This is a genomic window from Faecalibacterium sp. Marseille-Q0746, from assembly GCF_017377595.1.
Lineage (GTDB): Bacteria > Bacillota > Clostridia > Oscillospirales > Ruminococcaceae > Faecalibacterium > Faecalibacterium duncaniae.
Window position 1 is genome coordinate 1 of sequence record NZ_JAFREI010000004.1, and the last position, 114285, is coordinate 114285.

107 protein-coding genes, 1 tRNA gene and 1 rRNA gene (1 of these 109 only partly in view) are annotated in these 114285 nt (G+C 59.0%); 34 read left to right on the top strand and 75 right to left on the bottom strand.

Annotation, left to right across the window (positions count from 1 at the left end):
• Positions 1-108: ribosomal RNA gene (locus tag J3351_RS03440) — 16S ribosomal RNA — on the bottom strand; the annotation flags it as partial.
• A 550-nt stretch (positions 109-658) separates the two neighbouring features.
• Here J3351_RS03440 and aroD point away from each other — a divergent pair.
• Positions 659-1417 (top strand): type I 3-dehydroquinate dehydratase, encoded by a 759-nt coding sequence (aroD, locus tag J3351_RS03445; protein WP_207697132.1) that lies wholly within the window; start codon positions 659-661, stop codon positions 1415-1417.
• A 57-nt stretch (positions 1418-1474) separates the two neighbouring features.
• Here aroD and J3351_RS03450 read toward each other — a convergent pair whose 3' ends face one another.
• The 18 genes from J3351_RS03450 to J3351_RS03535 form a co-directional block, all read right to left on the bottom strand.
• The gene (locus tag J3351_RS03450) at positions 1475-2815 is read right to left on the bottom strand and encodes an MATE family efflux transporter (RefSeq protein WP_207697133.1); all 1341 of its coding nucleotides are present in this window, start codon (positions 2813-2815) and stop codon (positions 1475-1477) included.
• A 165-nt stretch (positions 2816-2980) separates the two neighbouring features.
• Complete coding sequence (gene atpC / locus J3351_RS03455; RefSeq protein ID WP_005930258.1) at positions 2981-3379, bottom strand: ATP synthase F1 subunit epsilon; 399 nt, start codon at positions 3377-3379, stop codon at positions 2981-2983.
• Positions 3380-3382: 3 nt separating this feature from the next.
• The gene (gene atpD, locus J3351_RS03460) at positions 3383-4777 is read right to left on the bottom strand and encodes a F0F1 ATP synthase subunit beta (RefSeq protein WP_005930261.1); all 1395 of its coding nucleotides are present in this window, start codon (positions 4775-4777) and stop codon (positions 3383-3385) included.
• 17 nt (positions 4778-4794) lie between these two features.
• Positions 4795-5643, bottom strand: coding sequence for an ATP synthase F1 subunit gamma (gene atpG, locus J3351_RS03465; RefSeq protein ID WP_207697134.1), 849 nt, complete (start codon positions 5641-5643; stop codon positions 4795-4797).
• A gap of 18 nt (positions 5644-5661) precedes the next feature.
• Entirely contained in the window at positions 5662-7182 is a 1521-nt protein-coding gene (gene atpA, locus J3351_RS03470; protein WP_207697135.1) for a F0F1 ATP synthase subunit alpha, read from the bottom strand.
• A 54-nt stretch (positions 7183-7236) separates the two neighbouring features.
• Positions 7237-7776, bottom strand: a complete 540-nt coding sequence (gene atpH / locus J3351_RS03475) for an ATP synthase F1 subunit delta (protein ID WP_005930273.1) — start codon at positions 7774-7776, stop codon at positions 7237-7239.
• On the bottom strand, positions 7773-8279 hold the full coding sequence (gene atpF / locus J3351_RS03480; RefSeq protein WP_207697136.1) for a F0F1 ATP synthase subunit B: 507 nt from the start codon (positions 8277-8279) through the stop codon (positions 7773-7775). Before atpF ends, atpH begins: the two co-directional genes overlap by 4 nt.
• Positions 8280-8315: 36 nt before the next feature.
• Entirely contained in the window at positions 8316-8597 is a 282-nt protein-coding gene (gene atpE / locus J3351_RS03485; RefSeq protein ID WP_005930278.1) for an ATP synthase F0 subunit C, read from the bottom strand.
• 52 nt (positions 8598-8649) lie between these two features.
• Positions 8650-9393, bottom strand: a complete 744-nt coding sequence (locus J3351_RS03490; protein ID WP_097769728.1) for a F0F1 ATP synthase subunit A — start codon at positions 9391-9393, stop codon at positions 8650-8652.
• 3 nt (positions 9394-9396) lie between these two features.
• Complete coding sequence (locus J3351_RS03495; protein WP_005930284.1) at positions 9397-9897, bottom strand: ATP synthase subunit I; 501 nt, start codon at positions 9895-9897, stop codon at positions 9397-9399.
• Between the two features lie 22 nt (positions 9898-9919).
• The gene (locus J3351_RS03500) at positions 9920-10180 is read right to left on the bottom strand and encodes an AtpZ/AtpI family protein (protein WP_005930287.1); all 261 of its coding nucleotides are present in this window, start codon (positions 10178-10180) and stop codon (positions 9920-9922) included.
• Positions 10181-10495: 315 nt separating this feature from the next.
• Positions 10496-12469 (bottom strand): hypothetical protein, encoded by a 1974-nt coding sequence (locus J3351_RS03505; protein ID WP_207697137.1) that lies wholly within the window; start codon positions 12467-12469, stop codon positions 10496-10498.
• Positions 12470-12673: 204 nt separating this feature from the next.
• On the bottom strand, positions 12674-14092 hold the full coding sequence (locus J3351_RS03510; protein ID WP_154276852.1) for a glycogen synthase: 1419 nt from the start codon (positions 14090-14092) through the stop codon (positions 12674-12676).
• Positions 14093-14222: 130 nt separating this feature from the next.
• Positions 14223-15350, bottom strand: a complete 1128-nt coding sequence (glgD, locus tag J3351_RS03515; RefSeq protein WP_207697138.1) for a glucose-1-phosphate adenylyltransferase subunit GlgD — start codon at positions 15348-15350, stop codon at positions 14223-14225.
• Positions 15344-16537, bottom strand: coding sequence for a glucose-1-phosphate adenylyltransferase (locus tag J3351_RS03520; protein ID WP_097769733.1), 1194 nt, complete (start codon positions 16535-16537; stop codon positions 15344-15346). Before J3351_RS03520 ends, glgD begins: the two co-directional genes overlap by 7 nt.
• An 82-nt stretch (positions 16538-16619) precedes the next feature.
• Positions 16620-18881 carry a 1,4-alpha-glucan branching protein GlgB gene (glgB, locus tag J3351_RS03525; RefSeq protein ID WP_207697139.1) on the bottom strand — a complete coding sequence of 754 codons (2262 nt, stop codon included), beginning with the start codon at positions 18879-18881 and terminating at the stop codon, positions 16620-16622.
• A 276-nt stretch (positions 18882-19157) separates the two neighbouring features.
• Positions 19158-20216: a 3D domain-containing protein gene (locus J3351_RS03530; protein WP_242699296.1), complete on the bottom strand. Its 1059-nt coding sequence runs from the start codon at positions 20214-20216 to the stop codon at positions 19158-19160.
• 14 nt (positions 20217-20230) lie between these two features.
• Positions 20231-20539, bottom strand: coding sequence for a hypothetical protein (locus J3351_RS03535; protein ID WP_207697140.1), 309 nt, complete (start codon positions 20537-20539; stop codon positions 20231-20233).
• 274 nt (positions 20540-20813) lie between these two features.
• On the opposite strand from J3351_RS03535, the gene J3351_RS03540 reads away from it, so the two are divergent.
• The 3 genes from J3351_RS03540 to J3351_RS03550 are packed head-to-tail and all read left to right on the top strand — an operon-like array spanning position 20814 to position 22475.
• Positions 20814-21587, top strand: a complete 774-nt coding sequence (locus J3351_RS03540) for a hypothetical protein (RefSeq protein WP_207697141.1) — start codon at positions 20814-20816, stop codon at positions 21585-21587.
• Complete coding sequence (locus J3351_RS03545; protein WP_207697142.1) at positions 21587-22210, top strand: GH25 family lysozyme; 624 nt, start codon at positions 21587-21589, stop codon at positions 22208-22210. Before J3351_RS03540 ends, J3351_RS03545 begins: the two co-directional genes overlap by 1 nt.
• A gap of 16 nt (positions 22211-22226) precedes the next feature.
• A complete protein-coding gene (locus tag J3351_RS03550; protein WP_005928396.1) occupies positions 22227-22475 on the top strand; it encodes a phage holin in 249 nt (82 codons plus the stop codon).
• Between the two features lie 69 nt (positions 22476-22544).
• Here J3351_RS03550 and J3351_RS03555 read toward each other — a convergent pair whose 3' ends face one another.
• The 3 genes from J3351_RS03555 to J3351_RS03565 all read right to left on the bottom strand — a co-directional run bounded on the left by J3351_RS03555 (position 22545) and on the right by J3351_RS03565 (position 26606).
• A complete protein-coding gene (locus J3351_RS03555; RefSeq protein ID WP_156062376.1) occupies positions 22545-23528 on the bottom strand; it encodes an aldo/keto reductase in 984 nt (327 codons plus the stop codon).
• 144 nt (positions 23529-23672) lie between these two features.
• Positions 23673-25277, bottom strand: a complete 1605-nt coding sequence (locus tag J3351_RS03560; protein ID WP_005928402.1) for a peptide chain release factor 3 — start codon at positions 25275-25277, stop codon at positions 23673-23675.
• 318 nt (positions 25278-25595) lie between these two features.
• Entirely contained in the window at positions 25596-26606 is a 1011-nt protein-coding gene (locus J3351_RS03565) for a GNAT family N-acetyltransferase (RefSeq protein WP_278251061.1), read from the bottom strand.
• A 206-nt stretch (positions 26607-26812) separates the two neighbouring features.
• Here J3351_RS03565 and J3351_RS03570 point away from each other — a divergent pair, with 206 nt between their 5' ends.
• The gene (locus J3351_RS03570; protein ID WP_207697144.1) at positions 26813-28222 is read left to right on the top strand and encodes a S1C family serine protease; all 1410 of its coding nucleotides are present in this window, start codon (positions 26813-26815) and stop codon (positions 28220-28222) included.
• A 107-nt stretch (positions 28223-28329) separates the two neighbouring features.
• Here J3351_RS03570 and pulA read toward each other — a convergent pair whose 3' ends face one another.
• Positions 28330-30285: a type I pullulanase gene (gene pulA / locus J3351_RS03575; protein WP_207697145.1), complete on the bottom strand. Its 1956-nt coding sequence runs from the start codon at positions 30283-30285 to the stop codon at positions 28330-28332.
• Positions 30286-30409: 124 nt separating this feature from the next.
• On the opposite strand from pulA, the gene J3351_RS03580 reads away from it, so the two are divergent.
• Positions 30410-32455, top strand: a complete 2046-nt coding sequence (locus tag J3351_RS03580) for an AAA family ATPase (protein ID WP_207697146.1) — start codon at positions 30410-30412, stop codon at positions 32453-32455.
• Between the two features lie 20 nt (positions 32456-32475).
• Positions 32476-33654 (top strand): hypothetical protein, encoded by a 1179-nt coding sequence (locus J3351_RS03585; RefSeq protein WP_207697147.1) that lies wholly within the window; start codon positions 32476-32478, stop codon positions 33652-33654.
• 81 nt (positions 33655-33735) lie between these two features.
• Here J3351_RS03585 and J3351_RS03590 read toward each other — a convergent pair whose 3' ends face one another.
• The 12 genes from J3351_RS03590 to J3351_RS03645 all read right to left on the bottom strand — a co-directional run bounded on the left by J3351_RS03590 (position 33736) and on the right by J3351_RS03645 (position 45069).
• Complete coding sequence (locus J3351_RS03590; RefSeq protein WP_207697148.1) at positions 33736-34698, bottom strand: YafY family protein; 963 nt, start codon at positions 34696-34698, stop codon at positions 33736-33738.
• 106 nt (positions 34699-34804) lie between these two features.
• Complete coding sequence (locus tag J3351_RS03595) at positions 34805-35665, bottom strand: prephenate dehydrogenase (protein ID WP_156066359.1); 861 nt, start codon at positions 35663-35665, stop codon at positions 34805-34807.
• The gene (gene aroA / locus J3351_RS03600) at positions 35655-36929 is read right to left on the bottom strand and encodes a 3-phosphoshikimate 1-carboxyvinyltransferase (protein ID WP_207697149.1); all 1275 of its coding nucleotides are present in this window, start codon (positions 36927-36929) and stop codon (positions 35655-35657) included. Before aroA ends, J3351_RS03595 begins: the two co-directional genes overlap by 11 nt.
• A 174-nt stretch (positions 36930-37103) precedes the next feature.
• Complete coding sequence (aroF, locus tag J3351_RS03605) at positions 37104-38120, bottom strand: 3-deoxy-7-phosphoheptulonate synthase (RefSeq protein ID WP_005928429.1); 1017 nt, start codon at positions 38118-38120, stop codon at positions 37104-37106.
• A gap of 164 nt (positions 38121-38284) precedes the next feature.
• Positions 38285-38749 carry a type II 3-dehydroquinate dehydratase gene (locus J3351_RS03610; RefSeq protein WP_005928431.1) on the bottom strand — a complete coding sequence of 155 codons (465 nt, stop codon included), beginning with the start codon at positions 38747-38749 and terminating at the stop codon, positions 38285-38287.
• Positions 38730-39992 (bottom strand): shikimate kinase, encoded by a 1263-nt coding sequence (locus tag J3351_RS03615; RefSeq protein ID WP_154276841.1) that lies wholly within the window; start codon positions 39990-39992, stop codon positions 38730-38732. Before J3351_RS03615 ends, J3351_RS03610 begins: the two co-directional genes overlap by 20 nt.
• Entirely contained in the window at positions 39993-41135 is a 1143-nt protein-coding gene (gene aroC, locus J3351_RS03620; protein WP_207697150.1) for a chorismate synthase, read from the bottom strand. It abuts the gene before it with no gap.
• 3 nt (positions 41136-41138) lie between these two features.
• A complete protein-coding gene (gene aroB, locus J3351_RS03625; protein WP_005928440.1) occupies positions 41139-42182 on the bottom strand; it encodes a 3-dehydroquinate synthase in 1044 nt (347 codons plus the stop codon).
• Positions 42179-43249: a chorismate mutase gene (locus J3351_RS03630; protein WP_207697182.1), complete on the bottom strand. Its 1071-nt coding sequence runs from the start codon at positions 43247-43249 to the stop codon at positions 42179-42181. The genes aroB and J3351_RS03630 overlap by 4 nt, the downstream gene beginning before the upstream one ends.
• Before the next feature lie 158 nt (positions 43250-43407).
• The gene (locus J3351_RS03635) at positions 43408-43569 is read right to left on the bottom strand and encodes a hypothetical protein (protein ID WP_181967289.1); all 162 of its coding nucleotides are present in this window, start codon (positions 43567-43569) and stop codon (positions 43408-43410) included.
• A gap of 4 nt (positions 43570-43573) precedes the next feature.
• Positions 43574-44338: a hypothetical protein gene (locus tag J3351_RS03640; RefSeq protein ID WP_156074093.1), complete on the bottom strand. Its 765-nt coding sequence runs from the start codon at positions 44336-44338 to the stop codon at positions 43574-43576.
• Between the two features lie 8 nt (positions 44339-44346).
• Entirely contained in the window at positions 44347-45069 is a 723-nt protein-coding gene (locus J3351_RS03645; RefSeq protein ID WP_207697151.1) for a 1-acyl-sn-glycerol-3-phosphate acyltransferase, read from the bottom strand.
• Between the two features lie 195 nt (positions 45070-45264).
• On the opposite strand from J3351_RS03645, the gene J3351_RS03650 reads away from it, so the two are divergent.
• The 7 genes from J3351_RS03650 to J3351_RS03680 all read left to right on the top strand — a co-directional run bounded on the left by J3351_RS03650 (position 45265) and on the right by J3351_RS03680 (position 53205).
• Positions 45265-46101 (top strand): DUF624 domain-containing protein, encoded by an 837-nt coding sequence (locus J3351_RS03650; protein ID WP_207697152.1) that lies wholly within the window; start codon positions 45265-45267, stop codon positions 46099-46101.
• Between the two features lie 39 nt (positions 46102-46140).
• Positions 46141-47514: a hypothetical protein gene (locus tag J3351_RS03655; protein ID WP_207697153.1), complete on the top strand. Its 1374-nt coding sequence runs from the start codon at positions 46141-46143 to the stop codon at positions 47512-47514.
• 57 nt (positions 47515-47571) lie between these two features.
• Positions 47572-48180, top strand: coding sequence for an AAA family ATPase (locus J3351_RS03660; protein WP_097769755.1), 609 nt, complete (start codon positions 47572-47574; stop codon positions 48178-48180).
• A 258-nt stretch (positions 48181-48438) separates the two neighbouring features.
• Positions 48439-49833, top strand: a complete 1395-nt coding sequence (locus tag J3351_RS03665) for an MATE family efflux transporter (protein WP_005928464.1) — start codon at positions 48439-48441, stop codon at positions 49831-49833.
• Positions 49834-49878: 45 nt separating this feature from the next.
• Entirely contained in the window at positions 49879-50580 is a 702-nt protein-coding gene (locus tag J3351_RS03670; protein WP_097769757.1) for an HdeD family acid-resistance protein, read from the top strand.
• Between the two features lie 161 nt (positions 50581-50741).
• Positions 50742-52154, top strand: a complete 1413-nt coding sequence (locus J3351_RS03675) for an NAD(P)/FAD-dependent oxidoreductase (RefSeq protein ID WP_207697154.1) — start codon at positions 50742-50744, stop codon at positions 52152-52154.
• Positions 52155-52404: 250 nt separating this feature from the next.
• Positions 52405-53205, top strand: coding sequence for a MurR/RpiR family transcriptional regulator (locus J3351_RS03680; RefSeq protein ID WP_207697155.1), 801 nt, complete (start codon positions 52405-52407; stop codon positions 53203-53205).
• A gap of 53 nt (positions 53206-53258) precedes the next feature.
• Here the strand turns inward: J3351_RS03680 and J3351_RS03685 are convergent, their stop codons facing one another.
• The 3 genes from J3351_RS03685 to J3351_RS03695 all read right to left on the bottom strand — a co-directional run bounded on the left by J3351_RS03685 (position 53259) and on the right by J3351_RS03695 (position 56445).
• Complete coding sequence (locus tag J3351_RS03685) at positions 53259-54464, bottom strand: MalY/PatB family protein (RefSeq protein WP_117534586.1); 1206 nt, start codon at positions 54462-54464, stop codon at positions 53259-53261.
• A 183-nt stretch (positions 54465-54647) separates the two neighbouring features.
• Complete coding sequence (locus J3351_RS03690) at positions 54648-55592, bottom strand: transketolase family protein (RefSeq protein ID WP_097772995.1); 945 nt, start codon at positions 55590-55592, stop codon at positions 54648-54650.
• A gap of 1 nt (position 55593) precedes the next feature.
• Positions 55594-56445, bottom strand: coding sequence for a transketolase (locus J3351_RS03695; protein ID WP_097772996.1), 852 nt, complete (start codon positions 56443-56445; stop codon positions 55594-55596).
• 311 nt (positions 56446-56756) lie between these two features.
• Between J3351_RS03695 and J3351_RS03700 the strand changes: the two genes are divergently transcribed.
• Both J3351_RS03700 and J3351_RS03705 read left to right on the top strand, forming a co-directional pair.
• Complete coding sequence (locus J3351_RS03700) at positions 56757-58208, top strand: glycosyltransferase family 39 protein (RefSeq protein WP_207697156.1); 1452 nt, start codon at positions 56757-56759, stop codon at positions 58206-58208.
• A 210-nt stretch (positions 58209-58418) separates the two neighbouring features.
• A complete protein-coding gene (locus tag J3351_RS03705) occupies positions 58419-58955 on the top strand; it encodes an ECF transporter S component (protein WP_035393179.1) in 537 nt (178 codons plus the stop codon).
• 153 nt (positions 58956-59108) lie between these two features.
• On the opposite strand, the gene J3351_RS03710 is transcribed toward J3351_RS03705, so the two are convergent.
• From J3351_RS03710 to J3351_RS03725, 4 genes are all read right to left on the bottom strand, one after another.
• On the bottom strand, positions 59109-59291 hold the full coding sequence (locus J3351_RS03710) for a hypothetical protein (protein ID WP_035393180.1): 183 nt from the start codon (positions 59289-59291) through the stop codon (positions 59109-59111).
• A 491-nt stretch (positions 59292-59782) separates the two neighbouring features.
• Positions 59783-61021 (bottom strand): serine/threonine transporter SstT, encoded by a 1239-nt coding sequence (gene sstT / locus J3351_RS03715; RefSeq protein WP_207697183.1) that lies wholly within the window; start codon positions 61019-61021, stop codon positions 59783-59785.
• Positions 61022-61269: 248 nt separating this feature from the next.
• Positions 61270-62367 carry a dipeptide epimerase gene (locus tag J3351_RS03720; protein WP_207697157.1) on the bottom strand — a complete coding sequence of 366 codons (1098 nt, stop codon included), beginning with the start codon at positions 62365-62367 and terminating at the stop codon, positions 61270-61272.
• A 16-nt stretch (positions 62368-62383) separates the two neighbouring features.
• Positions 62384-63763 (bottom strand): Sapep family Mn(2+)-dependent dipeptidase, encoded by a 1380-nt coding sequence (locus J3351_RS03725; RefSeq protein ID WP_207697158.1) that lies wholly within the window; start codon positions 63761-63763, stop codon positions 62384-62386.
• Positions 63764-63903: 140 nt separating this feature from the next.
• Here J3351_RS03725 and J3351_RS03730 point away from each other — a divergent pair, with 140 nt between their 5' ends.
• The 3 genes from J3351_RS03730 to J3351_RS03740 all read left to right on the top strand — a co-directional run bounded on the left by J3351_RS03730 (position 63904) and on the right by J3351_RS03740 (position 67185).
• Positions 63904-64152 (top strand): type II toxin-antitoxin system Phd/YefM family antitoxin, encoded by a 249-nt coding sequence (locus tag J3351_RS03730; RefSeq protein WP_098923834.1) that lies wholly within the window; start codon positions 63904-63906, stop codon positions 64150-64152.
• Positions 64153-64416 carry a Txe/YoeB family addiction module toxin gene (locus J3351_RS03735; RefSeq protein ID WP_098923835.1) on the top strand — a complete coding sequence of 88 codons (264 nt, stop codon included), beginning with the start codon at positions 64153-64155 and terminating at the stop codon, positions 64414-64416.
• Between the two features lie 153 nt (positions 64417-64569).
• Complete coding sequence (locus J3351_RS03740; RefSeq protein WP_207697159.1) at positions 64570-67185, top strand: hypothetical protein; 2616 nt, start codon at positions 64570-64572, stop codon at positions 67183-67185.
• Positions 67186-67275: 90 nt separating this feature from the next.
• Here the strand turns inward: J3351_RS03740 and J3351_RS03745 are convergent, their stop codons facing one another.
• The 12 genes from J3351_RS03745 to J3351_RS03800 all read right to left on the bottom strand — a co-directional run bounded on the left by J3351_RS03745 (position 67276) and on the right by J3351_RS03800 (position 77819).
• Positions 67276-67785, bottom strand: coding sequence for an N-acetyltransferase (locus J3351_RS03745; protein ID WP_097769844.1), 510 nt, complete (start codon positions 67783-67785; stop codon positions 67276-67278).
• A gap of 124 nt (positions 67786-67909) precedes the next feature.
• Positions 67910-68287 carry a helix-turn-helix transcriptional regulator gene (locus tag J3351_RS03750; protein WP_035393429.1) on the bottom strand — a complete coding sequence of 126 codons (378 nt, stop codon included), beginning with the start codon at positions 68285-68287 and terminating at the stop codon, positions 67910-67912.
• Positions 68288-68450: 163 nt separating this feature from the next.
• Positions 68451-69119, bottom strand: coding sequence for a phosphate signaling complex protein PhoU (gene phoU / locus J3351_RS03755; RefSeq protein WP_207697160.1), 669 nt, complete (start codon positions 69117-69119; stop codon positions 68451-68453).
• Positions 69120-69132: 13 nt separating this feature from the next.
• Positions 69133-69897 carry a phosphate ABC transporter ATP-binding protein PstB gene (gene pstB, locus J3351_RS03760; protein ID WP_207697161.1) on the bottom strand — a complete coding sequence of 255 codons (765 nt, stop codon included), beginning with the start codon at positions 69895-69897 and terminating at the stop codon, positions 69133-69135.
• A 172-nt stretch (positions 69898-70069) separates the two neighbouring features.
• Entirely contained in the window at positions 70070-70927 is an 858-nt protein-coding gene (pstA, locus tag J3351_RS03765) for a phosphate ABC transporter permease PstA (protein ID WP_156059515.1), read from the bottom strand.
• On the bottom strand, positions 70920-71819 hold the full coding sequence (pstC, locus tag J3351_RS03770; protein WP_207684305.1) for a phosphate ABC transporter permease subunit PstC: 900 nt from the start codon (positions 71817-71819) through the stop codon (positions 70920-70922). Before pstC ends, pstA begins: the two co-directional genes overlap by 8 nt.
• A 20-nt stretch (positions 71820-71839) precedes the next feature.
• Positions 71840-72727 (bottom strand): phosphate ABC transporter substrate-binding protein, encoded by an 888-nt coding sequence (locus tag J3351_RS03775; RefSeq protein WP_207684304.1) that lies wholly within the window; start codon positions 72725-72727, stop codon positions 71840-71842.
• Between the two features lie 213 nt (positions 72728-72940).
• Entirely contained in the window at positions 72941-73462 is a 522-nt protein-coding gene (locus J3351_RS03780; protein ID WP_097773010.1) for a twin-arginine translocation signal domain-containing protein, read from the bottom strand.
• Between the two features lie 174 nt (positions 73463-73636).
• The gene (locus J3351_RS03785) at positions 73637-74242 is read right to left on the bottom strand and encodes a GNAT family N-acetyltransferase (protein WP_207697162.1); all 606 of its coding nucleotides are present in this window, start codon (positions 74240-74242) and stop codon (positions 73637-73639) included.
• Complete coding sequence (nagA, locus tag J3351_RS03790; protein WP_207697163.1) at positions 74239-75366, bottom strand: N-acetylglucosamine-6-phosphate deacetylase; 1128 nt, start codon at positions 75364-75366, stop codon at positions 74239-74241. Before nagA ends, J3351_RS03785 begins: the two co-directional genes overlap by 4 nt.
• A 52-nt stretch (positions 75367-75418) precedes the next feature.
• On the bottom strand, positions 75419-76147 hold the full coding sequence (nagB, locus tag J3351_RS03795; protein ID WP_207697164.1) for a glucosamine-6-phosphate deaminase: 729 nt from the start codon (positions 76145-76147) through the stop codon (positions 75419-75421).
• 199 nt (positions 76148-76346) lie between these two features.
• Positions 76347-77819: a PTS transporter subunit EIIC gene (locus J3351_RS03800; protein ID WP_097773012.1), complete on the bottom strand. Its 1473-nt coding sequence runs from the start codon at positions 77817-77819 to the stop codon at positions 76347-76349.
• A gap of 315 nt (positions 77820-78134) precedes the next feature.
• Between J3351_RS03800 and prmA the strand changes: the two genes are divergently transcribed.
• Positions 78135-79049, top strand: a complete 915-nt coding sequence (prmA, locus tag J3351_RS03805; protein WP_154276821.1) for a 50S ribosomal protein L11 methyltransferase — start codon at positions 78135-78137, stop codon at positions 79047-79049.
• Positions 79050-79236: 187 nt separating this feature from the next.
• Positions 79237-79980 (top strand): 16S rRNA (uracil(1498)-N(3))-methyltransferase, encoded by a 744-nt coding sequence (locus J3351_RS03810; protein ID WP_097769788.1) that lies wholly within the window; start codon positions 79237-79239, stop codon positions 79978-79980.
• A gap of 49 nt (positions 79981-80029) precedes the next feature.
• Here the strand turns inward: J3351_RS03810 and J3351_RS03815 are convergent, their stop codons facing one another.
• Together J3351_RS03815 and J3351_RS03820 are read right to left on the bottom strand one after the other, a co-directional pair.
• A complete protein-coding gene (locus tag J3351_RS03815) occupies positions 80030-81640 on the bottom strand; it encodes a phosphoenolpyruvate--protein phosphotransferase (RefSeq protein ID WP_207697165.1) in 1611 nt (536 codons plus the stop codon).
• Entirely contained in the window at positions 81637-82809 is a 1173-nt protein-coding gene (locus J3351_RS03820; RefSeq protein ID WP_005928713.1) for a patatin-like phospholipase family protein, read from the bottom strand. Before J3351_RS03820 ends, J3351_RS03815 begins: the two co-directional genes overlap by 4 nt.
• A 137-nt stretch (positions 82810-82946) precedes the next feature.
• Here J3351_RS03820 and J3351_RS03825 point away from each other — a divergent pair, with 137 nt between their 5' ends.
• A complete protein-coding gene (locus tag J3351_RS03825) occupies positions 82947-83597 on the top strand; it encodes an HAD family phosphatase (RefSeq protein ID WP_207697166.1) in 651 nt (216 codons plus the stop codon).
• Positions 83598-83643: 46 nt separating this feature from the next.
• Here the strand turns inward: J3351_RS03825 and J3351_RS03830 are convergent, their stop codons facing one another.
• On the bottom strand, positions 83644-84096 hold the full coding sequence (locus J3351_RS03830) for an Rrf2 family transcriptional regulator (RefSeq protein ID WP_156066325.1): 453 nt from the start codon (positions 84094-84096) through the stop codon (positions 83644-83646).
• A 128-nt stretch (positions 84097-84224) separates the two neighbouring features.
• Between J3351_RS03830 and J3351_RS03835 the strand changes: the two genes are divergently transcribed.
• Positions 84225-84980: a 4Fe-4S binding protein gene (locus tag J3351_RS03835; protein ID WP_207697167.1), complete on the top strand. Its 756-nt coding sequence runs from the start codon at positions 84225-84227 to the stop codon at positions 84978-84980.
• 6 nt (positions 84981-84986) lie between these two features.
• Here J3351_RS03835 and J3351_RS03840 read toward each other — a convergent pair whose 3' ends face one another.
• The gene (locus J3351_RS03840) at positions 84987-85709 is read right to left on the bottom strand and encodes a LytTR family DNA-binding domain-containing protein (RefSeq protein ID WP_186851047.1); all 723 of its coding nucleotides are present in this window, start codon (positions 85707-85709) and stop codon (positions 84987-84989) included.
• A gap of 88 nt (positions 85710-85797) precedes the next feature.
• On the opposite strand from J3351_RS03840, the gene J3351_RS03845 reads away from it, so the two are divergent.
• Entirely contained in the window at positions 85798-86739 is a 942-nt protein-coding gene (locus J3351_RS03845) for a glycosyltransferase (protein WP_223453372.1), read from the top strand.
• A 43-nt stretch (positions 86740-86782) separates the two neighbouring features.
• On the opposite strand, the gene J3351_RS03850 is transcribed toward J3351_RS03845, so the two are convergent.
• The 5 genes from J3351_RS03850 to J3351_RS03870 form a co-directional block, all read right to left on the bottom strand.
• Entirely contained in the window at positions 86783-88582 is a 1800-nt protein-coding gene (locus J3351_RS03850; RefSeq protein WP_207697168.1) for an aminopeptidase P family N-terminal domain-containing protein, read from the bottom strand.
• 159 nt (positions 88583-88741) lie between these two features.
• Positions 88742-90634 (bottom strand): heavy metal translocating P-type ATPase, encoded by a 1893-nt coding sequence (locus tag J3351_RS03855; RefSeq protein ID WP_207697169.1) that lies wholly within the window; start codon positions 90632-90634, stop codon positions 88742-88744.
• A 323-nt stretch (positions 90635-90957) separates the two neighbouring features.
• The gene (locus tag J3351_RS03860) at positions 90958-91179 is read right to left on the bottom strand and encodes a cation transporter (protein ID WP_117505659.1); all 222 of its coding nucleotides are present in this window, start codon (positions 91177-91179) and stop codon (positions 90958-90960) included.
• 79 nt (positions 91180-91258) lie between these two features.
• Positions 91259-91600: a metalloregulator ArsR/SmtB family transcription factor gene (locus J3351_RS03865; RefSeq protein WP_097773023.1), complete on the bottom strand. Its 342-nt coding sequence runs from the start codon at positions 91598-91600 to the stop codon at positions 91259-91261.
• 233 nt (positions 91601-91833) lie between these two features.
• Positions 91834-92589 (bottom strand): TIGR02206 family membrane protein, encoded by a 756-nt coding sequence (locus J3351_RS03870; RefSeq protein WP_099357262.1) that lies wholly within the window; start codon positions 92587-92589, stop codon positions 91834-91836.
• Between the two features lie 165 nt (positions 92590-92754).
• On the opposite strand from J3351_RS03870, the gene J3351_RS03875 reads away from it, so the two are divergent.
• Positions 92755-93141 (top strand): thioesterase family protein, encoded by a 387-nt coding sequence (locus J3351_RS03875; RefSeq protein WP_117505658.1) that lies wholly within the window; start codon positions 92755-92757, stop codon positions 93139-93141.
• 13 nt (positions 93142-93154) lie between these two features.
• Here J3351_RS03875 and J3351_RS03880 read toward each other — a convergent pair whose 3' ends face one another.
• Positions 93155-93418 (bottom strand): hypothetical protein, encoded by a 264-nt coding sequence (locus J3351_RS03880; RefSeq protein ID WP_143405622.1) that lies wholly within the window; start codon positions 93416-93418, stop codon positions 93155-93157.
• A 14-nt stretch (positions 93419-93432) separates the two neighbouring features.
• Between J3351_RS03880 and J3351_RS03885 the strand changes: the two genes are divergently transcribed.
• The gene (locus J3351_RS03885) at positions 93433-95097 is read left to right on the top strand and encodes a Na+/H+ antiporter NhaC family protein (RefSeq protein ID WP_207697170.1); all 1665 of its coding nucleotides are present in this window, start codon (positions 93433-93435) and stop codon (positions 95095-95097) included.
• A 40-nt stretch (positions 95098-95137) separates the two neighbouring features.
• Positions 95138-95617, top strand: coding sequence for a MarR family winged helix-turn-helix transcriptional regulator (locus tag J3351_RS03890; protein ID WP_005928757.1), 480 nt, complete (start codon positions 95138-95140; stop codon positions 95615-95617).
• Positions 95618-95926: 309 nt separating this feature from the next.
• Here the strand turns inward: J3351_RS03890 and J3351_RS03895 are convergent, their stop codons facing one another.
• The gene (locus J3351_RS03895; RefSeq protein ID WP_143405758.1) at positions 95927-96322 is read right to left on the bottom strand and encodes a hypothetical protein; all 396 of its coding nucleotides are present in this window, start codon (positions 96320-96322) and stop codon (positions 95927-95929) included.
• 210 nt (positions 96323-96532) lie between these two features.
• On the opposite strand from J3351_RS03895, the gene J3351_RS03900 reads away from it, so the two are divergent.
• The 4 genes from J3351_RS03900 (at position 96533) to J3351_RS03910 (ending at position 99662) form a co-directional block, all read left to right on the top strand.
• A complete protein-coding gene (locus J3351_RS03900; protein WP_207697184.1) occupies positions 96533-97201 on the top strand; it encodes an alpha/beta hydrolase in 669 nt (222 codons plus the stop codon).
• 289 nt (positions 97202-97490) lie between these two features.
• Positions 97491-97877, top strand: a complete 387-nt coding sequence (locus tag J3351_RS14095) for a hypothetical protein (protein ID WP_238077980.1) — start codon at positions 97491-97493, stop codon at positions 97875-97877.
• Positions 97878-97921: 44 nt separating this feature from the next.
• Positions 97922-98119, top strand: a complete 198-nt coding sequence (locus tag J3351_RS14335; protein WP_347562934.1) for a hypothetical protein — start codon at positions 97922-97924, stop codon at positions 98117-98119.
• 151 nt (positions 98120-98270) lie between these two features.
• Positions 98271-99662, top strand: coding sequence for an ATP-binding protein (locus tag J3351_RS03910; RefSeq protein WP_097769803.1), 1392 nt, complete (start codon positions 98271-98273; stop codon positions 99660-99662).
• Between the two features lie 553 nt (positions 99663-100215).
• On the opposite strand, the gene J3351_RS03915 is transcribed toward J3351_RS03910, so the two are convergent.
• A tRNA-Ser gene (locus tag J3351_RS03915) sits at positions 100216-100306 on the bottom strand.
• A gap of 381 nt (positions 100307-100687) precedes the next feature.
• On the opposite strand from J3351_RS03915, the gene J3351_RS03920 reads away from it, so the two are divergent.
• Complete coding sequence (locus J3351_RS03920; RefSeq protein WP_207697171.1) at positions 100688-102925, top strand: glycoside hydrolase family 2 protein; 2238 nt, start codon at positions 100688-100690, stop codon at positions 102923-102925.
• A gap of 100 nt (positions 102926-103025) precedes the next feature.
• Here the strand turns inward: J3351_RS03920 and J3351_RS03925 are convergent, their stop codons facing one another.
• From J3351_RS03925 to J3351_RS03955, 7 genes are all read right to left on the bottom strand, one after another.
• Positions 103026-103307, bottom strand: coding sequence for a helix-turn-helix transcriptional regulator (locus J3351_RS03925; RefSeq protein ID WP_347562940.1), 282 nt, complete (start codon positions 103305-103307; stop codon positions 103026-103028).
• A complete protein-coding gene (locus tag J3351_RS03930; protein ID WP_117505642.1) occupies positions 103304-103666 on the bottom strand; it encodes a type II toxin-antitoxin system RelE/ParE family toxin in 363 nt (120 codons plus the stop codon). Before J3351_RS03930 ends, J3351_RS03925 begins: the two co-directional genes overlap by 4 nt.
• Before the next feature lie 194 nt (positions 103667-103860).
• Positions 103861-104064 (bottom strand): hypothetical protein, encoded by a 204-nt coding sequence (locus tag J3351_RS03935; protein WP_005928830.1) that lies wholly within the window; start codon positions 104062-104064, stop codon positions 103861-103863.
• 43 nt (positions 104065-104107) lie between these two features.
• A complete protein-coding gene (locus tag J3351_RS03940) occupies positions 104108-104404 on the bottom strand; it encodes a TM2 domain-containing protein (RefSeq protein ID WP_097773042.1) in 297 nt (98 codons plus the stop codon).
• Positions 104405-104519: 115 nt separating this feature from the next.
• Positions 104520-106037 (bottom strand): MFS transporter, encoded by a 1518-nt coding sequence (locus J3351_RS03945; RefSeq protein ID WP_207697172.1) that lies wholly within the window; start codon positions 106035-106037, stop codon positions 104520-104522.
• Positions 106038-106401: 364 nt separating this feature from the next.
• On the bottom strand, positions 106402-106953 hold the full coding sequence (locus J3351_RS03950) for a TM2 domain-containing protein (protein ID WP_197036446.1): 552 nt from the start codon (positions 106951-106953) through the stop codon (positions 106402-106404).
• Positions 106954-107088: 135 nt separating this feature from the next.
• Positions 107089-108717, bottom strand: coding sequence for an MFS transporter (locus J3351_RS03955; RefSeq protein ID WP_207697173.1), 1629 nt, complete (start codon positions 108715-108717; stop codon positions 107089-107091).
• 429 nt (positions 108718-109146) lie between these two features.
• Between J3351_RS03955 and J3351_RS03960 the strand changes: the two genes are divergently transcribed.
• A complete protein-coding gene (locus tag J3351_RS03960) occupies positions 109147-111390 on the top strand; it encodes a glycoside hydrolase family 3 N-terminal domain-containing protein (RefSeq protein WP_098923902.1) in 2244 nt (747 codons plus the stop codon).
• Between the two features lie 44 nt (positions 111391-111434).
• Positions 111435-112811, top strand: a complete 1377-nt coding sequence (locus J3351_RS03965) for an MATE family efflux transporter (RefSeq protein ID WP_005928849.1) — start codon at positions 111435-111437, stop codon at positions 112809-112811.
• A 92-nt stretch (positions 112812-112903) separates the two neighbouring features.
• Here J3351_RS03965 and argF read toward each other — a convergent pair whose 3' ends face one another.
• Together argF and J3351_RS03975 are read right to left on the bottom strand one after the other, a co-directional pair.
• Positions 112904-113818, bottom strand: a complete 915-nt coding sequence (argF, locus tag J3351_RS03970; RefSeq protein ID WP_005928855.1) for an ornithine carbamoyltransferase — start codon at positions 113816-113818, stop codon at positions 112904-112906.
• Positions 113815-114285 carry the 3' portion of an acetylornithine/succinylornithine family transaminase gene (locus tag J3351_RS03975; protein WP_207697174.1) on the bottom strand. Its footprint extends 735 nt past the window's final position, so only the last 471 of its 1206 coding nucleotides appear in the window; its start codon lies off the right edge, out of view; its stop codon occupies positions 113815-113817. Before J3351_RS03975 ends, argF begins: the two co-directional genes overlap by 4 nt.

Below are 114285 nucleotides of genomic sequence, written 5' to 3' on the forward strand. Positions count from 1 at the left end.
CCGTTCGCCACTCGATTGAGGAAGCAAGCTCCCTCTCTCTCGTTCGACTTGCATGTGTTAGGCGCGCCGCCAGCGTTCGTCCTGAGCCAGGATCAAACTCTTTATAAATGATATTTATCACTTAAAAGTGTTAAATCTTCTTCGCTCAGCACGCAATCGCTTGCGTCCTGTGTGAATTACTTTGTTTGGAATTGTTTAACGTGTTTTTCCAACACAAAAATAGGTTCCGTTACAAGTTTTTCGATATTGTTCAATTTTCAAGGTCCTGTGCGCCTCAACCTTAGCGGCTGACGACTTGATTATTTTACCACAGAAGTGTTTTTTTGTCAAGTACTTTTTTCAGAAGCTTTTCGATCTTTTCGAACTTGTGGCTCGTTTTTCAACGCATCCATATTGGTTCTTTCGCTTTGCTTCTGCCGCTTTCAGAAGTCATTCTTTCCGGCGGCCCTTGGCGCTCAAGTATAATACCACATCCCCAGCCTTCTGTCAACACTTTTTGACATCTTTTTTCCAAATTCTTTGCAGGGGATAAAATTCCTCTGTTCTCCCTATAAACAATGCTTGCTCCTTTCTTGACAAGGCGGCAGGCAGAACGTATCATGGAGTCATCCCGTATCCTGTATGAGATAGCTATACTTTAATATAAAGGAGAAGCGCCATGTCCTGTGTTCCTGTCCGCGGCTGCCGTATCGGCGAAGGCCGCCCCAAAGTCATTCTGCCCATCGTAGAACGCACCGAGGCTGCGATCCTGGAAAAGGCCGCTGCGTTTTCCACACTGTGCGCCGATTGTGTGGAATGGCGTGTCGATCTGTTTGAAGCAGCCGCCGACCCCGGGGCAGTGGTGCGCTGCCTGGCAAAGCTGCGGGTCCTCTTAAGGGAGAAGCTGCTGCTTGTGACCCTGCGCACAAAGGAAGAGGGCGGCAGCATACCGGTCAGCCATGAGGGATACCTCCGTTTTCTCCGCACGGTTCTGGATACCGATTGCGCTGACCTCATTGATATTGAGTTCTTCACCGCAGGCACAGACCTTCCCGCACTGGTTCAGGACGCGCACACCGCCGGGGTCAAAGTCGTGTGCTCCAGCCACGACTTCCATAAGACCCCGCCCAAGGCCGAGATGGTCTCCCGGATGGTGGCCATGCAGCAGGCGGGGGCCGACCTGCCCAAGCTGGCCGTGATGCCCCAGAGCCGTGCCGATGTGCTGGAGCTGCTGGCCGCCACCGCCGAGATGACCGACCACCACCCCGAAACGCCCGTCATCACCATGAGCATGGGCGCACTGGGAGCCGTGAGCCGCCTTTGCGGCGAGGCCTTTGGCTCTGCCATGACCTTTGCCAATCCCGGCACGGCCAGCGCCCCCGGTCAGGTGGGGCTGGATGTGGTCAACGCTGTGCTGGACAGCCTGCGGCTCAGCTGATCTATCAATACACAGCGCCCCCGGAGAGCGATTTGCCTTCCGGGGGCGCTTTCTGTTTTATTCTGCTTTTATTTCCCGCGCGATCTTCTGAAAGCAGAAGTATGGGATCACGGTTCCGGCCACAAAGGAGGCGGGCCAGCCAAGCCAGACCACATCCAGATTCTGCATTCCCCATGCGCCCACAGCCACCACCGCAATTTTTGTAATGAGCTGCATCACGCCGCCCATCAGTGCCTGATTCGCCTTGTCAACGCCGCGGAGCACCTGCTGATACACCTGCATCACACCGGCCAGGATCCCCGGCACCGCCGTGATCAGCAGAAACCGCTGCACCACAGTCAGGATCTCCGCAGACGGCTCTGCGAGGAACAGCCCCGCCATCTGGCGGCCGCAGAGCAGCAGAAACGCTCCCAGCACGGTGCTAACCACCAGAGACAGCTGCAGGGAGGCCCGTACCCCTTGCCGGATGCGCTGCGGCTTGCCGGCTCCGTGGTTCTGGGAGGCATAGACGCTGAGGGAAGAACCGATGGTCTCCACCGGCATCAGGGCCAGCGTTCCGATGCGGCTGGCGGCAGTGTAGGCCGCCATAGTGGCCTCGCCGAACAGATTGACGGCACTCTGTGCCACCAGATTGCCCAGATTGTTGAAGGCAGACTGCACCGCAATGGGAATGGCCAGCACCGTGATCTGCCGCAGCAGCTTTCCATGGAGCCGGAGGTCCTGCCGCCGCATCCGCATCATAGGATATTTGCGGAACAGCAGCACCGCCGCCACCACCGCCGACAGGGCCTGCGCCAGTGCCGTGGCCCAGGCAGACCCGGCCACTCCCCAGCGGAACACAGCCACAAACAGCACGTCCAGGCCAATATTGCTCAGAACGGAGACGATCAGGCAGTACAGCGCTGTCTGGCTGTCTCCCAAGCCCCGGAATGCACTGGAAAACAAATAATACATCAAGGGGCAGATCATGGTGATGAAACTGATCTCCAGATAGGCAGTGGCTTCCTGCAGGGGGCCCTCCGGGGTCCCCATCCACCGCAGGATGGTACCGGAGAAGGTCAGGCCCATCACCATCATCCCTGCCGACAGGAACAGCCCCAGATACAGGCTGTTTACAAAAGCCCTCCGCATCAGTTCCTCGTTCTTCTGGCCAAAGTACCGGCTGATGATGATCCCCACGCCCACATTGATGCCGATCATCAGAGCTGCCAGCAGCAGGATCACCGGCATGGTGCTGCCCACCGCCGCAAGGGCAGTCTGCCCGAGATACCGCCCCACCACGATGCTGTCGGTGATGGAGTAGACCTGATTCAGCAGGTTGCCCATCAATGTAGGAAAGGTAAAGGCCCACAGCAGGGAGATCGGCTTTCCCTCTGTCATATCCAGATTTTTCTTCATGCACATCCTCCTTTGCATCAAAAAAGCTCCTTCAGAATGCCCGCAAGCACGCAACCCCGGTTTCAGGGGGGTCCCTGTTTGCAGCACTCCAAAGGAGCCTTTGTTGATTTGATTTTTCTGATACCAGTGTACCACAGCGGCGCTGATTTGTCCAGCGCTCCGGGGTCAGTGGACAGAGGTGCGGACGAGGGCGCGCTTGAGGCGGGCCTGGGCCAGCTCATATTCGCGCTCATCCAGGTCCTTCCGGGCCAGGATCTCTTCGGCGCGCTTCTTGGAGGCCTCTGCGCGGGCCTGGTCGATCTCCTCGGCCCACTCCCAGGTGGTAGCGACCAGATGGACATCCCCGTTCAGCACGGTGAGCATCCCGCCCATGCAGGCGGCGCGGCGGCGCTGGCCGTCCGCGTCCACGATATGGGCTTCGCCCATACCCAGCGCGGTGCAGTAATCACCATGCTTTGCCAGAATGGCAAGGTCGCCGTCGATGGCACGGCAGACCACCCGTTCCGCCTGACCGTCAAAGGCACAGCCGTCCGGCGTGACCACCGTCAGATGAAAGGTCGTCATGGTTTACCCTTTCTTCGCCTTGGCGAACACATCGTCGATGGTGCCCGCGAACAGGAAGGCGCTCTCGGGCAGGTCATCGCACTCGCCGTTCAGGATCATCCTGAAGCCGCGCAGGGTCTCCTTCAGCGGCACATACTGACCGGGCATACCGGTGAACTGCTCCGCAACATGGAAGCTCTGGCTCAGGAAGCGCTGCACCTTGCGGGCGCGGCTGACGGTCAGCTTGTCCTCTTCGCTCAGTTCGTCCATGCCCATGATGGCAATGATATCCTGCAGCTCCTTGTAGCGCTGCAGCACCTTCTGAACATCGCGGGCGATCTCGTAGTGCTCCTGACCCACGACCTCGGGGCTGAGGATGCGGCTGGTGGAATCCAGCGGGTCCACAGCGGGGTAGATGCCCTGAGATGCAATGTCACGGCTCAGGACCGTGGTGGCATCCAGATGGGTGAAGGTGGTGGCAGGGGCCGGGTCGGTCAGGTCGTCGGCGGGAACGTAGACAGCCTGCACCGAGGTGATGGAACCCTTGCGGGTGGAGGTGATGCGCTCCTGCAGAGCGCCCATCTCAGTGGCCAGGGTGGGCTGGTAACCCACGGCAGAGGGCATACGGCCCAGCAGAGCCGAGACCTCAGAGCCTGCCTGCGTGAAACGGAAGATGTTGTCGATGAAGAGCAGCACGTCCTGATTCTTGACATCGCGGAAGTACTCCGCCATGGTCAGGCCGGACAGGGCCACGCGCATACGGGCTCCGGGAGGCTCGTTCATCTGGCCGTAGACCAGAGCGGTCTTGTTGATAACGCCGCTCTCGGTCATTTCACCGTACAGGTCGTTGCCCTCGCGGGTGCGCTCGCCAACGCCGGTGAACACCGAGTAGCCGTTATGCTCGGTGGCAATGTTATAGATCAGCTCCTGGATCAGGACGGTCTTGCCGACACCGGCACCGCCGAACAGACCGATCTTGCCGCCCTTTGCGTAGGGGCAGATCAGGTCAACGACCTTGATGCCGGTCTCCAGGATCTCTGTGGTGGACTGCTGCTCCTCATAGCTGGGGGCAGGGCGGTGGATGGGCCAGTAGGCCTCCGGGGTGGGGGCAGGCTTATTGTCCACCGGCTCACCCAGCAGGTTGAACACGCGGCCCAGGCACTGGTCACCCACAGGCACCCGGATGGACTCGCCGGTGTCCACGGCATCCGTGCCGCGCACCAGGCCATCGGTGCTGCTCATGGCAATGCAGCGGGCCACATTGTCGCCGGTGAGCTGAGCGACCTCCACCACCAGCTTCTGGCCATGGTTGTCGATCTCAATGGCGTTGAGCAGGTCCGGCAGCTCGCCATCCTTGAACTGGATGTCCAGCACCGGGCCGATGACCTGGATCACCTTGCCGATGTGTTTTTCGGACATAGGCTACAACTCCTTTTTTAGATTTCTGCGCCTGCCACGATCTCGGTGATCTCCTGCGTGATGGCAGCCTGACGGGCGCGGTTGTAATACAGATTCAGATGGTCGATCATTTCGCCCGCGTTCTTGGTGGCGGCATCCATGGCGGTGCGGCGGGCGGCCAGCTCACTGGCCACGCTCTCGCACACGGCACCATAAACGATACCGGCCACATACTCGGGAATGATGGCGCGGAACACTTCCTCGCTGCTGGGCTTGTACAGGATCTGACTGCGGCGGGCAGCGGCCTTCTGCTCCTCGGTGGGCTCAATGGTCAGGGGCAGCACCTCCATGGTGACAGCGGTCTGGATCATCATCGAGTCGAACCGGGTGTAGCAGAGCTTCACTGCGTCGTAATCCCCCTTCAGGTAGCCCTCGGTGATCTTCCGGGAGAGGGCAAAGCACTCACCCACCGAGACATCCGCCGCCAGCAGCACCTCTTCGGTGAACAGGTCGGCCCCGTGGTGGGCAAAGTACTCCTGACTTCTTTTGCCAATGGGCAGCACCGTGACCGGGCCCTGCTGGGCCTCCGCCTGCTTGAGCACGTTGGAGTTATATCCACCGGCCAGGCCGCGGTCGCCTGCAATGACGACCAGCAGGGTGCGTTTGATCTCTGCCCGGCGCAGGTAGGGGCTGCGGGCCCGGGGGTCTGCAGCCGCAATGCCGGTCAGCGTGTCGTGCAGCGTTTCAAAGTAGGGGCGGCTGTGTTCCACCCGCTCCTTGGCACGGCGCATTTTGGAGGAAGCCACCAGCTCCATGGCCTTGGTGATCTGCATGGTACTCTCTACGCTTTTGATGCGCAGCTTGATGTCCTTCATGGAACCTGCCATGCGTTACGCCTCCTTCCCTCAGTGCGCCTTGACGAAGCTCTCGGTGTAAGCGGACAGAACGCCCTTGAGTGCTTCCTCGGTGTCCTTGTCCAGATTGCCGGTGGTGCGGATGGTCTCCATCACAGCGGCACCGGCGGCATCATTCTCGAGATATTCGTACAGGCCCTTTTCGTATTCGGCCACATCAGCCACCTTGACCTTGACCAGAAGATCATGGATGGTGGCATACAGGATCGCCACCTGCTTTTCCACGGGCACGGGAGCCGAGCGGTTCTGCTTGAGCACTTCCACGATGCGCTCGCCCTGTGCCAGACGGGCCTTGGTGTCCGCGTCCAGATCGGAACCGAACTGGGCAAAGGACTGCAGCTCGCGGTACTGGGAGTAGATCAGCTTCAGGGTGCCAGCCACCTTCTTCATGGCCTTGATCTGGGCGTTGCCGCCAACACGGGACACCGAAATGCCGGGGTTGACAGCGGGCATAACGCCCGAGTGGAACAGCTCCGTTTCCAGGAAGATCTGACCATCGGTGATGGAGATGACGTTGGTGGGGATGTAGGCCGAAACGTCACCCGCCTGGGTCTCGATGATGGGCAGAGCCGTCAGGCTGCCGCCGCCCAGCTCATTGGAGAGCTTGGCCGCGCGCTCCAGCAGACGGGAGTGCAGGTAGAAAACATCGCCGGGGTAAGCCTCACGTCCCGGGGGACGGCGGATCAGCAGCGAGAGGGCACGGTAGGCCACCGCGTGCTTGGAAAGGTCATCATAGATGATGAGAACATGCTTGCCCTGGTGCATGAAATATTCGCCCATGGCACAGCCGGAGTAGGGGGCGATATACTGCAGGGGGGACAGCTCGGAGGCCGTGGCGGACACCACGATGGTGTAGCTCATGGCACCGGCCTCGGTCAGGCTCTGCACCAGGTTTGCCACGGTGGAGCGCTTCTGACCGATGGCGACATAGATGCAGATGACATCCTTGCCCTTCTGGTTGATGATGGTATCCGATGCAATGGTGGTCTTGCCGGTCTGGCGGTCGCCGATGATCAGCTCACGCTGGCCGCGGCCGATGGGGATCATGGAGTCGATGGCCTTGATGCCGGTCTGCAGGGGTTCCTTGACCGGCTGGCGGTCGATGATGCCGGGGGCCGGGCTCTCGATGGCCCGGAACTCGGTGGTCTCAATGGGGCCTGCGCCGTCGATGGGCTGGCCCAGTGCATTGACCACGCGGCCGATCATCGCCTCGCCCACGGGCACGGAAACGACCTTGCCGGTGCACTTGACGGTGCTGCCTTCCTTGATGCCGACATCGGAGCCCAGCAGAACGATGGAGACCGTGTTTTCCTCCAGGTTCTGGGCCATACCGTATTCGCCGTTGTCAAACTGAAGCAGCTCACCTGCCATGCACTTTTCCAGGCCGCTGGCCCGGGCGATGCCGTCGCCTACCATGATGACCGTGCCGACTTCGCTCTGCTCGATGACATTCTCGTAGTGCTTGATCTGGGCACGGATGATCTTGGAGATCTCTTCAGGTTTCAGTTGCATTGTCTTGTATTCACCACTCAATTCTTAAAATCTTTCGGGTGGAAATTCGATGGATCACAGTGTCACGGACGCGATATCCCTGCGCAGCGCCGCCAGACGGTTCTGAACCGTTCCGTCCAGCTCGGTGCCCTCGATATCCAGCCGGATGCCGCCCAGCACAGCCGGATCGACCTTTGTTTTCAGGTCGATGGTCTTGCCGGTGAGCTTCTCCAGCTTTTCGTGCAGGCTCTTCACCTGCTGCTCCGTCATTGCCACTGCAGTGGTTGCCGCTGCTTCCAGAATACCGTGTGCCTGATTGTAGCGCACCCGGTAGGCCCGGGCGCAGCCGGGCAGCTCCCGCAGGGTGCCCTTCTCGCACAGGATCTTCAAAAAGTTCAGCACATAGAGGTGGACCCGATCCCGCAGCGCTTCGTCCAGCAGGCCGCAGCGCTCCTTTTTGGGGATGCTGGGGGTGCTGAGCAGATGCAGGTACTCCGGGCTTGCCTTAAAAAGCGCCACGGCCTCGTCCAGCTCGCCCAGAATGCGGGTCTCCAGCCCTTCCTCCGCTGCCAGGTCATACAGGCTTCCGCCGTACATCCTTGCTGTCTCGGTCATGATGCTTCACCCACGTTTTTGATAAATTCGTCGATCAGGTCCTTGTGGTCGGCTTCCTTGATCTCACGCTCGACCACCTTGGAGGCGATCTCCATGGCCATGCCGCCGATCTCGTCCTTTGCCTCGTTCACGGCCTTCTTGCGCTCCTGCGCAATGTCGGCCTCCGCCTTCTGCTTCAGGGCAGCGGCCTGTGCACGGGCCTCGTCCACGATCTCTTCACCGCGGGCGGTGGCCGTTTTCTGGGCACGGGCAACGATCTGGTTGGCCTCGGCGCGGGCATTCTGCAGGTTCTGCTCGTACTCCGCTTTCATGGCCTCAGCCTCGGTGCGCAGCTTTGCAGCATCGGCGATCTGGCTGTCCGCCTTGGCCTTGCGCTCGGCGATCACCTTTTTGACCGGATTCAGCAGGAACTTTTTGAAGATGAGCAGCTGGATCATCAGGTTGCAGATCTGGGCCAGAAAGGTCCAGCCGTCCAGCGTGATCAACGCCTGGTACAGTTCCATAAGCGTCTCCTTTCGTTCTTTTGTAAAAGGTTCCGCTTATGCCAGGAACTTCATAAACATGCCGGGTGCCAGGAAGATCAGCAACAGGCCGGTAACAAAGCCGTAAATACCGGTGGTCTCGGAAAGTGCAACGCCCAGGATCAGGGTGCTGGTCACGTCGCTCTTGCACTCAGGCTGGCGGCCCACGGCCTCACAGGCAGCGGCGGCAGCGTTGCCTTCGCCGATACCGGGGCCGATACCTGCGATCAGTGCGCAGCCTGCGCCGATGCCGCAGCCTGCCAGGGCGATACCACGAGCAAGGTACTGAAAGTCAGTCATAAGTTTTGTCCTCCAAAAAAGTTTTTGTTTTGGGAGATGCCGTTGTGAGGGCTTAGTCCTCACCGGCAGCACGTTTGATGAAAATTGCGGTCAGGGTACAGAAGATGAACGCCTGAATGCAGCCGCCGAACCAGTCGAAATACAGGCCCGTAAAGGCCGGGATGCCGATCTGGAACAGCTGGATCTGGCTCAGGAAGCCGGGCAGCCAGCCAAAGATGACATGGCTCAGGCTTGCCAGCGCCCAGTACAGCAGTGTGGAAATGACAGTACCGGACAGGATGTTGCCAAAGTGACGGAACGCCATGCTGACGGGGGTCGAGATCTCCGACAGCACATTGATGGGTGCCATGATGAAGATCGGGTCCAGCAGGCCCTTCAGATAGGAAAGGATGCCGTTGGTCTTGATCTTGTAATACATGATCAGCACAAACACCACAATGGCCCACGCAGCCTCGGTGTTCAGGTCGGCCGTGGGGCTCCACAGGCCAATGACACTGATGAGGTTGCAGCCGATGCTCAGAGCGAAGATCGAGCCGATCAGGGGGATATACTTGTCAAAGTGATACCCCATATTGTCGTGCACGAACTGATCCAGCCGCTCCACGATGAACTCGGCCGCGGCCTGCCGCTTTGAGACATTTTCCAGCTTGAGGTTGCTGCCCAGCCAGATGGCCAGGCCCGAAAGCAGCGCCATGACGATCCAGGTAGTGACTAGGGTCTGGGTGATCTTGAGATCGCCCAGCAGGGGGATATCGGTATGGATGGTATACAGGATCTTTGCGCCGTTCAGTTCCATTTGTTACGTTTCACCCCCTTTGTCACGGGGCTCAGCCTCCGGCTCCGGGGCGGGTTCGGGGTCGTCCTCCACAGAGACATCCACCGAGGGCCCGGCCGGTGCAAGGGGCTTGTACTTGCCGGTTATTTGCAGGTAGTAGATCGTAACACGCGGGAACAGCAAGGGCAGAACGCTGGCAAAGGGCTGGAAGCAGGGTGCCCCGATGGACACGATGATCCACACCGCCTGCAAAAGCATTCTGACGTTGTAGGAAGCTTGTAATGTGGCTTTGCGCCGTTTCTCATCCTGCTCGTCGATGACCTTCTGACACACGATGCAGATGCCCGCAAAGTTGCCGATGGCCACGGCCGCGCCGATGAGACTGCCCAGAACGACAGTGTAATCAAATTTCACCCAGCCAACCAGGTGCAGCGCCGCAAAGGCCACCCACAGGGCAGCGGTGCAGATGGCCGTGCCGCAGGCGATGCGCGTCAGCTCCTTTTTGGATTCCGGCTGTAGTTTCATAAAGGGGAACCTCCTGTGATGTTTACTGATGTGAGTTGAACCCCACCCGCTTCGGTTTTTCCTTTTTGGCGCGGTCCAGGTGTTCCTTGGCAAAATACCAGAAGTTCTGCGCCCCGGAGGCAAGGCCCAGCAGGATGGCCGGCAGGAACACCCATTCCGGCCAGCTCCAGCTGTTCACCGCCCACCAGGCTCCGCCCAGGCACATGACCAGCGGCAGCAGCATATTCAGGCCCAGCTGGGTCAGCCAGACAAGATCTTCCAGCGCCTTGTACCAGCCCTTCATGCGGTGTCGCCCTCCCTCTGTGCGCAGGCCCGAAACAGCAGCCCGCCGCACCCTTTCGCAATGGTTTCGCTCCGGTTAAGAAGCTCATATGGATAGTATAATTCAATTCACTGAACTTTTCAATCAATTTTCCACCGATTTTTGGTAAAACTTCATAGTTCGTTCACACTAACGCCATAATTGTACGTCCACGGTGGAGTATGTCCGTCTCCGGCAGCATCGATACCAAAAATATGATAGGTTTCTTGTGCAAAACACAAAAAACCGCCCAGCTCATTTGAGAGCCGGGCGGCGGTTATCCTGGAAGTGCGGGGGTCAGCTGTCCTTGCGCTTGATCCACACCTGCGTGCCGTAGAAGGGATTGGCAGTGCCAAGGCACAGGCCCTGGTCGGTGGTGGCGAATGCCCGCAGACCATGGTTATAGGGGTCTCCAAAACCGTCCACGGTGATGGTCTGGAAGTTCACGCCGTCCTCCGAAACATACAGGTCAAAGCCCTGCTTTGCCTTGCGCATGTAGTTGAGCAGCCGGATGGCACTGGCGATGTTGCTAACCGTGATGTTCTTGAACACGAATTTGTAGGAAAACTTGATGGTCTGGGCCAGCGTGTCGGGGTTCCCGTTGCCGTCGGGGTCCGTCGCCTGCAGTGCCTTCATCAGGGTCTTGAGATATTCCCACTGGGTCTTCCACTGCGCAGGGGTGCGCGTTAGCAGGTTGCCATTGACGAACTGACCAACGCACTCCAGCATACTGCTGGTGTCAAAGGTGCCCACATACAGCTTGCCATCGTACACCTGCATCCGCCAGATGTACTGGTTCTCGTTGCGCCCAAAGCCGGACCCCAGCCCGGACAGGCTGCCGGAGGGGAACATCTTGGTGGCATTGCCCACCACAAGCTCCATGTTCTCGTCCCTGTCCATGCGGTACAGGTTCACCGACTGTTCCAGATTGGCGTTGATGAACCGGCAGTCCAGTCCGCCGCCAAACTGACCGTCGGCGTTCTTGCCGGTCTTGGCAAAGAGGATACGCTCCAGTGCGATCTCTTCATCGTTGTACTCACCAATATAGAGGTGGTCGTTGTACACGATCAGGTTCGCCGCACCGGAGCGGGTGCGTTCCGGGTCGATGCCGAAGGTGTAGCGGGCACCATCTTTTTCCTGATCGCCTGCCACGGGTGTCCATGTGAAGCTGCCGTCGGGGTTCTGATCGCCCCGCACCAGTGCAAAGGACTGCATGGTGTTGTCGTCCGGCATATTGTCCTCGGTGCCGGTGCAGATGGAAACATACAGGCGGCCGTTGAACTCAGCCATATCCCAGATGCTGCCGCCGTAGATGCTGTCGGCGTAGTGATAGGCGGGGTAGTTGAACAGGCTGTCGGAATCCGCGATCTGGGTAAAGCCCTTTTCCGGATCGGAGGAGATCAGCAGGGCGGCGCTGCTCTTGCCGGTGGCGGCATCCATGGTTACGTTGCTGATGACCAGCTGATCCTTGTAGACGCACATACCGCGGATGCCCACGGAGATGCCCTGCTGGTAGGCTGCGGCATAATCCTGCACACTGTTCAGACCGATATACACCGGCTTGCACTCGTCGGTGGCGGGGTCCACCTGCCAGATGCTGGGCAGAAAGCCGATGCCGCCGCCACCCACACTGCCGCAGAAGTACAGCTTGCCGTTATACTCCAATGCGTTGCGGAACAGGGGTGTGTAACCGTTGTAGGAGCCGGACATCAGCACCTTGGTCTCGCCGGTCTTGGTGTTGATCTTCACCAGCACGCCCTTGGGCCGGCCGCCATCCTCCTCGGTCAGAAAGAAGGTGCCGTTGTAAAGGGCATCAAAGGTGGCGGCAAGCACCTTGTCGTCGTATTCGTCGCCCAGACTGCTCTTCATCAGGGAGAGGGTGTTGCCGATGGCGGCATAGCAGGTGCCCACATACAGCCAGTCGCCGTAGCCGACCGCTGACCATGCGTAGTTCTGACCCCGGTCACCGGCGTTGTAGGCGGCATCCTCCGGGTCAGTCACAACCGCCACTGCACCGTCTCCCAGATAGTCCACGATGCCGTCTGCGGTTTTGACATCCTTTTCCGGGTGGGTGATCTTCTCAAACGTCTGGTCGTCCTTGCTGTAAAAGAAAGTGTTGCTTTCGTCAAGAGGTTCCAGAGTGGTCAGTTCCTGCCAGCCATCGGCCTGCCCGACCGCCTCCGTGCCTTCCGCCGACACCAGAAGCTGCACCGGCAGAGCGGACAGCATCGCTGCTGCCAGCACGCCGCTGATGACACGTTTCCAGTTCATATCGTTCTCCTTATCTACTCTGCCATTTTTTCAAAAACATGAAAGAGCTGTCAATGTTTTTCATTGTAGCACAGTCCTGTCGGAAGTGCAAAGGTGCCTTGCGGCTTTTTGCGGATGATTCTTGTAAAATATGTGTGGAAGTCCGCAAAAAAGCCGCCCGGCTCCTGCGAACCGGGCGGCAAAAGGCAAACTTATGAAAATGATTTACCAGAGGTTTGCGGTCTCGTTGTACAGGCCCTCGTAGCTCTTGGCAGAGAGGTCCCAGCTGAAATCGCATTCCATGTCGTGCTTGACGAGGTTGTTCCAGTCCTCTTTGTTGTAGTAGCGATCCTGTGCACGGCAGCAGGCATCGTACAGCTCATGGGCGCTGTAACCGGCAAAGGTAAAGCCGTTGCCCTCGCCCAGCGTGCAGTCATGGATGGAATCCCGCAGGCCGCCGGTCTCACGGACGATGGGAGGCGTGCCGTAGCGGCAGGCCACCATCTGTGCCAGGCCGCAGGGCTCACTCTTGGAAGGCATGATGAACACGTCTGCACCGGCGTAGATCTCCTGAGACAGGGCGGGCTCAAAGCCGATGTAGGTGCCCACGCGGCCCGGATGACGGGCGCACAGGTCAGAGAAGAAGGTCTCGTACTGGTTCTCGCCGCTGCCCAGAATGACCAGCTCGATGCCGCGGTCCACCAGACCGTCGGCAATGCTCTGCACCAGGTCAAAGCCCTTCATGCCGACCATGCGGCTGACCATGGCAAAGACGGGGCTGCCATCCTTGTGCAGGCCAAACTTGTCCTGCAGGGCTTCCTTGCACTTTGCCTTGCCCTCTTCAACGTTGGTCACATCGTAGTTGAAGGGGATCTTGGGGTCGGTGGCGGGGTTATTGGCCTCCATATCGATGCCGTTCAGGATGCCGCAGAGCTTATACTGCTTTTCCCGCAGCAGGGCATCCAGACCGTAGCTGAACCAGGGGTCCAGGATCTCCTGTGCGTAGGTGGGGCTGACGGTGGTGATCTTATCTGCCGTCTCAAAGGCGCCCTTCATAAAGTTGGCGCAGCCATCGTACTCCACGATGTGCTGGTCACGGCGGCCGATGCCGCAGGTATCCTCCAGGATATCGGTGCCGTACTTGCCCTGATAGGCGATGTTGTGAATGGTGAAGATGGTCTTGATCCGGTTAAACTTATCCAGATGGCGGTAGTACAGGTTCAGGTAAACGGGAACCAGTGCGGTCTGCCAGTCGTTGCAGTTGATGATATCGGGGGTGAAGTCGATGTAGAACAGGGTCTCCAGCACAGCGCGGGAGAAGAAGGCGAAGCGCTCGCCGTCATCGTAGAAGCCGTACAGGCCGCGGCGCTTGAAGTAATACTCGTTGTCCAGGAAGTAGTAGGTCACGCCGTTGACCTCAGCCTTGAACAGGCCGCAGTACTGGCTGCGCCAGCCCACGGGCACCGAGTAGTTGGTGACATACTCCAGCTTGTCGCGCATTTTCAGGTCGCCGTACAGCGGCATGATGACGCGGGCATCCACGCCGTCCTTGACCAGAGCCTTGGGCAGGGAGCCTGCCACATCGGCCAGACCGCCGGACTTGGCAAAGGGGGTCGCTTCCGAAGCGGCATACAGGATCTTCATAGTATTTCTCCTTTCCAGAAAAAAGGGCGGATACACAAAGAGCGGGCGGGGGCGCAAAGGCCCCCGCCCCTCTTTGAGAGGGGCTACCGGGGAGGGGAGCCGCCCCTGTGAAAGTTTCAGTGTATCAGGCTCAGACGGTGTGGTTCTTCTGAACATAGACCGGGAAGCTCTCGGTACCGGAGAGCTTCTTGTCGGCGGTCACACGCACGTTCTTATCGGTGACAACGCAGTCCAGCTGAGTGCCTGGTTCCACAACGGTATCCTGCATCAGGACACAGTTTCTGACCACAGCACCCTTCTTGACGCGAACGCCGCGGAACAGCACGCAGTTCTCCACGGTGCCCTCGATGACACAGCCATCGGCCAGCAGGGAATTGCTGACGGAAGAGCCGTTGACGTAGCGCACGGGGTTGTCATCACGGATCTTGGTGTAGACAGGGCTCTCCTTGGGGAACAGAGCGTTCAGGTTCTTCTCATCGATGAGCTTGAGGTTCTCATCAAAGTAGCTCTTCATGTCGCAGACATGGGCCACATAGCCGGTGTACTCCAGCGCACGGATGTTCAGGATGTTGACGTTGTGGGCCAGGATGTCACGCTCAAAGTAGATCAGGCCGCGGGAGGTCGCATCCTTGACCAGCTTGATCAGGGTCTCGCGCTCCAGAACGTAGATGTTCAGGTCCAGGTTCTGGACACCGGGGCGGTAATCGTTGAACAGCAGCTCAGTCACACGGCCATCGGCATCCACAGTCAGGGTGTAGTTGTCGTTCTTGCGGCCCTCGGGGATCTCGGTCTTCTGGTAGGCGATGGTCACATCCGCGCCGCTTGCCTGATGGGCAGCCAGCAGGGCGTTGAAATCGTAGTTGATGGCGATGTTGGCATCGCTCATCACAACGTACTTCTCCTTCTGATTCTCCAGGTAGCTCAGGATGGAGCCCAGAGCCTCCACACGGCCGGAATAGATGCGCACGCCCTTTTCTGCAAAGGGAGGCACGATGTTCAGGCCGCCGTGACGGCGGGCCATATCCCACTCACGGCCGGTGCCCAGATGATCCATCAGGGAGTGGTAGTTCTTGCGCACCACGATGGAGACATTGGAGATGCCGCAGTTTGCCATGCTGGACAGCATAAAGTCCACCATGCGGTAGCGGCCTGCAAAGGGGATCGAAGCCATGGTGCGCTCAGTCACAAGCTCCGGTACGGTGTTATCATAGCTGTTGGGGAAAATGATGCCCAACGCATTGTTGTTCTGGCTCAGCATACTTCCTCGCCCTCCTTGACGGAATCAAATACTTTGGCACCCTCTTTTACGGTAGCGCCTGCGCCAACGGTAAGGCCGGTACCCACATGTGCAATGGGGCCCTCGCCGCCGATCTTGGCACCGGCACCCACCACAACGTCCTCAGCCAGGATGCAGCGCTTGACCACGGCGCCTGCCTTGACCACAACGCCATCCATCAGGACAGCATCCTCAACGGTAGCGCCCTCTTCCACGGTAACGCCTGCGCTCAGGACAGAGTGCTGGACGCGGCCATAGATCTGGCAGCCCTCGGTGATGAGGGAATCCTGCACCACGGCGCGGGGGCCGATCTTCTGGGCGGGCAGCACGGGGTTGCGGCTGTAGATCTTCCACTTCTTGTCGAAGATATCAATGCCGGAGTTCTCGGGGTCCAGCACTTCCATGTTGGCTTCCCACAGGCTGTCGATGGTGCCCACGTCACGCCAGTAGCCGTTGAAGTGGTAAGCATACATCTTGCGGCCATCCCGCAGCAGAGCGGGGATGATGTTCATGCCAAAGTCGTTCTTGGAGTTGGGATCAGCCTCGTCCTCTTCCAGGTACTTCTTCAGCACATCCCAGTTGAAGATGTAGATGCCCATGGAAGCCAGGTTGGACTTGGGAACCGGGGGCTTCTCCTGGAACTCGGTGATCTTATCGTTCTCGTCTGCCACCATCAGGCCGAAACGGGAAGCTTCCTTCCAATCGACCTCCATGACAGCCACGGAGAACTCCGCGCCCTTTTCCTTGTGGAAGCGCAGGAAGTCGGCGTAGTCCTGCTTGCAGATCTGGTCACCGGACAGGATGATGACGTACTCGGGATCATAGCTGTCGATGAAGCTGATGTTCTGGTAGATGGCGTTTGCAGTGCCCTTGTACCAGTCGGTGCCCTTTGCCTGCTCGTAGGGGGGCAGGGTGTGCACGCCGCCGTACAGGCGGTCCAGATCCCAAGGCTGGCCGTTGCCGATGTACTCGTTCAGCTTCTGGGGCTGATACTGGGTTGCGATGCCCACAGTATCAATGTTGGAGTTGACGCAGTTGGACAGCGGGAAGTCCACGATGCGGTATTTGCCGCCGAACCCCACTGCAGGTTTTGCCGTTTTCTGTGTCAGCGCGTACAAGCGCGAGCCACGTCCGCCGGCAAGGATCATTGCCACAATTTCTTTTGCCATAGCTTTATTCTCCCCTTTTACACATTTCCGGATTTATTGGATTTGGAAATGGTTTGACTGTGTTGTGCGGATGCGCCCCCGGTCACTCCTCGGTCTTGGCGGCCTTTTTGGCGCGGGGCTTGCGGGCAGGCTTTTCGGCTGCCGCGGGGGCAGCTTCAGCGGGCTCGGCTTTGGGTTTGCGGCCCCGCTTGGCGGGTGCTGCTTCGGGTGCGGCAGCGGCTTCTGCCTTGGGCTTCCGGCCGCGCTTGGCCGGAGCCTTTTCAGGTGCAGGTTCCGCTTCTGCCTTTGCCTTGCGGGTGGAGGTCTTTTTGGGCTTTTCCTCCTTCACGGCAGGCTCAGCCTTGGCGGTCTTCGTGGTCTTGGCGGCTGTCTTCTTGGCAGCGGTCTTTTTCACGGTCCGGGCCGTCTTGGCCGGATCTGCTGCCTTGCGGGTGCGCTTGGTGGGCACCTCAAAATACAGGGTGCTCATGGGCGGCAGGGTGATGGTAATGCTCTGCTCAAAGCCATGCAGGGGCTTCTTGTGGGTGCGCACGGACTTGTTATGGACCGCGCCGGAACCGCCGAAGGCCTCGTCATCGCTGTTCAGCACTTCCTTGTATGTACCTGCCACGGGTGCGCCCAGGGCATAGCCCTCGCGCAGGACGGGGTTGAAGTTGCAGACCACCAGGATCTGCTTGCCGTTTGCGTCCTTGCGCAGGAAGGCGATCACACTCTGTTTGGAGTCATCGGGCACGATCCACTGGAAGCCCTCCCAGCTGTAATCGATCTGCCAGAAGGCGGGGTGCTCTTTATAGAAGGCGTTCAGGGTCTTGACGTAGTTCTGCAGCTCGGTGTGCTTGTCGTAGTCCAGCAGCATCCAATCCAGCTGCTTTTCCTCGTTCCACTCCGTGAACTGGCCAAACTCCTGCCCCATGAACAGCAGCTTCTTGCCGGGGTGGGCCATCATGTAGCCGAAGAAGGTGCGCAGGTTGGCAAACTTGGCATCGTACTCGCCCGGCATCTTGTTGATCAGGCTGCCCTTGCCGTGCACCACTTCGTCGTGGCTGATGGGCAGCACAAAGTTTTCGCTGAAGGCATAGAAGAAGCTGAAGGTGACCTTGTTGTGGTTGCCCGCGCGGAAGAGCGGGTCGGTCTTCATGTAGCTGAGCATGTCGTTCATCCAGCCCATGTTCCACTTGAAGTTGAAGCCCAGGCCGCCGTCGCTGGCCGGTTTGGTGACCATGGGCCATGCGGTGGACTCCTCCGCGATCATGCACTTGTGGGGGTGGCGGCCCAGAACCGTATCGTTCAGCTTGCGCAGGAAAGCAACTGCTTCCAGGTTCTCCTTGCCGCCATTCTTATTGGGCTCCCATTCGCCCGGCTTGCGGTTGTAATCCAGATACAGCATGGAGGCCACGGCATCCACGCGCAGACCATCGATGTGGTACTGCTCCAGCCAGTACAGTGCGCTGGAGATCAGGAAGCTCTGCACCTCGCTGCGGCCGAAGTCGAACACCATGGTGCCCCACTCCTTGTGCTCGCCGCGCTTGGGGTTGGGGTCCTCGTAGCAGGCTTCTCCATCAAAGTTGTACAGGCCGAAGCCATCCTTCGGGAAGTGGGCGGGCACCCAGTCCATGATGACACCGATGCCGGCCTCATGCATCTTGTCCACAAAGGCCATGAAGTCCTTGGGGGTACCGTAGCGGCTGGTGGGGGCAAAATAGCCCGTGACCTGGTAGCCCCAGCTGCCGTCGAAGGGATACTCCATCACGGGCAGAAGCTCCACATGGGTGTAGCCCATCTCCCGGATGTAGGGGATCAGCTCGTCGGCCAGCTCGGAATAGTTATAAGGAACCTTCTCGTCCTTCAGCTTCCAGCTGCCCGCGTGCATCTCGTAGATGTTCATCGGGCCGTTGATCACGTCTGCCTTTTTCTGGGCCGCCTGCCAGGCATCATCGTGCCAGGCAAAGCCGGTGATATCGTAGACCTTGCTGCCGTTGGAGGGCCGGGTCTCCGCGTGGAACGCATAGGGATCGGCCTTGTAGAGCAGGTCGCCGCCCCGGGTGGTCACACAGTATTTGTAGACATCGTATTCCTTTACGCCGGGAATGAACAGCTCCCAGACAGAATCCCCGTCCACTTTGCGCATCGGGTGGCTGCCCGGCTTCCAGCTGTTGAAATCGCCCACCACACTGATGGCGGCTGCATGGGGTGCCCAAACACGGAACACCACACCGGACTCTCCGGCGCGGGTCTCAAGGTGTGCACCAAAGTAACGGTATGCTTCGCAGTTGTTGCCCTGCTTGAACAGATAAATCGGCAGATCCGAGGGATCTTTCTGGATCTTTTCTTCCGTCGGTCTCATAAACAGCTCCTCCCCGTACAGGCCGCAGTGAGCCTATACCTTTGTACTCTCTTATATTAAAGAATTTTGTCCGATTTTTCAAGGGCTTTCCGTCAAAATCTACTATAATCTTTTCGTCAATATTTTTTCATTGTGGTCAACTTATCCAATTTTACACAAGAATTCTCGGCAAACTTTACAGAATATAGGGCAAAAAGAAAGACCCGCCTCATTTTTCCTGTAAATCCAGGAAACTGAAGCGGGTGCTTTTTCAAATTTTTCCGTGTGCTATGCGGTTCAGCCTACAACGTAAACGTTGACCTGAATGGCTCCGTTGATGACCGACTCTGCGTAGGTCTCATAGAACAGATCCACCAGGATCTGGCCCTTCTGCACCGCGATACCGGTGTCGGTGGCAACGGCATAACCGTAAACAAAGCTGCCGTCCGTGGAAGTGATGTACAGCAGCGTGCCATAGGGGATGACGCTGGGGTCAACGGCAACGGTGCCGTAGCCCAGGCCCAGGCCCGACGAGCCCTTGCCCGTGCGGGAATAATAGCCCGTGGCCTTGCCGGTGAGGACCTGGCTGTACGAGGCGGGGGCGTTGGTGGTGCCGTCCGGCCCGGTCAGAGGAGAAACGGGCGCACCGGCACCATAGGTCTTGATGACATGGTCGGTGGGCTCCACCGTGGTGGTCACATCCACCACCATGCTGTTTTCCAGCTCGCCGTCCACATACTTTTCGCGGGTGGTCACGGTCTGCTGACCCTCCGCCCCATGCTGCAGGGTGGTGGCCCGGCCGGTGTTGCGGAAGTACAGGCTGGTGTAGATATACTGGGTGTCATAGGGGATGGTCTGGGTCTCCACCTTGTCCTGGTAGTCCACCCGGTGCACCGTGATCTCACTGCCCGCAGTGACCAGCTGATCCAGCGCAGGCTCGGTGTAGTCATCTGCCTCCAGGGTGATGCCGGCGCGCTCCAGCGCTTCGGCAACAGTGCCAAAGGCCATCTTCACCGGGTACTCCTGGCCGTCGGCCTGGATGTTCACGGTGAAGGCCCGCTCAATGTTCAGGGTGGCAAGATTGCCGCTGAACGCGGTGTAGTAAACGTGGTCGCCCTCTTCGGCCTCAATGCCGGAAAGGCTCATGACGCGGGCAGGGTCAGTCTCACTGCTGACCACCAGCTGACGCGCACCATCGGAGTCGGTGACGTAGGTCAGCCGCAGATTCGCGGCGGTCACAGCCAAAGTGAACACAAGGCTCACTGCCATGACGCAGAACGCCAGCACACGGGGTGTGACCGCACGAGCGCGGTCAGACAATGCTTTTTGAAATTTGACGGAAGCGATACGAGACAACTCCTCTCTTTTCATCATTTTGGAATGCGGCGGGCTCTTCCTTTGCCCGCAAAGCGCAGGGCATTTTTCCCTGCAAAGGGCCGTCTTTTTATACGGCGTTTTACTTCCTGAGAAATAAAATTTAGACGCTCCAACGTGTGTATGATCCGTTGAGCGGGCACTATTTTAGCAGACGACGGCCCATTTGTCAAATCTGTGCGCTTCTGCTTGACAATTGTTTCACATAGTTTTTTGTGCAATCTGTACATTGTTTTCCCTGATTCAGAATGATTTCGGGCGTTTCCTTCTGAAATTTTCCCAAAAAATTGGTCGTATTCGTTCATAATTTTTTAACATTTCAAGTCTGTTTCCCGGGGAGAAATCGCCGGGCTCTTTTGCACATTCCGGCGCATCAATCATGCGTAATCCGACATTTTGCGGCACAAATTCCCCGCTGTTTTCCTGCCGGAAATAATGGGGAGTTTCTCCGCAGTTTCTGTCGAAAACCGGCTTCCAGCAAAATGCCGAAAGGTAAAAAACGCCATAAAAAAAGACCGCGCTTCCGTGCCCTGCCGCAAACCGGTACAATGGGGTCAAAAAGAAGAAAGGAAGGTTTTTATGCAGATCAAGATCACTCCCCGCACGCTGGGCGGCACCGAATTCACAGCCCAGCCCGCCCGGCTGCACCTGGGCGCACAGAACGCCGAGGGCGTGGACCGGCTGGTGTTCCAGCTGCCTGCGGAATGGGCCGGGTGCAGCGTCACCCTGCACATCCGCCACAGCGACGGCACCCTTGCCGCCCCCCTTGTGCTGGACGCAGCGCACAGCGCGCCCGTGGGCCGCAGCTTCACCGGCTGGCCCGCCGGGCAATGGATGCTGGCCGCCACCGACGGCAGCGGCTATACCGCTTACACCCGCCCGGGCCGGTACGATGTCTACGACATCCTGCCCACCGATGGCACCGAGGAGGAGCCCAGTCCCTCGGTGTACGAACAGTTCATCGCCCAGGTATCGGGGCAGGCCGATGCGGCGGTGCAGGCGGCCCAGAACAGTGCCGCCAGTGAGGCCAGTGCCGCCCGGCAGGCGCAGGCCGCTGCCGACGCTGCCGAGCGGGCATCACTGAATGGCAGCCGTGCCGCGACCTCGGCTTCCCGCGCCGAGAACGCCGCCCTGCGTGCCGAATCCTTTGCGCCCGAGGACGGCACCCTGCTCAGTGTCAACGGCAAAGGCGGCGCAGTGGTGCTGGACGCGCAAGATGTAGGCGCGCTGCCTGCCCCGGTGGCCCCGCAGGCTGGTGCCCTCCTGCGGGTGCTGTCCATCCGCAGCGATGGCAGTCTGGTGGTGGACACCGTCACTCCCGCCGCCCTCAAGACCCTGCTGGAGGCCACCTGATGTTCACGGTGCTGGATGTCTCCCGCTGGCAGGGCCGCATAGACTGGGATACCGTAAAAGCCAGCGGCAGGGTCCACGGCGTGATGCTGCGCGCACTGGGCAGCAGAAGCGGCATGCCCTACATCGACCCCATGTTTGAAACAAACTACTCTGCCTGCACCCGGCTGGGCATCCCGGTGGGGGTCTACTATTACAGCTGTGCCGTTACCGCTCCACAGCGGGATGCCGAGCTGGCCCTCCTGCACGATGCCCTCAGGGGAAAGCGGCTTCAGCTGCCTGCTGCCATCGACATGGAGGATGCCCGCCTGCGTGCCCTGACACCGGACGCGCTCTCCACCCTTGTTGCCGGGGCGGCACGGCAGCTGGAGCACTGGGGCCTGTACGCCATGGTATACACCTACACCCATTTTGCAGATACTGCCCTGCACATGGACACGCTGGCCTCCTTCGACCTCTGGCTGGCGGACTACCGGGGCAAACGCCCGGCCCGCAGGCACGGAATGTGGCAGTACACCAGCAGGGGCAGGGTACCCGGCATCTCCGGCCCCGTGGACCTGAGCCGCACCGAAAAGGATTATCCCGCCCTGCTCCACCGGGCGGGGCTCGACCGTACCATCCTATAAAAGAAAGGAGTTCCCCATGAAGAAATGCAAGATCTCTCCCGCCACGCTGGCCCGCACGGCGGCGCTGGCACTGGCGCTGACCAATCAGGTGCTCAGCGCCACCGGCCACCGTGTCCTGCCCATTGAATCGGCAGAGCTGGAGCAGCTGGTCTCCACCGGCCTGACCATTGCCACCGCACTGGTCAGCTGGTGGAAGAACAATTCCTTCACCCCGGAGGCCATCGAAGCCGATGACTTCCTCTGCCAGCTGAAGGAGCACAAATAACCAAAAAGGGACGATGCTTTTGCGGCATCGTCCCTTTTTGGTTATCTGCTTTTGTTCTGAAGCACCGGCTCAGGAAATGGCATCCACGTCCCACTTCATGCGGACGGCATCCGCGCCGTCCAGTTTGATATTCAGTGCACCGGCATTGTCCAGCACCTGCTCCGGGGTGCGGGCACCGCACAGCACATGCAGGCCGGGGATCATCCGGGCCGTCAGGGCAATGACCAGCTGGGCCATGGTGCAGTCGTATTTCCCGGTCAGGTCGTCCCACTTGGCCAGCAGGTCCAGCGCCTGCTTCCGGCGGGCAGGCTGGAAGCTGGGGTTGCTGTTCCGGGTGCTGCCCTCGGGGAAAGTGGTCTCCATGGTGACCTTGCCGGTGAGCAGACCCTGCTCCAGCGGGGAGTAGGCCTGCACCGAAACACCCAGTTCCCTGCAGGTGGGCAGGAGCTGCTTTTCGATGCGGCGGGTCAGCAGGCTGTACTTTTCCTGAATGACATCCAGCTGGCCGTACCGGCAGTAGCCCCGGATGAGATCCGCCGTCACATTGGACGCACCAATGGCGCGGATCTTGCCCTGCTCCTTCAGCTTCATCATGGCCTCCACGGTCTCCTCCAGCGGATAGAGGCCGAGGTCCGGGCTCTGCCAGTGGGTGTACAGCACATCCAGGTGGTCTGTGCCCAAACGGCGCAGGCTGTCCTCCACGTCCTCAATGATGCTCTGCGCCGAGAGGTCCCGGTAGACGGCGGTGCCGTCCACGACCTTGTGGAGCACCGGCGTTTCGTGCCGCCACTCCAGGCCGCATTTGGTGGAGAGCACCACCTTGTCCCGGTCGATGTGCTTCAGGGCCTCGCCCACCACGGTCTCGCTGTGGTACAGGCCGTAGATGGGCGCGGTGTCGATCCACCGGATGCCCTGCTCCACAGCAGTCTGGATGGCTTTGACCGAAAGGGCATCATCGTTGTCGCCCCACCAGCTGCCGCCGCCGATGGCCCAGGTGCCCATGCCCAGAAAAGGCACTTCGATGCCGCTGCGGCCAATGTTCAGGTTTTCCATATACGTTTCCCTCCATGCCAGCAGTGTTCCCCGCAATGGGAACCATTCATACAGAGGCTGGCATCTTTTGTTGTATTTTTGTTTTTTATAAAAAAGAGAACTGCGGTGCGAGTCAGCTCCGCACAGCAGCTCTCTTTTTTCCAATCAGATATTGCCGAACTCGCTCAATTCCAGCGTGTCGTTGTGGGTCTCAGCCCAGCGGACGGCCCAATCAGAGGTGAACAGCAGCAGACGGTTGCCCTTCATATCCTCCACAGCCTTGGTATCGCTGGTCAGATCCAGGTCGCGCAGGTTGTAGGTGTCGGGGTCGTTCTTCACCCAGCGCAGCTGCTCAAAGGGCAGCTGCTGCATCCGGATCTCCACGTTGTACTCGGTGTTCAGGCGGTACTCCAGCACTTCCAGCTGCAGCACGCCGACCACGCCGACCACGACCTCCTCCATGCCGCCGCCGACTTCGCGGAAGATCTGGATGGCACCCTCCTGGGCGATCTGCTCCATACCCTTCACGAACTGCTTGCGCTTCATGGTGTCCTTCTGCTCGATGCGGGCAAAATGCTCCGGTGAGAAAGTGGGGATGCCCGCAAACTCGACCTTCTTTTTGCCGGTGCACAGGGTGTCGCCGATGGAGAAGATGCCCGGGTCAAACAGGCCGATGATATCGCCCGCGTAGGCCTCATCCACGATGGCGCGATCCTGCGCCATCAGCTGGGTGCCGGTGGCAAGCTTGATGTTCTTGCCCTCCTGCACGTGGTAGGCCTCCATGCCGCGCTCGAACTTGCCGGAGCAGATGCGCATAAAGGCGATGCGGTCACGGTGGGCCTTGTTCATGTTGGCCTGGATCTTGAAAATGAAGGCCGAGAACTCGTCGCGGCAGGGGTCCACCGGCTCGCCGGTCAGGCTGTCCACACGGGCCAGCGGGGTGGGGGTGAGCCGCAGGAAGTTTTCCAGGAAGGGCTCCACGCCGAAGTTGGTCAATGCAGAGCCAAAGAACACAGGGCTCAGCTCACCGCGCAGCACCTTGTCGAGGTCAAATTCCTCGGCAGCGCCGTCCAGCAGCTCGATCTCGTCCACCAGCTGCTGGTGCAGGTAGGGGGTCAGCAGCTCGTCCAGTGCGGCATCGCCCAGCTCAGCCTCGGTCTCGTTGACCTTCTTCACGCCGTTGGCGCGGCCGTCGCTGGAGAAAGCCAGCACCTTGCGGGTGTTGCGGTCGAACACGCCCTTGAACTCCTTGCCGCAGCCGATGGGCCAGTTCATGGGGTAGGTCTTGATGCCCAGGATCTCCTCGATGTTCTCCATCAGCTCAAAGGGATCGCGGGCTTCGCGGTCCATCTTGTTGATGAAGGTGAAGATGGGGATATGGCGCAGGGTGCAGACCTTGAACAGCTTGATGGTCTGGGCCTCAACGCCCTTTGCCGCATCGATGACCATGACAGCGGAGTCCGCTGCCATCAGGGTGCGGTAGGTATCCTCCGAGAAGTCCTGATGGCCCGGGGTATCCAGAATGTTCACGCACTTGCCTGCATAGTTGAACTGCAGGACAGAGGAAGTGACAGAAATACCGCGCTGCTTCTCGATGTCCATCCAGTCGGACACAGCGTGCTTGGCGCTCTGCTTGCCCTTGACGGAGCCGGCCTGATTGATGGCTCCACCGTACAGCAGCAGCTTTTCGGTCAGGGTCGTTTTGCCGGCATCGGGGTGGCTGATGATCGCAAACGTCCGGCGGCGCTCGATCTCTTCACGATTTGTCATATATTGATTTCTCCTAAATTGATGGGGGATATTTGTCAAAACAAAGATGCACTTACATCGGAAACTCCCATAGTTTCTTGCTCTTGGGCAGGCTTCGTCTTTGTACAACCTCTCCGTCATTGCTACGCAATGCCACCTCTCCTAGTAGGAGAGGCCTTGGCAAAACGGGAAAGCTTTACGCAATGCCAAGGGCTCCCCTACTAGGGGAGCTGTCGAGCGAATGCGAGACTGAGAGGTTGTACAGAGCAGAACCTGCCCTCCAAAATTACACACAACTTATATTTTACCAGCAATTCCACCTAGATGCAAGAGTTTTTGTTATTTTTTCAGGAGGAAGCAGGGCAAGGGGGCGGTATCGGCCCAATTGGCAAAGCCGCAGACGAGGGCGGTGCACTGTTTCAGGGGCCGGGAGCGCATCCACTGGAGGATCTCGGTCTTTTCGTCGGAGCCGATGACCTTGCCGCTGTACAGGATGGCACTGAGCACCCCGCCGGGCCGCAGGGCCTCGAGGGCGGCTTCCAGCGCCGGGATGCTGCTTTGGGCGTGGGAGAACACCCCGTGGTCGGCACCGGGCAGCCAGCCGAAGTTGAACATCACGGCATCGACAGTGCCGGGCTGTACATATTGTAAGAGGTTGGCGTGGCTGTCGCAGTGAAGCTCTGCCGCGAGGCCCTTCCGTGCAAGGTTCTGCCGGGTGGAGGCAATGGCTTCAGGCTGGATGTCAAAGCCCAGCACCCGGCCCCCTTCGCCCACAAGGCGGCAGAGAAAGGCCGTGTCGCCCCCGTTGCCGCAGGTGGCATCGATGCAGAGCCTGGGGTCAGCCAGCCGCGCGGCGAGGAAGTCCTGCACAAGCTTCACGGCCGTCAGGTCGGGGGTGCGGCGGCGGCACAGCCCGCTGCCCTCTGCCGCAAAACCGAACTTTGCCCAGAAGGCCAGCTCCCCCGCATCGGCAGGCAGAGGAGCCGTGAACACCGTGGCGCTCTCTTTGTCATAGCCGCCCAGGCTGCGCAATACCTCTTTTAACAGGTAGGAACCGTAGCCCTTGCGCCGCCATTCCGGCACAATGGTCAGGGCAGTGATGTCCGCGCCCTGCTCCGTGGGCCGGGCCTGGCAGGTGCCAATGATGGTTTTCTCTTTATACAGGGCATAACCGCCCTGGGTCTTTTCCAGTTTCATAATTTGCTCCCTTCGCGGACTTGCCCTCTCAGTCTGCTCTCGCAGACAGCTCTCCCAAAGGGAGAGCCTATTGTGGCTCCGAATAGAGCCCCTGCAAATCAGCGATTGCCCGCCTGTCAGATGTGTTGGCTCCCCCTTCGGGGGAGCTGGCATCGCGCAGCGATGACCGAGAGGGTCGTTCTTAAAATACCAAGCCCCCGCGCCGCTGTCAAGGCTTCCCGCTGCGACCTTATTTCACATATTCTTCACCCGGTCAGCGATTCCTTTTCACAATTACCGGATACAATAGAAACAGTTCCAAGGAGGTGCGGCAGAGCGCCCCCTCCGAACCATTCCCTTTGAGAAAGGAAGTAACCAGTATGGATAACGAGAACAAGTGGGAATACGATTATTCCTCTGAACATAGCCAGACCGGCGAGACCGGCTACCCCAACGTCGGCTCCTCCGGCATGAACACCGCCAACACGGCTAGCACCTACGGCGAGGCCGCACAGGCTGCCCCCCAGGCCGAGCCGAACGGCGGCAGCGATGGCGGCGCGGTGCCGCCTCCGGAAGGCCCCCGGTATCAGGCCGCACAGGGAAGCCCCAAGCAGCCTCCCAAAAAGCGCCGCCGGAAAAACGGCAATATCGCCCGCAGCGCAGTCGCACTGGTGCTGGCAGCAGCCATGGGCTTTGTCGGCGGCTTTGTTGGGGCCCGGGTGGGCAACACAGGCGGCAAGGTGGTCATCCAGCAGGTGGCACCTTCCTCCACGTCCAGCAGTGATTCCGGCTCTGCCTCCGCGGTGAACACCGCTTCCGGCATGACCACCGCTCAGGTCTCTGAGATGGTCAGCCCCAGCGTTGTGGTCATCACCACCGAGCAGGTGGTCTACTCCCAGTGGTCCTGGTACGGCCAGAGCCAGGTGGAGAGCGGCGCTGGCAGCGGTGTCGTGATCAGCTCCGACGGCTATATCCTGACCTGTGCGCACGTTGTGTCCGGCGCGTCCAACATCACTGTGACCATCGGCGATACCGATTACCCCGCCACCGTGGTGGGCGAGGATGACACCAGCGATGTGGCTGTCCTCAAGATCGATGCCACTGACCTGACCCCCGCCACCGTTGGCAACAGCGACAGCCTTGCCGTAGGTGAGAGCGTGCTGGCCGTGGGCAACCCGCTGGGTGAGCTGGGCGGCACCGTGACCAGCGGCATCGTCAGCGCCCTGAACCGCAGCGTGACCATCCAGGGCACCAGCTCCACCAACACCATGTCCCTGATCCAGATGGATGCCTCTGTCAGCCCCGGCAACTCCGGCGGCGGCCTGTTCAACATGAACGGTGAGCTCATCGGTCTGGTCAACGCAAAGTCCTCCTCCAGCGATGCGGAGGGTCTGGGCTTTGCCATCCCCATCAACGATGCCATCAAGGTGGCACAGGATCTGCTGGAGAACGGCTATGTCTCCGGCCGCCCCTACATGGGCATCACCTATCTGGCTGTGACCGATGCCCAGACCGCCGCACAGCTCAACGTCAATGCCTACGGCGTTTACGTTGTGGATGTTGTGCAGGGCGGCCCCGCCGACAAGGCCGGTCTGAAGACCGGTGACCGTATCGTCAGCATCGACGGCACTGAGATCGCCCAGAAGGACGACCTTGGCACCCTGATCCAGCAGCATGCCGCCGGTGATACCCTTTCCATCACCGTGGCCCGGGAAGGCCAGATGCAGACTGTCAGCCTGACTCTGGGCGAGAAGAATGCCCAGACCCAGCAGGCACAGAAAAACTCCTGATTTTCCCCAATCTTTTTCCTGATCCATAAATCAAAGATCCCCTGACCGGCGTGAACTGGTCAGGGGATTTTCAATTGCAGGTTGTCAAGCAACGGCAGACCGTATTTTTACACCTGCCCGAACACGGTGGCGCTCAGGGGCAGGAGGACGGTCTGGCCGGTGCAGATGCGGCTGCTGCCCCGCCACAGGCTGGAGGAGATGCCGTCGCTCAGCAGCTTCCAGCTGCCGCCGGGCAGGGTGACGACCTGCGCCGTCTCGGTGGGGTTATAGTAGACGCACAGGGCGCTCCATGCCGCGCCGTCGCCCCACTGGGCGGGGAGCCGCCAGCCCACAAGAGGCTGTTCCAGCGGGAAGAACTCGATGGCGGCAGGGCTGGCCTTGTCCAGCGCGCCCAGCCGGGGGAACGCCGCCCGCAGACCAATGAGCCCGCGGTAGTAATCCACAAGGCTGTGGAACTGTTCGGCCCGGTGCCAGTCCAGCCGGTTGAGGGCCGGGCTGGAGCGGTAGCTGTTGCCCTGCCCCTTCTTGGTGCGGGCAAACTCCTCGCCCGCCTGCCAGAAAGGCAGGCCCATGCTGGTCAGGTAGATGCCCGCCGCCAGCCGGTTCTGGGCCAGGGCGGTCTTGTCCACAGCGGCAAACTCCGGGCGGGCGTAGCGCACCATCAGGAGCTTATCCCACAGGGTGAAGTTGTCGTGGGCCGAAACGTAGCTGATGATCTGCCCCGGGGCGTGGGGCGGCAGCTTTTCACTGCGGCACCACGCCGCCACCGAAGCACCGATATCCCAGAAACTCCCGGGCTTGCCCTCCACATAGCCCGGCTCCCGGGCATCGAAGCAGCCGCCCTTGATGGCATCCCGGGTGTTGTCGCAAAAGATGCCGATGCGCTCGTTCAGCATATTCAGGTTGTTCTTGTTGGCCTCGTACCGGTGCAGGGCGCTGCAGCCGCCCTGCCATGGCTCACCGTACATCAGGATATCCCGCCCGCCGGGCAGCTTGTCCAGTTCAGCCCGGAGGAGGTTCATGGTCTCCACGTCATACAGGCCCATCAGGTCAAACCGGAAGCCGTCGATGTGATATTCCCGTGCCCAGTAGAGCACCGAATCAATGAGACAGCGCCGGGCCATGGGCCGCTCGGAGGCAAACTCGTTGCCGCAGCCGCTGCCGTTGGAGAGGGAGCCGTCGTCGTTCTGGCGGAAGTAGTAGAGGGGCACCACCCGGTTCAGCACATTATCGGAACGATACATGTGGTTATACACCACGTCCATTACAACGCCGATGCCCGCCGCATGGAGGGCCGCGATCATCTGCTTGCACTCCCGCACCCGCACCTCACCCCGGGTGGGGTCGGTGGAGTAGCTGCCCTCGGGCACATTGAAGTTGGTGGGGTCGTAGCCCCAGTTATACTGCCGGGTCAGGGGGCGGCTCTCATCCACGCTGCCAAAATCGAAGATTGGCATGAGCTGGACATAGCTCACCCCCAGCCGCTTGAGATAATTCAGGCAGGTGGGGTGGATGCCGTCGCTGCTCAGGGTCGTGCCCTGCTGGGTAAAGGCCAGAAATTTGCCCCGCCAGGCTGTGTGCACACCGCTGGCCGGGTCCTGCGAGAAATCCCGGACGCTGACCTCCCAAACGCTGCGGCGGGCCGGTGGGATCACCGGCCGCACATCCCGCTCCCAGCCCTGCGGGTCTACCCGGGCCGGGTCAAAGATCATGCTGCGCACCCCGTTCACCCCAGCCGAGCGGGCGTAGGGGTCCGTTGCATTGCAGGTGCCAAACGGGGTGGTAAGGGTGAAATCGTAGTATTTTCCGTGCTGGTCGCCGGGCAGATAGATGCTCCACACGCCCTTGTCCTGCTGCTGCAGGGGCAGGGTGCCCACACAGGCCCCGCCGGTGCCCCGGCGGTACAGGTTCACTGCTGCCTGTTTTGCCGTGGGAGCCCACAGACGCAGGTGTGTCCCGGCGGGGGTATACTCCACCCCCAGCGGGCCGTAGTATTCCGTCTGGCGGGCAAAGGCTTCGCTCTCAAACAGCGTCTTCCATTCAGCAGGTGTTCTTGGCTCCATGGCAATTCATCCTTTCATTTGATAATAGTGTAACGAACTTTGTCCTTTATTTCAACCCTTTCCTTGCAAAACGTACCAGACTCCACTATACTGAAAGAAAAAACACTGCACGGAGGGAAGTTTTATGGCATACACCGATGATTGGGAAAGTCTGATGAACGGCGTGTTCGGCCCGGGGGGCAGATTCAAGGCCGCCCCCGGCACTTCTGCACCCAAAACAGGCAGCAACGCCGCCCTGCCTGACCTGAACGCGGCGCTTCTGGAACAGCAGAAACGGCTGGACGAGCTGTTGAAGCAGCAGAACGCCCAGCTCAAAACCCAGAGCGATGCCACCGCCGCCGCGCTGGAAAGCAGCCGCCAGATGCTGCGGGACATGGAGGACGAAGGCCTGCTGGCCAGGGGCACCACCGACATGAAGCCGGAACATCTGGGCAGCTTTGAAGGCCTTGCCGCCGAGGTCAAGCAGACGGTGCTGGGGCAGGATGCTTTTGTGGACAGCGTGGTGCGGGCCATGCGCCGCCCCTTTGTGCTGGGCACCGAAGCCCCCGCCGCCCGCAACGTCATCCTGCTCACAGGCGGGGCAGGCACAGGCAGGCATTTTGCACTGGAAGAAACTGCCCGCTGCATGGCGGCCCGGGGCCTTTTGCAGAGCGACAGGATCGCCACGCTGGATCTGGCCCTTTACCCCAATTCCGGAGCCGAAAAGCTCTTCCTGCAGGACCTCTACGCTGCCCTGCACGCACCCGGGGAGATCCTTGCCTTTGAGCACTACGAGAGCTGTTATCCCGGCTTTCTGAAGACCCTGTCTGATCTGGCCGTCAAGGGCAGTGCCCCCCTGTCCAGCCGGTATCTCGTGAACAAGGAGGGCATCCTTGTGGATGCAGGCACGGCGCTGGCCCCGGGAGCCGTCAGCCGCATCGACCCCTGCGGCAAATACCTCATCTTCTACTCCCACAAGGGCCGGGAGGCACTGGCTGACAAATTCGGCGCGGCGCTGGTGTCGGCACTGGGGGATGTCTGCGAGACGGCCTCCTACACCCGGGAGGATCTGGCCGCCCTTGCCGCACAGCAGCTCAACGCGCTGGCCCAGAAGATCCGCACCCGGCTGGGGCTGACCCTTTCCGCCGGGGCCGACGTGCGGGACTATGTCGCAGCTCAGTGCACCGCACAGAAGGGTGCGGCAGGCCTTTCCGCGTGCACCGACCGCATCTTCCGCGCCCTGAGCGAATACTGCCTGCGGACCGATGAAACCCTTACCGGCACCGTAACTCTGACCGCCGGGCCGGAAGGGGTGCAGTTCCGCCTGAACGACGGCGCAGACCAGCCCCTGTTCGACCTGCTGCCTGCCGCCTACACCGGCGCGCTGGATGCCATCCGCGCCGAGATCAACGAGCTGGTGGGCCTTGCCCCGGTCAAGGAATATGTGTTCGGTCTGGCCGACAACCTGCAGGTGCAGCAGCGCCGCGCCGCCGCCGGGCTCAAGACTGCCAGCCTTTCGATGCACATGATCTTCACGGGCAACCCCGGCACCGGCAAGACCACCATTGCCCGGCTGGTGGCGAAATACCTGAAAGCCATCGGTGCCCTCAAGGGCGGCCAGCTGGTGGAGGTGACCCGTGCCGATCTGGTGGGCCGCTACACCGGCCACACCGCCCCCCTGACCAACAGCGTCATCGAGAGTGCGCTGGGTGGTGTGCTCTTCATTGACGAGGCATACAGCCTCTACCGCGGTGAGCAGGACAGCTTCGGGCTGGAAGCCATCGACACGCTGGTGAAGGGGATGGAGGATCACCGGAATGAGCTGGTGGTCATTCTGGCGGGTTACACCAGGGAGATGGAGACCTTTCTCACCGCCAACAGCGGCCTTGCCAGCCGTTTTCCCAACCGGATCGAGTTCCCGGACTACACCGCCGTGGAGCTGCTGCAGATCACCCAGGTCCTTGCCAAAAACAAGGGCTACACCCTGGCCGAAGCCTGCACCGAACCCCTGCTGGGCTATTATGCCCGCTGGCAGGCAGCCGATGCCCGCACCGCCGGCAATGGCCGCCTTGCCCGCAACACGCTGGAAAAGGCCATCTTCCACCAGAGCCGCCGCCTTGTGGCCGAGCCCGCCGCCGCCCTGGATCTGATCCTGCCCAGTGATCTGGAATTGAAGGAGCCGGAGGAATAAAACGGAGAAAGGAGTTTCTGATGAATACCAAAAACCTGCACCAGATTTTCGCAAACTATATTGACCGTTTTGAAGAGCTGAATAACCCGGAGCACAATGAAACATTCAAATGGTGGGCAGCAAAGCAATTTCGGGAGCAAATGGATGCTGCCTTCAAACAGTCTGGACATAATTTTGCAGTAGCCTTAGATCATATCAAGGGTCACAAAAAAGAGGAACGTGTTGTAGAAACAATCATTGATGGGAAGATGCAGCCTTTTGGCGGATTGGTAAAAATTTCCCAGCAGAACGAAGAAGCAGCTAATTCTGTCAAGCGGCTGTTTCAGGATTTGTTCGAGGATGATGCGGATGATTTGAAGAAACGTGAAGAAAAAATAGCAACGTTTTTTCAGGGAAGTGAAGAACTGAGGCTGAAATATTTTCCGAACTATTACAGCTATAAGCAAACCGCTCGTTCCATAGCTGGATATCTGTTTCTTTATAGCCCGGAGAAATATTATATGTACAAAGCAAATGAGGCAAAGCTTTTTGCGGATTGCGTGGAGTACTATGGCGATTGGGGCACTGGCGACCAAATTAAACTGAAAGAATATTACCAGATGTGCGATGAACTTGTTGCAGAGATTAAGAACTGCAAAGAATTGGTGTCCACGGATAAGAGCCGTTTTGATGGTCATTTCCAGTATATTCGTGATGATCTTGCTAATGATGAAGCAAAACACATACTTGCATATGATATCATCTATTGCACATCTGTGTATAACTTGTACAAAGGACTTACATTCAAAAGTATCACATCCAAAGAGAAAAAACTATATCAGGAACGTTTGAACAAGGCACTGGCACTGCAAGAAGAATATCAGAAAGCGGAAGAAGAGTATGCGTTGCTGGATCAGGCAGTACAGCACTATGATGCAGTCTTTGTGCCCGGTACTGCTGTGATAAATCTCAAGTATGGCCCCGGCAGAATCGTTGCCCGGATGGATACGGTTCTTGATGTTCAGTTTGACTCTCAACCAGATTTAATCAAATATGACTTCTGGCAGACTGTTACTGGGCATTATCTTAAATTTGAAGATTTGCTGGATCAGGAAACTGCTCAGCAATATGAGGATGTTTTCCGCCGGCATGACTGTATCAGTAGTGGACTGGTCCGCCTTCAGAAAGAGCTTGAAGGATATCAGGATGTACTGGAATAATTAAAAGCAAGTTATACACAATAAAAGGTGCTGCCCCGTCAGATCGACCTGCGGGGCAGCACCTTTTTGTGCATATTATTTTTACTGATTCGCCTGTGCGATTCTGCTGCTCAGGTCAAACAGCCCCTGCCGCACTTCGGGCGGGGCAACCACTTCTATCTTGCCGCCAAAGCCGCAGACCCAGCCATAGAACTGGTCACTGACGCAGATGGGGACATCGAAATGGAAGCAGCCATTCTCCTCGGGCAGGAACATGGGCGTTGCGCCAAAGCGCTCCCGCATGGCACCTTCCAGATCCGCGGTGCACCGCAGGGTAACGCGACGCTCCGGCCCGCCGTACATTCCAAAGTGCTTGCGCAGATAGGCAGGCAGGTCAAGATCCGCAAACTGCTCCTGACCCCGCCGGGGCGCATCCAGCACCCGGACCCCGCTCATCTTGTCCACCCGGTAATGGCGGATGCCCTTTTCGTCGGCAAAGGCAATGAGGTAGTAGCACCCGTTCTCCCAGGCCAGCTGCCACGGGCTGACGGTCCTTTTCTCTTTCTCGCGGCTGTCGGCTTTTCTGTAGAGGAACTCCACCATTTTACCGTTGTTGATGGCCTCGTGCAGGGCATCGATGCTGTACAGCAGGCTCTTGCTGTCAGTCTTGGGGCGGCCCTCCACATAGACCTGACGCTGCAGCTGGCTGCCCTCGTAGTTGGAGCAGAGCTTTTCCAGCTTGTGGATCAGCCGCCTGCTCGTGGTGCCGGATACCACCCGGCTTGCCTGCACGGCATCCACCAGCAGCTTGAGCTCCGCCAGATCAAAGGTGCGGCTGGCAAGGAAATACCCGCCGCCCCGGCCCCGGCGCAGCTTGATATCATAGCCCAGCGCACCCAGTGCCTCAATATCGCTGTACACGCTCTTGCGCTCACAGCGGATGCCCTGCGCCTCCAGCAGCTCCACCAGCTGCGGCACGTTCAGCAGGTGGTTTTCATCGGTCTGCTGCTCAAAAATGCGCAATAGCGCCAGCAGCTTGGATTTCTGGCCTTCCTGTTTGGGCATTCGGTACACCTCATTTTTTCGTGTTGTGCCAAACCTCTCAGTCTCGCTTCCAGCTCTCCCCAGCAGGGGAGCTGAAAAAAAACAGCAGTGCTGTGTGCTGAAAAGGTTACGGCGCTTTCTTATCAAACGCCGCGCGGCGCTGGGTGGACAGGCGGAACATTTCCTCCAGCTTTTCCCGGTCATCGGCCACAAGGGCGTTCCGCATCTCGTTCAGCGCCCCGCTGAACTGGTCGATCTCGGAGATAAGGTTTTCCTTGTTCCAGAGGAACAGCTCCGCCCACATCTTATCGTTGATGCGTGCAATGCGGGTCAGGTCCCGGAAGGAATCTCCGGTGTACTCGCACAGCGAGGTATTGTCGTTGGCGCACATCAGGCTGACGGCGATGGCATGGCAGAGCTGGCTGACATAGCCGATCATCCTGTCATGCTCCTGCACGGTCAGGGTGCAGATATGCTTGAAGCCCAGCACCTCGGCCAGCTCCCTGGCCCACTGAATGGCCTCCGGGGTGTTCTTTTCCGTGGGGGTCACAATGAAGTTGGCCGGGGCAAAATTCACCTCGGCGGCGTGCTCCACGCTGGAGGTCTCACGGCCCGCCATGGGGTGGCTGGCAATGAACTCCACGCCCGGCCTGCACATGGCCTGGATCGGCTCCACCAGACCAGTCTTTACGCCCGACACATCGGTAAAGATGCAGCCCTCCTTCAGCAGGTGGCCGTAGGTCCGGAACCACTCGATCAGGGCCGTGGGGTACAAACCGAAGATGATATGGTCGGCCTGACATACCAGATCCTCAAAATCGTGGGTCTTGCCGCTGGCGATATAGCCGTGGTCGAGGGCATACTGCAGATGGCCCTCGCTGCGGTTGATGCCGTCCACATGGAACCCGGCCCTGCTCAGCTCCAAGGCGTACTTGCCGCCCAGCAGGCCCAGGCCCACAATGAGATAACGCTTTGATTTATCCAACATGTTCCACCTCCGCGCCCAAAGGCTTGATGGCTTCCAGAAAATCCGGCCAGCTCTTGGCAATGGCCTCGGCCCCGCTGATGGGCAGAGCCAGCCCGGCGGCCAGCGCCAGCACCGCAAGGCTCATCACCACGCGGTGGTCGTTGTGGCCGGAAAGCGGCTGCTCCGGGGCATGGAGCGCTCCGGCACAGCCATGGATGGTAATGGTGCCGCCCTCGCTCTCCAGCTGCCCGCCGCAGGCCCGCAGTTCGGTCTCCATGGCCTCGATGCGGTCACTCTCCTTGATGCGGAGACGCTCGGCGTTGCGGATGACCGTGGTGCCCTCACACAGCAGGCCCAGCACCATCAGCACGGGGCCCAGGTCGGGGCAGTCGGCAAGGTCGATGTCCGTTCCGTGGAGCGGGGCCTTTTCAAACACCACGCCCTGCCCGGTGCGGGTGAATCTTGCGCCGCACCGCCGGAGGATCTCCAGAATGGCCGCATCGCCCTGCAAGGTCTCCTCAGACAGGCCGGTGATGGCCACCCCGCCGGTCACAGCGCCCAGCACGGCAGGAAAAGCCGCCTGGCTGTAATCGCCCTCCACGGTGTAATCACCGGGAAGATAGTGCTGCCCGCCGGGAATTTCCAGCGTGTTTTCATCCAGCCAGCGGCTCTCCACGCCAAAGGCGTGCTGCACCGCGCGGGTCATATCGATGTAGCTCCGGCTCTCCACAGGCGGGATGAGGTGCAGGGTGCTGGTGCCGCCCAGCAGGGGCAGGGCAAACAGCAGCCCGCTGATGAACTGGCTGGACACGTTGCCCGCCAGCTCGTACTCGCCCGGGGTCAGGGCACCTTCCACAGTCAGGCGGTCCGCGCCCTGCTCAAAACGCAGGCCCTGCTGCTGATACAGTGTTTTGTAGACCGACTGGGGCCGCTCCATCAGCCGCCCACGGCCCGTAAAAGTCACTTCCTGCCCGGTCAGGCTGGCCAGTGGGATGAGGAAGCGCAGGGTACTGCCGCTCTCACAGCAGTCCACGGGGGCATCAACCGGCAGAAATCGGCCCAGCCCCTCCACCACCGCGTCGTTTTCACCGGTGGTGACACGGGCACACAGTCGGCCCGCCGCGCCCAGCGTGGCGGAGATATCCTTGCTGAAGGCAAGATGATGGAGATGGGAATTCCCCTTTGCCAGCGCCGCGCAGAGCACCGCCCGGTGAGCCATGCTTTTGCTGGGCGGCGCGGCGATCCTGCCGCCCACCGTCCGGCTTGATTTTATCGTGATGTTCATTGTGTTACTTTACCTGGCTCACCCTCTCCGTCAGCGCTTTGCGCTGCCACCTCTCCCAAGGGGCGAGGCCTTGGCAGTCCACCGCAAGGTCTGTGGTTTCGCCAGAGGCTCTCCCTTTGGGAGAGCTGGCAAAGCCGTCAGGCTTTGACTGAGAGGGTGAGGCCGTTCATCGTGTTACATATCCCGGCCAATGGCCCATGCGACCTGACGGCACTTTGCCATGGCCTGTGCAAAGGCATCCGGGGTCAGGCACTGTGCGCCATCGCTCCATGCGTGGCGGGGATCATAGTGGACTTCCACCTCCAGACCGTCGGCACCGGCGGCCACAGCGGCGATCATCATCGGCTCCACCAGATTGGCCTTGCCGGTGGCGTGGCTGGGGTCCACGATGATGGGCAGATGGGTCTTTTCGTGGATGATAGGCACAGCGGAGAGGTCGAGGGTGTTGCGGGTGTACTTCTCAAAGGTGCGGATGCCCCGCTCGCAGAGAATGACCTGCTCGTTGCCGCCGGCCATGATATACTCTGCGGACATGATCCACTCCTCAATGGTGTTGCACAGGCCGCGCTTGAGCAGAACAGGCTTGTGCATCTTGCCCACAGCCTTGAGCAGCTGGAAGTTCTGCATGTTGCGGGCACCGATCTGTACCACGTCCACATATTCCTCAAACTCCGGGATCCGGTCCTCGCTCATCAGCTCGGACACGATGGGCATTCCGGTGGCCTCCCGTGCCTTGACCATATCGAGGATGCCCTCGGTCTCCAGACCCTGGAAGGAGTAGGGAGAGGTGCGGGGCTTATAAGCGCCGCCGCGGAACAGGCTTGCACCGCCCGCCTTTACGCCGTTGGCAATGCGCAGTGCCTGCTCTTCGCCCTCGATGCTGCAGGGGCCTGCCATCACGGCGATCTTCTCGCCCCTGCCGATCTTCACGCCGCCGCAGTCGATGATGGAATCGGCGGGGTGGAACAGGCGGTTGGCCCGCTTATAGGGGGCGGACACGCGGGTGACGTTGTCGATCCAGGGGTTGGCCAGCACGTCGCGCTCATCGATCTTGGTGGTATCGCCCACCAGACCGAACACATTGTAATCCTTGCCGGTGATCAGGGTCACATCCAGGCCCTGCTTCTCGAATTTGTCTACGATCTTTTCCAGCTCTTCCTTGGGGGTGCCTTTTTTGGTCGAAATGATCATCTCTTTTGATTCCTTTCCCTTTTCTGAACCTCTCAGTCTCGCTTCGCTCGACAGCTCCCCTAATAGGGGAGCCCTTGGCAAAACCGGGAACTTCTCCTGAATGCCAAGGCCTCTCCTACTAGGAGAGGTGGCAATGCGTCAGCATTGACGGAGAGGTTGTTCATTTACTGCACCAGGTGCGTCTGCGCGCCGCCATCCAGCCGGAGCAGCTGCACAAGGTAGGCGCAGGCATGGAGATATCCGCTGACCCCCTCGCCTGCAAAGCGGCCCTGACAGCCAAAGGAGACCACATCCACGCTGCGGAAGGGCTCCTTGCCGCTGGGGTCGGCCAGCATCACTTCCACGGCGGGCACGCCGCACACCTGCAGCGCTTCCAGAATGGCCACGCTGTAATAGGCGTAGCCGCCCGGGTTGAGGATGATGCCATCGGCCCGGCCTGCCGCCGACTGGATCTCATCGATGAGATCACCCTCGTGGTTGGACTGAAAAAAGTCCACCTGAACATCCATCTGGGCACAGCCCGCCTCGATATAATCCAGCAGTGTATTGAAATCGATCTGCCCCTCCATGCCCGGCTCCGTGAACTGGGTCAGGTTGAGGTTGGGACCGTTAATGACTAAAAATTTCATCCAGCGCCTCCATTGCCGCCGTCACGGCATCCGCAGGGGTGGTCTTGTTGGGGATCACAGCATCCGCTGCCGCCAGATAGAGCGGGCGGCGCTGGGCTTCCATGGTTTTCAGGGCCTCAGGGCTGGTGGAAAGGGGCCTTCCGCCGCCCACCAGCAGATCTTCCAGCGGCCGGTCGATAAAGAGCACGATGCCGTTGGCGTGGAGCGCCCGGAGGTTTGCCGGGTCTTTGACCACGCCGCCGCCGCAGGAGATGACCTGCCGGTTCTCCCTGGCAAAGCGGGCGGTCTGCGCGGCCTCCAGCTTCCGGAAGCCTGCCTCCCCCTCAGCGGCAAAGATGTCCGGGATGCTCCGGCCGTCGGCCTTGACGATTTCCTCGTCCAGATCCACGAACCGCTTGCCCAGCCGTTCCGCCAGAGCGCGGCCCAGGGTGGATTTGCCCGAGGAGGGCATCCCGATGAGGGCAATATTCAGCTGTTCCCGCCGCAGTTCGCTGGTCACACGGGCGATCTCGGCACCGGCATCCTCAAACTTGCGGTCGAGGAAAAATTCTGCCGCGTACACTGCCTGCGCCACCAGCATTTCCAGACCGCCGACGGCAACAGGCACCCCCAGCTCCTCGGCCCGGAGGATGAGCTCGGTCTTATCGGGATTATAGATGACATCGATCACGGCTTCCAGCCCGGGCATGGAGGTGATATCCAGGGCGCTCACGCCCACATTGGGGTACATGCCCACCGGCGTGGTGTTGATGATGATCTGCGCCCCGGTGGTCAGGGCCTGAGCATAAGTCAGCTCTCCCTTTTCGGGGTCGGGATGGCGGCTGACGGTATAGATCTGTTTCGCGCCCCGGTCATGGGCCACGGCCCAGGTGGTGTTGTGGGTGCCGCCGGTGCCCAGAATGAGCACGGTCCTGTCCTTGAACTCCACCCCGTGTGCATCGCACAGGTAGGAGAAGCCGGGGTAATCGGTGTTGTAGCCGTAGAGCAGGCCGTTCCTGTTGACGATGGTGTTCACGGCGTTGATGGCCTTGGCGTGGGGGTCGATGTAGGAGCAGTACTCCATGACCACCAGCTTATAGGGGATGGTGACATTGATAGCCCTGAACTGCCGCCGGGTCATAAAGGCCCGGACTTCCTCTTCCGTGGGCAGGGGGCACAGGTCGTACCGGTAGCCGCAGAGCATCTCGTGGATGACCTTGGAGTAGGAGTGGCCCAGCCTCCCGCCGATGAGTCCGTATTCCATTTACAGCACCTCCTTGCGGTAGCCGGTGGGGTCCTCCATCCAGGCCATGCCGTATCTTGCGGTGAGCAGGTCGCCCACGGCCAGCGCGGCGGCGCAGGTCTGCACAATGGCGGCCCGGGGCACGATGCAGGGGTCGTGGCGGCCCTGAATGGACAGCTCCGCGTCCTTCTTTGCGATATAATCCACCGTGTCCTGCGTTTTGTAGATGCTGGGGGTAGGCTTGACCGCCGTGCGGAACACCACGGGCATCCCGTTGGAGATGCCGCCGTTCAGGCCCGCATTGTGGTTGGTGGCGGTGACGATGCGCTCCCCCTGCATCCGGAAGGCATCGTTGGCCTCCGAGCCCTTCTGGTCCGCAAAGCCGAAGCCGGAACCGAACTCGATGCCCTTGACCGCCGGGATGGAGAAGGCCAGGTGAGCGAGCTTGCTCTCCACACTGTCGAAATAGGGCTCGCCCACGCCTGCGGGCAGGCCCAGAATGGCGGTCTCCAGCACACCGCCCACGCTGTCGCCCTCGGCACCGGCGGCACGAATGGCGGCCTTCATGGATTCTTCCACACTGCCGTCCAGCAGGGCAAAGCCCTCGGACTTGTTCAGCAGTGCCTCGGCCTGCGCCGCCAGCGCGGCGGGATCATCCAGCGCAAAGGGGGCATCGCTGATCCCGGCACACCGCCCGATGTGAGTCACGATCTCGATCCCGGCCCGGTTCAGGGCTCCCAGCACCAGAGCGCCGCCCGCCACCAGCGCGGCGGTGACGCGGCCCGAAAAGTGGCCGCCGCCCCGGGCATCCTGATAGCCGTGGTACTTGGCGTAGGCAGTGTAATCCGCGTGGCCGGGCCGCAGCAGGTCAGCCGTTTTGGCATAGTCGCCGCTGCGGGTGTTCTGGTTTTCGATCATCAGGGCAATGGCGGTGCCGGTGGTGCGGCCGTTGACCACGCCGGACAAAAACTGCACCGCATCCCCCTCCACACGGGGGGTGGAAAGGCCGTCGCCCCGGGCACGGCGCTTGTCCATGCAGGCAGCAAGAAAGGCTTCCTCCACGGGCACGCCCGCCGCCATGCCGTCCAGCACCGCGCCGATGGCCCTGCCGTGGCTCTCGCCAAAAATGGTCAGCGAAAGGTCGCTGCCAAAGGTGTTTTTCATGGCTTACTCCTCCACACCCAGCAGGGGGCGCAGGCCCTCCACGGGGATGGTCTCGGCCCGCCAGCAGCCCAGACCCGGCACCTTGATCACCGTGATCTGGCCGCCCTGGGCCTTTTTATCGTGCAGCATCTCGGCCAGCACCTTTTCCTTGTTATAGGTGGTGCGGGTGGGCAGGCCGATGCGGCGGTAGACCGCCCGCACCCGCTTCTGCAGCGCCTTGGATTCGATCATGGGCAGCATCCCCAGCGCCACGCACTCGCCGTGGAACAGGCCCACGGTGCGGCGGCCCTTGATGCCCTTGACAGCCTCGATGCCGTGGCCGATGGTGTGGCCGAAGTTCAGGGCCTTGCGCATCCCGCGCTCGGTCTCATCCTGCTCCACAACGTTCTTCTTGAACCGCAGGCTGCGGTAGATGATCTCGCTGATCTGGGTGTCGATATCGCCCTTTTCAAAGATGGCGAACAGCTCGGGGTCCGCCAGCAGGCCCGCCTTGACCGCCTCCGCCAGGCCGTTGATGTAGTGGCGGCGGGGCAGGGTGGAAAGGGTGGCCGGGTCCACAATGACCAGCTTGGGCTGCCAGAACGCGCCCACGATGTTTTTGGTATCGCCCAGATCCACAGCGGTCTTGCCGCCGATGGAGGAATCGATCATGGAAAGGGTGGTGGTGGGGCAGTTGATGAAATCAATGCCCCGCATGTAGATGGCAGCGGCAAATCCGGCCAGATCACCGACCACGCCGCCGCCCACGGCCACCACCAGGTCGCCGCGTCCCATGTTGAACTCCAGCATCTGCCGGAGCACCGTTTCCAGGATCTTGAAGCTCTTGCTGGCCTCGCCCTGCGGCACCGTGATGATGGTGGATTCCCGGCACTGGTCGGCCACGCGCTGGGCATACTCGGCAGGCACACCGCTGTCGGTGACAACGGCCACCTTGCGGTCCAGCCGGGCAAACTGGTACAGATTTTCCAGTGCACCGTTTTTCAGGATGATATCATAACTGCGCTCGCCCAGGTTCATGGTGAGCTTTGTCCCGATGAAATCGCTCATTTTGTATACACTCCTAACAGCCGTACCGTGCGGCAGGTATGGTCCAGCTCGCGCAGCAGCGCGGCGGTCTCGTCGGCTGTGGGATCGCCCACCAGCTCGACGTAAAAATAATACTCAAACGGCACATGGGGCATGGGCCGGCTCTTGATGGACTCCATATTGAAGCCGCTGGCACCGATGACCTGAATGACCTCGGCCAGCTTGCCGGGCTTGTTGTCCACCGTGAACAGCAGGGAGAACCGGTTGCCCGCCGTGGGCTTTTCGCGGCTGAGCACGATAAAGCGGGTGGTGTTGTCGCCGTCGGTGTTGATGCGCGGCACCAGCACCTCCAGCCCGTACAGCGCCGCCGTTTCCACGCTGGCAATGGCGGCCTTGGTCCGATCGCCCGTTTCGGCCACATATTTTGCGGCCATGGCCGTGTTGGGCATGGCCGTGGCCGGCAGGCGGAACTGTTTTAAGAACGTCTCGCTCTGGGCAATGGCCTGCTGGTGGCTGTACACATGGGTCAGGTCCGCCAGCTGGGTGCCGGGCAGCACCAGCAGGTTCTGGGAGATGGGCAGGTCGTAGACATCCACCACCCACAGCCCGGGGTGGTTGTAACACAGATCCAGCACCGCCGACACGTCCCCCGCGTGGCTGTTTTCAAAGGGCACCACGCCGTGGGCGGCATCGCCCTTTTCCACGGCATCGAACACCTCATCCCAGGTGGGGCAGCTCACGGCCTCGGCATGGGGAAAGAGCGCCCGGAGCGCGATGTGGGCAAAGGCACCTTCCACGCCCTGATAGGCGGCGCGGTTGCGGCCCAGCACCTCGGCCTCGTACTGCTTGGCCACGTCCATCATGTTCTGCACATGATCCCGGTAATAGGGGCGCAGGGCCGGGTCCCCGATCCGCGCTTCGGCCTTGTCCAGCACCACCTTTTCGCGGGCGGCATCAAAGATGGGCAGGCCGTGGGCCTTTTTGTATTCCGCCACGCTGAGCACCGCCTTCATCCGCCGCTCAAACAGGGCAGCCAGCTGGGCATCCACCGTGTCGATCTCCCGGCGGGCCTGTTCCAGTGCGTCCATCATTCCACATCCTTTGCATTTCGTGATACTGGATTAGTATACCATAACTCGGACACGGAAACAACAAAGGGCGCAGGGTTTCAAGGTGGATAACTTTTCAACTAGCACCTGCAAGAAGCGAATAGAATTGAAGAGGTGCCGCCCGTGGCAGCACCTCTTCAGCGTTTCAGATCTTCCCGGCTCCGCGCCGTTCCATAGTATCTCCCATAGGGGTTTTCCAGCTCAGCGGCACGGGGCGGAACAGCCGCGGCAGGCGGCTCCGGCGCGGGGGCCGGGCGGCGGGGCGCGCCTTTTTCCCGGCGCAGGATACGGAACCGCATCGGCTCACCCCTCCGCTTCCACGGTGGAGACTGCCCCGGCGGTCAGTGCCTGCCAGAGCTCCTCGCCGCCCGCAAGGTTCTCCTCGGTGCCGGTGTTCCAGGCCCCGCGCATCCCGACGTAGAAATCCGCGAGATAGGCCTGGCTGTCGCCGCCCTGGGCGTGGGTGGTGTCGGCACGGTACTCGCCCAGGTCAAGCCCGGCCAGCACCGGGCAGTCCGTCCAGCGGTAGACCATGTTCCACCAGTCGCTGTCGCTTCCGGCCTCGGGCAGGGTGCCGTCCAGATACCGCAGGGAGCCGGTGCTCTCCTGAAAGCCCGCCGGGTCATACAGCAGGAACACCGAACTCAGGCCGCCCGCCACATCCGTGGCCAGCTTGGTGGTGCCCGCCATGGTCAGGTAGGCATCGCTCTCGGTCTGGGTGTCCCCGGCAGAATAATCCAGCGTGTAGACATTCAGGGTCACGACCGTTTTGCCGTCGCCGTTCAGGTCCTCGCCATACCGGGCCAGCTGCTCCTGCAGGGCGGTCACGGTGTCATCCGGCAGGTAGTAGGGGGCCACCACCGCCACATTATAATCGGGCTTGGTGGTAAAGAAATACTGCCCGATGAAGCTGTATGCCACAAAGGCCGCTGCAATGCCGATCAGGAGGACCCACTTGAGGTTATAATCCCACCAGTTGGCCCAGCGCTCTTTGCGGGTATACTGTTTTTCCGCCCGCGGGGCAAGGTCTGCGGGGTCGATGTCCCGCTCGTAACGATAGCTTGCCATAGTTCTCCTTACAGCTGGGCCAGAATGGTCTGGCGCACGGCATCGGGCAGCTGCTTCTGTTCAGCCTTGCTCATGCCTGCGGTCTGGATGGCGGGCAGGATGCGCACCCGGATATCGCCGGGCGTGGCCCGCAGGCCGTGGCCCTCAAACAGGCCCCGCGCACCGGAGATGGCCACCGGCACCACGGGCACCCCCGTCTTGATGGCAATGCGGAAGGCACCGGCCTTGAACTCGCCCGCGCCGCCCTCTTCGCCCTTGTAGCGGGTGCCCTCGGGGAAGATGACGAAGCTCCGGCCGCTCTCCACGATGGCAGTGGCATCGTTCAGGGCCTTGACGGAAGCGCGGATGTCATCCCGCTTGACGAACACACAGCCCAGCAGCTTCATCCAGCGGTTGAGCAGGGGGATCTTTTCCAGCTCCTCCTTTGCCAGAATGCCGTGGGGCGCGTCCAGCGCGGTCAGCAGGATGGGGATATCATAGTAGCTGCGGTGGTTGCCCACGAACACGCAGGGCCCCGCCGGGATATTCTGCTGCCCTTCCACCGTCATCCGGGCCCCCGTAACACGCAGGATACCCCGACTCCAGCGGGGGATGTTGGCCTTGACGATCTGCTCCACCGTGTCCAGATCCCCGGCAGCCAGGGCACGCTCGGCCCGGCGCAGGGTGGCATAGTGCACGATCATATAGCCAAACAGATAAACGAATAACGCAATGGTGCGTAAAATGCTCAAATTCCTTTCCTCCTTCCGGCCCAAAAGGCCAGTATCATTGTAACATACTTTGGGACAAAATGGGAGAGAACACACTTTTTTTACAAATACGTGCTTTTTAGCTTGCAAAATCCACAAAATCCGGGTATATTTATAAGCAGAAAGGTAGCACAATGGCATTGCTGCCCATTACAAAAGAGAGGTATTCCGGAACAAATGGGTTTATTTCCTTCTTCTAAAGATTTCAAGGACGGGCCGGGCGTTGAAAAGGACACGCCCCGCAAAACGGGCGTAGGCCGCTTTTTTGAGCTGGTGGGCCGCGATATGAGCAGCATGTTCCTTGCAAACCTGCTCACCTGCATCGGCTTTCTGCCGGTGATCTGCCTGGTGTACATCGGCTTCCTGATGAACAACCTGACCGTAATGATCGTCAGCGCCATTGCGGGCGGCATCCTTGCAGGCCCCGCGCTGGCCGGCATGTATGATACGGTGCTGCGCGCCCTGCGTGACGAGGCCGGTTACTGGTGGACAACCTACCGCCGGGCCTTCCGGCAGAACTTCAAGGCCAGCATCCTGCCCGGCATCCTGTACTGCGTGGTCGTCACGGTGCAGATCTTCCTGGTCTATTTCTGCTTCAACATGCTGTACCACGGCACCAACGTGGGCGTTCCCATGTGGGTGGCCACGGTGCTGAACCTTGTGCTGTTCCACATGCTGTTTTCCTACATGTGGCCCCAGATCGTGCTGCTGGATCAGCCCCTGCGCCTGACGCTGAAAAACAGCCTGAACTGCATGATCGCGTTCCTGCCCCACGCGCTGGCCGCAGCGCTGGTCACCATCCTGTTCTGGGGCCTGGTGATCCTGTGCATGCCGCTGGGCCTGCTGCTGATGCTGGTGCTCGGTTTCTGGTTCCAGTGCGAGATCTGCTGCCAGATCGTCTACGGCGACCTGAACCGGGTGTTCCACATTGAGGAGAGCATCCAGAAGCTCCACGATGCCCAGCTGGAAAAGGAGCTGCGCGCCGAGCGCGGCCAGGACACTCCCGAAGAATAACACTGCGCCGTCCACAGCGCGCAAAGGAGAGAAGTGCGGATGGAACAACGGAACAATCTGGTGCTGCACGGCACCGAGACCTTCTCCCGGGGCGCACTGGACAATGTGGCGCTGGAAAGCGGCGCGGTGGTGCTGGATTCCTCCGCCGGCCGCTACCTGCCCTACGGCAGCTATACCACCCCGGAATTCGCCATGCCGGCCTTCTGCAACCTGAATGTCAGCTGGAACGCCAGCGCCCCCCACAACACCATGGTCGAGGTGCGCTGCCGGGTCTATGCCGGGAACACCTGGACCGGCTGGCTCAGCTTTGGCAAGTGGGCACCAGATTACCCCCGCTGCAGCATCAAAGCCCAGAGCGAGGACGGGCTGGTGTTCCTGATGGGGGACACCGTCACCGTTGCCACACCGGGCGGCGGCACCGGCATCCAGCTGCAGGTGAACCTTTCCACCAACGATGACAAGGCAACCCCGGCTGTCCGGCTGCTGGCCGCCGCCGCACGCCCCCTTGCCTGGGAGAAGCACAACGGCCACCCGCTGAACCGGCGGCTCTACCTGCCGGAATATTGTCTGAGCGCCCACGACCCCAGCTTTGGCCGGGAGATGGACCTGCCCCTTGTGATGGCAGCCCTGATGAACCGCTACGGCGAGGATATCCTGCCCGAAGAAGTGGCCTACGCCATGGAGGACAAAGCCACCAGCTCCACCGGCAATGCCGCCTTTGCGGCTGCGGCGGCGGGCTGCTGCGGCTATCCCTGCTGGCAGGCCTGGATGGATCTGGCCGACCTGCGCGCCCAGATCCACGATGACTGCTCCATCGCAGTCCGGGTGGAGCGCCGCATCCGGGGCCAGCGGGACCCCGTGGGGGTCTGGATGGGCCTGCGGGGCTTCGGGCACGATGATGCCGTTCTGGCGGATTTCGTGCTGCTGAACGACCCCACTGCCGACAGCGACGGTGCCGTGAACTGCACCATGGCGCTGACGGATTTTATGCGATATTTCACGGGCCGGGCCATTGCCCTGCGGCCCAAGCAGCGGGAAGTGGCCACTGATCTGCCCAACCGGGTGCGATGCGACCTGACCCGCGCCGAGGATGGCAGCTATTTCTTTGAGCAGCGGGGCCAGCAGGACCCGCTGCCGGAGGATTTTTCCGGCTGGGCGGCCTATGCCGTCCACGATGGCGTGGCCCACGCCACCACTGCCCACCGCACCTTCCGCCGGATGGAGCGCACGCCCGAGGGCGGGCTGCTCTTCCCGCCCGAACAGCTGGCCGCAGGCGGCCGCTGCAGCGTGTACGCGGTGGACCAGACCGGGCGGATGCGGGTGGCGGAAGTCCGTCTCCCCGCGCCCCCCAAGCCCGCGGCAGAGCCTGCCGCACCCCAACAGGACCCAAGCACCGTGCAGCCCGGCCTCTAAGCCGGCAGCGCAAAGCGCTTTTCGGGATAGAAACCACAACATAGGGAGGAACACATTATGGCAAAAACGATCATCACCATTGGACGTGAGTACTGCACCGGCGGCAACTACATCGCAGAGGATGTTGCAAACGCACTGGGCATCAAGCTCTACGACAAGGAGCTGATCACCATGGCCGCAAAGCACTCCGGCCTCTCGGAGGAAGCCGTAGCCGCCAGCGAAAAACGCCGCACCCACAGCCTGCTGTACAGCCTGTATACCATGGGCAACGAGCTCCCGCTGGGTGATCAGGTGTTCATCCTGCAGAGCCGCATCATCAAACAGCTGGCCGAGGAAGGCCCCTGCGTCATTCTGGGCCGCTGCGGTGACTATGTGCTGCGGGAGCGCAAGGATGTGCTGCGCGTGTTCATCTACGCACCGGTGGAATGGCGGCGTGAGCTGGCCAAGACCGACCCGTTGGTCAAAGCACACGACGAGAAGGGCATCAAGGAAGAGATCGAAAAGACCGACCGCAACCGTGCCGCCTACTACAACTACTACACCCAGAACCGCTGGGGCGATGCCCACAACTATGATCTGGCCATCAACGCCGCCCTGGGCCGCGAGACCTGCGTCAAGATGATCCTGGACGCTGTCGCCGCCAAGGAAAAGACCATGGCTGAGTGATCCCCGCCGGGCCGGACGGCCCAAAAAACAATGTTGCTTCGTGGGTAGGGTGCTTTTGTGCTCTGCCCACGTTTTGGGCAACGGCAACGACCACCGCCAGTGGCGGATGAAGGGAGGAGCCGTTGGCGCGGCGGTCAGCGAAACGCGGGTGCTGTTTACAGCACGAAGCGATCGCCGGACACCACAGGAGGGGCGGGACACCTCCCTCCTGTTCAAGCATAAACCCTCGTCTATCATTCAACGTCAAAAGGAGAAATCGTGGAAAACAAACAGCTCAATCTTTCCGAACCCGAAAATATCATGGGCACCATGGATGTCAACCCGCTGCTGATCAAGCTCAGCATCCCGATGATGATCTCCATGCTGGTGCAGGCACTGTACAACGTGGTGGACTCGATCTTTGTCGCCCGTGTCAGTGAGAACGCTCTGACCGCCGTCTCTCTGGCCTTTTCGCTGCAGAACATGATGTTCGCCGTGGGCATCGGCACCGGCGTGGGTGTCAACGCCCTGCTCTCCAAGAGCCTGGGCGAAAAGAACCAGTCCCGCGCCAACAAGACCGCCGAGAACGGCCTGTTCCTGGCACTGTGCAGCTACCTGGTCTTTCTGGTGCTGGGCCTGACCGTTGTGCGCCCCTACTTCTACGCCCAGACCGCCGATGCCGACATCGCCGAGCAGGGCATCCGCTACCTGACCATCTGCTGCGTGCTCAGCCTGGGCATGTTCATGCAGGTGATGAACGAGAAACTGCTGGCCGCCACCAGCCGCACCACCCTGAGCATGATCAGCCAGCTGGTGGGTGCCATCGTCAACATCATCCTTGACCCCATCTTCATCTTTGGCTACTGCGGCGAGGCTCTGTCCGGCACCACCGGTGCAGCTTTGGCCACCGTCATCGGCCAGTTCTGCGGCGCAGGGGTCTCCTTCTACCTCAACCTCCGCAAGAACCCCGATATCCAGCTGGATTTCAAGGGCTTCCGCCCCAGCGCCGAAGCCATCAAACGGATCTACGTTGTCGGCCTGCCCAGCATCGCCATGCAGTGCGTGGGCAGCGTGATGACCTTCCTGATGAACCAGATCCTCATGGCCTTTACCGCCACCGCTGTGGCCGTGTTCGGCGTTTACTTCAAGCTGCAGAGCTTCGTGTTCATGCCCATCTTCGGCATGAACAACGGCATGGTGCCCATCATCGGCTACAACTACGGTGCCCGCAAGCCCGACCGCGTCAAAAAGACCATCAAGTGCGCCATGTTCTATGCCGAGGCCATCATGCTGGTCGGCTTCCTGCTGTTCCAGTTCCTGCCCGACAAGCTGCTGGGCCTGTTCTCCGCCAGCGAGGCCATGCTGGCCATCGGCAAGCCTGCCCTGCGCATCATCTGCTTCCACTTCCTGCTGGCCGGCATGAGCATCATCCTGTCCTCCACCTTCCAGGCGCTGGGCAACGGCATGTTCAGCCTGATCATCTCGGTCTGCCGCCAGCTGGTGGTCCTGCTGCCCGCCGCCTGGCTGCTGAGTAAGACCGGCAATGTGAATATGGTGTGGTGGTCCTTCGTCATTGCAGAGCTGGTCAGTGTGACCCTGAGCTTTGTGTTCTTTGCCCGCCTGGACAAAAAGATCATCGAGCCCATGTACGACAACGCTGCCGCTGCACAGTAAACCGTTTCAGAACCCGTCCGGCACAAGAAAGGAACGTGACCTTTTATGGCAAAGAAGTTGAAATGGAATCTGATCCTGATGAGCGTGCTCTACCTGGGGCTGGGCATCTTCCTGCTCATGCGTCCCTCCACCGCCCTCAACGTGGTCTGCTACGCCCTGGGCGGCGTGGTGCTGGTGTGCGCCGCCGTTCAGCTGGTGCGCTACTTTGCCGTGGAGCGCGGCATCTTTCAGAGCCAGCTCACCCTCATCTCGGGCATCATCTGCCTGGGCCTGGGCGCGTTCCTGATCCTCCGCAGCGACATCGTGGTGCGCATCCTGCCCATCGTGTTCGGCCTGTTCGTCATCTTCGACAGTCTGGGCCGCATCCAGAACGCTCTGGACCTGCGCCGCTGTGAGTACCCCAGCTGGAAGGGCTTCCTGCTGCTGCCGGTGCTCAGCGTGGTGCTGGGCGTGGTGATGATCCTGAACCCCTTCGGCACCATGGAGACGCTGGTCATGGCCATTGGCATCATCCTCATCATTGAGGGTGCCATCAACCTGCTCAGTGCCCTGTACACCGTGCTGGCCATCCGCCGCTTTTCCAAGCTCCACCCCGAGACCCAGTCCATGCTGGAATCCCTGACCGGTCAGGATCTGAACGGTGACGGCGTGATCGCCCCGGACATCGCCCCTGCCGACGTGGAAGCCTCCGCCGTGGAGCTGGATCATGTGGACGAGAGCGCTGAGGTGGAGCAGGAAGAGGATTAAACTCCCTCCGTCATCGCTGCGCGATGCCGCCTCCCTCCATGAGGGAGGCTTTGGCCACCCCCATAAAGCTTCCCTCCGAGAAAAGGCTCCCTCTCCGAGGGAGCTGTCGCCGACAGGCGACTGAGGGAGTTTGTAACTAATAGCAAAGGATAAAACTAGAGATGGAAAAATACGATCTGATCATTGTGGGTGCCGGTCCGGCCGGCATCTTCACCGCTGTAGAGCTGCTGCGCCACGGCAGCAAGAAAAAGATCCTGCTGGTGGAAAAGGGCAAGCCGGTGGAAAAGCGCCACTGCCCCAAAGCCGAGCTGGGCCACTGCGTCAACTGCCGCCCCACCTGCGCCATCACCACCGGCTTCTCCGGTGCAGGCGCGTTCTCGGACGGCAAGCTGAGCCTCTCCTATGAGGTGGGCGGCGACCTGCCCAGCCTGATCGGCGAGGAGTTCGCACAGGAGCTCATCCATTACACCGATAAGATCTACCTCGAGTTCGGTGCCGACCCCCATGTGGAGGGCATCTACACCGGCGAGGACATCAAGGAGATCCGCAAGAACGCCATCCACGCCGGCCTGAAGCTGGTGGACTGCCCCATCCGTCATCTGGGCACCGAGAAGGCCCAGCAGCTGTATCTGGCCATCCAGAACTATCTGGCCGACAACGGCGTGGAGATGCTGTTCAGCACCGAGTGCGAGAACATCATCCTGGAGAACGAGGAGTGCAAGGGCGTGCTCATCAAGGGACCCAAGGACGCGGAAGCCCATGCTGTTTATGCCGATACTGTGGTCATCGGCACGGGCCGCCGCGGTGCCGACTGGCTGGAGAAGATCTGCGCCGAGCACCACATCGCCCACAAGCCCGGCACCGTTGACATCGGCGTGCGCGTGGAGTGCCGCAACGAGGTCATGGAAAAGGTGAACAAGGTGCTGTACGAGTCCAAGCTCATCGGCTACCCCAAGCCCTGGAAGAACAAGGTGCGCACCTTCTGCCAGAACCCCGGCGGCTTTGTGGCTCAGGAGAACTACGACAACGATCTGGCCGTGGTCAATGGCCACAGCTTCAAGGAGAAGAAGAGCGAGAACACCAACCTGGCCATCCTCGTCTCCCACAACTTCACCGAACCCTTCAACCAGCCCATCGCCTACGCCCAGAAGGTGGGTGAGCTGACCAACATGCTGGGCGCGGGCCACATCCTGGTCCAGCGCTACGGCGACATTCTGGACGGCAAGCGCACCTGGCCCAAGGAGCTGGCGCAATCCAACGTCAAGCCCACCCTGAAGGATGCCGTGGCCGGTGATATCACCGCCGCCATGCCTTACCGCGCCATGACCAACATCATTGAGTTCATCAAGATGCTGGATATGGTCGTGCCCGGCTTTGCCGCCAACGAGACCCTGCTTTACAGCCCCGAGCTGAAGTTCTACTCCAACAAGGTCAAGATGGACGAGAACCTCGACACCAACATCCGGGGCCTGCACTGTCTGGGTGACTCCTCCGGCTGGACCCGCGGCCTGATGATGGCCTCCGTCATGGGCGTGCTCATGGGCCGGAAGCTGGCCGAAAAGGAAGGGTGCTGATCGCACCTTCCCACCCCTCAAAACGTAAAAAGGACTGCTCCAGCGGAGCAGTCCTTTTGTAATTTCAGCGCAGCTTATTCCGGTTTGGAGAATTTGACAGGCAGCGGGTTCTGGCGGGATCCCGGTTTATTCTGGAATGATATGCATTTTCTTGCCAGATTCAATTGATTTTTCACCAAAAAATCGGTATACTATTTCCAGAGTACTGTGCGTTGTGCCCAATGCACAGCGCACACAGGGAGGTATTGCTATGCACGATTCCCCGGGAAGCGTCGTCACCCAGCTGTGCTCCGGGCTCCAGCTTTACAGCGCCGAACGGCGCATTGCGGACTGCATTCTTGCAGATGTAAAGTGGGCCTCGGTCGCCACCTCTGCGGAGCTTGCAAAGGCCAGCCACTCGTCCGAAGCCACGGTCACCCGGCTGTGCCACAAGCTCGGCTACGCAAATTATCGCAAATTCCAACTGGAGCTTGCGCGGGATGTGCTGGAGCAGCAGGAAACGGAGGCCCGCAAAAGGCCCCCCAATGACCCGCTGCATCAGGCCCTGCTCGATCTTCAGAACAACCGTCAGGAGGAGGTTCAGGCCACCATTCAGGCCTTGAACCTTGTCCAGCTGAGAAAGGTGCTTTCCATTCTGCGGGCGGCAGAGATCATTGAGATCGAAGCCAACGGCAGCAGCCTGCCCGTTGCCATGGATGCTTCGCTCAAGCTGGGCAGTCTGGGCAAGCGCTGCATGATCAGCCCGGTGCCAGAAAAGGCACGGTCTTTCGCTTCGGCACTGACCCCAAAAGATGCCCTGCTGCTCATTTCCAGCGCAGGCCGCTGCGAGGCGTTGGAGACGGCCACCCGTGCCGCCAAGAAGAACGGCACACCGGTCATCCTCATCACCTGCGACAAGCGCTCGGCGCTGGCAGGCCACGCCAGCTATACCCTGCTGGCCTCCAACCGTATCCAGCGCATTGCCAGCGATATGATGCCTTCCCAGCTTTCGGCAGCGCTGGTGGTGGAGGTGCTCTACTACCTGCTGGTGGGCAATTTCGATCTGAATTAAGCGCAAAAAAGTCCCGGCCGTTCTGGTCGGGACTTTTTGCTGTGTTTAAGCGATCATGCGTTAAAAACGTACTTGTCCATGCGGTGGAACGCCTCCTCGATGCGGGAACGGGGAGAAGCCAGATTCATGCGCAGGTGGCAGGGGCCAAAGAACATGGTGCCGTCCTGGATGGCAACGCCCACATCCCAGCAGGCGTGCTCCACATCCTCAATGGTCTTGCCGTGGGCCTTGCACCAGTCGGTGCAGTCCACGAACAGCATGTAGGTACCCTGCGGCTTGGAGACGGTCACGCCCTCGAAATGCTTCTCGATGTAATCGCAGGCAAAGTCGATGTTGCCGGTCAGCACCTCGCAGAGCTCGTCGGTCCACTCGTAGCCCTCGGGCTTGTAAGCACCGATCAGGGCGTGCATGGAGAGAACGTTCATCATGTTGTAGTGGCTCAGGCTGGACTCTTTTTCCATGCGGTCACGCCACCAGCTGTTGTAAACGATATGGTAGCTGCCCACCAGACCGGCCAGATTGAAGGTCTTGGAGGGGGCATAGAAAGCGGCGGTGCGCTGGCGGGCATCCTCGCTCACAGACTGGGTGGGGATGTGCTTGTTTCCGCTCAGGATGATGTCCGACCAGATCTCATCGGAGACCACATACACATCATACTTCTTGTACAGCTCCATGGCCTTTTCCAGCTCCCAGCGCTCCCACACACGGCCGCAGGGGTTGTGGGGGTTGCACATGATGGCGGCATGGATCTTTTCCTCTTTCAGGTGCTTTTCCATGTCCTCAAAGTCCATCCGCCACACACCGTTCTCATCCTTGACCAGCGGGCTGTGGACAGCCTCGTAGCCGTTGTTCTTCAGGCTCATGGTGAAGCCGATGTAGGTGGGGCTGTGGATCAGGATCTTGTCGCCCTTGGAGCAGACGCAGTTCAGGGCGCTGATCACGCCGCCCAGCACGCCGTTCTCGTAGCCGATGCACTCCTTGGTCAGGCCCTGCACGCCGTTGCGCTTTGCCTGCCACCGGATGATGGAATCGAAGTATTCATCGGTGGGGTTGAAGTAGCCAAACGCGGGGTGGTTGGTGCGCTCGATGATGGCTTCCTGGATGGTGGGCACGGTGGGGAAGTTCATATCGGCCACCCACATGGGGATGGCGTCAAAGCCCTCCTTGGGGGCGGCGGGGGCAAAGCCGGTGCCAAGGCCATCCACTGCAATGGCATCCTTGCCGTGGCGGTCCATGATGGAAGTGAAATCGTATTTCATAGCGGTGCTCCTTCTCTCAAAATTTTTATCTGGCCCCACTTTAACACACTTTGCCGCCGGGTGCAAGCAGCCAGCACGTTTCCCCGGATATCGTGCGGAAAAATCACGAATTTTTACGGTAATTGCACGCAAAAAGCCGGTCGGCATCCGCCGACCGGCTTTTATTGGTATTGACTTTCCGGATCAGCCCAGCATCTCGTGAGCGGTCTTGCAGATGGTCGCTGCATCCAGACCGTACAGCTTGAGCAGGTCCCATGCAGGGCCGGAGCAGCCGAACTTGTCCTGCACGCCCACGCGGCGGACAGGGGTAGGCAGCTTCTCGCTCAGGACGGCGCAGACAGCCTCGCCCAGGCCGCCGATGACGCTGTGCTCCTCGGCGGTGATGACCTTGCCGCACTCCTTGGCGGCCTTGAGGACGATCTCCTCGTCCAGAGGCTTGATGGTGTGGATGTTGATGACCCGGGCGTGGATGCCCTCGGCAGCCAGCTGCTCGGCAGCCAGGCGGGCCTCGTTGACCATCAGACCGGTGGCGATGATGGCAATGTCGCTGCCCTCGGTGATCTGCTCGCCCTTGCCCAGCTCAAAGTGGTAGGTAGCCTCATCGTGGAACACAGGCACAGCCAGACGGCCGAAGCGCAGGTAAACAGGGCCCTGCATGGCGTAAGCGGCACGCACAGCGGCACGGGCCTCCACATCGTCTGCGGGGCAGATCACGGTCATGCCGGGCAGGCTGCGCATCAGGGCAAAGTCCTCGCAGCACTGGTGGGAAGCACCGTCCTCGCCCACAGAGATGCCGCCGTGGGTGGCACCGATCTTGACGTTCAGGCGGGGGTAGGCGATCGAGTTGCGGATCTGCTCAAAGGCACGGCCTGCGGCAAACATGGCAAAGCTGGAAACAAAGGGAACATAACCCATGGTGGCCAGACCTGCGGCCACGCCCATCATGTTGCCCTCGGCAATACCGCAGTCGAAGTGACGGTCCGGGTACGCCTTACGGAACATGCCGGTCTTGGTGGCGGCAGCCAGGTCAGCGTCCAGCACCACCAGGTCGTCGTGGCCCTCGGCGGCCAGCTCCTTCAGGGTGTTGCCGTAGCTGTCACGGGTAGCGATCTTCTTCACTTCTGCCATCTTACTTGTCCTCCTCTTCCAGCGCGGCGTAAGCTGCATTCAGCTCCTGCATGGCCTGTGCGTATTCCTCATCGTTGGGGCCCTTGCCGTGCCAGTCAACGGAGTTCTCCATAAAGGAAACGCCCTTGCCCTTGAGGGTATCCAGAATGATGCAGGTGGGCTTTTCGTTCTCAGCGTGGAAAGCGGCGATGGCGCTCTCAATGGCATCAAGATCGTGGCCGTTGATGGTCAGCACGTTGAAGTTGAAGGCCTTCAGCTTCTCCTCCAGCGGGGCGCTGTTCATCACGGTCTCGGTGGTGCCGTCGATCTGCAGATGGTTGCGGTCCAGCATAACGCAGAGGTTGGACAGGCCGTAGTGAGAAGCAAACATAAAGGCCTCCCAGCACTCGCCCTCTTCCACCTCGCCGTCACCCAGGATGGTGTAAACATTGATGGGCTTACCGGCGTGCTTGGCACCCAGTGCCATGCCGCAGGCGGCGCTCACGCCCTGACCCAGACTGCCGGTGGACATATCCACGCCCGGCACACTGTTCATGTTGGGGTGGCCCTGCAGGTAGCTGCCAATCTTGCGCAGGGTCTTGAGGTCCTCCACCGGGAAGAACCCACGCTCAGCCAGCGCGGCGTACAGCGCCGGAGCCGCATGGCCCTTGGAGAGCACCAGACGGTCGCGGTCAGGGTTCTTGGGATCCTTCGGATCCACCTTCATCTCTACGAAATAGAGGTACGCCAGCACCTCGGCGATATCCAGGCTGCCGCCCGGATGGCCGCACTTGGCGCTGTGAGTGCCCTCGATCACGCCCATGCGGATGTGGCAGGCGTGTTTTGCCAGGGTAAGCTTTTCTGCATTTGTCATCTTTGGTCCTCCCGTATGAACCTCAGCGTTTGCATCGGATATGATACGCACCCGGGCCGTACGCCCCGATGCGCTATTTCTCAAGTCTATATTATCTATTCTATGCAAAAACGTCAAGGTTCTTTCGTCAAAATGTACATCCCTTGGCAAAATCGCTTGTAAATGTTCCCGTTTTTGTTGAAAATGCAGGGCCATTTTGCCCCCGCAAAACATTTTTGCAGCTTTTGGCCGCTTTGCAATATCATCTTTTGCCGCTGTATGATATAATAAGATGAATTTGTTTGCTTTTTTTATCATTTTGGGAGGTTCCTATGTCTTTTTCCTCACCCACATCCCGGGCACAGCGCAGCCGCAGGATTTTGCCCTGGCTGCTGTACCTGTATGCCCTCGTGCTGTTCGCCATGCACTTTGTCCGCATTTTTGACAACTCCTTCTGGGGAGATGAAGGGTTCAGCATCGGCCTTGCCCAAATGAATGTTTTTGAAATGCTCCAAGTCACAGCGGCAGATAACCATCCGCCGCTGTACTATCTTTTCACACAGCTCCTATATCATCTTCTGGGCAATCACGGATATGTCTATCATCTGTCGGCTCTGATTCCCTATGGACTCATTCTGATTCTTGCCTGTACAGTGATTTTCAGACAGTTCGGATTGATTCCCGCAGTTGTTGTTTCCACTTTTGCCTCTTTGACTGATACCGCTATCATGTTCAATGTCGAGGCCCGAATGTATTCACTCGGCGCTTTCTTCGTGTTAGCGGCCTATCTGGCACTCCATAACATTCTTCATTCCGGTAAAACCTCCGATTGGGTCATTTTCAGCGTCGCCTCACTTTGTGCCGCTTATACGCACTACTATGCCCTGATTTCCGTTGCATTTTTCTATCTGGCTCTGCTTTCTCTGCTTCCGCAGGATAAGAGCAGCTTTAAAAAAATCCTTATCACTTATTGTGCCGCAGTGGTCGTCTACCTTCCCTGGCTTCTGGTATTGCTTCCCACTTTCAAACGTGCTGCGGAGGACTGGTGGTCCACCTTCATTCCCTCTCCGATCAATTGTATCGGATTCTTCTTCAATCCTTCTTGGACAGTCCTCATTTTCGGTCTTGCATTCCTTCTTTATTTCACAGCACAGGCCAAATCGTCCTCTAACTGGCTCTTCGCCCCTGATACGATCTGGCTTTTGACCGGCTTGCTTTCTGCCGCCGGCACCTCCGCAGTCGGACTGATCGTTTCACATGCCTTTCGCCCGCTTTTTCTCGTTCGATACCTTTATCCGCTCACCGCAGTCGTTTACCTGGTTTTTGGCTTTCTTCTGTCTAAAGTCCGTTGGAGAACCATTCTGTCCAGTATTCTGATTTTGGGAACGCTGGTGTGCAGTCTACCGGATTTCTACCAAACCTATCAGCGGGAAAAGCGCATCGACCTTGCGACCACCCAGTGTCTGGAAGTTATTACCCCCTCTCAGGATGCAGTTCTTTATACAACGAACTACTTCCTAGACTGGACACTCTTTGACTATTACTTTCCGGGACGTGTCCATGCTCAAATCGAATCCTCCAATACTTCTCAGTGCTTCACTTCTTCCGATCCTGAGATCTGGCTCTTTATGGAACATGCGCTTTCTGATGCCGAATTGAATGCAGCCTCCGACAATGGTTATTCTCACGCCAATGTCTGTAACAGTACATTTGCAGAAGGCCCCGGTGAAGATTCCTTTTATTACATCTACAAATTTCAAAAATCCGCAAACACCACCCCGTAACCATCCTCATCCGCTGAGCTTGACAAGGCGGCTTTGCATCTGCTATACTTTTTGCACAATTCCCGGCTGAAGCCGGGGCTTTGCGGGCCGAAGCCCGTGTTTCTCCCCCGCAAACATTATTTTGAAACAGACACCATGAAGGGGTCTGCCGCTGGCGCGCGTGCTGGCGGCAGGCCCTTTTTGTCTGTGCATTTTCAGGAGGAATCATTGATGAATACCAAGACCCGTTCCGCGACCCGTGATCTGGTGCTGGCCGCACTGTTTCTGGCACTGGCCTTTGTGCTGCCCATGATCACCGGCCATGTGCCTCAGATCGGCAACATGCTCTGCCCCATGCACTTCCCAGTGCTGCTGGCTGGCTTTGTGCTAGGCGGCCCCTGGGGCCTGGCACTGGGCTTTGCCGCCCCGCTGCTCCGCTCGGTGCTGTTCGGGATGCCCCCGATGTACCCCATTGCCATCGCCATGGCCTTTGAGCTGGCCACATACGGCGCTGTGGCCGGTTTCATGTACCGCAAGGTGCAGCACACCCTGCCCATGATCTACGCCACCCTTGTCACCTCAATGGTGGCAGGCCGCCTTGTCTGGGGTGCGGTGCGCTTTGTGCTGGCCGGTCTGTCCGGCTCCAGCTTCCCGTTCAGCGCGTTCCTGTCCGGTGCGGTGCTCACTGCCGTGCCCGGCATCGTGGCGCAGCTCATCCTCATTCCGCTGATCGTGGCCGCGCTGCAGAAAGCAAAGCTGACGGCTTAAAATCCCTGCGCTGACCGAACCCACACAGCAAAAAAGCCCGGAACCGTACCTGCTATGGCGGCAGGTGGTTCCGGGCTTTTCAGTTCATATTACAGTGTGGCAGCAGCTGTAACAAAAAAGAAGGAGAATCTTCAACCGGCAAATTGGAGAAGATCAGCCGGCAAAGCTTGCATTGACAGCGCGGCGGTTGCTCTGGTTGACAAAGTTCTTCTTTGCGCTCTCGAGCAGGCTTGCAAAAGCCAGGCCAATGCCGCAGTTATCGGACACGCCCTCGGTGACAGTCAGGTAAGCGTCCATCATAGTGTTGTCCAGAATAGCAGTGTTCTTGTTCATCATAATAAATATCCTCCGTATATCGGTAAATGTCATTGTGTTTTTTGGCAGGGCCTCTATCTCCCTGCATCCTCAGAGCGGAACCGTTCAGAACCCTTCGTTCTTTTGTTTCCCTCTCTGAGGACGGCCATATTATGCCACTCAATTATGAAATCGTTTTATAAATTCTATGAACAAACTATGAATTTAGTGATACATTTTTAACGTTCTTTCGTTCTTTGCGCAACTAGCACAAAACGTTTTTTATAAAAAATAAAGTTCTTGTATACATGGACGATTGAAACCTTGTTTGGAAAGTTTTTTCAGATTTTCTCTCCGTTTTGCCCAGAATTTCTTCTGCAAAAGAGGATACTCTCATGCAAAATCCGTCAGAATCCGTCAATTTCAAACAGGACGAGGGCTTTCCTGTGCAAAATGCCCAGAAAAAAGTTCCAAACAAAAAGGCCGCCGTGCCAGCAGCACAGCAGCCTTTGAAAAGCCATTTCAGTTTTGCATCACTTGCACAGGAACGCCGGCAGGGGCTTGCCCTCCCTGCGCCACTGGTGATATTCCGCAGTGGCGGCAAATTCCACGTCACCGGCGGAGTTCAGGGCAGTTTCCACGGAATCCTGCACCACGCCAATGATAAAGCCGACACCGACCACCTGCATGGCGATATCATTGGAGATGCCAAACAGGGAGCAGGCCATGGGGATCAGCAGCAGGGAGCCGCCAGCCACGCCGGAAGCGCCGCAGGCACCCAAAGCACTCATCACCGAAAGAAGGATGGCGGCGGGCAGGGACACCTGAATGCCCAGCGTATTGGCCGCTGCCAGCGTCATAATCGTAATGGTGATGGCGGCACCATCCATATTGATGGTAGCGCCCAGCGGGATGGAGACGGAATACATATCCTTATCCAGCCCCAGCTTATCGCACAGATCCATATTCACCGGGATGTTGGCGGCAGAGCTGCGGGTGAAGAAGGCGGTCAGGCCGGATTCACGCAGGCAGCGGAACACCAGCGGATACGGGTTGCAGTGCAGATACACAAAGATGATAAAGGGCGAGACGACCAGTGCCATAAAGAGCATGGTGCCCACCAGCAGGAGCAGCAGCCTGCCGTACTGGGTAAAGATGGACAGGCCGTTGCTGGACACGTTGGTGTACACAAGGCCCATGATGCCGAAGGGTGCCAGATTGATGATCCAGCGGACGATCTGGGAGACTGCATCCGCTGTGTTTGCCAGGAACAGCTTGGTGCTGTTCGCGCCGTACTTCTTCATGGCCAGACCGAACAGGCAGGCCCAGAACAGGATGCCGATGTAATTGCCATTCAGCAGGGCGCTGACGGGGTTTGCCACAAAGTTGGTGAGCAGGGTGTTCATCACCTCGCCCAGACCCTGGGGCACCACCTCGGATTCTGCCGCCTCAGCCAGAACGACGGTCTGAGGGAACAGGAAGCTGGTCACCTCCGCAATGGCGGCGGCCAGGAAGGTGGTGAGCATGTACAGCCAGATGACCGTGCCAAAGCGCCGGTCCAGCCTGGACGTGCCCTGCGCCAGCGCACTGGCCACGATAACGAACACCAGCACCGGGGCAATGCCCTTCAGGGCACCCACGAACAGGCTGCCGAACTCTTCCACCCAGCCCGCGCCGGGCACCGCCAGTGCCAGCACCGCACCGACCACAAGGCCGATGACGATGCGCAGGATCAGGCTGGTGGCGTTGTACCTTGCCGCAACCGCTTTCAACGTTTTCATAACTTTTCTACTCCCCTATCCAGATTGTGCGCCTATTGCGCACAGTTTTCCCATTCCTCTACACGGAACAAGTACGATTATACGCCTTGCAGGCCAAAAAGTCAAAGATTTTGCCCGCTTTTTTTGTTTTTCATTTCAACATATACAGACACGAGCTTTTTTCACTGTCCGTATATGAAATACAGATTCACAAAAAGAGACCGCACCCCGTGTGTTTCGGGATGCGGTCTGTTCCTGTTTTAGTCGAGATAGGACACCTTGCCGGGCACAAAGCCCTGAATGCCCATGCCGGGCGCGTCGGAGACGGTGATGTTCTTTTCGTCGAACACGGCACCGCCGAGGATGTGGTCCTCGCTGCAGAGCACCGGGCCGTCAAGGTCGATCTTGGTGATGATCTTCTTGGCGCAGGCCAGCTCCACAGCGGCGTTGACCGAGATCTTTGCTTCCAGCATACAGCCGATCATGCACTCCACGCCGTACACCTCAGCGGCGGCGGCAATGCGCAGGGCATTGGTGATGCCGCCGCACTTCATCAGCTTGATGTTCACAAGGTCGGCCGCGCCGGTCTGCATGATCCGCAGGGCATCTGCCGGGCTGAACACGCTCTCGTCGGCCAGCACGGGCACATCGGCATGGCGGGTGACATACTGCATCCCCTCAAGGTCTGCGGCGGGCACGGGCTGCTCCACGAACTCAATGTCCAGCCCCTTCTCCTGCATCTGGTTCAGGATGCGGACCGCCTGCTTGGCGTTCCAGGCCTGATTGGCATCGATGCGGAGCTTGATGTCCCGGCCCACGGCCTGCCGCACCGCGGCAAGGCGGGCCACATCCAGTTCCGGGTCAATGCCAACCTTGACCTTCAGGCAGTCGTAGCCGCGCTGGACGGCGGTGCGGGCATCCCGGGCCATCTCCTCGGGCGGGTTGACACTGATGGTGATATCGGTCACGATGTTTTTGCGGGCACCGCCCAGCATCCGGTAAACAGGGGCGCTGTACTTCTGGCCCAGCAGATCCCACAGGGCCATGTCCACAGCGGCCTTGGCGCTGGTGTTGTGGACAAGCGCCTTCTGCACAGCGGCGGTCAGATCCTCAAATTCATCGAGGTCGCGGCCCAGCAGGGCAGGGGCGATATGATCCCGAATGGCACCGAGGATGGCCCCGGTGGTGTCGCCGGTGATGACACCGGTCGGGGGTGCTTCGCCGTAGCCCACCGCACCGGTATCGGTGTGGAGCTCCACGATAACATCCTCAACGCTGTTCACAGTGCGCAGTGCTGTTTTGAACGGCACCCGCAGCGGGGTGGAAATGCGGCCCAGCCGCACCTGTGTGATCTTCATAGTCCCGTCCTCCTTCTTATTCCAGCGGCAGGTTTGCCAGCTTGACAATGGCGTTTGCAATGATCTGGGCGTTCTGCACCAGACGTTCCAGATCGAAGCATTCATCGGGCTGATGCTCTGTGACCGGGTCACCCGCGAACAGGGGGCCAAAAGCCACCACATTGGGCAGCATCTTGGCGTAGGTGCCGCCGCCGATGCACTTGGGCGGGGCATTGTCGCCGGTGGCATCCCGGTAAACCTCCAGCAGGGCGCTGACCAGCGGGGTCTCGGCAGGGTAGTAGAGCTTTTCCTTGTGCACCTGCCCATCCAGCGCCCAGCCTGCGGCCTCAAAGGCGGCCTGCACAGCGGGCTGGCAGTCTGCCCGTTCCATGGTCACAGGATAGCGGTAGTTCAGCTTGACCCACAGATGCTGCGCGTCGCCCTCGATCAGCCCCCAGTTGCAGCTCATGGGGCCGGAGAGCGCATCCTCCAGCCGGTGGCCCAGCAGGCGCTCGCCGTAGGGGTCGGTGCCCAGCTTCTCGGCCAGAAAGTGCACGGCCTGCTTGGCATCCCCCTCCAGCGGCAGCCGGTCAAGGTAGCACACCAGCCGCCCGATGGCGTTTTCGCCCTGCTCCGGGTGGCTGCCGTGGGCCGAAACGCCCACCGCTTCCACCTGATAGCCGCCGGGGATGGCTGTCACGGTGATGTGCTCCGCATCCGGCAGGGCGGCCCCCGCCGGGGCGGTCAGCACAGCGCAGGCGTAGTCCGGCACCACATTGCCGGCCACGCCGCCCTGCACCCTGCTCAGCTGCCAGGCCCCGGTCTGGTGCAGCTGCACGGCATAGCTCTCGTTCAGGATGCCCTTTTCGCCGTTGATGAGCGGATACTCGCCGTCCGGGGTGAAGCCCAGCACCGGGATCTCCCCGCCGTGGGCCTTGTAGTACAGCACGTCCCGGTCGTTGGTCTCCTCGTTCAGGCCGAACAGCAGCCGGACACGGCGGTTGAGCGGAATGCCCAGATCCCGGATGGCCTTCAGCGCGAACAGGCTGGCCACCACCGGGCCTTTGTCATCAATGGAACCCCGGCCATACAGCCTGCCGCCCTCGATCTCGGCGGCGTAGGGCGGGTGATGCCAGCCCTCGCCCTCGGGCACCACGTCCAGATGCCCCAGCACCGCCACCATCTCGTTCCCGGTGCCGATCTCGCACCAGCCGATGTACCGATCCATGTCGGTGGTCTCAAAGCCCAGCTCATGGCAGAGGGCCAGCGCCTCGGCAAAGCAGGCATCCACCTCCTCGCCAAAGGGCTTGCCCGGCAGCGGGTCGGCCTCCACACTGCGCCTGCGCACCAGCCGCTGGAGCGCCGCCACCATCTGGGGCCGCAGCGCCGCCACGGCCTCGTTCAGTTTTTTGTCCATACGTTCCACCCCTTTTGTGATTCATTTCACAGCTTGTATTATAGAACGATTGCCCCCGCTCCACAAGCCCCAAGTTCGGCAAAAAAGGTCTTGACACTGCGCAGTGTGTACGCTATTATGTACATAAGAGGTGATACACGATGACGACCACTAATATCACGAACTTTCGCAAGAATGCTTTCCAGTATGTAGAGCAGACCGTAAAGTACAATGAACCGCTGAACATCTGCACCAAAGACGGCAACGCTGTTCTGCTTTCGGAAGAAGATTACAGCGGCATTATGGAAACGCTTTATCTCGTCTCCGTGCCGGGAATGCGGGAAAAGCTCATGGCGGCCAAGGCCGAACCGCTGGAAGATTGTGTTGACGAATCGGCTGTGGAGTGGTAAATGTACAAGATTGTTTATGCGAAAACCGCGCTCAAGGACATTCCAAAGCTGAAATCTGCCCATCTTGACGAAAAGGCGAAGGCGCTGATCTCCGTTATAAAAGAAAATCCGTTCCAGAACCCGCCGCCCTATGAAAAGCTGGTGGGCGATTTGAACGGCTCGTACAGCAGGCGCATCAACGTACAGCACCGCCTTGTGTATGATGTTTTTGAAGAAGAGCAAACCATCAAGATTTTAAGCCTTTGGACACATTACGAAAGATGACCCGAAAACGGACTGTTTTGCAGTTCGTTTTTTTTTTTTCAAATTTTTTTGAAAAAGGGTGAAAGGATTCCGCGCGGCGTGTATTTAAGGAAGTAAGAGCATCCATTTTTGCCGGAGCTCCACTTCCGGCCCAAAGAAAGTGAGGGATTCCCTATGAAGAAACGACTACTCAGCCTTCTGGTGGCGCTGTGCATGGCGGTAACGCTCCTGCCTGTGTCGGCAATCACAGCGTGGGCGGAGGAAGGCGGCTCCACCTTGAAACCTTTACAAATTCAGTCTGGTTATCCGGTTCTCGATGATATAACTCCTACAACCAATTCTGATGGGCACGAAATTTATACCGGTGATGGCTGGAGCTATGATGCTACGGCTAAAGTTTTGACCATCGCCCCCGAAAAACCTACTACCTATGATTTGAAAGAGTGCGGAAACATCCGTCTGGATCCAAAGAGTATTTTATGTTCTGCCATCATAAGGAAAAACGCAGAGATTGTAAATGGTAAATTTTGGAACGCCGAAAATCCTGGTTCCAGTATTACCAATGATGGCACTATAACGAGTGGCGTTTACTCAATGCCCGTTATAAATCATGGTACAATTACCGGCGGCATGTTTAGTTCTACCGTTACCAACACTGGCACCATAAAGGGCGGCATTTTTCATAAAAAACCAGAGGATGGCCAAGTCGCTGACGGCTATACCTTGAAAGTGAATTCCCAGCAGAATGGTAGCTATGAGAGTTTCGATACAGAAATCAGTTATTTCGGCAACAGCGGTTATGTCATTCCCAATTCCAACCATAATACCAGCATCACCATCTATATTTCTCTTAAAAACAGTCAAGCAATATTATTTCCTATTGATGTTACATTCGGAGACTCAAACGACACACATTGTTTGTTAGAAGATTGGGCACCAAGTGCAAGATATTACGATGATGGTAGAGGTTCTTTTTCTGTCACTTTTACCGCACCACCCGCCACTGCGGACACCGTTACCCTGAGCATACTGACCCGGCTAGTGATCGATAAAGACGGCTACCCCGTTGGCACCAAGGGCGGCACCCAGGATTACAGCGGCAACGGCTGGAAGTTTGAGGCGAGCAACAAAACGCTGACGCTGACAAGCGGCAGTTATGATTTCTCCGGTGAGGAAAACGCACTGCGCCCCCTGAACCCGAATGTCCATTTGGTGGTTGAATCCGGTGCAATGCTGACCGGCGGCGCGTTCAAAAACAAGCCCACTGGTGAAGGTGCAGGCACATTCAAAACAGTCATCCTGAACGGAACCGGTTCTATCACAGCGGTCAATGGCCTTACGTCCGATTGGGGCAAAACCCTTTATGCAGTCAAGACCGGGTATAATACCATTACCGCCAGTAAACCCATCCTTGATATCAACCGCATTTTATTGGAAAACGATGATCCTATATATTCTTCCAACAAAAACACCGTGCGCATCGATATAGAATCTCTTAGTTATATGAGTGCTCTTGATCCGAACGCGGATATCATACTGAACCAGGCTTCCCATGGTTTGTCTCTTAGCATGGACCGTGATGGCACACCGGTTATAGTCAATGCTCCTTTTGAGGTCGATGGCAATTATTATAATTATTATGGTGACGGCTGGAAGGTTAATAAAGTATACGATGGCATGAACCATGGCACACTGTATCTGACCGGCGGAAAAACCTACAACTTCCGATTTACCGACCCCGTCAATAAAACCGGCCAGTTGGATGCAGTGAAATGCGGCATCATCAATGAGGGCAGCACCATCGAGGACGGTGTTTTCAACACTCTGGCAGCAAATGGTTTGCCCAACAGCACTTCGAGCATGACCCCTAAAATCAAAGGCGGCACATTTGCAGCCGGTCTGTATTATAACAACGGCGAGATAACCGGCGGTGTATTCAACGGAAAAGACAGCATTTTCACCCAAGGAACCGTGCTGAGTGGAAATTATCGCTCTGTTACCGTAAAAGATGGAGCTATCTTGAAGGTAAACGATACGCTTCCTCTTATTTACGATGAGACCACCCATGATTTGGTGCAGGGCCTCGCATGGGATCTGTATTCCTACGCAGGCACCGTCCTCACCGTAGAAGCGGATGCAGATATTACAAATATCAACGGTCAAAAAATCGGCAAGGCATTCAACAGCAGTTACCCGAACGGTGAAACCGACAAAACAGTGGTACGCTTTGAGATGCCCGACAGCGATGTGGAGTTGAACTCGACCAAAATTGTTGATCCCGACCCGAAGCCCGAACCCAAACCCGAGCCCGAACCCGAAGCCCCCACCTACACCCTGACGGTGAAGGGCGGCACGTTCACCTACAACGGCGGCGAAGCCATGACCAGCGCCAGCGTGCCGGTGGATGCCGAGGTCAAGGTGACGCTGAACCAGAGCGCCGTACCCGAGGGCATGGTGTTCGACCTGTGGGCCATGGATGAAGCCAGCCTGCTGGGCAACCCGGCGGTCGCCTACAATGAGGAGAGCTTTACCATCCCGGCGGGCAGCGTGGCCAAGGGCAGCACCGTGACCGTGGAAGCCCAGTACCGGGATGCCACCATCGAGAGCGAGCCCAGCATTCTGGGCACTGCCGCCATCATCGGCGTGGCCGGTGCAGGCACGGCGGTCATCGTGTGGCAGGGCTACCGCATCGGCATGGAGCTGTACGAGAAGTATTTCCAGCCCACGCCGGAAGAAACCGCGGCAGAGCAGGCCGCCCCGGAAGCTCCGGCAGCAGCCGCCGCTTCCTGAACGCAGGCGCACCCGCTCCCTTCCACACCTGACAGAACTGCATAAAAACAGCGCCGCTCCATCGTTTGTGGGGCGGCGCATTTTTGCGGTTCAATCCCGGCGCAAAGGCAGGGTAAGGGACATTTTCTGGTAGGCAATGCGGGGCGTGCCATCCTCCACATGGATGATGCCGCACTTGGTAAAGCCGTTTTCTTCCAGCAGATGCTGCATGATCTTGTTGTCGGCGTGGGTGTCGGCCCGCAGGCTCTCGCAGTGCTCCAGACACCAGGTGATCACAGCGGCGGCAACGCCGGGGTGCCTGCCCGCCGAAGCCAGCCGGTGGATGGTGCCGTAGGGCAGGGTATCGTTCAGCCACTTGCCATCCTCGATCCGGGCATAGGTGGGGTCCGGGCCAAGGATAAAGGCAAACACGCCCTCCAGCTCGCCGTTGACAAGGTAGAGGAACAGCCGGTTGGAATCAATGTCCTCTTCCAGCAGTTCCTGCGGCGGGAAATGATCTCCCCACTGGGTGGGGTTGCCGGAATCCGCCATCGCCTGCCGGGCGCGGGCATAAATTTTCAGGATCGCATCCAGATCTGCACGTCTTGCTCCACGAAACATCGTCATCCAACCTCTCTTCCGGCAGGCCGCTGCCCGCCCTGATCGTTCTGCCTTAATATAACACAAAACGGCCCTCTCCGTCAAAGCCTGCTGCAAAGGCGGAGAGGGTCGTTCACTGATGCGCTTATGTGCGCTGGCTGCGTGCCCGGCGGTACTCCCGGGGGCTCTGGCCATACCGCTCATGGAACAGGCGGTAGAAGTAGCTGGTGTTCTCGTAGCCCACCTGGGTGATGATCTGCTGGATGTTCAGGTCGCTGCGGCGCAGCAGGCGGGCGGCGGTCTCCATCCGGTGCTTCTGCAGCAGCTCCTTATAGGTCTTTCCGGTCTGGGCCCGGACGCACTCGCTGACATACGCCAGCGAAACGCCGTAGCTGCGGGCCACATTGGAAAGGCTTGCTTCGCGGTAATTCTGGGTGATCTCCTGTAATGCCGCCTGGACCAGCGCTTCGCGGCTGACCGCCTCGCCGCGCGTTTCCAGCGGGAAATTCTTGGTCTGTACCATAGCGTAAAACCCTCCGTTGCGGCAGCGGCGGGCGGGGACAGGGGGATGCCGGACACCCGCCGCAGCCAGTTCATCAGGCTTTCTGGGGAAGCCTTTCTGCCTATAATACGGGCGGGGCACAGAAATAATTGCAAATGGCTCAAATTTTTACAGAAACAAAAGATCAGAACATATTTTCGTTATGATAACGCCCGCTGCGGACGAACTCCACCCACTCGGCCAGGTTCACGGCGTGGTCGCCGATGCGCTCCAGATATTTGATGACCATGAGCAGATCCAGGGCGGCATCCACCTTGCCGGGGTCGGCGGCGATCTCCTGCGCCAGCGTATGCTTGATGGCGTTGAAATCGTAGTCCACCTCATCGTCGGCGGCAATGACCCTGAGGGCGGCCTGCTCGTCCTCAGAGGTCAGGGCATTCAGGGCATCCAGGATCATCTTGTGCGCCTTCTGGCCCATCTTGATGGCCTGGCTCACAGCAGGGTCACCCTCCTTGCGGACAGTGACCAGATGGGGGATGATCTCCGCGATATCGGAGGCATGGTCGCCGATGCGCTCCACATCCGTGACCACCTTCATGGTGGTGGAGATGCGGCGCAGGTCGCCTGCCACCGGCTGCTGGCGGAGCAGCAGGGTCATGCAGCGGTGCTCAATGTCCCGCTCCATGTTGTTGATGCGGCCATCGCCCTGCGCCACGGCGGCGGCAGCCTCGGCATCGGCGGTGCAGAGGGCTTCCATTGCAGCTTCCACGGCATCGGCAGCGCTCTGACCCATCTCGGTCAGGGCCGTTTTCAGGGCGGCAAGGTCGTTTTCGTATTGTGTGCGGTTGCTCATTGCGTTTTTCTCCTTAGCCGAACCGGCCCGAAATGTAATCCTCGGTGCGCTTATCCTGCGGGGTGCTGAAGATCTGCGCCGTGGGGCCGGCTTCCACCAGCTCGCCCAGCAGGAAGAAGGCGGTGCGGTCGCTGATACGGGCTGCCTGCTGCATGTTATGGGTCACAATGACCACGGTGTAGTTCTTTTTCAGCTCGCTCATCAGCTCCTCCACCTTCATGGTGGAGCCGGGGTCCAGGGCGCTGGTGGGCTCATCCATCAGCAGGACTTCGGGCTTGACAGCCAGGGCGCGGGCAATGCACAGGCGCTGCTGCTGGCCGCCGGAAAGGCCCAGAGCGCTCTTTTTCAGGCGGTCCTTGACCTCGTTCCAGAGGGCGGCACCCCTCAGGGAGCTTTCCACCAGCTCGTCCAGCTCTGCCTTATTGTGCACACCGTGCAGCCTGGGGCCGTAGGTGATGTTATCGTAGATGCTCATGGGGAAGGGGTTGGCCTTCTGGAACACCATGCCCACCCGGCGGCGCAGCTCAGTAGGCTGCATCTCGCGGGCAAAGATGTCCTGCCCTTTCAGGCGGACATCCCCCTCGATGCGGATCCCGGGCACAAGGTCGTTCATCCGGTTCAGGGTCTTCAGGAAGGTGGACTTGCCGCAGCCGGAGGGGCCGATGAGGGCCGTGATCTCCCGCTCGCCCATGTCCAGCGAAATATCTTTCAGCGCCTTGAAATCCCCGTACCAGAGGTTCAGGTTTTTGGCTGTGATAATGGGTGATACGTTTTCCATAGTTTTCCTCGAGATTTCCTCGTGTATTAAACCCCTCAGTCTCGCATACGCTCGACAGCCCCCCTAGTAGTGGGGCCCTTGGCATAGAGGGGAACTTGCAGTGCTTCACGCAGCGCCAGGGCCGCCCCTATTAGGGGCGGTGGCAATGCGAAGCATTGACGGTGGGGTTTATTTACTGCTTCTGTTTCAGTTTGGTTTTGGCCAGCCGGGCTGCCAGATTGATGGCAAGCACCAGCACCAGCAGCACTGCACCAATGGCCCAGGCGGAGTCGAAATCGCCGTCCTCAAAGGCACGGAGGTAGAGCAGCACCGACAGGGTGGCACCGTTGGAGGTGTAGGCCTTGAGCACGCCGTTGGCAATGACCTCGGCGGCACCGGCGGTGAAGAGCAGCGCGGCGCTTTCGCCCACGATGCGGCCCACGGCCAGGATGCAGCCGGTCACAATGCCGTCGATGCTGCAGGGCAGCACGATGGTGCGGATGATGTGCCACTTGCCTGCGCCCAGACCCAGCGCACCCTCACGGTAGCCCTGGGGCACCGTTTTCAGGGATTCCTGGGTGGTGCGGATGATGGTGGGCAGGTTCATGATCACCAGCGTCAGGCTGCCGGAGAGCAGGCAGGTCTGGAAGCCCAGTGTCTGGGCAAACACCAGCATACCCACCAGACCGTAAATGATACTGGGGATGCCCGCCAGCGTCTCGTTGGTGAACTCGATCACCGAGATGACCTTGCGGTTCTGGGCGTATTCGGTCAGGTAAACGGCCGCGCCCACACCCAGCGGCAGTACGATCAAAAGCGTCAGCAGGATGACATACAGCGTGTTGAGGATCGCAGGCAGGATGCCGTCCGTGCCCTTCAGCACACTGGCGGTGGTGGTCAGGAATTTCCAGCTGATGTGCGGGATGCCGCGCACCAGCACCATGCCCAGAATGCCCGCCACCAGTACAATGACCAGCACGGCCGAGGCCCAGACCAGAGCGTTCATCACGCGGTTCCAGGTGCGGCGGGAGGCAGAAGCACTGTTATTCATCGCGCTTTCCTCCCTTCAGCACCACATTGAGCAGGATATTGATGCCCATGATAAAGACGAACAGCACCAGCGCAATGCTGAACAGCGCCTGTTTCTGCAGGCCGCTGGCGTAGCTCATCTCCTTGGCAATGGCGGTGGTCAGGAAGGTGACGCTGCGGAACAGGCTGTCCGGCATGTTGGGGCTGTTGCCAGCCACCATCATCACGGCCATGGCCTCGCCGATGGCGCGGCCGATACCCAGCACGATACCGGCGGCAATGCCGCTCCTGGCAGCGGGGACGCTGACCTTGAACCAGGTCTCGGCATCCGTTGCGCCCAGAGCCAGGCTGCCCTGCTCATACTCCGGCGGCACAGCGTTGAGCGCTGTGACCGACACCGACACGATGCTGGGCAGGATCATCACCGCCAGCACCACGATGGCGCTCAGCAGGCAGGCACCGGAGGCCTTACCAAAGGTCTTGGCCACGGCGGGCACCAGCACCTGCATGCCCAGCAGGCCGAACACCACGCTGGGGATGCCGCTCAGCAGCTCAATGGCGGTCACGACCACGGTGCGCACCTTCGGGCCTGCGGCCTTGGAGAGGAACACCGCCGTCAGCAGGCCGATGGGCACACCGATCACGGTGGCACCCAGCGTGCCGTAAACGCTGGACAGGATGAAGGGCAGGATGCCGTAGGCCGGGTCGGCAGCGGTGGAAGCCCACCGGGTGCCGAACAGGAACCGGAGCAGCCCGATCTTCTGGATGGCAGGCACACCGGAGAGGACCATGTACACTGAGATCAGGAGCACACAGCCCACCGCCAGGATGCCGCAGAGGAAGAAGATGAAGTTCATCACCGCTTCCAGCCACTCAGCAGGGGTTCTGGGAAGAGAAAACTTTTTGTTGTTCATAGCATCATTGCTTTCCGCAATTACTCATTCACAGGAACAGCACCGGCAGTGCGGATCAGGTCAGCAGCATCGGCACTGGTGGCAAAGTCGAAGAAAGCCTGTGCCTGCTCAGACAGGGTGACAGACTTGTTAGTGACGAACACGAAGGGACGCTGCACCTCGTAGCTGCCGTCCTTAACGGTCTCCTCGCTGCACTCCACGCCGCCAACGGTGACCATCTTCACGGTGTCGCCCACAGCGGACAGGGAAGCGTAGCCGATGGCCAGAGGGTTGGCCTCCACAGCGCTGATGACAGCACCGGTAGCGGTCAGCTCCTGCGCGTACTTGCAGCTGTCCTTGACATCCACGATGCTCTCAAAGCCATCACGGGTGCCGGAGCCAGCCTCACGGCCGATCAGAACGATCTCGCCGTCGTCGCCGCCGACCTCAGACCAGTTGGTGATCTCGCCGGTGAACATCTGTTTGAGCTGGTCAACGGTCAGATCCTCCACCTTGCTTGCATTGTTGACGATGATGGCGATGCCATCCAGAGCGATGGTGGTGCCATCCACGTCAGCCTTCTCGTCGTCCTTCAGGGCACGAGAGGACAGGCCGATGTCCAGGGTCTTATCGGTAGCACCGGTGATGCCTGCGCCGGAACCGGTGGGGTCGTAGCTGACGGTGACACCCGGCTCAACCTCAGCAAAGCCTTCGGTCAGGGCAGCGATAACGTTCTTCATGGAGGTGGAGCCACCGGTAGCAACGTTGCCGGACAGGGCAGCAGCGGTGGAAGAAGCAGTGGAGCCTGCAGCGGCAGAGGCAGAAGAAGCTGCAGCAGAGGAAGCAGAACCGCCGCAGGCGGTCAGGGCAGCAGCGGCAGCAACTGCACCGCAGACAGTGAGAAACGAACGGCGCGTGATCTTTTTCATAATATTTGTCCTCCAAACATCCGGGCTTTCCGTTCCCGGCTCTTGTTTTCGTGTTTTCCTTGGGTACGGCACTATTGTATCCCAGTCGGTAAGCCGCTTCGACCACAAGCGGGAAAAATCGAGGTAAATTGTTTGGACATGTTTTTGCCCCAATGTAAAATTCGGGCGCAAAAAAGCCCGGGGTGCGGGTGCACCTCGGGCTTTTGGGGGATATCAGACTTTATCGACAGCGGAGACTGTCACTTTGCCGTCACTCGTCAGAGCAAACTCAGCATTCTTGCCCTGCAAGGTCACATACAGCTTGAACGGCGTGCCCTTCTTAAAGGTCTCGTAGTCGCTGACCGATGCCTTGAACTGCGGCACGACGGTTTTGCTGAACGCACCGGCGGTTTTCACCAGAACGTCTGTCTTATTCTGGAGCTCCAGCTCGTTCTTGTCGATCTTGGCGTGGAACACTTTTATGAACGCATCTCCTACAAGGCCGCTGCCATTGTACTTGATGCGCACATTGGGTTTGCAGAGATAACTTTTGGCGTTTTCATCGCCAACCACTTCATCGCCGGTCAACACCATATCCGCGGCTACCGTCACTTCAAACTCACCCAGCCCGATGGTTGCGGACGGGATCTCGCTGCCGCCCCCATCGCAGCCGGTGAGGACACCAGCGGCAGAAGCGGCCAGCACAGCGGCGGCAGATGCTTTCAGAAAATCACGGCGGGAAAAAACATTGCGCATCAGAAATTCCTCCCATTTCAGATCTGGTTTGTTTCTATCATCATAGTACCATATTTACCCAGACTGTCAAGGGACAGAATTCAACCCCTCAGTCTCGCTACGCTCGCCAGCTCCCCTAATAGGGGAGCCCTTGGCATATCGGGAAAGTCTGCACGGATGGACAAAGCACCGTCGTTAAAGCTCGACCTCCACGCTATCGGGGCGGTAGAAGGTGACATTCCTGCGCCACTGGGGCTCACCCATGGTGCGTCGGTAGCAGTCTGCCAGCTGCCGCACGGCCTCCTCGGGGCTGCGCACCTTTCCGCCGCAGCAGGGGAGCACCAGCACCCGGAACCAGGCATCAAAGAGATGCTCTGTCCAGCCGGTGTCCTTGGCCCCGCACCGGGCGTAAAAGCCCAGGCGGCGCACAGCCATGGCCTCGTCCTCGGCTTTTTCGGGGCACTCCGCTTCAATGAGGATGGCCTGCGCGCCCTTCTCGTGGTCAGGCAGGGCGGCCAGCAGAACGGCTCCGATGCCGCCGGCCCGATACTGGGGCAGAACGGCAAAGTAGTCCAGCTGGCTCACCTCACAGCCCACGGGCCGCACCATCAACAGATACGCCACCAGCGCGTCGTCCTCATACACGCCCCAGGTGTGGGCGGTACCGGCGGCCTCGCTGTTCAGGATCATGCTCAGGGGCTTCAGCTCTCCGGCAGGAAAATCCCGGCGCATCTCGTTCAGGTAAACGTTCGTCAGCTCTTCGGCGGTCAGCAGCCGCCAGGTCAGGCTCTCGGGGTTCATACGATACGGGTTCCTTTCTGGTAGACAGCCTGAATATTCAGTTTCTTGTCTGCCAGGATCACATTGCCGTAGCGGCCTGCAGCCAGACTGCCGTAATCATTGTCGATGCCAATGCTCTTGGCGGGGTTTTCGCTGGCGGCGCGGACAGCGCTTTCCAGCGGGACGTTCATCTCCAGCACGGCACGCTTCATGCAGTCGTACAGGCAGGTGGCACTGCCCGCAATGGTGCCGGGGTGCTCGGTCAGGGTGGCGCGGGGGCCGCTGACCGTGACCGCCTGACCGCCCAGGCTGTACTGGCCATCGGGCAGGCCGCAGGCCATCATGCTGTCGGCGATCAGGATGACATGGTCATCCCCGAAGGTGTTGAAGGTGAACCGCACCATGGCCGGGTGGATATGAACGTTGTCGGTGATGAGCTCCACCTCCGCGCCCCGTTCCAGCGCCGCAATGATGGGGCCGGGCTCCCGGTGGGTGATGCCGGGCATGGCGTTGTACAGGTGGGTCATGTGGGTCGCGCCTGCGTCAAAGGCGGCGTTGGCGGTGTCGTAGTTGGTACAGGTGTGGGCAATGGAGATGCGCACCTCGTTATGGCAGGCGGCAATGAACTCCAGCGCACCCGGCTCCTCCGGGGCGATATCCACCAGCTTGATCAGGCCGTTTGCCCGCTTCTGCAGGCGGCGGAACATGGCAACATCCGCCTTGTGGAGATACTCCGGGTTCTGGGCACCCACCTTGTTGGGGCTGATGAAGGGCCCCTCCATGTTGATGCCCACAAGGTCTGCGCCTCTGCCGTTTTGATGGGCGGCGGCAGCATCCATCACACCGTTCAGGATTTCTTCCGAGAAGGTCATAGTGGCGGGGCAGATGGCCAGCACGCCCTTACCGGCCTCGAAATCGGCCAGGGTCTGGATGGCTTCTTCATTGCCGTCACAGAAATCCTTGCCCATGGCACCGTGGAAGTGGATATCCACCAGGCCCGGCAGAGCGTAAGCGCCCTTGGCATCCACGATCTCTTCGCCTTCCTCCGGCTGTGCAAAGGGCACGATGCGCCCCTCCCGGATGGTCAGGCTCCCCTCCTCAAAGGTGTGACGGGGGGTATAAATCAGAGCATTTTTGATGATCATTTTAATGCCTCCTAAACCTCTCCGTCTGCGAAGCAGACGGAGAGGTTTTGTCTTACAGCAGGCTCAGTGCTTCCTCATCGGCCACAAGGATGCAGTCGGGATGCATCTGCAGGATGGAGCCCGGGCACTCGGGGGTCACAGGGCCGGAGACGACTGCCTTGACTGCCTTGGCCTTTGCCAGACCGTTGGCCACCACCAGAACCTTGCGGGCCTGCATGATGGTCTTGATGCCCATGGTGTAGGCCTGCTTGGGCACCAGATCCTCGTTGCCGTCAAAGAAGCGCTTGTTGGCCTCGATGGTGGCAGGGGTCAGATTCACGCAGTGGGTCTCCAGCTCAAAGGCCTCGCCCGGCTCGTTGAAGCCGATGTGGCCGTTGGGGCCAAGGCCCAGCAGCTGCAGGTCGATACCGCCCACGCTGTGGATGATCTCGTTGTACTTTTTGCAGGCATCCACAGCATCGGGGTTGGTGCCGTCGGGCAGATGGATGGCCTCGGGGCGGATGTTGACCTTGTCAAACAGGTTCTTGTGCATAAAGCTCCAATAGCTTTCGGGATGCTCCTTGGGCAGGCCGCGGTACTCGTCCAGATTGACGGTGGTGACCTCAGAGAAATCCAGGTCGCCCTTGTTGTACCAGTCCACCAGCTGAGCGTATGCGCCAACAGGGGTGCCGCCGGTCGCCAGACCCAGCACGCAGTTGGGCTTCATAATGACCTGTGCGGAGATGATGTTGGCAGCCTTGCGGGACATGTCCTTGTAATCTTTTGCACGAATGATCTTCATAATGGGGAACCTCCTGTTATTTTGCTTTGTTGTTTTCAGTATAGCATATTTTCCGGCCAAAAGGGTAGCCGGTTTGTGAACAAAACAAAATGCCGCCGAAAGCGGGGCGTAAACGCCCGCCCTCAGCGGCATTTTTACAGTTTTGGAATGGATGCGGAAGCAACCAGCCTTCCGCACGGAAACGTGCTCAGAAGGATGCTTACAGCATCTTCTTCAGCTCATCATACACGAACTGCACCTTGGTGCCGATGATGACCTGGCAGGTGGTCTTGTCGGGGCGGATGACACCGGCAGCACCGGCAGCCTTCACAGCCTTCTCATCCACAGCGGTGTAGTCCTTAATGGTGAAGCGCAGGCGGGTAGCGCAGTAGTCCACGCTGGAGACGTTCTCCTTGCCGCCGATGGCCTTCAGCACGCCAGCAGCAACCTCAGTATAGTTGTTGTTGGCCAGAACGACCTTCTTCTCAGCCTCTTCGGCATCCTCGTCCTCACGGCCGGGGGTCTTCAGGTCGAACTTGGTGATGGCGAAGTAGAACACGAAGTAGAACACCACGAATGCAGCGATGCCCAGAGGAATGATCATCCAGGTCTTAGCAGCTGCAGGCAGAGAAGCGGAGAACACCAGGTCGGTAGCACCTGCGGAGAAGCAGAAGCCAGCACGGAAACCGGAGTAGTAGGTGATGATGGTGAAGATGCCGTACAGAGCGGAGTACACAACGTACAGCGGGAAGCACAGGAACATGAAGCCGAACTCAAAGGGCTCGGTAACGCCGCAGACGAAGGCGCAGATGGCAGCGGACAGAACCAGACCGATGGCAGCCTTCTTGTTCTTGGCGGTACGGACCATGGCCAGTGCAGCACCGGCGATACCGAACATCATGCAGGGGAAGAAGCCGGACATGTACATACCCAGGCTCCAGCCCACATCAGCAGAGGTCTCGCCTGCCCAGAAGTGGGACAGGTCGCCCAGGCCGATGGTGTCGAACCAGAACACGTTGTTCAGAGCGTGGTGCAGGCCGGTGGGGATCAGCAGACGGTTCAGGAAGGCGTAGATGCCAGCGCCGATGCCGTCCATGCCAGCGATACCGTTGCCGATGGCGACCAGTGCATCGAAGATGACGGGCCAGACGAACAGCAGAGCGACAGAAACAACGATGGAGATCAGGCCGGTAGCAATCGCAACGAAGCGCTTGCCGGAGAAGAATGCCAGCCAGTCAGGCATCTGAGTGCTCTTGAACTTGTTGTAGCAGGCTGCACCCACCACAGCGGCCAGGATGCCGATGAAAGAGTTGCCGGCCACCTTCTGGAAAGCGATGTAGGTAGCGGTGCCCTCTTCCAGGGTGCGCACCATGCTGACCACGCCGGGGCTCAGCAGCTGCTGCATCATCAGGTAGCTGACCAGGCCAGCCAGACCAGCGGTACCGTCGTGGTCATCAGCCAGGCCAACGGCTGCGCCGATGGCGAACAGCCATGCCATGTTATCGATCAGAGCGCCGCCTGCCTTGACCAGCAGGAAGCCAACGGTGTAAGCTGCACCGGAAGTTGCAGCACCGGGGACACCCATGACACCCGGGGCCAGGGCATAACCGAGACCCATCAGGATGCCGCAGATCGGCAGCACAGCGACGGGAAGCATCAGAGCTTTGCCCAGTTTCTGGAGATACTTCATCATAAGACACATTCCTCCTTAAAGAATGTTGTTGTTATGGAGGCCTCTGGTTGCAGGCTGTCCATAATTGCGTAACAATATTTTAACACATCCTCCGAAAAAAAGAAATAGGGTCTGCGCCCGTTTTCGCAATTTTGCACCAAAAATCCTTGAATTTGCATCTTTCGTGAAAAACTTTTTGGAATTATTGCGCATTTCAGAGCAGGATTTTGAAAAAACTTTTCTTTTGCCCTTTCTCCCCAAACCGCTTGCATCCTGCGCCGGAATCGGGTACTATACTTATAAATAGAAAACACAAGACCCAGGGAGGTTCTTTTTATGGAATGGACTGATATCCGCCTGACCGTGGCCAAGGCCGATGCCGACAACGCCGAGGCCGTTGCCACCATGATCGCCGAAGGCGGCATCTATATCGAGGATTACAGCGACATCGAGCAGCAGGTGGCCGAGATCGCCCACGTGGATCTGATCGAGCAGGAGCTGCTGGACAAGCCCCGCGACACTGTGATCATCCACATGTATCTGGAGCCGGGCGCTTCCCCCGTGGAGACGCTGGCCCTCATTCAGGCCCGGATGGAAGCGGCAGGCATCGCCTACACCGTGGAGACCGAGGGCGTGGAGCAGGAAGACTGGCAGAACGGCTGGCGCAAATACTACCACCCCATGGACATTGGCAAACGGCTGGCCATCGTGCCCTCCTGGCAGGAGTACGACACCGACCGCGTCAAGCTGATCCTTGACCCCGGCCTTGCCTTTGGCACCGGCGGCCACGAGACCACCAGCCTCTGCCTGGAAGCGCTGGACGAGCGGGTCAGGGGCGGTGAGCGGGTGCTGGACATCGGCACCGGCAGCGGCATCCTTGCCATTGCCGCCCTCAAGCTGGGCGCAGGCAGTGCCGAGGGTGTGGATATCGACCCCGTGGCCGTGCGCACCGCAGGCGAGAATGCCGCCCTGAACGGCGTGGCTGACAAGCTGACCGTTCTGGTGGGCGACCTGTCCGACAAGGCCAGCGGCAGGTACGACATCATCACCGCCAACATCGTGGCAAACGCCATCATCAGCCTTGCCCCCGCCGTGCCCGGCCTGATGGCCGAAAACGCCACCTTTATTGCCAGCGGCATCATCGACAGCCGCAAGGACGAGGTGATCGCCGCTCTGGAAGCCGCCGGCCTGACCGTGCAGGAAGTGAAGGAGAAGCGCGGCTGGGAGTGCATCGTCTGCAAAAAAGCGTAATTGCAGAAGCTTTCATGATTTCTTTCAGCTGGCTTGCCCTCTCCGTCACCTTCGGTGCCACCTCTCCCAAAGGGAGAGGCCTTGGCAAAAAGATGAAGTTTGCGTGGACTGCCAAAGGCTCCCACTTTGGGGGAGCTGGATTTGCGAAGCAAAGACTGAGAGGGCGAGGACGTTTAAGGAGAACACTATGCCTCACCGTTATTTTACAACCGAAATCTCCAATGGCACCGCCACCCTGCGGGGGGCCGATGCCCATCATCTTTCCCGCGTGATGCGGGGCAAGCTGGGGGACACTGTCATCTTATGTGACGGCAACGCCGTGGAATACACCGCCACCATCACCGGCTTCGGGCCGGAGACGGTGGAGTTCAGCGTGGAGCCGGGCTATCCCAGCGCCGCCGAGCCCAGCGTGGAAGTGACCTTGTTCGTGGGTTACCCCAAGCAGGACAAGCTGGAGCAGGTCATCCGCCACGGCGTGGAGCTGGGCTGCACCCACTTTGTGCCCTTTTTCAGCCGGTACTGCGTGGCTGCCCCCAAAAAGGAGGAGCAGAAAAACGAGCGCTACAACCGCATCGCCTTTGAAGCCGCCAAGCAGTGCGGCCGGGGCGTGCTGCCGGATGTCGCCCTGCCCCTGCCCAACTTCGGGGCCCTCTGCCGCAGCCTGGAAGGGTACGATCTCGTGCTCTTCTGCTACGAGCTGGGCGGCGCGCCCCTGCGCCAGCTGCTGGCAGACGCACAGCCTGCCGACGGCCAGCGGCTGAAGATCGCCCTCATCACCGGTGCCGAGGGCGGCTTTGCCGTGGAAGAGGCCGAAATGGCCGCCAATGCCGGTGTGAAAACGGTGGGCCTCGGCCCCCGCATCCTCCGGTGCGAGACCGCCCCGCTGGCGGTGCTCTCTGCCGTGATGACCCTGACAGGCAACTTGGAGTAATTTTTATTTCCACATATACAAAAAGGACGGCGCAGGCCGTCCTTTTTGTTTACTTTATTTTCGCGTTCATCAACGCTTTTTTCACCTCAATGAGGTTTTGCGGGCTGACAGAGAAGCTCCGCAGGCCCAGCTGCAGATATTGCAGGGTGTTGGCCGGATTGCCCACCGCGCTGCCGCAGATGGTCACGGGGATCCCGCCCTCCCGGGCAGCCTCCACTACCATGCGGATGAGCTTTTTCATTGCGTGGCTGGCCGGGCGGTAGTAGCGCTCGGCAATGGAGATATCCCGATCCACCGCGTGGGTGTACTGGGTCAGATCGTTCGTCTCGATGACAAAGAAATTGCACCCATGCTCCACGAATTCCTCTGCCGTCAGGCAGGCCGAGGGCACCCCGAACATCACGCCAAAGGGCGTGTTCGGGTCAAACTCCTCCCCCCGCTCCCGCAGCAGCTGGCGGCAGTGCGCTACCAGCCGCATGGCTTCGTCCCAATCCTCGAGGTTGGTCACCATGGGGAACATGACCCGCAGGGGGCCGTGGGCCGCCGCCCGGAGCAGGGCGCAGATCTGCGTCTCAAACTGATGGGTCTGGCGCAGGCTGCTGCGGATGCCCCGCAGGCCCAGCTTGGAGGATTCCAGCCCCCTATGGATATCGGCCATGGCGCGGTCCACACCAAAATCAAAGGTGCGCACTGTTACCACACCGCCCTTTGCGGCGGCAATGCAGGATTGATAGAACACGAACTGCTCCTGCTCGTCCACCGGGCGGCCCGGCAGCATCATATAGCCGCTGCGCAGCAGGCCCACGCCGGAAGCGCCTGCCTGCAGCGCCGATTCGATATCCTCCTGCCCGTAGCAGTTGGCCAGGAGCTCAAACGGCACATCATCCTTTGTCCGGTTGGGCAGGACGCTGATGCGGGCGGCTTCCGCGCTCTCCCACTGCAGCTCGCAGATGCGGCTGACCGCCTGCTGGCGGGTGTTGGCATCCGGGTCCAGGATGCACTCGCCGTTGTCGGCATCCAGCACCACGGTGCGGCCGTCGCAATCATCCAGAAACTCCCGTCCCACCTGCACCACGCAGGGAATGTGCATGGCCCGCGCAATGATCGCCGCGTGGCTCTGCTTATTGCCCTCCGAAGTGATGATGCCCAGGATCATTCCCGCCGGAACGCTGAACAGATCGCTGGGCATCAGCATCTCTGCCGCCAGGATCACCGGGTGATCCAGCGCCAGCCAGACCCGGGGACGGTTGGTCAGCACGTTCACCACGCGGCGGGCGGCATCCAGAATATCCGCACTGCGCAGCTGCATGTAGGCGTTGTCCTCCATGGCCGCAAGCTGCTCTGCATAGCGGTTGCCCGCACGGTACATGGCCTCGGCAGCGCTGATGCCCGCCTTGATCTGGAATTTGACCTCGTTCATGAAGCCTTCATCTTCCAGCATCATGCTCTGGAACAGGAAGATGGCCTGCTCCGTAGGGCCGCTGCGGTCTGCCATGCCGTCCAGCTCACGCTGGGCTGTCCGGACAGCGTTTTCCAGCAAACGCTGTTCCCGTTCCGCGTTGAACGGCCCGGTGGCAAAATTTTCGTGCCAGCGCTCCAACCGGCTCACCTGTCCCATCACAAGGCCCGGCGAGGCGCTGTGTCCCTGATAGACCTTCATTCCTCGATCACCTCCGGTAGTACCGGCCCGGTAAGGGCACGGCAGACCAATGCCTGTAAGAACGTATTGGGCAGCAGAGCAGCCCGCGCGGCCTGTGCCGCATTGCCGCTGCCCTCAAACAGGGGCGCAAAGCTCTCGATGCGCTCCCGGTCGCATTTTTCCAAAAAGGCTTCCGCCAGTGTCCGGGTGGTATAGAACACGGTGGGGTCCACGCCCGCATCCTCGGCGGCAGCTTCCAGCGGGGCCAGCTGGGCATCCTTCATGTTGGCCAGCAGCAGGGCCGCATCCGCTGTCAGGGTCACGGGGTATTTTTCCCGTACCGCCTTCTGCACCTGCTGGAATTTCCACGCAAAGGCGGCGGCATCCTCACAGCTCTCGGCGCTGGTGGAAACGGCATAGGCGCAGCCCCGCAGATATCCCATGGCGCGGCGGGTATCGTAGTAGCCCAGCTCCATGTTCCGTCTGGCGGTATCGGGGTCAAAGTGGAGGATGTCCCCCAGCTCCCAGTAGCTGCGGATCATGGTGGTGGGCAGGCCGGTGCGGTTGGGCAGGGTGATGCCCACCCCTTCCAGGTCGACACAGACCAGCTCCTCCGCGCCCATCTTCTGGGCCAGCGCGGTGGGCATATTGTCCCGGTACCCGCCATCCAGGAACTGCACCCCGTCGATCTGCTTTGCCCGCAGGGCGGGGAAACAGGCGGCCGAGGCCAGCAGATAATCCTTCACCTTGCCCGCCGGGATATCCTCCAGCGTCAGCTCCCGGGGCTTCAGCCCCCGCTTTTCCACGGTGACAAGGCCGAACCGGATGGGCGAAGCCCGCAGGGCATCCTCATCCAGCACCCGCTCCACGATCTCTTCCAGCGGGGTCACGTCCATGCCGCCGTCCCGCACCACTTCCCGCAGGAAGGCGTGCAGCTCAGAGAGGTCGGCGTTTTCCTCCGGCAGCTCCATCACGTCCTGGCTGCGGATGCTCATCCACATATCCCGGGCCGTTTCGTACAGGTCCAGCGCAAACATGGCACCGTTCAGGCTGCCCACACTGGTGCCGGTGATGATCTGGGGCCGCCAGCCCAGCTCGGTCAGGGCACGCCACACACCCACCTGATAGCTGCCGCGCGCACCGCCGCCTGCCAGCACCAGTGCCTTGACCGGGGTATCATTCTGTGCCATCTGGAACGCCTCCTAGTCATTCTTTGGAAATCTGTCAGAAGTATACCATATTTTCCGGAAAAATTCTCCCTGTTTTTGGAACAAAATCCATGGTATAATTTTGTTAACTTGTGTGAAACGATGGTGGAGGTAAAACAATGCACTGCAACAACTGGATCTTTGATATGGACGGTACCCTGACCGACAGCATGACCATGGTATGGGAGGGTGCGCCCGATGCCCTGCTGGCCCGCTATGGCCGCACCCCAAAATCCGACCTCCACAAAACGCTCCTGACCATGGGCATGGCCGATGGCGCGGCCTACCTCATCCGGGAGTACGACCTGCCCCTGAAAATGGAGGACTACAACGATGTGATGTGGGATGTTATCACCAAGCTCTACGAGACCGTGGAGCTCAAGCCCGGCGTGCGGGAGCTGCTGGCCCGCCTGAAGGCCGAGGGTGCCCGCATGTGCATCTGCTCCAACACCTGGAGCGCCCAGTGCCGCACCGTGCTCACCCGTTTGGGCATCGATGAATATTTCGACTTCTATGTGGAGGCACAGGGGGCGCTCCACAAGAGCAAGCCGGATGTATTTTTCCAGACCCTTGCTCGCCTGGGCGGCACTGACCCTGACCGGTGCGTTGTCTGTGAGGATTCCCTCTACGCCGCCCGCACCGCCCACGACGCAGGCTTCCGCGTCATCGGCATCGCCGATGCCGCCAGCAAGTCCGATGAGCCCGCCCTGCGGGAGGTCAGCGACCAGTTCCTGACCGACTGGACGGAGCTGGACTGGAATAAGGTATAAGGATACAGCAATAAAACCCCGCCAAAAAAGGCGGGGTTTTACATTTTCAGCTCTTCTTATTTTTTTCTTCTGCCAGAACCGCGTGATAATCAGACAAGATCTGTTCCAGCGTGATGGTTTTCATACTGGCGATCAAATTATTTTTCAACGTATCGTAGGTTTTGCCCAGCACATTGCCGATGTTCCGGCCCACCGGACAAAAGGGCGAAGGAGAACCATGGATCCCGATCATTTTATCAATTGCCTCCGGGTCTACGACGGAACAGATCCGATACAGATCGATCTTCTCCGGCGGCAGAGCAAGCGCCGCACCACCCGTGCCGGGCTTTACCGTGATGATCTCGTCTTTTTTCAGGGCACTGAGGATATTCCGAATGGTGACTGGGTTGCACCCTGTCGAGCATGAAAGCAGTTCACTGGTCACTTTTTCCCTTTCACCGTACTCTGAAAGAAAAATCAGACAGTGAACCGCAATGGAACATTTATTGCTGATGTGCATAGGCGCAGCCCTCCCTCTCTTATTTTATCGCATTTTCCTTTTGGTGTAAATATTGACACTACATCTTTTCAGTGGTATACTCCATTTTAAGATGTAGTTTTATTTTTTACATCAAGGAGGATTTTCTTATGAACTGCTTCCAACTCATTTTCAGCCCCACCGGCGGCACGGAACGTGTTGCAAAAGCGATCACTCAGACCTGGCCGAATGTGCAGACCATCGATTTGTCCGCACAGAACTTTACCGCACCTGCCATTCCATTCAGCGCAGATGACCTCGTTCTGATTGCAATGCCTGCTTTTGAAGCCATGGCACCTCAGCCCGCTCTGGATCGTCTGGCACTCTTACAGGGCAATGGTGCCCGCTGCGCCCTTGCAGCGGTCTACGGCAACCGTGCCGTTGATAACACCCTTGCCCAGATGGAAGACTATGCCCGGAACGCCGGGTTCCAGCCCATTGCCACAGTTTCTGCCGTTGCGGCACACAGTCTGCTGCCCGAATTTGCCGCCGGCCGTCCGGACGATGCCGATTGCCAGCAGCTGACCGCTTTCGGCAAGCAGATCCTCGAAAAATTCACTTCCGGCTCCGATACCTGCCCGCCAATTCCCGGAGAGCACAACTGCAAAGCGAAGCGGGCCGGGCTGATTCCCACTGTCAATGCCAATTGCATTTCCTGCGGGCTTTGCGCACGGGAATGCCCCGTGGGAGCCATCTCCTACGATAACTTCACCGTTACTGATTCGTCCAAGTGCATTACCTGCATGCGCTGTGTTTCCCGCTGTCCGGTTCACGCCCGGTCTGTGGATGCCGCCATTGTTGCGCGGGTGACCGATTTTCTGAGAGCCCGCTGTTCCGACCGCAAAGAAAACGAGCTGCTCCTGTAAGACACCTTACCCTTCCAGAAACGCCCGGAACGCCGCCCTTACGGCGGGTTCGCGCCCCCGGGGAATGGGCACCCGTGCCCCACTGCGCATCCAGAGCTCTCCGGAGGAGAGCTGGGCGGCGGCGGCAAGGTTGACCACATAGGAGCGGTGGGGCTGCAGAAAACGGGCATCGGCCAGCAGGGGCTTTGCCACCTCGGAAAAGGGCACCCGCAGGGAGAGAGAGGCCACGTCCTCGCCGCTGGCAAGGTGGTAGTGCACCACATGGTGGGTGCACTCCAGATACTCGATGTCCGCAAAGGGCAGGGCCCGCAGACCCATGGCCGTGGCGACCGGGATGACCGGGCCGTATTCCGGCTCGGTGGCCCGGTCCAGCAGGGCTGTCAGCTGCTCCGGACGGAACGGGATATGCAGGTACTGCATCGCGTCCACCCGGAACGCTTCGTAGGCATAGGCTGTGGTGTGAGCCAGAAAGGCCAGCGGGGCCCGCACACCCCGGCGGCGCAGCTCTGCTGCCGCCTGCAGGCCGCTGCACGGGTTGGCGGCAGGCAGCTCAATGAGGTAGAGCTCGTACCGGGAGCCTGCTTTCTCCTGCTGCAGCAGGGCCGCTGTGCTTTCCAGCTGCTCCACGATGCAGGCATCGGCCCGGCGGGCATAATATTCCATGCAGTGGCGCTGCACCCGGCCCCGCAGCACAGGGTCCGGGCTGCACACCGCAATGTGAAAGATCATATCCGCTCCTCCTTTCTCTCTGCACAGCGCTTGATTTTTGCGCCATGAGGGAGTATTATGGACGAAAAAAGAAATGGGGGACACCGCCATGGATCAGCCGCTCGTCAGCATCATCCTGCCCGTATACAACGCTCAGAATCATCTGGCCCGCTGCATCGGCAGCATCCTGAACCAGACCTATAAAAACATCGAACTCATCATCCTGAACGATGGCTCCAAGGATCACAGCCTGCCCGTGTGTGAGGAGTTCCGTGCCAAGGACAGCCGCATCGTGCTGGTGGACAAGGAGAACTCCGGCGTGTCCGACACCCGCAACCTGGGCCTGAAGCTGGCCGGGGGCGAGTATGTCCAGTTCGTGGACAGCGATGACTACATCGACCCGGATTTCACCCAGCATCTGGTGGAAGCCGCCGAGACGCACCACGCAGACCTTGTGATTGCGCCATACAAAATGGTGATCCCTGCCGGGGCCACAAAGCCCGAGCAGGTGCTGGAAAAGCTGGAGGACAATCTGGGCGTGATGAGTGTTGCCCGACCCCCTGAGGTGCGGGAATACGGTTTCCTGCCCGCCGGGGTCTACGACAAGGACACCTTTGCCCTGCGGCTGATGGACAAGCCTGCCTCCTACTTTTACAGCGTGCTCTGGAACAAGCTCTACCGCCGCATCCTGCTCACCGGCAATGACATCCAGTTCACCAGCGAGCTGAAATGGGCCGAGGATCTGGTGTTCAACATGCAGTATATCCAGTATGCCGAGACCTTTGTCTCCATTGACAAAGCCGGTTACTACTACGTCCAGAATCCCCAGAGCATCTGCCACACCCAGATCAACCCGGCTTCCATCGTGCAGAACAAGATCCAGACGTTCCGGTATTATAAAGACCTCTACACCCGTCTTGGAATGTACGAGGAGGTGCGGCCCCAGCTGTACAAGTTCCTGGTGGATATCGCCGAGAGCACCTACCCCTCCGGCCCTTTCAAAAAGATCATTGAGGAAGCCAAGGAATATTGGAAAAACCGGAAGGAATAAACCAAAATCGGGAGACCCCCTGCGGGGTCTCCCTTTTTTGTGGTTATGCTCCGATGGCAGCGCACTTCTTTGCCAGCCAATCCCGCTCTTCTTCATTCAGGCGGGGAGCCAGCTTCTCAAACACTTCGCGGTGGTAGGCGTTCAGCCAGTCCAGCTCGTCCCGGGTCAGGACACCGGGCACCACAGGAGAGGTGGCAATGGGCACAAAGGTCAGCGGACGGAAGGCCAGGAAGGTGCCGTACTGGTTGTCGGCCTTGTGGTAGCACTCCAGCTCGTTCTCAATGCGGATGCCCACCTGACCGGCCTCATACACGCCCGGCTCATCGGTGATGATCATGCCCGGCTGGAACACCGTGGTGTTGCGGCCGTTCAGGGAGTGGGGACCCTCGTGGACGTTGCCCACAAAGCTGACGCTGTGGCCGGTGCCGCAGCGGTAGTTGATGAGGTGCTGCCACAGCGGCTCACGGGCGATGGTATCCAGCATGTGGCCGTCGCAGTAGTTCAGCCAGACAGCCTTTGCAATGTCGATGTGGCACTGCAGGGTCCAGGTGTAGAACAGCTTTTCGTCCTCAGTCAGCTCACCCAGCGGGTAGGTGCGGGTGATATCGGTGGTGCCGTCCAGATAGGTGGCACCGCTGTCCACCAGCAGGAAGCCCTTGCGCTCCAGCTTGGCATGGTCCTCCTCGGTGGCGTGGTAGTGCATCATGGCAGCGTTTCCACCGTAGGCGGCAATGGTGCCAAAGCTCTCCACGATGAATTTGTCCTGTGCGGAGCGGTACTTGTGGAGGATCTCGTCCACAGTCAGCTCGGTCAGCTCTTCCCCGGCAGCCAGACGCTCTTCCAGCTCCTTCTGGAACCGCACCATGGCAACCGCATCCCGCAGATGGGCTTCGCGGTCGTGAGCCAGCTCGACCTCATTCTTCACACCCTTCATGGGCAGCAGGGGGTCGGCCTCATCCTTCACGGTCAGGGCGGCGTTGTTCTGCAGGGTCTCGTAAACGGCAAAGTTCACGGATGCAGGGTCGGCCAGCACGGTCTGGGGCTCGGTCTCAGCGGCCAGGAACTTGAGCACGTCATCGTACTCCTGGATCTCCACGCCGTTGGCCTTGAGCTCTGCGGCAGCTTCCGCACCCAGACGTGCAGTGTTGATGAAGAGCACCGCGCGCTCCGGGGTCACATAGCAGTAGGACATGGCATAGGGAGTGCACTGGATATCCATGGCGCGCAGGTTCAGCAGCCAGGCCAGATTATCCAGCTTGCCCACCAGCTGTGCGGTGCAGCCCAGCTCCTTGAGTTTGCCGCGCAGGCGCTCCAGCTTTTCGGCAGGGGAGAAGCCTGCATACTCCTTGGGCAGGATCCATGCCGGGGTGGCAGGCCGGGCGGGGCGGCCCTCGGTCCACAGCTCATCCTCAAGGTTCAGGGTCTTGATGGTGCCCTTCTTGGCATCCAGCTCCTTCTGCACGCCGCGCACCAGCCCGCAGGAAGCGGTCAGGCCGCACAGGCCCAGCACGCCGTTCTCAGGCAGCACCTTGCCGCAGTATTCCTCCACGGTGGGCACGCCCGGCTCACCCATCCGCATCAGCTGGATCTCGGTACCGGCGATCTCCTTTTCGGCCTGTACAAAGTAGCGGCCGTCTGCCCAGACAGCGCTCTCGGTGGGGGTGACGACGAAGTTGGAGTTTTCGCCGTGGAAGCCGGAAAAATAGGTCAGGGAGGTGTAATGGTCGGGCAGGTACTCGCTGGAATGCGGGTCACCCACCGGGATCAGATAAACGTCCACGCCGTTGGCCTTCATGGCAGCCCGCAGGGCAGCCAGACGCTCAGGAACCGTGTTCATGCTCATAATAAAAAGCCTTCTTTCTTCCATCTATCTGCCGGAAAAACGTCCGGCGGCGGGGGTCACTGTGTCCTATTGTACCATCACTCCAGGCAGAATGCAATTCACCGGCAGCGAAAAGCCCCCGCCGGGGTATCAGCACTCAGGCGGGGGCAGAAAGCACGGTCACTGCACATTCTTTTTTGCAAGATCTTTGGTGTACAGGGCACGGGTGGCGTTCAGCACGGCCAGCACCATCACGCCCACATCGGCGAAGATGGCGGTCCACATGCTGGCCAGACCCAGCGCACCCAGCACCAGGCAGGCAAACTTGATCGCCAGAGCAAACACGATGTTCTGATACACGATGCGCAGGGTGCGGCGGGCAATGCGCATGGCCAGCGCGATCTTGGCCGGGTCATCGTCCATCAGGACAACGTCAGCGGCCTCGATGGCGGCATCGGAGCCCAGCGCACCCATGGCGATGCCCACATCGGCACGGGACAAAACCGGGGCATCGTTGATGCCGTCGCCCACAAAAGCGAGGTTTTCTTTGGGCTGCTTTGCGGCGAGGAGCGTTTCGATCTGGTCCACCTTGTCGCCGGGCAGCAGGCCAGCATGGTATTCATCCAGCCCCAGCTCGGCGGAAACGGCCTTTGCCACAGGCTCCGCGTCGCCGGTCAGCATGACCGTTTTGCGGACACCGGCCTGTTTCAGGCCCCTGATGGCAGCAGCACTGTGGGGTTTGACCACATCGGCGATGAGCAGATAGCCTGCGTATCTGCCCTCCATGGCAACATGGACAATGGTGCCCGGCTCGGTGCTCTCGGGAACTGTCAGGCCCAGCTTTGCCATCAGGCGGGCGTTGCCGGCGGCGACGGTTTTGCCGTCCACCTTTGCGGTCACGCCGTGGCCGCCCAGCTCCTGCACATCGGTCACACGGCTGGGGTCGATGTCCTTACCGTAAGCGTTCTTGATGCTCAGGGAGATGGGATGCTTGGACCAGCTCTCGGCCAGAGCGGCGGCTTCCACGAGGGCATCCCCGGTCACGCCGTTTTCGGGGTGGATGCCCACCACCTTGAAGGTGCCCTGGGTCAGGGTGCCGGTCTTATCAAACACCACGATGCCGGTGCGGGCCAGCTCCTCCAGATAGGTGGAGCCCTTGACCAGGATGCCGCAGGCAGACGCGCCGCCGATGCCGCCGAAGAAGCTCAGCGGGATGGAGATGACCAGAGCGCAGGGGCAGCTGATGACCAGGAAGGTCAGGGCGCGGTAGACCCAGTCACCGAAGCGGGCGGGCTGGCCCATCAGCAGCAGAACGATGGGGGGAACAAAGGCCAGCGCCAGTGCGCCGTAGCAGACGGCGGGGGTGTAGACCCGGGCAAAGCGGGTGATGAAGTTCTCGGTGCGGGCCTTCTTCATGCTGGAATTTTCCACGAGGTCGAGGATCTTGGAAACGGTGGACTCGCCGAACTCCTTGGTGGTCCTGACCTTCAGCAGGCCGGTCATGTTCACACAGCCGCTGATGACCTCATCGCCGGAGCGGACATCCCGGGGCAGGCTCTCGCCGGTCAGGGCGGCAGTGTTCAGGGCAGAGGTTCCCTCCACGATGATGCCATCAATGGGCACCCGCTCGCCGGGCTGGACCACGATCACGGTGCCCACCTCCACATCATCGGGGTCCACCTGCTCCAGTTTGCCGTCCTCGTCCTCAACATTGGCGTAATCGGGGCGGATATCCATCAGGCTGGAAATGCTCTGGCGGCTCTTGCCCACGGCCACGCTCTGGAACAGCTCGCCGATCTGGTAGAAGATGATAACGGCACAGCCCTCCACATAATCGCCCAGCGCAAACGCGCCCACGGTGGCAACGGCCATCAGGAAGCACTCGTCAAAGGGCTGGCGGTTCTTGATGCCCAGCAGTGCCTTGCGGAGCACATCCCAGCCGACCACCAGATAGGGGATGCAGTAGAGCAGCAGCTCCACCGGCGTGGGGAACTGGGGCAGCAATTTGAGGATGAGCACCAGCACCAGAGCAGCAATGATCCGGTACAGGTTCTTCTTCTGCTTTTTATTCATATCTGTACTCTCCTTTTTTCTGGGTTCTGGGCCGCAATGCGCCGCGGCGGGCGGGGTGGATTCAACAGGTTTTCCCCACGGGGTAGACTTTTCCACGTTTTCCCCTGAGTTTTCCACGGACTTTTCCCGGGAAAAACCTGCTTTTTCGCGTTTCTTTTTGCACTTTTTCGCAGAGGCTGTTGAAAACCCGGTGGAAACTGTTGAAAACCCGTTTTCTTTTCCACAGTTTTCCGCACCGGCTTTTGGGCCGTTCTGCCCGAAAAATGTGCCACAAAAAGCTCCCCCGCAGGGGAGCCGTACCGGAGTTACAAACCCCTGTTTCCTCAGATATCAAAGATCTCACAGTCGTCCTCGACCTTTTTGCAGGCAGCCAGAACATTCACCATGGTATCGTGGGGGTCTGCACCCTCAGCAAACTCGACCTTCATCTTCTGGGTCATAAAGCTGACGGTAGCCTGTGCCACACCTGCAACGGTGTTGGCGGCATCCTCCATCTTCTGGGCGCAGTTTGCGCAGTCAACTTCGATCTTGTAGGTCTTCTTCATCATAGGTACCTCTCTTTATTTTATGTGGACCTCTCAGGCACGCCTTGTGCGCCCGGAGGCTTTGTACTGCGTTTTCCGTTTACTCCTCAATGTGGTCCATGCCCATCGAGAGGATGCTTCTCACATGGTCATCATCCAGTGCATAGTAAACGGTCTTGCCATCCCGGCGGAAGCGCACGAGCTTGGTATCCTTGAGCACCCGGAGCTGGTGGCTCACTGCCGACTGGCTCAGCTGCACCGCATTGGCAATGTCCTGCACGCAAAGCTCATTGTCATGCAGCGCATATAAGATCTTGATGCGGGTGGAGTCGCCGAACACCCGGAACAGGTCGGCCAGCTCATACAGCACCTCGTCATCCGGCATCACCACCGGTTCCGTGTTTTCCTGCCCCGCCGGGGTCACCTGCTCCAATCCGATCATGTCCGTTCTCCTTTTGCCGCGTTTTACATGAACGTCTGTTCATGTGTTCATGTTATCATGCAGAAGAGCTTCTGTCAAGGGGTTTTGCAAAGATTTCTGTCCACTTTTCAAAAAAGTTAAAACAAACCGCAAAACGCAAGAAATTTGCAGTTTTAATTTGCAGACAGCAGGCGTTTTGGGGCAAACAAAAAGCCGCCCTGCCCGGTGGGGACAAGGCAGCTTGCAGAAAGCACTTATTTTCTCTTTTTGTGCCGGGCATCCGCTACCACCCACGGCAGATACATCAGACACAGCGCCACCGCAATGGCGGGCAGAAAGCCCAGAATATAGTATTTTTCACCCAGCAGGCGGGTAAACGCACTGGTGATGACATTGCCGTAGGGATTGTTCAGAAAGTAGAAATTGGTATTCAGTGGTTTATTCAAGAAGTAAATAGGCAGGGCAGAGCCAAACAAAAAAGCCAGCACTTGCGGGGCACGGCGGGCGCTGGGGCGGTAGCCTCTCACCACAAGCAGAACCGGGTAGAGCACCAGCAGGGCATGGATGCTGATCGAGTGCAGATTGATGAGCGTCCACCAGGAGGGCACGTCCAGCCAGCTGGGGCAGAGCAGAGCCAGCGCCGCACCGGGGATGCAGAGGGCATAGAGTTCCTCCTTGCACCAGTTCTGATCGGTGAGGGTATTGTACAGACAGACGAACACATTGATGCTGCACAGATGGAGAGGCAGATAGCTCCAGTTCCACTGACCGGTCAGAGCCATGCCCAGCAGCAGGGCAGCTTCATCGGCCAGCAGGGCAATGGTAACGCCCACGAGGATGCGCCGCCGGGCAGAGGCCGAGCTGCGGCGGTACCACAGGGCCATCCCCACAATGAACACCAACGAGAGGGCAAGCTCGATCAAATGGATTTTACCGTACAGCGGGTAACACCGGAAGTTCGGGCCAAGCTCCGCATGGGTGATATCGTAGGATTTCCAGAAGTCGTTCATGTTTTTTTCCATCCCTTTCGGGCCAATGATACCGCAAATTGCGCCAAACAGAAAGAGATTTGCAGAAAAAAGTGCCCAAACAGGTGCATCTGTGCCAAAAGTGTGGTATTCTAACAATGTATTTCAAAATTTTCGCCTTCGGGCATCTGGAAAGGACGTATTTTTATGTTGGAAGCTGGAATCCGCGGCGAGCAGAGTGTCGCCGTTACTGCCGAGAACACCGCAAAGACCATGGGCAGCGGCACGCTGGACGTGTTTGCCACCCCCGCGCTGGTGGCACTGGCCGAAAAAACCTGCTGGATGAGCGTTGCCGCCGCGCTGGACGAGGGCTGCGGCACCGTGGGCACCCGGCTGGAGCTGGAGCACAGCGCCCCCACCCCTGTGGGCATGACCGTGACCTGCGAGAGTGAGCTGACCGCCGTGGAGGGCCGCAAGCTGGTGTTCAAGGTCTCCCTGCACGACGAGAAAGGCCCCGTGGGCGGCGGTGTGCACGAGCGGTTCATCATCAACAACGCCAAGTTTGCCGCAAAGGCAGAGAGCAAAAAGGGGTAACGGCCTCGCCCTCTCAGTCAGCGCCGTTGGCGCTGCCAGCTCCCCCAAAGGGGGAGCCTTTGGCATTGTGGGCAGGCTGACCGTGCAGATACAGCGGCACTCTGTCCTCTTCCATCACCTGCGCTTCCGCCTTTTGCTGGGCGGCGGTCAGCAGGCGGATGGCCTGTTCGTTGGCGCGGAACAGCTCAAAATACAGCGCTTTATAATCCGGCGTGGCGGCGGCCCCCTTTCCGTTTGCAATAGGGATAGTCTGCCCCGGGCCGGGACAAAAAATCAAGTGAGGAATCATTTATGAAAAAGACAAATCTCTCCTGGGTGGGGGCACTGCTGGTGTTTGCCCTGCTGCTGTGGTGCACCGCAGCCACCCCCGGCACCATTGCCGACCCGGCCAGCTACGCCCCCGCGGTGTACAGCTCCATGCTTTCCCTGCTGCCGCCGGTGGTGGCCATTGTGCTGGCCCTGAACACCAAGGAGGTCTACACCTCCCTGCTGGTGGGCATTGCCACCGGCGCGCTGCTCTTTGCCAACGGCAACCTGGAGCTGGCGCTCAACACCCTGTTCTTCAACGAGGACGGCGGCATGGTTGCCAAGCTCTCTGACAGCAGCAACGTGGGCATTCTGGTCTTTCTGGTGATGCTGGGCATTCTGGTGGCCCTGATGAACAAGGCCGGCGGCAGCGCCGCCTTTGGCCGCTGGGCCTCCACCCACATCCACACCCGGGCCGGGGCGCAGTTTGCTACCCTTATTCTGGGCATGCTCATTTTTGTGGACGACTACTTCAACTGCCTGACCGTTGGCTCCGTGATGCGCCCCGTGACCGACCGGCAGAAGGTCTCCCGCGCAAAGCTGGCCTACCTCATTGATTCCACCGCCGCGCCCATCTGCATCATTGCGCCGGTGTCCAGCTGGGCCGCCGCCGTTACCTCCAGCGTGCCGGAAGGCTCCGGCATCAACGGCTTTACCATGTTCCTGCGCACCATTCCCTACAACTACTACGCCCTGCTGACCATTGTGATGAGCCTGTTCCTCATCTTCACGGGCACGGACTACGGCTCCATGAAGCAGCACGAGGACAATGCCCGGGCCGGTGACCTTTTCACCACGGCCGACCGCCCCTACGGCGACGATGTGGATGCCGAGGACGATGCCCACGGCCATGTCATTGATCTGGTGGCCCCGGTGCTGGTGCTGATCGCGGCCTGCATCTTTGGCCTGATCTACACCGGCGGCTTCTTTGAGGGCGTGGACTTCATCACCGCCTTCTCCGACTGCAACGCCTCCGCCGGTCTGGTGCTGGGCAGCAGCATTGCCCTGATGTTCACCTTTGTGTTCTACCGTGTCCGCAGCGTGATGACGTTCCAGGATTTTGCCGCCTGCATCCCCGAGGGCTTCAAGGCCATGGTCAGCCCCATGCTGATCCTGTCCCTGGCCTGGACGCTTTCCGGCATGACCAACCTGCTGGGTGCAAAATATTACGTTGCCAACCTGCTGGGCGGCTCCGCTGCCGCCCTGCAGTACCTGCTGCCGGTCATCATCTTCCTGGTGGCGGTGTTCCTGGCCTTTGCCACCGGCACCTCCTGGGGCACCTTCTCCATCCTGATCCCCATTGTCTGCCACGCTTTCCCCCAGGGCGAGATGCTGGTGGTCTCCATTGCGGCCTGCCTGTCCGGCGCTGTGTGCGGCGACCACTGCTCTCCCATTTCCGACACCACCATCATGGCCTCTGCCGGTGCGCACTGCTGCCATGTGAACCATGTTTCCACCCAGCTGCCCTACGCCATTACCGCCGCTTCCTGTTCCGCCGCGTGCTATGTGATCACCGGCCTGACCCAGATGTTCCTGGGCAGCAGCGCCAGCCTGTGGACCTCGCTGATCCTGCTGGGCGTTGCCATTGTGCTGGAGCTGGTGGTGCTGAACATTCTGCGCGTAAAGCTGGGCAAAAAGACCAAAGCGTGATATACTAAAGGAAATTGAGTGTTCGAAGGGAGACCGTACCATGCTGGAAAAAGCATTCAACGATGTCTATACCAAGTTCAAGCTCCATTTCTACCAGAACGTGTTCCAGCGCTTTGCCACCCGTGAGGCGACCCTGACCACGGTGGAATCCTTTTGCATGGAGGGCATTATGGCCATGGGGGAGCCCACCATTGCGGAGTTTTCCCGGATGATGCAGATCTCCACCCCCAACGCGGCGTATAAGATCGGCTCGCTGGTGCGCAAGGGCTATGTGGAAAAGATCCAGTCCACCACCGACCGCCGGGAGTATCACCTGCGGCCCACCCAGAAGTATATCGACTACTACAACATCAGCTACTCCTACCTGAGCACGGTGGTCCAGCGGGTGAACAAGCGCTTCCCCAAAGAGGACGTGAAGAAGCTGGAACAGATGCTGACCATCATCAGCAACGAGCTGATGCCAGAGCTGAACCTGGAAAACAACCCGGAGGCTCCGGAGGAAAAGAAAACCGCGCGCTGAGCCGCACCCTTCCGGAGACCCCGGAAGCCCATGCGCTGACCCGCGCAGCCAGACAGGACTGCCCCGCAGAGATGTGGAGCAGCCCTGTTTTTTTCTGCCGGAACGGGCCATGCGGCCAACAAAAAAAGCCCCGGAGGGCTTGCGGGACCCTCCGGGGCGAGGCAGCGGCGTGCGGGCCCGCTGCCTCAGGGGATAGCGATCAACAGGAGATTCTGGGGGAGCAACTTTTTGGGGGAATCGTTAAGGAATGTGATGCATGGCCCAAAGGGTCAGCGGGGCGTTTGCCCGGGGCCTTTGGGGGGTTGGGGTTCAGTGCTGGGACTTGTAGAACATGGCCTTGCGCTTGCGCTCCATCCAATATCCCGCTGCAGACAGCACCATGCCTGCGCCCAGCATCAGGTCTGCCAGCCAGCCGCTGGTGCCGGTCTGGATCAGCTTGGCATCCTGCACCGCCGGGAGCACCGGGGTCTCAGGAGCGGGAGCCCACACCTGCTGGTGCAGCTCCTTCAGCGATTGCAGATCCCGGCCGGAGAGGGCACGGTAGACCCGGAACATCTGCCGGTTGCACAGCCGGAGGATGCCGCAGGCTTCCTGCAGGCCGGAGGGCATCCCCTCCAGCGGGAGCACCCGGCACAGCCATGCCAGCAGCACCACGGTGCCCACCGCACAGCCTCTTTGAACCTGTTCTCGCTGCCTCTGTTTCATCCCGCATCCTCCGTCTTTTGTGCCGTTCTCCGGTGGTTTTTCTCCATTATATCACATCCGCGCTGTAATTTGCCAGAGAGCAGAGGGGGATGTGCCTCTGTGCCGCTTGCGCCTGCTCTGAAAACCGTTTGAATTGCAAAACGATTTTTTAGTTGCTATACTGGGCTTATCAAATTTTTTCAGGAGGATGCCGCAGTGACCACACAGACAATGCAAATCGGGAACAGACCTTGCCGCATTTACGGCGAACCCCATGCAGAACACCTACTGCTCCAAATGACCGGTGAACATGAGCTGCAAAGCATGGAAAGTGCGGTTACCGCTATTGCACAGAGTGCGCACCACTTTTTGTTTGCGGCTATTCCGGTGGAAAGCTGGAACGATGCGCTTTCTCCGTGGAAAGCCCCTGCCGTGTGGGGAAAGCAAGGCTTCGGCGGCAAAGCTGGGGAGACACTGTGCTTTCTGACGGAGCAGGTCATTCCCACACTGGAGCAGCAGTTTCCTCTCCCGGAAAACGTCAAAATCATTCTGGGCGGCTACTCGCTGGCGGGATTGTTTGCGCTGTGGGCATCCACCCAGACCGATTTGTTCTACGGTGTCGCCGCCGCTTCTCCCTCGGTGTGGTTTCCGGGCTGGATGGAGTTTGAACAGCGGCACCCGATGCAAGCACAGCACGTTTATCTGAGCCTTGGCGACAAGGAAGAGCGCACGAAAAACACCATCATGGCTGCGGTAGGGGATAATATCCGCACGCTGCACAGCCGGCTTACAGAGCGTGGCGCAGACTGCACCCTTGAGTGGAACAGCGGCGGACACTTTAAGGACGCTGATTTGCGTACGGCCAAAGCATTTCAGTGGGTGATAGAGGAACACGCATGACCATTTTGATTGATGCAGATGGTTGTCCAGGGGTCAGTGATGTAATGAAGAACAAGACCAGCTGCCGCACTCTGCCGCTGATCCGTTTGAATCTGCGCCTCTGACGGAGATGGTGGGCATTTGAACCCACTTTCCAAAACGCAGAAAAATCTGCCTTTTGGAGAGAATCGGGAGAGATTTTACGCCCGTTGGAGAGAACGGGCGAGAGAGATTCCGGGAGCCAGAATCCATCCATACAATATGTTGCTTCTGACGCTGACAAAATCAAAGCAGCAAAGGATGGATGAACATGAGAACTCTGTTAGAGTGCTATAAAATTCTCGAAGAATACCCCACCGGAATGACGAAAGACCAGTTCTACCGTGTTGCCCGTATCAACAAGCAACACGCAAAGTACCTTCTGGATTCCGGTCTCGTTCCGTGTATCAATACAGGAAAGAAAACACGCAAATACCATATTGCGACCCACGATGTGATCACCTACTTGTGTGACCGTGAAGATAACCCCGAAAAGTATAAAGTGCCAACGGGCTTTTATATCGGAAAGACTGGCTGCTCCAAGCGGCACCCGGACAAGCCTGCCACAGAGATCATCCGCTTCAATTTTACAGAGCCGGAAAAACAGGGCTGTACACCCTATGGGGAAAGCTCACCGCTGGATATGATGATCTGCTGACCACCCCGGTAGTTTCGGAACTGACGGGCTACTCTGCACAAAGCATCCAGCGATGGTGCAATCAGAAGATCCTTGTGGGCTTCAAAATCCGTGGCACATTGACGATTCCACGGCTTGCGGTCGTTGAGTTTATGTCCGGCGACCGTGCAATAGCTATCGTCCGAAAATCCTCAACGCACCTTGATCTGCTCCGCACCTATGCGCAGGAATGCCACGAGGGTGCAATGACCATTACATACTAAACAGACAGGACTGCTCCACAACATTTTGTGAGACAGTCCTGTTTGCTTAGATGCAAAGATTATTCTTTAAATAATTATTCTTGACAGAATAATCTTTGAGGCGTACAATGAAGCTGAACCTGTCATCAAATCAGTCGTGAGGTGAGCCGCTATGTTTTTTGTTGACCGTGTACAGGAAATGTCCGTATTACAGACCGCTTATGAAAAGCCGGAATCTTCTTTGTTCGTTCTCTATGGTCGTCGCCGTGTAGGAAAAACCACGCTTTTGTCAGAATTCTGCAAAGAGAAGCCGTCTCTTTATTATCTGGCAACGGAGGAAAGCATTCAGGCAAACCGAAACGCCTTCCGGTTGATGGCTGCTGATTTTCTCCAGAACGATTTATTGAAAAGTGCAACCGATGCAAGCTGGGAGATGATTTTTTCCGTTCTTCTCTCTGCTCAGGAAAATAAAAAACTGGTCATTGTGTTGGATGAGTTTCAGTATCTGGGCAAGGCAGACAAAGCATTTCCTTCTGTTTTTCAAAAAATCTGGGATACTATTCTGAAAAACAAAAATGTAGAAGTGATTCTTTGCGGCTCTCTGGTTCACATGATGATGGAGCAGACTCTTTCTTACTCCAGCCCTTTGTATGGACGCAGAACGGGACAGATTCGGCTGAAGCAGATTCCATACGCTTATTACGACCGATTCTTCCCTGATCTTGATGAACAGACCCGCATTTTATATTATGCTGTCACAGGCGGTGTTCCGAAGTATATCGAATTATTTCATCCATGTGCCGATATTGATACCGCCATTCTGCAAAATGTAATGACTCCTCAGAGCTTTTTGTATGAAGAACCTGAATTTTTACTGCGGCAGGAGGTTCAGGATGTCGGAAGTTACTTTTCCATCATCCGTGCGATTGCATCTGGAAACATGAGGATATCTGATATTGCTTCTGCGCTGTCGCTTCCAGCCACCAGTTTGTCAAAGCCCTTAAAAACATTGTGCGATCTGGATATTCTGGAGCGAGAAGTGCCTCCCACCGAAAAAAATATTGAAACCAGCAAAAAGGGGCAATACCGCATTAAAGATAATTTTCTTGCGTTCTGGTTCCGATTTGTTTACCCCATGCGCTCTTTCATTGAAAGCGACCACCCGGAAATCGCAATGACAAAGCTGAAAACCGGGTTTATCCCCAATCATGTTGGCTACGTCTACGAGGATATTTGCAGACAAAAGATGTGGGAGCTGAACGCGCAAGGAAAACTGCCCTTTCTCTTTGACCGTGTTGGCCGTTGGTGGGGTGGAAAAGATACAGAAATCGATATTGTCGCCATTGATACCACAGACCGAAGCAAAATCATCTTTGGAGAGTGCAAATTTCATCAAAATGTTCCGATGCAGCTGTCGGAACTGCACCAACTGAAAGAAAAAGCTGCTGTCGTTCCGTGGGGGAATGCGAATCGAGACGAATACTTTGCTCTATTCTGTATCAGTGGTTATTCTGAGGACTTGCAGCAGCTTGCACAGGAAGATTCTCATCTTCTTTTGATGTGATTTTTCTCATGTAATAATTTGTAAATAGGACTGCTCCACAACATCTTGTGAGGCAGTCCTGTTTGCTTAGTACCCTTTTCATTGGAGCCAATATTTACACCTGACAGGAAAGGAGTGATAGTTTTCCACATGAACAAGCACTCACAGTTGAAAATCCGAGGCCACGCCAAATGACGCTAGACTATTTCTATGGGCAGTCGGGCGAGTTGTTCTCCTATTTCCGCATCCCCAAGGCACACCTTTTAACTTATCTTATCGGATTCGCACCCGGCAGCATGGTTCGGGCGTGACATCCTTGCATTCTCTCCCGCCGTTGGGTACACTGATGGTGTCAGCGGCAGAAGTTACATATTCAAGTGGATGCAAAGATACAGCAGTCTCAACAAACAGTAGTATTTTTAACAGATTCAACAGGCGACCGGTTAAAGTTCCTGTTGGAGAGAATTTAGGAGAGAACGGACATCTGCGGCCCGGTTTTTGCCGATGCTTTTGCGTTCCAAGCAGTAAAAGCGCAAAATAAAAAAGTCGCAGATTCGTTTGAATCTGCGACTTCTGGCGGAGATGGTGGGATTCGAACCCACGTGCCCGATTAAGGACAAAACGATTTCGAGTCGTTCTCGTTACGACCACTTCGATACATCTCCATATTCATAGCTTTATAATTATAGCAAAAAGCCGCCGTTCCGTCAACACTTTCTGCCGGAGGGACCCACAGCGCCAAAGAGGCCCTCTGGTCAGGGATAAGCGGAAGCCGCTGCCTCCCTCTGCGGGGACGGACACCCTCTTTTTCGTCTCTGCTCCGGGGCATCTTTTTCATGCTGTACTGTCATTTCCAAGGGCAAAATTGTAAAATCGTGGAATCATCGTCTGGATTTTCACAAAATATTACTATTTTGCCAAAAGATTGTACAAACCCTGCCCCCCTCTGATGTGCTATACTAAAATCAACAACCGGCCTGTTTCCGGCATTTCTTCTGCCATACAGGCCGCCGAAACAAAGAAGAAAACCAGAAGGAGCAGTATCGATGAGAGAGATCATTTCCTTGAACGAAAACTGGACCCTGTCCTTCCCCAAGGGCGAGCGTCCCACCGAGCAGGTCACCCTGCCCCACACTTGGAACGCTGTGGACGGCATGGACGGCAACGGCAGCTATCTGCGCACCACCGGTGTCTACACCCGCACCTTTACCCAGCCCAAGCAGCCTCTGGCTGGCGGCCGCACCTACGTTGAGGTGCTGGCAGCTGCTCTGGCCGCAACCGTGAAGGTCAATGGCCAGGTGGCAACCACCCACGAGGGCGGCTTCTCCATCTTCCGTGCCGATGTCACCGACCTGTGCCACGAGGGCGACAACGAGCTGACCATCGAGGTCTCCAACGAGGACACCCCCTCCATGTACCCCGCTTCCGCCGACTTCACCTTCTACGGCGGCCTGTACCGCGGCGTGAGCCTGATCAGCGTGCCCGGCACCCACTTTGACCTGGACTACTTCGGCGGCCCCGGCATCAAGGTCACCCCCAAGCCCACCGAGGACGGCGGTGCCACCTTTGAGATCGAGAGCTGGGTCACCAACGGCGAAGAGGCCTATACCGTGATGTACAGCATCGAGGACTGCTACGGCAACGAAGTTGCTTCCGGCGTGCGCCCCTGCGACAGCACCAAGGTCACCCTGTACGTTCCCGATGCCCAGCTGTGGAGCATGGACGAGCCCAACCTGTACACCGTGACCGCCCGCCTGCAGAAGAACAACGAGACCTTTGACGAGATCTACGCCAACGTGGGTGTCCGCAGCTATACTGTGACCCCGAACGACGGCTTCTCCATCAACGGCGTGCCCACCCCGCTGCGCGGCGTGGCTCGCCATCAGGATCGTCTGTACAAGGGCAACGCCCTGACCGCTGAGGATCACTACGAGGATGCCATGCTCATCAAGGAGCTGGGTGCCAACACCATCCGTCTGGCCCACTATCAGCACAGCCAGGACTTCTACGACGCATGTGACGAGCTGGGCTTCGCCGTCTGGGCTGAGATCCCCTTCATCAGCGTCTTTAAGAAGGACCCCTCCGCTCACCAGAACTGCCGTCACCAGATGACCGAGCTGATCATCCAGAACTACAACCACCCCTCCATCATGTTCTGGGGCCTGTCCAACGAGATCCTGATCGGCGGCATCTGCCAGGAGCTGGTGGACAACCACCATGACCTGCAGAAGCTGGTGCGTGAGCTGGATCCCACCCGTCTCACCACCATTGCCCACGTCTCCAACACCCCTGTTGACGGCCCCATGCATCACATTACCGATGTAGAGAGCTACAACCACTACTTCGGCTGGTACGGCGGCAAGATGGAGCAGAACGGCCCCTGGCTGGACAAGTTCCACGCCGAGCACCCCGACATCTGCATCGGCATCTCCGAGTACGGCACCGAGGGCATCATCAACTGGCACAGCAACGATCCCCAGTGCAAGGACTACACCGAGGAGTATCAGGCACTGTACCACGAGCATCTGGCTCAGGTGTTCGAGGATCGTCCCTGGGTGTGGGCTACCCACTGCTGGAACATGTTCGACTTTGGCTGCGCTGCCCGCCACGAGGGCGGCGTTGCAGGCCGCAACAACAAGGGCCTGATGACCATTGACCGCAAGACCAAGAAGGACAGCTACTTTGTCTACCAGGCATACTGGTCCAAGCAGCCCATGGTCCACATCGCTGGCCGCCGCCATGCACAGCGCGCAGGCGAGACCACCGAGATCAAGGTCTACTCCAACCAGGACACCGTTGTGCTGTACGTCAACGGCAAGGAAGCCGGCCAGCAGACTGCACACCGCGTGTTCAAGTTCAACGTTGCTCTGGAAGAGGGCTTCAACACCATCCTGGCCGTTGCCGGTGACGTGAAGGATTCCATCACGCTGGAAAAGGTCGAGAAGGAGCCTGATTGCTACACTCTGCCTGAGTTCAACGAGCGTCAGGAGGGCGTTGCCAACTGGTTCAAGCAGGTCGGCAGCCTGGATCTGAAGGCTCCGATGGAGTTCCCCGAGGGCTATTACAGCATCAAGGACAGCATGGAGGATCTCTCCAAGAACGAAGAGGCTCTGGCTCTCGCTACCAGGGCTGTCAAACTGGCCACCAACTTTGACATCAAGCCCGGCGTTGGCATGTGGGATATGATGAAGCGCATGACCCCTGAGACTATGGCTAAGATGATCAACATGCCCGACGGCTTTATCGAGAGCCTGAACGCACAGCTGATCAAGATCAAGAAGTAAGCACTTCCTGCATCTGAACACCAAAAGCGAACGAACCGCCCCGGCACTGCACAAAGCAGCCGCCGGGGCGGTTTTTGTATGCGGCAAATGGCAAGATGAATCAGGCCGCTGAGATGGTCAATTTCAAACCCAGCTGCTGGAAGATTTTCAGCAGGGTATCCAGATTGGGCATCGTTTTAAAGGATTCGATCCGTGCCACCGAGGATTGCGGAATGCCGCACCTCGCTGCCAGTTCCCGCTGGCTCAATCCCATCGCATTGCGCTGCTCTACCATTGCTTTCACGATTGCAGACATCGCTTCCGCTTCCCGGATATCCTTTGCAATGTCCGGGTCAACAGCTGCCACATGCTCCTTATAATCGTTCCAGGTCCTCATATTCATTCACCCTTTCTTGCAAGCCAATCATCACGTTCCGCTTTTGCTCGTTCAATTTCACGCCGCGGTGTTTTTTGCGATTTCTTCCGAAACTGGTGCAGCAGCACAAACCGGTCACCCCGCCAACAGAAGTAGAATACCCGGTTATTTCCCGGACGCAGCTCCCAGATGCCATCCATCAGATGCTTCGTCACATTCTCGGAAAGCCGTGTTCCGTTGTCCTGCAGCAGCTGGATATACAACACGATCTGTTTATACTGTATTCGCGCATCCTTATTGGATGCGCTTTTTATCCGCAGCTCTTCCAAAAAGTCCCACAGTTCGGAAACGCCTCTGTCGTTCTCGTAAAATTCGACTGTATACATTCATGTTCCTCTTCTATGTGCGGCTTATCCCTCAGCCTTATGATAGCACATTTGCTATCAGTCGTCAATCTGTTTTCTCATCTCCCACACTCTCTTGCAAGCCAAAAGGGCCCTGCGGCATTTGCAGGGCCCTTTCGGTTATGGGAGATCATGAAACAGCAAAGCATCTTTACCATGCTGCCCCAGCCTGTGGCTCAGCGCTTTTTGCTGCGCTTCTTCTTGCGCGGGGCAGAACGGGCAGGGTTCTGGGTGGGAACAGAATCATTGGAGCGCTTCTGCTCCATCCGATATCTGACGTAATTGGGAATCACGACCGCGATCACGATCAGCAGGACCCAGACCAGGATGCTGGGCTGCTCGTGGTTGGTGTTGAACAGAAACTGCATGACATTATCCATAGGGTGTTTTCCTTTCCGGCCCAGCAGGCCGCCAGAGGGCTTTTTACAGCCAGATGTTGCCGTTCTCGTCCGGTTTCATGGGCACGGCAATGATGAAGTCCACGATGGTCATAGCGGCAGAGAAACCACTCCAGAAGGTTGCCAGATACAGCAGGCCCAGCACCGGGCGCTTGGCATAGAACTGGTGCGCACCAAACGCACCCAGAATGCACAGGCGCATATACTTCTTACGGCTGACACAGTGCTTTTCACGGTGTTCTCTCCAGTATAACAGGTGGTCGATGGTGTTCCAGATGAACCCATGATCCGGGTCCTTTCCCCACTGTGTCTTTTCTTCCATTTACGATGTACCTCTTGTCTGAATTTTGTTCCAAAAGCAGAAAACCGCCCGCCGCAAGGGCGAGCGGTTTTCCTATTTGATTTTACAGGTTTCCGCAGAAAATTGCAAGTACCAATTAGGCGTTCTCAGCCATGGCCTTCATCTTGATCTGAGCGACCTCATCCTGGATCTCTTCCATCTTCTCCTTGGTCAGGGGATAGAACTTCATAGCGATCAGGTTGCAGACCAGGCCGATCATGATCATGCCGTATGCGCAGAAGACAACGCCGCCGCGCAGGCCCGGGGTAACGGGGTCACCCATAACGGGGTTGTGGTCGGTGTAGCCGCACATGCTGAACATGACACCGGCGACCATGGGTGCGAAAGAGGAGACCAGCTTATCCACGAAGCTGAACAGGGTGCCCATCAGGCCGGGGACGTACTTGCCGGTACGGTAGACTTCGTAGTCGGCGCAGTCAGCGGTCATGGGGATGACGATGTTGCCGGAAATGCCCTGGAAACCAGCGGCGATGATGGTCAGAACGAGGTACAGGATCAGGAAGTAGCCCCAGTTCAGAGCGCCGGTAGCGGGGTTAGAGGTCATGGTGGTGGGATCACCGAACAGCCACAGGGCTGCCAGAGCGCCGTTGATGACCAGACCACCCACAGAGCCGATCAGCATAGCCTTGCGCTGACCCAGTCTGGTAGCAAAGAAGCTGATGAACAGGAAGCACACGATGGTGCTGGGGATGGTGACCAGACCGGTAACGTTACTCTGCAGCAGGTTGGAACCGGCGATGCAGGCGAACATGGCGACCATGACGGCGCTGGACTTTGCAGAAGAACCCAGCTTATCGGTAGATGCGGACAGGACCAGCATCTGAATGGCGCGGTTGTTCTTCAGGGTATCCCAGTAATCCTTCAGGCCGACCTTGATGGGTTTGCCGGTGCCAAAGAATTCAGGACGATCCTTGGGAGTGATGGAGATCACAGCGATCACGGTGAAGCAGGCGGACATGATGGCGGTCATCATCCACAGGGTGTGCATGAACTGAGTGGAAGCGTAGCCGCCCACATCGGTGTAGCCATCAGCAATACGAGGGATGACAATGCCCAGAACGGCGAACAGCAGGGTGTTGAACACGCCGTCGAAGGAAGCGAACATAGGGCGCTGCTTGGGGTCATTGGTCATGCAGCTCTGTGCAGACTTGGTAACAACACACTGGCAGGTGTAGCCCAGGTAGTAGACCATCAGAACGACCACATAGAAGGGGAAGCGCACGCCCTGAGGCAGCTTGTGGGTGACATGGAAAGCGATGTAGCTGGTGACGCACAGGATGATGTTGCCGATCACGATGAACGGGCGGTTCTTGCCGAACTTGCTGTTGGTCTTATCGACCATGAAGCCAACGAACGGGTCAGTAACACCGTCCCAGATACGCATCATCATGGTCAGGGAAGAAGCGACCATCATGCCAACGCCGACCCAGCCCATCAGGTAGTAGGTGGCGTAGTTCATCATAAACAGGTAAATGTTGGTTGCGGTGTTGTTCAGTGCGTAGCCTGCGATACGCCACAGGGGAACGCGGTGGATGCCGTTGTGCTCATAGTCCTTATCATAGAACTTATCCGGCAGACTTCTGGTTTTTGCCATTTCATTCTCTCCTTTGTTCACGCGGGAACATTCTCCGTTTTCTCCATGGGGCTTACAGCTGCCACTGCGTACCAGCCCGTCCGGAACTTTATGTCTATATTATGAACGTTTTTTGATCTATCTGTTAGTAATATTTTAAGGTAAAACAGGTCGATTTTACGATTATGGGAAAAGTTTCACTAATGTGAAAAATTCTATTGTGCTTATTGCACAATCAATTGATATACTAGTATAGCACAACGCCAGTTAGCCGCCGCTATGCTGTGCACTGCAAAAAGCGTCCTCCGGCAGCAGAAAGGGCCCACGGCGAATGCCGCAGGCCCTTTCTGGCGCTAGGAGGTAAATGAATGAATAGAGGAAGATGTCAGATCAGGATGTCGCCGTTCTCATCGGCCTGCATGGGCAGTGCAATGAGAAGGTCAGTCACGCAGAGGAAGAAGGGCACCATGCTCCAGAAGAACAGGGTGTAGAAGGCCGCCAGCGCATACCGCTTTTCATAGTAGCGGTGGCCGCCGCACCAGCCCAGAAACAGGCAGAGCAGAAGGTACTTTTTTTTGTTCACCTTGTGCCTTACGCGGTTCTTTTTCCAATCGTGATACTTACCAATGAGGCCCGGGCTCTTCTCCTTTTCAAGATCGATGCCGGCTTCCAGCTTGGCATCCTGCAGCGCCAGCTCCGCCTTGATAAAGTCATCCCGTGTGAACTCTTCGCCGGTCTCCAGCTTGTGGAACACATCGTCCGTTACCTGCTGGCGGCTGCCGGTGCCGTAATAGCCGGTGCTCCAATCGTCCTTTTCCTCGTCGTAGTGCTCCACATCGCCCAGCAGTTCGCCGGTGGTGGGGGCCTTTTCCGGGGCCTCAGCGGAGGGGGCCGGGGTGATCTCAGGGGTCTGGTTCAGCTTGTTTTCTTCTGCCATAGTGGTATTCCTTCCGGGTCTCAGGTATCAGAAAGTCCTGCGGCAGAGGATGGCCCGCCGCAGGACATTTCCGGTTACGATGCAGGACAGCGGCGCTGTCCCGGATTCAAAATTTCCGCAGGGAGATGGTTGGCATTAAGCCTGCTTTGCAGCAGCCTCAGCCTTGATGCGGCCGATCTCAGCCTGGATCTCTTCCATCTTCTCCTTGGTCAGGGGATAGAAGTGCATGGCAACAACGTTGCACAGCCAGCCAACGATGGGAAGCAGGACGAAGCAGCCGATGGTTGCCCAGAAGATGCCGTCAGAGTACGGAGTCAGAGTATCGGGCAGAGCATCCTTGAAACCAGCCATGGAGTAGAACAGGGCCACCAGAGTAGCTGCCAGAGAGGAGACCAGCTTATCCACAAAGCTGAACAGGGTGCCCATCAGGCCGGGGACGTACTTGCCGGTACGGTAGACTTCGTAGTCGGCGCAGTCAGCGGTCATGGTGATAACGATGGAGGAGGACAGAGCCTGCACACCGCGCCATGCGATGATCAGCAGGATGAAGATCAGGCCGGTAGCAGTCCAGCCGTTGAACAGGGTGCCCCAGGTGTCGGGACGGATGATACGGAATGCGGGGAGCGCAAACTTGGTAGCATCGCCCTTGGGGTTCACAAAGACCAGGAACAGGGTGATGATGATAGAACCGATGATGCCGCCATAGGTGCCGGTCATCATGGATGCCTTCTGGCCCATCTGACGTGCGATCTTGTTCATCAGCAGGATGGAGATCAGAGCGATGGGGATAGAGGTGATCTGAGAGTAGCTGGAGAATGCGGCATAGTTGCCGAAGATGATGCCGAACAGGCAGATCATAACAGTGGAGTTGCTCATGGTGGACATGAACAGCTTATCAGTAGACGCGGAGACCACCAGCATCTGGATGGCGCGGTTGTGAGCCAGGGTGTCAACGTAATCCTTCACGCCGACCTTCTGGGCGGTGCCCAGACCGAAGTACTTGGAGTTATCCTTACGCCACAGAGCAATGATGGCGCAGATTGCAAACACTGCAGACAGGCCGCCGAACATCAGCTGCATGGTGGTGAACAGGCCGGGGTTGTAGAAAGCGGACAGGCTGCCGCCGGACTTCTCCACGATGCCTGCCAGAGCGGGGTTCTGTGCCACCAGAGAAGCGATCTCTGCAGCGTTGTTCTCAGCAGTCAGGGTGAACTTGGGAACCAGGCTGTCGGTAACGATGACAGGGATGACAATGTTCATCAGGATGATGTTGTACACGGTATCGCACATTGCGAAGATGGGGCGCTGCTTGGGATCGTTGGTCAGGCAGGTCTGAGCAGACTTGGTGACAACGCACTGGCAGGTGTAGCCCAGGATGTAGATCATGTAGATGATGATGAACGCAACAAAGCGGACACCAGTGCCCATCTTGGGGATGAAGTTGAACATCACGAAGGTGGTGACGAACATGATGATCTGACCGATGACAATGAACGGACGGTTTTTGCCGAACTTGCCGTTGGTCTTATCGACCATCATACCAACGAACGGGTCGGTGACACCGTCCCAGACACGCATGATGGTGACGATGGAACCGGCCAGCACGGATGCCAGACCGACGATACCGATCAGGAAGTAGCTGATGTAACCGACCACCATCATGTAGGTGTTGGTGGAGGTGTTATTCAGAGCGTACATCATGATCTCCCACATTTTCGCTCTGTGGATGCCGTTTTCTTCAAGCGGCTGTTTGACCTTTGCCATAGAGAAGCTCTCCTTTCAATTCTGCGGCCGGTGTGCTGCCACTCACTCCGGCCTTTCATTCGGTCCCCCGTGGGCTGCGGCTGCCACATCGCGAACCGGGGGATTTTTATGTATACATTATGAACTATCCCTCAAATTTCTGTTAGTAAAATTTTGAGGTAAAACAGGACAATTTTACTCTCCTTGGGCGAAATCAACAGTTTTAAAAAACAGCGTTCGTCATTTTGCACATGATTGTAAGATACTAGTACAGCACATTCCACAAAACAGACTTGTATTCCAACCGCGCGCAAAAAAAGAATACAAGGAAAGTGCGGAAATATCCAAAAAATTTTCTAGTTGTTCCGCGCGGGGGCCTATTATAATAGGTATAGCATCTGCGGCTCTGTGGCATGGGCCGCTGCGTTCAAAAGAAAAGGAGAAAACACTATGGCAGTGAAAGCATCCGAGCGTGTAAAGCGCTACCAGAACCCCAACGGCCCCACCATCAGCACCGTGGAGCGCAAGGTCATCGAGCAGGACGGCCTGTATTTCAAGGACATCGACGGCACCGGCACCGTCAGCGCAGTCAACGACTGGCGCTTGACCCCGGCTGAGCGCGCCGAGGCCTATGTCAAGGTTCTGACCACCAGCGAGAAGATCGGCCAGATCTTCACCTCCGACTGGCGCATGGGCCCCAAGTATCCTTCCCCCCGTCTGGCAGCCAACGGCCACAAGCCCGTGGCGGACGAAAGCGGCCTGCTGGACGAGGCACCCGTGAACGTCTCCGACAGCATCTTCGGCTCCCAGTCCCTGCCCAGCACCTCTGACATGGTCAAGAAGAGCTTCAACCGCCACGTCATCCTGCGCGAGAGCCCCACGCCCGAGGATCTGGCAGATTACCTGAACCAGCTGCAGTACCTGACCGAGACCTGTGATCACTTTGTTCCCATGCAGGTCATGTCCAACAGCCGCAACGAGAACGGTGAGGTCGTGTTCGGCATGAACGATGCCACCGGCGTGTTTGCCACCTATCCCGGCACCCTGGGCATTGCTGCTGCCGTCAAGGGCACCGCACGCATCGACATCATCGACAAGTTCGCCGACACCATCCGCCGCGAGTGGAATGCCTGCGGCCTGAAGAAGGGCTACATGTACATGGCCGACTGCGTCACCGACCCCCGTTGGCAGCGCACCTTCGGCACCTTTGGCGAGGACCCCGCACTGATTGAGGAGATCTTCGACCACCTGATCCCCGGCATCCAGGGCGGCAGCAACGGCGTTACCCCCGAGGGTGTTTCCATGACCGTGAAGCACTTCCCCGGCGGCGGTGCCCGTGAGAACGGCTTTGACCCCCACTATGCAGCAGGCCAGTGGAACATCTACGCCACCCCCGGCTCCCTGCAGAAGTACCACATCCCGGCATTCCGTGCAGCCATCCGCCACAATGCCGAGTCCATCATGCCCTACTACTCCAAGCCCAGCGCCGAGAAGAGCGCTCCGCAGGAGGACTTCAACGGCAACCCCATCGAGCTCCAGCCCTACGGCTTTGCCTACAACAAAGTGTTCATCGACGGCCTGCTGCGCGGCCAGATGGGCTTCAAGGGCTACATCAACTCCGACACCGGCATCGTCCACAATATGTGCTGGGGCGTTGACATGCTGGACGAGCCCGAGCGCATCGGCTATGCTGTCACCCAGAGCGGCGTGGACCTGATCTCCGGCCTGCTGGACAACGAGCTGGGCGAGGAGAGCTACGCCCGCGGCACCAACGACTACTACGACACCCACGCAGTGCCCGCCGGCTTCAAGAAGGAAGATCTGGTGCTGACCGATGCCAGCCTGAACCGCGCTGTCAGCCGCACCCTGACCGAGCTGTTCCGTCAGGGCATGTTCGAGGACACCTACGCCGACCCCAGGAAGGCCGCCGAGGTCGTTGCCACCAAGGCCGACTGGGAGGAAGCTTCCCGCGTGCACCGCGAGTCCGTTGTCCTGCTGAAGAACGACGGCACCCTGCCCCTGAAGGACGGCACCAAGGTCTATGCTGAGGCCTTTGGCAAGAGCGCCGAGGCCGGTGAGGCCGCCACCAAGGCCCTGCGCGAGATGCTGGGCAATGTCACTCTGGTGGACACCCCCGATGAGGCCCAGGTGGCCTTACTGATGGTCAGCCCCCAGTCCGGTGCATACTTCAACGCCACCCCGGGCTACCTGGAGCTGGACATCTGCGAGGACAAGACGGTCTGCAACGTGGATGAGAGCGGCAAGCCCACCACCGAGACCCACAAGGAGACCACTCTGGTGGGCGCAAACCGTCTGGCCGGTATCGCTGCTGCGGTCCACGCCCACGGCGGCAAGGTCGTTTCCAACATCAACTGCCCGCTGGCCTGGGAGGTCGGCAATGTGGAGAAGGTCTCCGACGCTCTGACCGTCGGCTTTGACACCTACCCCTCCGCAACGCTGGATGTGATGTTCGGCCGCTTTGCTCCCGTTGGCAAACTGCCCCTGACCCTGCCCAAGGGCGACGAGGTGCTGGCTGTGAACGCGGACGGTGTCTGCATCAGCCCCAACGACGTGCCCGGCTTTGCAAAGGATGCCTACATGCCCGACAGCATGAAGGACGAGAACGGCAAGGCTTACGCCTACCGTGATGCCGCAGGCAACTACTACGAGATGAACTTCGGCCTGACGTTCTGAGGGCAGCCCTCTCCGTCTCGCTCAAACCAAAGGAGACACTTTCCATGGCACAAACGCAGAAAAAACAGCAGGATATGGGCACGGGTGACGTGAAAAAGCTCCTGCTCCAGCTGATGATCCCCGCCGTTGTGGCGCAGGTGGTCAACCTGCTGTACAACATCGTGGACCGCATCTACATCGGCCACATCTCGGGGATCGGCGCGGCGGCTCTGACCGGCGTAGGCCTGTTTACCCCCATCCTGATGCTCCTGAACGCCTTTGCCATGCTCATCGGCTCCGGCGGCGCGCCCCGCACCGCCATCGCCATGGGCCAGGGCGACAAGAAGCAGGCAGAAAAGATCGTCAGCAACAGCTTTACCATGCTGCTGCTCTTCTCGGTCGTCCTGACCATCGTCTTTTACGCCGCCGCACCCACCCTGCTGCGGCTGTTTGGTGCCAGTGACACCACCCTGCCCTACGCCCTGACTTACAGCCGCATCTACATTCTGGGCACCATCTGCGTGCTGATCGTGCTTGGCATGAACACCTTCATCACTGCGCAGGGCTTTGCCAAGATCAGTATGCTGACCACCGTTATCGGCGCGGTCATCAACATCGTGCTGGACCCCATCCTCATCTTTGGGCTGGGCATGGGCGTAAAGGGTGCTGCCATTGCCACCGTGCTGAGCCAGGCAGTGGGTGCCATCTGGGTCATCCGCTTCCTCACCGGCCCCAAGACCATCCTCAAGATCCGCAAAGAGGACATGAAGCTGGAAGGGAAGATCATCATGCCCGTGCTGGCACTGGGCATTTCCACCTTCGTCATGCTCTCCACCGAGAGCCTGCTGTCCATCAGCTTCAGCTCCAGCCTGGCCCGCTACGGCGGTGACGTGGCCGTGGGTGCCATGACCGTGATCACCAGCGCCTCCCAGCTGTGCACCATGCCCATCTCGGGCATCTGCCAGGGCGGCCAGCCGGTGATGAGCTTCAACTTCGGCGCAGGCAAGAAAGACCGCGTCAAGCAGGCATTCCGCTTCCAGCTGACCCTCTGCCTGAGCTACACCACCATCTTCTGGCTGCTGATGATGCTGGTTCCCGGTGCAGTGGCTGGCATCTTCACCTCGGATGCCTCCCTGATCGATTACACCACCTGGGCCATGCGCATCTACATGGCGGGCATCTTCTCCACCGGTGTCCAGATCGCCTGCCAGCAGAGCTTTATGGCGCTGGGTCAGGCCAAGGTCAGCCTGCTGCTGGCCTGCCTGCGCAAGCTCATCCTGCTCATCCCTCTCATCTTTATCCTGCCCCATGTGGTCGCGAACCCCGTGTTCGGCGTGTTCCTTGCCGAGCCCGTCAGTGACATCATCGCCGCTACCGTGACCGCCACCACCTTCTTCCTCCAGTTCAATAAGATCCTGGACAAGGGCGCTGGCAGGGTCTGATGAGGGCCACGGCCTGAGCCGCAGACCCTGAGAGAAACAATAAGAGCCCCGGAGCTGCAGTTTCCATGCAGCCCCGGGGCTCTTTCTCGTTTTTACAGACCGGCCAGCAGGATGGCCAGCACGGCTTTCTGCACATGGAGACGGTTCTCGGCCTCGTCAAAGATCTCGTCGGCGTGCTCCTCAAAGACGGCGGTGGAGATCTCCTCGCCCCGGTGCGCAGGCAGGCAGTGGAGGAGCATGGCATCGGGCTTTGCCCCCTCCATCAGCCTGCTGGTCACCTGAAAGCCCGCGAAGTCCCGCAGGCGGCGCTCACTTTCGGGGGTACCGGGGGCCGTATTCCATGCGGCGGTCACCACCACATCGGCATCCTTCACACCCTCGGCGGGGTCGGTGAGCAGGTGAAACTTTTCGCCATACTTGTGGGCGAACATCAGCACGTCGGCGGCAGGGCGGTAGCCCTCGGGGCAGACACAGGTCACACGCATCCCTGCCAGCAGGCCGCCTACGATGAGGCTGTTTGCCATGCTGCAGCCATCGCCGATGAAGCAGAGCTTCTGGCCCTCCAGCGTGCCCCGGCGCTCCCGGATGGTCATCAGGTCGGCCAGCACCTGGCAGGGATGGGCATAGTCGGTCAGGCCGTTGATCACGGGCACACCGGCCAGCTCGGCAAACTCTTCCAGATCGCACTGGCGGTAAGTGCGCCAGACCACGCAGTCGTAGTAGCGGCCCAGCACCCGGGCGGTATCTTTGAGGGGCTCGCCCCGGCCGGACTGCAGCTCGGTGGCGGCGTTCATGTAATTGCCCAGACCGCCCAGCTGGTAGACACCCACCTCAAAGCTGGTGCGGGTGCGGGTGGAGTTTTTGGAGAACATCAGCGCCACGCTCCTGCCCTTGAGCAGCGCCGGGGTCGTCCCGGCCTTCTGCTCTGCCTTGAGCTCCTCCGCCACATCAAGGATGTGGTGGAGCTCAGCGGGGGAGAGGTCGCTCATTTTCAGCAGATGTTTCATGCCTGCTCCTTTGGAGCCTTCTGCTCCATCTCGGTCAGCACCTCGTTCAGGATGCCCAGAGCCTTTTCCACATCGTGGGCGGTCAGGGTCAGCGGGGGCAGCAGGCGCAGGCGGCTCTTGGCCGTGAGCACCAGCAGGCCCTTTTCGCGGCAGGCGGCCAGCACGTCCGCGGCCTGGATGCCGCCAAAGAACTCGATGCCCACCATCAGGCCAATGCCGGAAAGGTTCTTGACCATGGGCAGCTTGGCCAGACCAGCACGCAGCTGGACGGCCCGCTCGCTGACATTGGCCAGGAAGCTCTGATCCATCCGATCCACCACCACGTTGGCACCGGCGCAGACCACCGGGTTGCCGCCAAAGGTGGAACCGTGGCTACCGGGGCCCATGCCCTCGGCGGTCTTTTCGTTCAGCAGAACGGCACCGATGGGCAGGCCGCCGCCCAGACCCTTGGCCAGCGTGACGATATC

Bases quoted from the DNA above. Each gene is read 5' to 3' on its own strand.
- aroD (WP_207697132.1), top strand. From the start codon at position 659: ATGTCCTGTGTTCCTGTCCGCGGCTGCCGTATCGGCGAAGGCCGCCCC.
- J3351_RS03450 (WP_207697133.1), bottom strand. From the start codon at position 2,815: ATGAAGAAAAATCTGGATATGACAGAGGGAAAGCCGATCTCCCTGCTG.
- atpC (WP_005930258.1), bottom strand. From the start codon at position 3,379: ATGACGACCTTTCATCTGACGGTGGTCACGCCGGACGGCTGTGCCTTT.
- atpD (WP_005930261.1), bottom strand. From the start codon at position 4,777: ATGTCCGAAAAACACATCGGCAAGGTGATCCAGGTCATCGGCCCGGTG.
- atpG (WP_207697134.1), bottom strand. From the start codon at position 5,643: ATGGCAGGTTCCATGAAGGACATCAAGCTGCGCATCAAAAGCGTAGAG.
- atpA (WP_207697135.1), bottom strand. From the start codon at position 7,182: ATGCAACTGAAACCTGAAGAGATCTCCAAGATCATCCGTGCCCAGATC.
- atpH (WP_005930273.1), bottom strand. From the start codon at position 7,776: ATGACCGAGACAGCAAGGATGTACGGCGGAAGCCTGTATGACCTGGCA.
- atpF (WP_207697136.1), bottom strand. From the start codon at position 8,279: ATGGAACTGTACCAGGCGTTGATCACGCTGGACGGCTGGACCTTTCTG.
- atpE (WP_005930278.1), bottom strand. From the start codon at position 8,597: ATGACTGACTTTCAGTACCTTGCTCGTGGTATCGCCCTGGCAGGCTGC.
- J3351_RS03490 (WP_097769728.1), bottom strand. From the start codon at position 9,393: ATGGAACTGAACGGCGCAAAGATCCTGTATACCATCCATACCGATATC.
- J3351_RS03495 (WP_005930284.1), bottom strand. From the start codon at position 9,897: ATGAAACTACAGCCGGAATCCAAAAAGGAGCTGACGCGCATCGCCTGC.
- J3351_RS03500 (WP_005930287.1), bottom strand. From the start codon at position 10,180: ATGAAGGGCTGGTACAAGGCGCTGGAAGATCTTGTCTGGCTGACCCAG.
- J3351_RS03505 (WP_207697137.1), bottom strand. From the start codon at position 12,469: ATGAACTGGAAACGTGTCATCAGCGGCGTGCTGGCAGCAGCGATGCTG.
- J3351_RS03510 (WP_154276852.1), bottom strand. From the start codon at position 14,092: ATGAAGATCCTGTATGCCGCTTCGGAAGCGACCCCCTTTGCCAAGTCC.
- glgD (WP_207697138.1), bottom strand. From the start codon at position 15,350: ATGCTGAGCCAGAACAACAATGCGTTGGGCATCATTTTCCCCAACAGC.
- J3351_RS03520 (WP_097769733.1), bottom strand. From the start codon at position 16,537: ATGGCAAAAGAAATTGTGGCAATGATCCTTGCCGGCGGACGTGGCTCG.
- glgB (WP_207697139.1), bottom strand. From the start codon at position 18,881: ATGAGACCGACGGAAGAAAAGATCCAGAAAGATCCCTCGGATCTGCCG.
- J3351_RS03535 (WP_207697140.1), bottom strand. From the start codon at position 20,539: ATGAACGAATACGACCAATTTTTTGGGAAAATTTCAGAAGGAAACGCC.
- J3351_RS03540 (WP_207697141.1), top strand. From the start codon at position 20,814: ATGCAGATCAAGATCACTCCCCGCACGCTGGGCGGCACCGAATTCACA.
- J3351_RS03545 (WP_207697142.1), top strand. From the start codon at position 21,587: ATGTTCACGGTGCTGGATGTCTCCCGCTGGCAGGGCCGCATAGACTGG.
- J3351_RS03550 (WP_005928396.1), top strand. From the start codon at position 22,227: ATGAAGAAATGCAAGATCTCTCCCGCCACGCTGGCCCGCACGGCGGCG.
- J3351_RS03555 (WP_156062376.1), bottom strand. From the start codon at position 23,528: ATGGAAAACCTGAACATTGGCCGCAGCGGCATCGAAGTGCCTTTTCTG.
- J3351_RS03560 (WP_005928402.1), bottom strand. From the start codon at position 25,277: ATGACAAATCGTGAAGAGATCGAGCGCCGCCGGACGTTTGCGATCATC.
- J3351_RS03565 (WP_278251061.1), bottom strand. From the start codon at position 26,606: ATGCCAGCTCCCCCGAAGGGGGAGCCAACACATCTGACAGGCGGGCAA.
- J3351_RS03570 (WP_207697144.1), top strand. From the start codon at position 26,813: ATGGATAACGAGAACAAGTGGGAATACGATTATTCCTCTGAACATAGC.
- pulA (WP_207697145.1), bottom strand. From the start codon at position 30,285: ATGGAGCCAAGAACACCTGCTGAATGGAAGACGCTGTTTGAGAGCGAA.
- J3351_RS03580 (WP_207697146.1), top strand. From the start codon at position 30,410: ATGGCATACACCGATGATTGGGAAAGTCTGATGAACGGCGTGTTCGGC.
- J3351_RS03585 (WP_207697147.1), top strand. From the start codon at position 32,476: ATGAATACCAAAAACCTGCACCAGATTTTCGCAAACTATATTGACCGT.
- J3351_RS03590 (WP_207697148.1), bottom strand. From the start codon at position 34,698: ATGCCCAAACAGGAAGGCCAGAAATCCAAGCTGCTGGCGCTATTGCGC.
- J3351_RS03595 (WP_156066359.1), bottom strand. From the start codon at position 35,665: ATGTTGGATAAATCAAAGCGTTATCTCATTGTGGGCCTGGGCCTGCTG.
- aroA (WP_207697149.1), bottom strand. From the start codon at position 36,929: ATGAACATCACGATAAAATCAAGCCGGACGGTGGGCGGCAGGATCGCC.
- aroF (WP_005928429.1), bottom strand. From the start codon at position 38,120: ATGATCATTTCGACCAAAAAAGGCACCCCCAAGGAAGAGCTGGAAAAG.
- J3351_RS03610 (WP_005928431.1), bottom strand. From the start codon at position 38,749: ATGAAATTTTTAGTCATTAACGGTCCCAACCTCAACCTGACCCAGTTC.
- J3351_RS03615 (WP_154276841.1), bottom strand. From the start codon at position 39,992: ATGGAATACGGACTCATCGGCGGGAGGCTGGGCCACTCCTACTCCAAG.
- aroC (WP_207697150.1), bottom strand. From the start codon at position 41,135: ATGAAAAACACCTTTGGCAGCGACCTTTCGCTGACCATTTTTGGCGAG.
- aroB (WP_005928440.1), bottom strand. From the start codon at position 42,182: ATGAGCGATTTCATCGGGACAAAGCTCACCATGAACCTGGGCGAGCGC.
- J3351_RS03630 (WP_207697182.1), bottom strand. From the start codon at position 43,249: ATGGACGCACTGGAACAGGCCCGCCGGGAGATCGACACGGTGGATGCC.
- J3351_RS03635 (WP_181967289.1), bottom strand. From the start codon at position 43,569: ATGCGGTTCCGTATCCTGCGCCGGGAAAAAGGCGCGCCCCGCCGCCCG.
- J3351_RS03640 (WP_156074093.1), bottom strand. From the start codon at position 44,338: ATGGCAAGCTATCGTTACGAGCGGGACATCGACCCCGCAGACCTTGCC.
- J3351_RS03650 (WP_207697152.1), top strand. From the start codon at position 45,265: ATGGGTTTATTTCCTTCTTCTAAAGATTTCAAGGACGGGCCGGGCGTT.
- J3351_RS03655 (WP_207697153.1), top strand. From the start codon at position 46,141: ATGGAACAACGGAACAATCTGGTGCTGCACGGCACCGAGACCTTCTCC.
- J3351_RS03660 (WP_097769755.1), top strand. From the start codon at position 47,572: ATGGCAAAAACGATCATCACCATTGGACGTGAGTACTGCACCGGCGGC.
- J3351_RS03670 (WP_097769757.1), top strand. From the start codon at position 49,879: ATGGCAAAGAAGTTGAAATGGAATCTGATCCTGATGAGCGTGCTCTAC.
- J3351_RS03675 (WP_207697154.1), top strand. From the start codon at position 50,742: ATGGAAAAATACGATCTGATCATTGTGGGTGCCGGTCCGGCCGGCATC.
- J3351_RS03680 (WP_207697155.1), top strand. From the start codon at position 52,405: ATGCACGATTCCCCGGGAAGCGTCGTCACCCAGCTGTGCTCCGGGCTC.
- J3351_RS03685 (WP_117534586.1), bottom strand. From the start codon at position 54,464: ATGAAATACGATTTCACTTCCATCATGGACCGCCACGGCAAGGATGCC.
- J3351_RS03690 (WP_097772995.1), bottom strand. From the start codon at position 55,592: ATGGCAGAAGTGAAGAAGATCGCTACCCGTGACAGCTACGGCAACACC.
- J3351_RS03695 (WP_097772996.1), bottom strand. From the start codon at position 56,445: ATGACAAATGCAGAAAAGCTTACCCTGGCAAAACACGCCTGCCACATC.
- J3351_RS03700 (WP_207697156.1), top strand. From the start codon at position 56,757: ATGTCTTTTTCCTCACCCACATCCCGGGCACAGCGCAGCCGCAGGATT.
- J3351_RS03705 (WP_035393179.1), top strand. From the start codon at position 58,419: ATGAATACCAAGACCCGTTCCGCGACCCGTGATCTGGTGCTGGCCGCA.
- J3351_RS03710 (WP_035393180.1), bottom strand. From the start codon at position 59,291: ATGATGAACAAGAACACTGCTATTCTGGACAACACTATGATGGACGCT.
- J3351_RS03720 (WP_207697157.1), bottom strand. From the start codon at position 62,367: ATGAAGATCACACAGGTGCGGCTGGGCCGCATTTCCACCCCGCTGCGG.
- J3351_RS03725 (WP_207697158.1), bottom strand. From the start codon at position 63,763: ATGGACAAAAAACTGAACGAGGCCGTGGCGGCGCTGCGGCCCCAGATG.
- J3351_RS03730 (WP_098923834.1), top strand. From the start codon at position 63,904: ATGACGACCACTAATATCACGAACTTTCGCAAGAATGCTTTCCAGTAT.
- J3351_RS03735 (WP_098923835.1), top strand. From the start codon at position 64,153: ATGTACAAGATTGTTTATGCGAAAACCGCGCTCAAGGACATTCCAAAG.
- J3351_RS03740 (WP_207697159.1), top strand. From the start codon at position 64,570: ATGAAGAAACGACTACTCAGCCTTCTGGTGGCGCTGTGCATGGCGGTA.
- J3351_RS03745 (WP_097769844.1), bottom strand. From the start codon at position 67,785: ATGTTTCGTGGAGCAAGACGTGCAGATCTGGATGCGATCCTGAAAATT.
- J3351_RS03750 (WP_035393429.1), bottom strand. From the start codon at position 68,287: ATGGTACAGACCAAGAATTTCCCGCTGGAAACGCGCGGCGAGGCGGTC.
- phoU (WP_207697160.1), bottom strand. From the start codon at position 69,119: ATGAGCAACCGCACACAATACGAAAACGACCTTGCCGCCCTGAAAACG.
- pstB (WP_207697161.1), bottom strand. From the start codon at position 69,897: ATGGAAAACGTATCACCCATTATCACAGCCAAAAACCTGAACCTCTGG.
- pstA (WP_156059515.1), bottom strand. From the start codon at position 70,927: ATGAATAACAGTGCTTCTGCCTCCCGCCGCACCTGGAACCGCGTGATG.
- pstC (WP_207684305.1), bottom strand. From the start codon at position 71,819: ATGAACAACAAAAAGTTTTCTCTTCCCAGAACCCCTGCTGAGTGGCTG.
- J3351_RS03775 (WP_207684304.1), bottom strand. From the start codon at position 72,727: ATGAAAAAGATCACGCGCCGTTCGTTTCTCACTGTCTGCGGTGCAGTT.
- J3351_RS03780 (WP_097773010.1), bottom strand. From the start codon at position 73,462: ATGCGCAATGTTTTTTCCCGCCGTGATTTTCTGAAAGCATCTGCCGCC.
- J3351_RS03785 (WP_207697162.1), bottom strand. From the start codon at position 74,242: ATGAACCCCGAGAGCCTGACCTGGCGGCTGCTGACCGCCGAAGAGCTG.
- nagA (WP_207697163.1), bottom strand. From the start codon at position 75,366: ATGATCATCAAAAATGCTCTGATTTATACCCCCCGTCACACCTTTGAG.
- nagB (WP_207697164.1), bottom strand. From the start codon at position 76,147: ATGAAGATCATTCGTGCAAAAGATTACAAGGACATGTCCCGCAAGGCT.
- J3351_RS03800 (WP_097773012.1), bottom strand. From the start codon at position 77,819: ATGATGAAGTATCTCCAGAAACTGGGCAAAGCTCTGATGCTTCCCGTC.
- prmA (WP_154276821.1), top strand. From the start codon at position 78,135: ATGGAATGGACTGATATCCGCCTGACCGTGGCCAAGGCCGATGCCGAC.
- J3351_RS03810 (WP_097769788.1), top strand. From the start codon at position 79,237: ATGCCTCACCGTTATTTTACAACCGAAATCTCCAATGGCACCGCCACC.
- J3351_RS03815 (WP_207697165.1), bottom strand. From the start codon at position 81,640: ATGAAGGTCTATCAGGGACACAGCGCCTCGCCGGGCCTTGTGATGGGA.
- J3351_RS03820 (WP_005928713.1), bottom strand. From the start codon at position 82,809: ATGGCACAGAATGATACCCCGGTCAAGGCACTGGTGCTGGCAGGCGGC.
- J3351_RS03825 (WP_207697166.1), top strand. From the start codon at position 82,947: ATGCACTGCAACAACTGGATCTTTGATATGGACGGTACCCTGACCGAC.
- J3351_RS03830 (WP_156066325.1), bottom strand. From the start codon at position 84,096: ATGCACATCAGCAATAAATGTTCCATTGCGGTTCACTGTCTGATTTTT.
- J3351_RS03835 (WP_207697167.1), top strand. From the start codon at position 84,225: ATGAACTGCTTCCAACTCATTTTCAGCCCCACCGGCGGCACGGAACGT.
- J3351_RS03840 (WP_186851047.1), bottom strand. From the start codon at position 85,709: ATGATCTTTCACATTGCGGTGTGCAGCCCGGACCCTGTGCTGCGGGGC.
- J3351_RS03845 (WP_223453372.1), top strand. From the start codon at position 85,798: ATGGATCAGCCGCTCGTCAGCATCATCCTGCCCGTATACAACGCTCAG.
- J3351_RS03850 (WP_207697168.1), bottom strand. From the start codon at position 88,582: ATGAGCATGAACACGGTTCCTGAGCGTCTGGCTGCCCTGCGGGCTGCC.
- J3351_RS03855 (WP_207697169.1), bottom strand. From the start codon at position 90,634: ATGAATAAAAAGCAGAAGAAGAACCTGTACCGGATCATTGCTGCTCTG.
- J3351_RS03860 (WP_117505659.1), bottom strand. From the start codon at position 91,179: ATGAAGAAGACCTACAAGATCGAAGTTGACTGCGCAAACTGCGCCCAG.
- J3351_RS03865 (WP_097773023.1), bottom strand. From the start codon at position 91,600: ATGATCGGATTGGAGCAGGTGACCCCGGCGGGGCAGGAAAACACGGAA.
- J3351_RS03870 (WP_099357262.1), bottom strand. From the start codon at position 92,589: ATGAACGACTTCTGGAAATCCTACGATATCACCCATGCGGAGCTTGGC.
- J3351_RS03875 (WP_117505658.1), top strand. From the start codon at position 92,755: ATGTTGGAAGCTGGAATCCGCGGCGAGCAGAGTGTCGCCGTTACTGCC.
- J3351_RS03885 (WP_207697170.1), top strand. From the start codon at position 93,433: ATGAAAAAGACAAATCTCTCCTGGGTGGGGGCACTGCTGGTGTTTGCC.
- J3351_RS03890 (WP_005928757.1), top strand. From the start codon at position 95,138: ATGCTGGAAAAAGCATTCAACGATGTCTATACCAAGTTCAAGCTCCAT.
- J3351_RS03895 (WP_143405758.1), bottom strand. From the start codon at position 96,322: ATGAAACAGAGGCAGCGAGAACAGGTTCAAAGAGGCTGTGCGGTGGGC.
- J3351_RS03900 (WP_207697184.1), top strand. From the start codon at position 96,533: ATGCAAATCGGGAACAGACCTTGCCGCATTTACGGCGAACCCCATGCA.
- J3351_RS14095 (WP_238077980.1), top strand. From the start codon at position 97,491: ATGAGAACTCTGTTAGAGTGCTATAAAATTCTCGAAGAATACCCCACC.
- J3351_RS03910 (WP_097769803.1), top strand. From the start codon at position 98,271: ATGTTTTTTGTTGACCGTGTACAGGAAATGTCCGTATTACAGACCGCT.
- J3351_RS03920 (WP_207697171.1), top strand. From the start codon at position 100,688: ATGAGAGAGATCATTTCCTTGAACGAAAACTGGACCCTGTCCTTCCCC.
- J3351_RS03925 (WP_347562940.1), bottom strand. From the start codon at position 103,307: ATGAATATGAGGACCTGGAACGATTATAAGGAGCATGTGGCAGCTGTT.
- J3351_RS03930 (WP_117505642.1), bottom strand. From the start codon at position 103,666: ATGTATACAGTCGAATTTTACGAGAACGACAGAGGCGTTTCCGAACTG.
- J3351_RS03935 (WP_005928830.1), bottom strand. From the start codon at position 104,064: ATGGATAATGTCATGCAGTTTCTGTTCAACACCAACCACGAGCAGCCC.
- J3351_RS03940 (WP_097773042.1), bottom strand. From the start codon at position 104,404: ATGGAAGAAAAGACACAGTGGGGAAAGGACCCGGATCATGGGTTCATC.
- J3351_RS03945 (WP_207697172.1), bottom strand. From the start codon at position 106,037: ATGGCAAAAACCAGAAGTCTGCCGGATAAGTTCTATGATAAGGACTAT.
- J3351_RS03950 (WP_197036446.1), bottom strand. From the start codon at position 106,953: ATGGCAGAAGAAAACAAGCTGAACCAGACCCCTGAGATCACCCCGGCC.
- J3351_RS03955 (WP_207697173.1), bottom strand. From the start codon at position 108,717: ATGGCAAAGGTCAAACAGCCGCTTGAAGAAAACGGCATCCACAGAGCG.
- J3351_RS03960 (WP_098923902.1), top strand. From the start codon at position 109,147: ATGGCAGTGAAAGCATCCGAGCGTGTAAAGCGCTACCAGAACCCCAAC.
- J3351_RS03965 (WP_005928849.1), top strand. From the start codon at position 111,435: ATGGCACAAACGCAGAAAAAACAGCAGGATATGGGCACGGGTGACGTG.
- argF (WP_005928855.1), bottom strand. From the start codon at position 113,818: ATGAAACATCTGCTGAAAATGAGCGACCTCTCCCCCGCTGAGCTCCAC.